Below are 115,343 nucleotides of genomic sequence, written 5' to 3' on the forward strand. Positions count from 1 at the left end.
TCTTCGTGGACCGGGTCCTCGGGAAACTGCTCGCAGCGAGCTGGTGGGAGTCGGAGCAGGCCCGCCGCAACAGCGACGAGGTGCTGCGCGAGCGGCGGTCGGCGATGCTGGAGCCGTTCGCGGGGACCGTGGCGGTCGAGAACTACGAGGCGTTGGTCTTCCATCAGGTCCGGCAGCCGCAGGCGGGCGGCGGACTGCGGCTCACCAGGCTGGAGTTCGACCCGAGGGACACGGACCTGCTCGCCGACACGTTCCGGGCGACGGTGGTGCCCAAGCTGGAGACGCTCCCCGGGCTCGCCAGGGCGTCCCTGATGGTCGACCGGGATCGCGGGCGCGGGATCGTCGGCGCGGTCTTCGTCGACCAGACGTCCCTGGCGGCGTCGCGGGCCGGTCAGGCGGGGGCCCGGCACGAGGGCGCGGCCAAAGCGCATGTGTCCGTGGTCGGGCTGGAGGAGTTCGAGGTCGTCCACACCGACGTGCGCGGTCACTGAGGTCGGTGACCGGGGCGATTCGTACGCGTCCGCCCGCCGCTCATACAGCTGAGCGGCGGGCGGAGTGCCGCACGGAAACGGACGTCAGGCGTCGAACGTCGCCGGGTCCGGACCGAGGCGCCGGTCCTCGTTCAGCGCGCTGATCGCCGCGAGGTCCTCGTCGTCCAGGCTGAAGTCGAAGACCCCGATGTTCTCCTTGATCCGCGACGGCGTCACGGACTTCGGGATCACGACGTTGCCCAGCTGCAGGTGCCAGCGCAGCACGACCTGCGCCGGGGTGCGGTCGTGCTTCCGCGCGATGGCGACGATCGCGGGAACCTCCAGCAGCCCCTTGCCCTGGCCGAGCGGCGACCACGCCTCGGTGGCGATGCCCTGCTCGGCGTGGAACTCGCGGGAGGCGTGCTGCTGCAGATGCGGGTGCAGCTCGATCTGGTTGACCGCAGGGATGACCGACGTCTCGTCGATCAGGTGCCGAAGGTGCTCCGGAAGGAAGTTGGAGACACCGATCGCGCGGACGCGGCCGTCGGCGTGGAGCTTCTCGAACGCCTTGTAGGTGTCGACATAGGTGCCCCGGGCCGGCAGCGGCCAGTGAATGAGGTACAGGTCGACGTAGTCCAGGCCGAGCTTGTCCAGCGACACGTCGAAGGCGCGCAGCGTGGCGTCGTAACCCTGGTCGCCGTTCCAGAGCTTGGTGGTGACGAAGATGTCCTCGCGGGGGACGCCGGAGCCGGCGATGGCCTTGCCGGTGCCCTCCTCGTTGCCGTAGATCGCCGCTGTGTCGATGCTGCGGTACCCGGCCTCCAGCGCCGTCGCGACGGCCTGCTCGGCCTCGTCGTCCGGCACCTGCCAGACGCCGAAGCCCAGCTGGGGCATCTCGACGCCGTTGTTGAGGATGATCGGGGGGACCTTGCTGCTCACGAGCTCTTGATCCTTACGGTTGTCGTCAGGTGGTACTCACCATCGTCAACGATCACGGGCGCCCATGCATTCCGGACCGGGGAAAAAGGCAGGACTCACGCCTGGTACAACGCGTCGACCTCACCCGCGTAGGCGTTCTCGATCGCCTTGCGCTTCAACTTCAGCGACGGCGTGAGCAGTCCGTGCTCCTCGGTGAACGGCTGGGCGAGGATCCGGAACGTGCGGATCGACTCGGCCTGCGAGACAAGGGTGTTGGCGGCGACGACCGCGCGCCGCACCTCGGTCTCCAGGTCGGCGTCGCGGACCAGTTGGGCGGGGGTCATCTCGGGTTTGTCGCGCATCATCAGCCAGTGCTCGACGGCCTCCTGGTCGAGGGTGACCAGGGCCGCGATGTACGGGCGGTCGTTGCCGACGACGATGCACTGGGAGACCAACGGGTGGTCGCGGACGCGCTCCTCCAGCACGCCCGGCGAGACACTCTTGCCGCCGGACGTGACCAGGATCTCCTTCTTGCGGCCGGTGATGGTGAGGTAGCCGTCCTCGTCGAGGGACCCCAGGTCACCGGTGGCCAGCCAGCCGTCGTGCAGGGCCTCGTCGGTGGCCTTCTGGTTGTTGAGGTAGCCCTGGAAGACGTTGCCGCCGCGCAGCCAGACCTCGCCGTCGTCCGCGATGTGCACGGTCGTGCCAGGGATGGGCTGCCCGACGGTGCCGTAGCGGGTGCGATAGGGCGGGTTGGCGGTCGCGGCCGCCGTGGACTCGGTGAGGCCGTACCCCTCGTAGACGTGGACGCCGGCGCCCGCGAAGAACAGGCCGAGCCGTCGGTCCATCGCCGAGCCGCCGGTCATCGCCTGCTTGATCCGGCCACCCATCGCGGCCCGCATCTTGGAGTAGACCAGCTTGTCGAAGAGCTGGTGCTGCATGCGCAGACCGGCCGACGGGCCGGGGCCGATGCCCCACGCCTTGGCCTCCACGGCGTCCGCGTACTTCACGGCCACCTCGACGGCCTTCTCGAAGGGACCGGACTTGCCTTCCTTCTCGGCCTTGCGACGGGAGGCGTTGAAGACCTTCTCGAAGATGTACGGCACGGCGAGGAAGAACGTCGGCTTGAACGCGGCGAGGTCCGGCAGCAGGGCGGCCGCGTTCATCTGCGGCTGGTGGCCGAAGCGGACCTTGCCGCGGATGGCGGCGACCTGCACCATCCGCCCGAAGACGTGCGCGAGCGGCAGGAACAGCAAGGTCGCCGCCTCGTCGCCCTTCCTGGAGTGGAAGACCGGCTCCCAGCGCTCTATGACCGTGTCCGCCTCGTACATGAAGTTGCCGTGCGAGATGACACAGCCCTTGGGGCGGCCGGTGGTGCCCGAGGTGTAGATGATCGTGGCGATCGAGTCCGGCGTGACCGCCTGGCGGTGGCGGTGGACCACCTCGTCGTCGAGGTGGGCGCCGGCGTCGTACAGCTCCTGCACCGCGCCCGAGTCCAGCTGCCACAGCTGGTGCAGCCGCGGCAGCCGGTCGATGACCGTGGCGATCGTCATCGCGTGGTCCTCGTGCTCCACGATCGCCGCCGACACCTCGGCGTCGTACAGCGTCCAGAAGCACTGCTCGGCCGAGGAGGTCGGGTAGATCGGTACCACCTGGGCGCCGATCGTCCACAGTGCGAAGTCGAAGAGCGTCCACTCGTACCGGGTACGGGACATGATCGCGACCCGGTCGCCGAACCGGATGCCGCGGGCGAGAAGGCCCTTGGCGAGGGCGAGCACCTCGTCCCGGAACTCGGCGGCGGTGACGTCACGCCAGTTCCCGTGGTCGTCCTTGCGGCCGAGGGCGACATGGAGCGGGTCCTCCTGGGCATGCTGGAAGACGACGTCGGCCAGGCCGCCCACCGGCGGTGCCAACGCCAACGGAGGGTTGGTGAACTCGCGCAAACCCCGCTCCCCGCTCCGAATGGCCTCGGCTGACGCTCCGCGCAGCGCCGTGAAAGCTACCCCACCCGCGTTTCGGACGGGAGGGGGCCGGGAATCGCCGGGCGCTCGGGTATGCACTGGTCAGCGTCGGAAAATGCGCTCACATGGGGAAGGGTCGGACAGAAAACTGACGGTTGAGTAAGTTTCGGACCCGTAATCTCCACCGAATCTGTACGACCCGATTACCCGGTACGGGCCCTGTTGATCATGTCATTCCCTGCGTGCGGCTGTCTCCTCCGTCGCTTCCTGAGTCAGCGCGCGAGAGCCCGCAGGTGTCACCGTGCTCTTCGTCACGGGCGGCCTCCTGACCAGCGCGAGGACCAGCACCCCGGCCACGGCCGCCGTCGAGCCCGCCACCACCGCCACCGCGTCGAGCCCGCCGGCGAAAGCAGCGCGCAGCACGCCCTCCCCGAAGACGTCCCGCAGCGCACCGGCACCGCCGCCCGCGAGGGCGTGGGCCGCGTCCGCGGGCAGCGTGTCCTGCATCCGCGACGTCAGCACCGTGCCGAACAGGGCGATGCCCAGCGCGTATCCCAGCTGCCGGAAGGTGTTCAGCGCGCCGCCCGCCATACCGGCCCGCTCCGGCGGTACGGCGGCCAGCGCGGCACCGGCGATGCCGGGTGACACCAGCCCCGTACCGGCACCCACCAGCACCAGCCCCGGTATCAGGGCGCTCGCCGTCGACCCGGCGTCCAGTACTGCCATGCAGTACTGGCCCGCTCCGATCAGCAGCAGCCCGCCGCCGATGGTGAGCCGCGCCGGCACCCCGTGCAGCAGCCGCCCGCCGGCCGCCGCGACCACGAACGACGCCAGCGACAGCCACAGGAAGACGGCCCCGCCGCGCACCGCGCTCATCCCGAGCAGGGTCTGCAACCAGATCGAGGTGTACGCCATGGCACCGAACGCCGCCGCGTTGAAGGCGAGAGCGCCCGCCATCACCCCCGAGAACGCCGGCCGCAGGAACAGCCGTGGATCCAGCAGCGGATCGGCGACCCGCCGCTCCACCACGAGGAAGCAGACCAGCGCCAACGCCGCCCCGGCGAACCACACCAGCGTCCCGGTCTCGCCCCACCCATGGCTTCCGGCCCGCACGGCCCCGTACGTCAGCGCCCCCGCGAACGCCACGAACGTCACCGTGCCCGCCCAGTCGATACGGCGACCGCGCGCACTCCGCGACTCCGGCACCACCCGCAGCGTCAGCCACACCGCGGCCACGCTCACCGGCAGATTGACGTAGAAGATCCACCGCCAGCCCGGCCCGTCGGTGAGCAGCCCGCCGACGATCGGCCCCACTGCGGCCGCCGCTCCACTGACCGCGCCCCACACGCCGAGCGCGACCGACCGCCGCCTGCCCTGGTACACGGAGCCGAGCAGCGGCAGCGTCGTGGCGAACATGGCCGCGGCGCCGATGCCCTGCAGTCCCCGGGCGGCGACCAGCATCCCCGGTCCGGTCGCCAGCCCGCACAGCAGCGACGCCACCGCGAAGACGACGACACCCGCGACATGCACGCGCCGCCGCCCCAGCACGTCGGCCGCGGCCCCCACGCCCAGCAGCAGCGCGGCCAGGGCCAGCGCGTATCCGTCCATGACCCATTGCAGATCGCTCAGCGACGCATCCAGTGCCCGCGCCATGTCCGGCAGCGCGACGATCGCGATCGTCACGTCCAGCAACAACATGAACGTGCCCAGGCACACTGCCGTGAGCGGCCCCCAAGTACGCATGTCCTCATCCCCTTCTGCGTGAGTTGCGTATGCCTCCGTACGATGGGCCGCGAGCGGCCGATCGCGGCTCTGTGAGGCGTCCAGGCGCCGAAACCCGACAGGAGACGGTGCCGTGAGGATGGAATCCGACATCTTCGACGAGCTCGATCTGCAACTGCTCGACGCGCTGGAGGTGAACGCACGGGCGTCGTTCGCCCAGCTCGGCGAGGTGCTCGGCGTCTCCGACCGGACCGTCGCTCGCCGCTACCGCCGACTGTGCGCCGAAGGCGGCCTCAGGGTGGTCGCCGTGCGCGACGCCGTGCGCCTCGGCCAGGACCAGTGGACGCTCCGGCTGCGCTGTGTCCCGGACAGCGCCCAGGCCATCGCGGACGCCCTCGCCAAGCGGCCCGACACCAGCTGGATCGGCATCGCCTCCGGCGGCACCGAGGTCATTTTCGGCACCCGTCCGCGCAGTCCGGGCGACCGGGACGACCTGCTGCTCGGCAAGCTGCCGCGCACGCCGCGCGTCCTGGAGATCAGGGCCTACCAGCTACTGCACCGCTTCTACGGCGGGCCGACGGGCTGGCTCACCAAGTTCAGGATGCTCACCGACGACCAGAAGGCCGCGTTGCGCAACGGCCCCGTTTCCGCCGGACCGGCCCGCATCGACCCGGAGGACGAGCCGCTCGTGGCCGTCCTGGAGCACGACGGACGCGCCGGCCACCCCGAACTCCAGCGCGCCACGGGCCGCTCGGAGTCCGCAGTCAAGCGCCGCCTCACCGCGCTGCTGGCGTCCGGGGCGGTGTACGTCGACGTGGAGTACAACTCCGAGACCATCGGCTATCCGGTCGGCGCCGTTCTGTGGATCACCACCACCCCGGCGGCCCTGACCGCGGTGGGCGAGGCCCTCGCCACCCACGACGAGATCGCCCACGCCGCGGCGACGGCGGGGCCGTGCAGCATCGTGGCCACGGCGGTGGTGAGGAACACGGCGGACCTGTACGCGTATCTGAGCGGGCCACTCGGGCGGCTGGAAGGCGTACAGCACGTGGAGTCGTCGGTGTTTCTGCGGCGTGTGAAGCAGCTGACGTATCAGCGCCCGACGCGCTGAAGCGCCCCGCGCCCTATCGGCGGTGCAACCGGTCCCCGCCCGCCAGAATCGCCCCCGCCAACGCATCCGCGGCCCCCTGAGCCGCCGTCCGGCGCCGGCCGTGCACCAGCACGAAGTCGACCCGCCCCAATTCGGGCAGCCCGGACCGGTCGGGCACCCGCACCAGGCCCGGCGGAATCAGGCCCCGGGAGTGCGCCATCACGCCGAGCCCGGCCCGTGCCGCCGCGATCAGCCCGTTGAGGCTGCCGCTCGTGCACACGATCCGCCAGTCACGCCCCTGCCGCTCCAGCGCCTCCAGCGCGAGCGCCCTGGTGATGCCCGGTGGCGGATAGACGATCAGCGGCACCGGACGGTCCGGCTCCAGGCGCAGCCGCTCCGCGCCGATCCACACCAGCCGGTCGTGCCAGACCAGGTCGCCCCGTCGGTCCTCCGGCCGCCGCTTGGCCAGCACCAGGTCCAGCTTCCCGGCCTCCAGTTGCTCGTGCAGGGTGCCGGAGAGTTCGACCGTCAGCTCCAGGTCGACCTCGGGGTGGTCGTGGCGGAAGCCCTCCAGGATCTCCGGCAGACGGGTCAGCACGAAGTCCTCGGACGCGCCGAAGCGGAGCCGGCCGCGCAGCCGGGTGCCGGTGAAGAACGCCGTCGCCTGCTCGTGCACCTCCAGGATCCGCCGGGCGAAGCCGAGCATCGCCTCGCCGTCCTCGGTCAGTTCCACGGAGTGCGTGTCCCGGGTGAACAGCGGCCGCCCGGTGACGTCCTCCAGGCGCCGTACGTGCTGGCTGACGGTCGACTGGCGCAGTCCGAGGCGGCGGGCGGCCTGAGTGAAGCTCAGGGTCTGCGCCACCGCGAGGAACGTGCGCAGATGGGACGGGTCGTACATGCCCCGAGCCTAGCGGGGTTATCGCGGAACGTGATGACAGTCAGAGTGGTATGCCGGATTCCCGATCGCTGATCGCCGGAGGACGATGGAGAGGGCACGTCCGTGCCGGGAACCCGAAGTTCAGCGAAGCGACAGCCGTACGACAGCGAAGTAGTGGAGCACAGTGAAACGCCTGCAATGGCCGCGTTGGATGCCGATCGACCCGTACATCCTGCTGCTGCTCGGGACCGTGGGCCTCGCGGCCCTGTTCCCGGCGCGCGGGACGGCCTCCGACGTGGCGTCCGGTGCCTCCACGGCCGCGATCGCCTTCCTGTTCTTCCTCTACGGTGCCCGCCTGTCCACCCGTGAGGCGATGGACGGCCTGAAGCACTGGCGGCTCCATGTCACCGTCCTGGCCTGCACCTTCGTCGTCTTCCCGCTGTTGGGGCTGGCGGCGCGCGGGCTTGTCCCGGTGCTGCTGACGGACCCCCTCTACCAGGGCCTGCTCTTCCTCACCCTCGTCCCGTCGACCATCCAGTCGTCGATCGCCTTCACCTCGATGGCCCGCGGCAACGTGCCCGCGGCGATCTGCGCGGGCTCCTTCTCCTCCCTGGTGGGCATCGTCATCACCCCGCTCCTCGCGGCGGCCGTGCTCGGCGGCAGCGGGGGCGGCTTCTCCGCCGACTCGGTGGTCAAGATCGTGCTGCAGCTGCTGGTGCCGTTCGTGGCCGGGCAGTTGCTGCGCCGCTGGATCGGCGGCTTCGTGACCCGGCACAAGAAGGTCCTCGGGCTCGTCGACCGCGGCTCGATCCTGCTGGTCGTCTACACCGCGTTCAGCGCGGGCATGGTCCAGGGCATCTGGCACCAGGTGAGCGCGATCCGGCTGGGCGGGCTGCTCGCCGTCGAGGCGGTGCTGCTGGCCGTGATGCTGCTGCTGACCTGGTACGGCGCCAAGGCGCTGCGCTTCGACCGCGAGGACCGCATCGCGATCCAGTTCGCCGGCTCGAAGAAGTCCCTCGCCGCCGGACTGCCCATGGCGAGCGTCCTGTTCGGCGCGCACGCCTCGCTGGCGGTCCTGCCGCTGATGCTGTTCCACCAGATGCAGCTGATGGTGTGCGCGGTCATCGCCAAGCGCCGGGCCCGCGACGCCGAGGCCCGCGAAGCCGAGGGCGCCGCACCCGGCCCGGTCACCGCGTCTGTGCCAGCCGCAGAGTCACGAACCGCGGTCGGTACAGGGACACGTTCCGGCTGAGCTGCGCCGCAGCGCCGCCCGTCTCCAGCCAGTTCACGTCGTAGCTCAGGACGAGGCGTCCGCCGTCGCTCAACTCGGGGTGGGCCTGCGGGTTGTAGGCGGCGACCTGGCCGCCCTGCGGCAGCGCCGGGCTGAAGTCCTTCGTCGGCCCGTGCCAAGGGCCGGCGGGGGAGCACGCCCAGTACGACGTGACGGTCGTCAGCCCCTTCGTGCCCGCGGCCATCGTGAACAGGACGTACGTCCCCCGCACCCGCACCACCGAGAAGGCACTACCCACGCCCGTGCGCTGCCCGTCCCCGAGCACCGCACGCGGCCGGGCACCCGACCCGGCCCACTCGGAGCCGTTCCAGTACTGCCAGGCACCCGGCTCGGCGAGCCTGCCCTCGGGGACGCGCGCCACGTAGGCCTGCGAGGCCGGCCGGGACGCGGCCTGACCGTCGTCGCCGCCGAAGACATACGTCCAGCCGTCCTCCTCGACCAGCGTCGTCCCGAACAGGACACGCCGGGAGGGGTCCGGCACCAGCTGCTGGTCGAGAACCTTCACCACCGACTCGACCCGCAGATCGGGCAGCGTGAGCGTGGCGACCTCGGTGGCGGTGGGCACGCCGAAGATCCAGGGCGGCTGCCCGGCCGCGCGCACCCACAGCAGCACCCGCAGCACCCGCTCCGACGAGCCGGGGGAGCGGGGCTCGACGCGGGCCGAGACCGGCCAGCGCCACTGGTTCGGGGCGGGGTCGGGGAAGAGCGGCGTGGCCAGCGTGCTCTCCAGGCGTCCGTCGCGCATGACGATCGCCGAGTTGCGCACCAGGGGAGCGGTCGCCTCCCGCCAGGTGTGGGACTCGCCGAACGGGTTGGGCGGTGAGTACACCTGGCCGAGGTAGGTGTCCGAGAACAGCCACAGCACCCGGCCGTCCGGCAGCCGTACCGAGTGCGTGCCGTCGCCGCCGGTCCAGTCGTCGGTGCGGGACGGGTTGTCGCCGTACCGGGCGAATTCGCCGGTGAGCCTGTCGTCGGCGGACCAGGCCGCGACCGAGCGCGGTGCGCACGCGCCACCGCCCTCCCGTTCGCCGTCGTCCGGGAGGGCGGTGAGCAGCACGGCCGCGAGAACCAGGGCCAGCAGTATGCCGAGGCCGGTTCCCGTGCGCTGCCGTGCTCGTGCGTCGTCGGGCACGCCCGGGACGTTAGTGGCCTCAGCGCACTTGGTCCATGGGCAGCCACAGGACGGTGTCGGAGGTGGCCGAAGTCCTGCCGGTCGTGCGGGCCCGTGCCGCGGCTGTGAGCTCCGAGTCGCCGAGCGCCCGATTCCACACGTGGACGTCGTCGATGGCGCCGGTGAGGAACGCCCTGCTGTCCATGCGCTGGCCGACATGCACGCCGAACGGCGAGTTACGGCTGACCGAACCGGCCACGTCCGTGGTGCTGATCGCCCTGCCGTCGACGAACAACGTCAGCCGGCCACCGCCGCGCCGCAGCGCGAGGTGGTGCCACTCGCCGTCGTTGTGGGCGTCCCCGGCCCACACGGACGCCGTCCGCACCGTCCCGAAGCCCTCCCGGGTGGTGATCAGGCCACGCACCCGGTCGCTGTCCGGCTCGCCGCGCAGCCAGATCTGGGGCTGGGTGCTGCCGATCCCGCCCATCCACAAAAACGGCTGTTCGCCGGAGGCTGCGGAGTAGCGGAAGAACAGCGAGACCGTGAACTCACCGGTGCCGAGCGGGAGTCTGGACCGGTACGGCAGCCGTACGGCGTCGTTGTCGCCGTCGAACTCGAAGGCATTGCCGAGCACGCCGTCCGTGACCTCCGGCCCGCCGAGGACCGTCGCGCGCGGTGCGCTCGGGGCGAGGTCCAAGGTGGTCGGATCGGCACCGCGCCGCGGTCCCAGCCAGTCCTCGTTGAAGCGGGCGAAGCGGATCTCGTCGCGCGCGTCGACGGCCCCGCCCTCGTACATGAGGCCCACCGTGGACGCGTCCACGTCCACCATGTCGGAGTAGCCCGACCAGTCCTTGGTGACGACCTTGCCGCGGTCCGCGCTGTCCCAGGTGGCGCCGCCGTCGTACGAGGACCTGACCATCATGGTCCGCCGGCGGTCGGGGTCGCCGGGGGCGGACAGCAGCATCCGGTTGCCCAGTTGGAGCGTGGCGCCCTGGACCTGGGGCGTGTAGAGGTCCGGAATGTCGCGGAACGGGCCGGTGAAGGTGGAGCCGCCGTCCTTGCTGTACGTCTGGCTGCGATGGCCGAGATCGGTGCCGTCCTGTTCCCTGCCGCTGATCAGGATCGTGCCGTCCGTGCGCTCGGTGAGGGTCACCTCGGACGGCTTCTGCCGGAAGGTGCCGTCGGCGGAGATGGGCCAGGAGTCGGTGGCGCCGACCTTCCAGGTGTTGCCGCCGTCGTCGCTGACGATGAGCGCGGCGTGGTTGGCGCTGACCCGACTGCCGTCCCAGGTCTCGGTGTTGACCCCGAAGACGAGCCGGCCGGCGTGCGTGCCCTTGGTGAGCTGGATGCCGTGCACGGGGCCGGTGGCGTACCAGGAGTTCCACTCCTTGGGCAGTATCTGGTCGCTCAGATCGCGCGGCGCCGACCAGGTCGCGCCGTCGTCGTCGCTGTACTGCAGATGAGGGGTGCGATCACACGGCACGGCGCAGCTGCCGCTGTCCGTGCGGCCCGTGTTGTACGTTTCCGCCAGCAGGATGCGGCCGGTCTCGCGGTCCACGATGGGTGCCGGGTTGCCGTGCGTGTCGCCGGCGCCCTCGTTGACGACCTGGAGCGGCCCCCAGGTGCGGCCGCCGTCCGTCGACCGCTTGAGCACGATGTCGATGTCGGCGGCGTCGCCGCAGTTGAGCACGCGCCCTTCGGCGAACGCCAGCAGCGTGCCGTCCTTGGACTTCACGATCGCCGGAATGCGGAAACAGGCGTACCCGGGATCCTGGGACGCCTTGAAGAGGACCTGCTGCTCGAACGACGGTGTCTTGGTGGCCGGTTGGGACTCGGCCGGACTTAACGTCGCGGCCGTCGCGAGGGTGGCGACGGCCGCGACGAGGGCAGCTCTGAGACGTGCGCGAACTCTTGAAGGCATGGTGCGGCCCGCCCCTTCATCGTCTGGTCATGCGTCCAGGCATCCGAACATTCGGACATCCCACGTCCAAAGTGCGCATCACAGACGTTAGTTGGGCTATCGCACACATCACAAGAACCGTGCACGTGTCACTCACGCATGGAGTACTACTTTCCCTCGGTTGGCCCGCGTCTCGACCGCCACATGGGCCTCGCGGGCCTCCTCCAGAGTGAACTTCCCGTGCACGGCAGGCTTGATGGTGCCTTCCTCGAACAGCTCCCACAGCTCCCGTCGCCACCGCTCGTACAACTCCGGCTCGCCCCGAGCGATCCGGGCCATCTGGAATCCGACGACGGACTTGGCGCCTGCAAGAAGGTCGTATGCCTGGATTGTCCCGCCGCCCGAACTGTAGGCCACGAGCCGCCCGCCCGGCGCGAGCGCCGCGAGGGCCGGGCTCAGCAGGTCGTCGCCGACGGCATCGAGGACGTAGTCGACAGGGTCCCCCCAGCCCTCGTCCCGGTACGTGACCACCTCGTCGGCGCCGACGGAGCGCACGAAGTCCGCCTTTGCCGGATCGGAGACGGCGCCCACGACCCGTCCCGCGCCCCGCACCCGCGCCAGCTGCACGGCCAGGTGTCCGACCCCGCTCGCCGCCGCGGTGATCAGTGCCGCCTCCCCGCGCCGCGGCCGGGCGGCTTCCAGGGCGCCGAGCGCCACCAGGCCGCTGCGGACGAGGGCGACCGCGTCGACGGCGGTGGCGGTGTCGGGAATGGGGGAGGCCATGTCCTCGCGCAGGACCGCGTAGTCGGCGTAACCGTGTCCGAAGCACAGGCCGGTCACGCGGTCGCCGGTGCGGAAGCGGCCGACTCCGGCACCCAGGGCCACGACCTCGCCCGCGACCTCGCCGCCGAGTGGGACGGGCTCGGCCGTCTCGGTGACCTTGCGGACCACGGGGAGCGTGACGCCGACGGCCTCGCTGCGGACGAGCAGCTCGCCGGGGCCCGGTTCCGGGACGGGGGTCTCCTCCAGGAACAGGGGACCGCCGGTGGATTCGTAGCGGACGCGGCGCATCGCACCTCCAGAAATCATTGGGATCACCAACGGTTTGAGCGGCGCTGACGCCAGCCGTCGGTCATGGGGAAGTCCAATGAATTGCCGATAGGGTGCCGGCATGCCCGAAGCTCCGCTGCCCGCGATCCGCTCCCTCCCCAGCTGGCTGCTCGGCCGAGCGGCAGCGCGGGGGCGTTCCCTGGTGGCCGAGGCGCTCGCGGCCGAGGGGATGAAGATGTGGCACCACGTGGTGCTCTCGGCCGTCCGCGACCTCGCCCCCGTGGCGCAGGCGGATCTCGGCCGCAGCGTCCGGCTCGACCCCAAGGACTTGGTCGGGATCCTCAATGACCTGCAATCGGCCGGCCTCGTCCTGCGCGAGCCGGACCCGAACGACCGGCGCAAGAACGCGGTCTCCCTCACCGACGGGGGCGCACGCTTGTTGGAGCGCTGTGAGAAGGCGGCCCGCGAGGCCAATGACGCGCTCCTCGCCCCGCTGTCACGTGCCGAACGTGACCGGTTCATGGACCTGTTGATCCGGATCTCCGGCACCCGGAGCTGAGCGACGGTCCTGCGCGAGCCTCGGGCTGAGACGGGGCCCCTGTACGGCGCAGGGGGCGCTCCCCGCCGGTCGGGGCCCCGCCGCCGTGTCGCGGGGAGCCTGTCAGGCCTGGGCGGCCGCGGTCCGCAGGGCCAGCCGGTGTTCGCCCGCGTACACGTTCATGGAGCTGCCCCGCAGGAAGCCCACCAGCGTCAGCCCCGTCTCCGCGGCCAGGTCCACCGCGAGCGACGAGGGCGCCGAGACCGCCGCGAGCACCGGGATCCCCGCCATCACGGCCTTCTGCGCCAGCTCGAAACTGGCCCGCCCGGAGACCAGCAGGATCGTCCGGGACAGCGGCAGGTCCCCGTTCTGAAGGGCGCGCCCGACCAGCTTGTCGACCGCGTTGTGCCGGCCCACGTCCTCCCGGATGTCCAGCAGCTCGCCGTCCTCCGAGAACAGGGCCGCCGCGTGCAGGCCCCCGGTCCGGTCGAAGACCCGCTGGGCCGCGCGAAGCCGGTCGGGGAGGCTCGCGAGCAGTTCGGGTTCGACCCGGACCGGGGGAGTGTCGGCTATCGGCCAGCGGGCCGTCGTGCGGACCGCGTCGAGGCTGGCCTTGCCGCACAGGCCGCAGGACGAGGTCGTGTAGACGTTCCGTTCGAGTGTGATGTCCGGGATCTGCACGCCCGGCGCGGTCCGCACGTCCACCACGTTGTACGTGTTGGAGCCGTCCACCGTGGCGCCCGCGCAGTACACGATGTTCTGCAGATCGCCCTGCTCGGCGAGGACGCCCTCGCTGACCAGGAATCCCGCCGCCAGCGCGAAGTCGTCGCCCGGGGTGCGCATGGTGATCGCGAGCGGCTTGCCGTTCAGTCTGATCTCCAGCGGTTCCTCGGCGACGAGCGTGTCCGGGCGCGTGGAGACGGCCCCGTCCCGGATGCGGATCACCTTGCGTCGTTCCGTGACTCGTCCCATGTCGTGTCTCAGCCCCGGTTCTGTACGTGCTGGTAGCCGAAGCGGCCCTTGATGCAGAGGTTGCCGTGGGTCACCGGGTTGTCGTGCGGTGAGGTGACCTTCACGATTTCATTGTCCTGCACGTGGAGCGTGAGGTTGCAGCCCACTCCGCAGTACGCGCACACGGTGGTCGTCTCCGTCTGCGCGGACTCGTCCCACGTGCCGGCCGCCCGCATGTCGAACTCCGACTTGAAGGACAGGGCCCCCGTCGGGCACACCTCGATGCAGTTCCCGCAGTACACGCACGCCGAGTCGGTCAGCGGGGCGTCGTGCTCGACCGCGATCCGGGCGTCGAAGCCGCGGCCGGCGACGGAGATCGCGAAGGAGTTCTGCCACTGGTCGCCGCACGCGTCCACGCACTTGTAGCAGAGGATGCACTTGTCGTAGTCGCGCACGTACAGATCGTTGTCGACCTTGGGTTCCTCGTTGAGGCGGGCCGCGTCCGGGCCGAAGCGGTCCGGTTTCGCCTCGTACTCCTTGATCCATTCGGCGACTTGTGGAGTCGTCGACAAGTCGACCGAGGACGCTAGGAGTTCGAGGACGACCTTACGGCTGTGACGAGCCCGTTCCGTGTCGGTACGGACCTCCATGCCGGGCTCGGCCCTGCGGGAGCAGGCCGGGACCAGGGTGCGGGACCCCTCCACCTCGACCACGCACACCCGGCAGGCGTTCTTGGGCGTGAGCGTGTCGCCCTGGCAGAGGGTCGGCACGTCCTTTCCGGCGGCCCGGCACGCGTCGAGGATCGTCGAGCCCTCAGGAGCGCGCACCGGCTCCCCGTCGATCGTGAACTCCAGCAGCCGGCGAGGGATCCCCAGCGGTATCGCGGTCATTCGTACGCCCCCAGACGGTCGATGGCGGATTCCACGGCGTTCCACGCGGTCTGCCCCAGACCGCAGATCGAGGCGTCCCGCATCGCGCGGCCGACCTCCCTGAGCAGGGCGATGTCATCGGCGGCCGCCGCGCCCGTGCGCTCCACGATCCGGTGCAGCGCCTCCTCCTGCCGTACGGTCCCGACCCGGCACGGCACGCACTGCCCGCACGACTCGTCGCGGAAGAACTCGGCGATGCGCAGCAGCAGCCGGGGCAGCGGGACCGTGTCGTCGAAGGCCATGACCACACCCGAACCGAGTGTGGTGCCCGCCTCCCGCGTGCCCTCGAAGGTCAGCGGGATGTCCAGCTCGTCGGCCCGTACGAAGCCGCCCGCCGCCCCGCCCAGCAGCACCGCCCGCAGCCCGTCCCGCGCCCCGGCCAGTTCCAGCAGCTCACCGAGCGTCGCGCCGAACGGGAGCTCGTAGATGCCCGGTCGCGCGACACTCCCCGACACGCAGAACAGCTTCGGGCCGGTGGACCTCCCCGTCCCGATCGCCGCGTACGCCGGTGCGCCCATGGTCAGGATCGGCAGGACGTTGACCAGCGTCTCCACGTTGTTCTCGACCGTAGGCTTGCCGAACAGGCCCTTCTCCACCGGGAACGGCGGCTTCGAGCGCGGCTCGCCGCGGTAGCCCTCGATGGAGTTGAAGAGAGCCGTCTCCTCGCCGCAGATGTACGCCCCCGCCCCCCGGCGGATCTCGATGTCGAAGGCGTATCCCTGGCCGAGGATGTCGTCCCCGAGCAGTCCACGCGCGCGTGCCTGCGCCAGGGCGTGTTCCAGACGGTGCAGGGCGCGTGGGTACTCGCCGCGCAGGTACAGGTATCCCCGGTGCGCGCCGGTGGCGTACGCCGCGATCGTCATGGCCTCGACCAGCGCGTACGGGTCGCCCTCCATGAGCACGCGGTCCTTGAAGGTGCCCGGCTCGGACTCGTCCGCGTTGCAGACGACGTAGTGGGGATGGTCGGGCTGCGACGCCGTGGCCTGCCATTTGCGGCCGGTGGGGAAGGCGGCGCCGCCGCGCCCGACCAGGCCGGAGTCGGTGACCTCGCGGATGACTCCGGCGGGGCCCAGCTCGAAGGCCCGGCGCAGGGCGGTGTAGCCGCCGTGGGCGCGATAGTCGTCCAGCGACGACGGGTCGACGACTCCGACCCGGCGCAGCAGGATCAGGTCGTCGCCGCCCGCCTGGGGAACCGCCAGCGCCGCCGGCGGCTCCTCGGGCGCCGAGTCCGGCGCGCTCGCGGCGAGAACGGCGTCGTGCACCGTCGCCGGCGCCGAGACCGCCGTACGCACCGGATCCCCGGCCTTGATCGCGAGCGCCGCCGGAGCCCGTTCGCACAGGCCCAGACACGGACTGCGCTGCACGCTCACCCCGCTGCCCAGGCCGAGCCGCGACTCGATCCCGGCGCACAGCCCGCTCGCCCCGGCGGCCGCGCACGCGAGGTCCGTGCAGACGTGGAGCACGGTGGCGGGGCGCGGCTTGACCGAGAACATGGCGTAGAAGGTGGCGACGCCGTACGCCTCCGCCGGCGGCACGGTCAGCCGCCGGCACAGGTAGTCGAGGGCGCCGTCGCTGATCCAGCCGACCCGGTCGTTGATCGCGTGCAGCCCCGGCAGCAGCAGGTCGCGGCGGTCCCGGGCCTCCCGGCCGCCCCGTGCCCACCTCAGGTCCGCGTCGGAACGGTCGGCGCCCTCCCAGGAGGACTCCGGCGGGCCGAGCAGGGCGTCGACGGCGGCCCGTTCGTCGTCCGTCGGTTTGCTGTCGCCGAAGTGCAGGTCCACTTATGTCACCTCACGATGGTCGCGACGGGGAGCTTCTCGATCCGGATCGCCGAGGCCTTGAACTCCGCCGTCCCCGCGATCGGGCAGTTCGCCTCGATCGTCAGCTGGTTGGTGTCCACCTCGTCGGGAAAGTGCATGGTCATGAAGGCGAGCCCCGGCCGCAGCGCGGTGTCGATCCACACCGGCGCGACGACCGAACCCCGCCGCGAGCTCACCCGGACCTCCTCGCCGACGACGACCCCGTAGCGCTCGGCGTCCTCCGGGCACAGCTCCACGAACTCGCCACGCCGCAGCGGGGAGGCGAAACTCCCGCTCTGGACACCGGTGTTGTACGAGTCGAGCCGCCGCCCGGTGGTGAGCCGGATCGGGAACTCCTCGTCGGTGAGGTCGACCGGCGGATCGTGCTGGACGATCCCGAACGGCGCCGGCATCCCGCGCCGGCCCGGGTCCGGCTCCCACAACCGCCCGTGCAGATAGGTCGGTTCCAGCTGCTCCGTGCTCGGGCACGGCCACTGGATGCCCTGGTGCTCCTCCAGGCGCTCGTACGTCATCCCGTAGTGGTCCGGCGACACCGACCTGAGCTCGTTCCAGACGGCCTCGGAATCGGCGTACTTCCACTCGTGGCCGAGCCTGGCCGCCAGCTCGCAGATGATGTCGATGTCCTCGCGCGCCTCACCGGGCGGGGTGACCGCTCGCCGGACGCGCTGAACCCGTCGTTCGCTGTTGGTGGTGGTGCCCTCGGTCTCTGCCCAGCCGGCGGTGGCCGGGAGGATGACGTCCGCCAGCTCGGCCGTCCTCGTCAGGAAGATGTCCTGGACGACGAGGAAGTCCAGCTGCCGCATCCGCCGTACGGCCTGCTCGCTGTCCGCCTCCGACTGCGCCGGGTTCTCCCCGATGCAGTAGACGGCCTTGAGCGTGCCCTCCTCCATCGCCTCGAACATCTCGGTGAGGTTGAGGCCGTAGTGGGGCTGGATGACGGTGTCCCAGGCCGACTCGAACTTCAGGCGGGTGTCCGGGTCGAGGAGGTCCTGGAAGCCGGGGAGGCGGTTGGGGATGGCGCCCATGTCGCCACCGCCCTGCACGTTGTTCTGCCCGCGCAGGGGCTGGAGCCCGCTGCCGTAGCGGCCGACATGCCCGGTCAGCAGCGACAGGTTGATCAGCGCGCGCACGTTGTCGGTGCCGTTGTGGTGCTCGGTGATGCCGAGGGTCCAGCACAGCTGCGCGCGCTCGGCGCGGGCGTAGGCGTGGGCCAGCTCGCGGATGGCGGCGGCCGGTACGCCCGTCACCTTCTCGGCGAGGGACAGCGTCCACGGCTCGACGAGCGCCTTGTACTCCTCGAAGCCGCTGGTCGCACGCTCGATGAACGCCTCGTTGGCCAGGCCCGCGTGGATGATCTCGCGGCCGATGGCGTGCGCCATCGGGATGTCGGTGCCGACGTTCAGGCCGAGCCAGCTCTCCGCCCACTCGGCGGTGGAGGTGCGGCGCGGGTCGACGGCGTACATGCGGGCGCCGTTCCTGATCCCCTTCAGCGCGTGCTGGAAGAAGATCGGGTGCGCGAAGCGGGCGTTGGAGCCCCACATCACGATGACGTCGGTGTGCTCGATCTCCTCGTACGAGGAGGTGCCCCCGCCCGAGCCGAAGGCCGCCGACAGGCCTGCCACGCTGGGCGCGTGGCAGGTGCGGTTGCAGGAGTCGACGTTGTTGGTGCTCATCACGACGCGGGCGAACTTCTGGGCGACGTAGTTCATCTCGTTGGTGGCCCGGGCGCAGGAGAACATGCCGAACGCGCCGCGGGCCGCCGCAAGGCCGCGGGCCGCGCGGTCCAGCGCCTCCTCCCAGCTCGCCTGCCGGAACGGCTCGTCGCGGGAGTCCCGGACGAGCGGGTGCGTCAGCCGGGTGTACGTCTTCGGAGTACGGTCGCGTTTGCTCATACGGCGCTCCTCATGCGGCGCTCCTCAGCGCGAGCAGGTCCGAGATGGCGTGCACGGTGCGCAGGGTGGGCACCTCCACGCCGGTGATCTCCGCCAACTCGACGACCGCCGCGAGGAGTACGTCGAGTTCGAGCGGCTTGCCGCGCTCCAGGTCCTGGAGCGTGGAGGTGCGGTGGTCGCCGACCCGCTCGGCGCCCGCGAGGCGGCGCTCGATGGAGACGCCGACCTCGCAGCCGAGGGCCTCGGCGACCGAGAGCGTCTCGGTCATCATGATCTCGATGACCTTGCGGGTGCCGCCGTGCAGGCACATCTGCCGCATGGTGGCGCGGGCCAGCGCGCTGATCGGGTTGAAGGAGATGTTGCCGAGCAGTTTGAGCCAGATGTCGTTGCGCAGGTTCGGCTCGACCGGGCACTTCAGGCCACCGGCGATCATGGCCTCGCCGAGGTCCCGGCAGCGCTTGGACACGCTGCGGTCGGGCTCGCCGACGGAGAACCGGGTGCCTTCCAAGTGCCGTACGACACCGGGCCCTTCGAGCTCGGTCGCGGCGTACACGACACAGCCGATGGCCCGTTCGGGCGCGAGCACCGCACTGACCGCGCCGTCCGGGTCCACACTTTCGATGCGGTGGCCGTCGTAGGGGCCGCCGTGGCGGTGGAAGTACCACCAGGGGATGCCGTTCTGGGCGGCCACGACCGCCGTGGTGTCGTGCAGAAGGGGCTCGATGAGCGGCCCGCACGCCGCGTACGAGTTGGCCTTCAGGCCCAGGAAGACGTAGTCGACCGGACCGACTTCGGCCGGGTCGTCGGTCGCATGTGCGCGGGCGGTGAAGTCGCCGCGCGGACTGAGCACCCGCACTCCGTGCTGCCTCATGGCCGCCAAATGCGGTCCACGGGCGATGAGGTGCACGTCGGCGCCCGCGCGATGGAGCGCGGCTCCGACGTAGGCGCCGATGGCACCGGCGCCGAGGACTGCAACTTTCACTTCGGAACGCTCCGTTCGGTCGAGGGAGTACCGCGGAGGTGACTGGGAGAGGTCCGACAGCAGGGAACTGTCGAATCCTGTCGACGGAATATTGTCTACAGTATGGATAGGGGGTCAGCAAGGGTTCGCGCACGCACCCGCAGCTTCCCGTGCCTTCCCGGACACGGTTCGACCGTTCGTCGCGTGCCGCATACCGCTCACCGCATACGGTCGACGTGCCGCCTTCTCAACTTCCCTCGCGCTCCCTACCGTTCGGGATCATGAGTCCACCGGTCGCACCCCCGGGATGGAGCCGCTGGCTGGTTCCGCCCGCCGCTCTGTCGGTCCATCTGTCCATCGGCCAGGCCTACGCCTGGAGCGTGTTCAAGCCGCCGCTCGAATCCGCCCTCGGCCTCAGCGGCACACAGAGCGCGCTGCCGTTCCAGCTCGGCATCGTCATGCTCGGTCTGTCGGCCGCGTTCGGCGGCACGCTGGTGGAGCGCAACGGGCCGCGCTGGGCGATGACGGTCGCCCTGATCTGCTTCTCGTCCGGCTTCCTGCTCTCCGCGCTGGGCGCGGCCACCGAGCAGTACTGGCTGATCGTTCTCGGCTACGGCTTCGTCGGCGGGATCGGCCTCGGCATCGGCTACATCTCCCCGGTCTCGACGCTGATCAAGTGGTTCCCCGACCGGCCCGGCATGGCCACCGGCATCGCCATCATGGGCTTCGGCGGCGGCGCGCTCATCGCCTCGCCCTGGTCGGCGCAGATGCTGGAGTCGTTCGGCAGTGACAGCTCCGGGATCGCGATGGCGTTCCTGGTGCACGGACTGTCGTACTCCGTCTTCATGCTGCTCGGCGTGCTGCTGGTCCGCGTGCCGCGCACCGAGAAGCCGGTCGGCGACGGGCCCGGCGTGTTCGACGGACCGCAGGTGTCCGCCCGCAACGCCGTGCGCACCCCGCAGTTCTGGTGCCTGTGGATCGTGCTCTGCATGAACGTGACCGCGGGCATCGGCATCCTGGAGAAGGCCGCCCCGATGATCACGGACTTCTTCGCGAACACCTCGACACCGGTGTCGGTGTCGGCCGCCGCGGGCTTCGTCGCCCTGCTGTCCGCCGCCAACATGGCGGGCCGGATCGGCTGGTCGTCGGCCTCCGACCTGATCGGACGCAGGAACATCTACCGCCTCTACCTGGGCGTGGGCGCGCTTATGTACGGGCTGATCGCGCTGGCCGGCGACTCGTCGAAGCCGCTGTTCATCCTGTGCGCGCTGGTGATCCTCTCCTTCTACGGCGGCGGCTTCGCGACGATCCCCGCCTATCTGAAGGACCTCTTCGGCACCTACCAGGTGGGCGCCATCCACGGGCGGCTGCTCACCGCCTGGTCCACGGCCGGCGTCCTCGGGCCGCTGATCGTGAACTGGATCGCCGACCGGCAGGAGGAGGCGGGCAAGGACGGCTCGTCCCTGTACACGACGTCCCTGTTCATCATGATCGGGCTGCTCGCCGTCGGCTTCGTCGCGAACGAACTCGTCCGCCCCGTCCACCCCCGCCACCACGTCCCGTCCCCCACCTCCGCCCCGGCGTCGAAGGAGGCCGCAGATGTCCAGCGACAGCAGTCCGCCTAGCCGGCGGGGCCTGATCGCCTTCGCCTGGGTGTGGGTGGGGGTGCCGCTCGCGTACGGGCTCTACGAACTCGTACAGAAAGCGACGCAGCTGTTCACCGGGTAGGCGTTCGAGAGATGTTCGGGCGTCCGATTGTCTGATGGAAGGCGACAACACGGGCGCCCGTTTCCTGTGGCATCACTTGCAGCCGTACCCGCGAGTCACTGATCAGACTGGTGAATCCCGCTACCGATGTTCGAGGGGATCACCATCGATGAACGGCTCGCGCATCGCCGCAGTCGGCCACTATCAGCCCGCCAGGGTGCTCACCAACGAGGAACTGGCGGGCATGGTCGACACCAGTGACGAGTGGATCACCTCCCGGGTGGGCATCCGTACGCGCCACATCGCCGGGCCCGACGAGCCCGTCGACGAGCTGGCCGCGTACGCCGCCGCCAAGGCGCTCGCGGCGGCGGGCCTCGCGCCCGGCGACATCGACCTGGTCCTGGTCGCCACCTCCACCGCCATCGACCGCTCCCCGAACATGGCCGCCCGCGTCGCGGCCCGCATCGGCATCCCGTCGCCCGCCGCGATGGACATCAACGTCGTCTGCGCCGGGTTCACCCACGCCCTGGCCACCGCCGACCACGCCGTACGGGCGGGGGCCGCGGCCCGCGTGCTGGTGATCGGCGCCGACAAGATGTCCGACGTGGCCGACTGGAGCGACCGTACGACCTGTGTGCTGGTCGGCGACGGGGCCGGCGCGGCCGTCGTGGAGGCGTCCGGCGAGGCCGGCATCGGGCCGGTGCTGTGGGGCTCGGTGCCCGAGATGGGGCACGCGGTGCGCATCGAGGGACAGCCCGCGCGGTTCGCGCAGGAGGGGCAGAGCGTCTACCGCTGGGCGACGACGCAGCTGCCGAACATCGCCCGCCGGGCCTGCGAGCGGGCGGGCCTCGCCCCCGCGGACCTCGCCGGGGTCGTCCTGCACCAGGCCAACCTGCGCATCATCGAGCCCCTCGCCGAGAAGATCGGCGCCGTCAACGCCGTGGTCGCGCGGGATGTGTCCGAGTCCGGAAACACCTCGGCGGCGAGCATTCCGCTGGCGCTGTCCAAACTCGTGGAACAGGGGCGGATCTCGACCGGGGATCCGGTGCTGCTGTTCGGCTTCGGCGGCAACCTGTCGTACGCGGGGCAGGTCGTGCGCTGCCCCTGATGCGGGTGTGATGTGGCCAACTCCCCGGTTCCCTGGCCTTTGTGCGCCGTAGACTGTAGACGAAAGACAATTGATACCGGCTTTCCGTGACGGTCGGCTACGCGACGCAGTCGCCCGGTGTGCGCCCAGGAGGGGACCGATGTTGTCGACAGGACTGCCGCAGGGTGCGGTGCCCAAGCTCGAACGGCCCGGCCCGCTGCGCGACCGCGTCTACGAGGCGCTGCTCGAACTCATCACGACCCGTGCCCTCCAGCCCGGCCAGCATCTGGTCGAGAGCGAACTGGCAGGCCACCTGGGCGTGTCCCGGCAGCCGGTGCGCGAGGCGCTGCAGCGGCTGAACACCGAGGGCTGGGTCGATCTACGGCCCGCGCAGGGCGCGTTCGTGCACGAGCCGACGGAGGAGGAGGCCGACCAGCTCCTCACCGTCCGCACCCTCCTGGAGGCCGAGGCGGCCCGCCTCGCCGCCGCCCACGCCGACAGCGCCGGCATCGCCGCCCTGGAGCAGCTGTGCGCGGAGGGCGAGCAGGCCGTCGCCGCCGATGACGTCGACGCGGCCGTCGCCCTCAACGCCCGCTTCCACGCGAAGATCATGGAGCTGGCGGGCAACGCGGTCCTCGCCGAGCTGGCGGCCCAGGTGGACCGGCGGGTGCGCTGGTACTACACGCCGGTCGCCCGTCAGCGCGGGCAGCAGTCCTGGATCGAGCACCGCGGCATGATCGCCGCGATCACCGACCGGGACGAGCAGGGCGCCACGCAGCTGATGCGGGAGCACACCGAACACACGCGAAGGTCGTATCACGACCGGGCCAAGTCCTGAGCTGCGCCGCGGAGTTCAGTACTGCGCGTTGTTCCCCGTGGCATCCGTGCGCGGACTCGCGAGCTGTATCCACGTGCCCATCTCCCGCTGCTCGATGCGGGTGACGTTGGCGGCGAGCATCTGGTCCCGGGTCGCCGGGTCGGCGTACGGCTCGGCGCCGGTGAAGTAGAGGCGGCGTTCCGCCTCGACCGCCTCGCGGGCCTCGCTGAAGCGCAGGTAGTCGTCCTGCCAGTGGAAGACGGACCGCAGGCCGGTGATCACCACGACGACGCCGCCCAGGATCGCGGGCACCTCGGCGGTCCCGGGCGAGATGACGGCCGACACCGGGATCGAGGCGGAGACGAGCAGCAGCAGGGTCTCGGTGAGCCGGAAGTTGCGGCGCGCCCTGATGGCGGCCTTGTGGTACCAGCCGTACGACCCGTTCGCCACGCGCATCGCATAGCCGGGCCCGGTGTCGGGCGACGAACCGCCGGACCGCGGGGGAGTGGCGGGGACGGGTATGGGCGGCGTGGCGGGAACAAGTGGTGACGGCGTGACGTCGGCGCTGTCCGCGGCCTGCGTCGATGCCGGTTCGTCGGACGAGGTTCCCTGAGCCATGCGCGCTCCCCCCAAGCACTGCTGCCGGAGGGACAGGGTAGCCAACCGGCCCCGTGTGCGCGGTACTTGCGCGCCCTCGGCGCACAGAGAGCATCAGCGGCAGGGGACGTACCGATCTCGCCTTTGTCCTGTGAGTGGAGAAAGTTGACAGCAATCTCTGCGCAACTTCTTCCCAGCCCCGGCGCCCACTGCTACGTTCCCCTCGAAAGCAGGCCGCGGACGTGGCCGAAACCCGGCGTGCACAGGCCGATTGAGGCGGGGAGGGGCTCGTGAGACGCATGACGGCACGACCCGCGAACGCCCATCAGGCCAAGCTGCTCAGGCTGCTGCGCGACGGCGGGCCCAACTCCCGGGCCCAGCTGGGCGATCAGATCGACCTCTCGCGGTCCAAGCTGGCCGTGGAGGTGGACCGCCTGCTGGAGACCGGGCTGGTCGTGGCCGACGGACTCGCCGCCTCGCGCGGTGGGCGCCGTTCGCACAACGTCCGGCTCAATCCCGGGCTGCGGTTCCTCGGTGTCGACATCGGCGCGACCTCGGTCGACGTCGCCGTCACCAACGCCGAGCTGGAAATCCTCGGCCATGTCAACCAGCCCATGGACGTCCGCGAGGGCCCGGTCGCGGTCTTCGAGCAAGTCCTGTCCATGGCAGCGAAGTTGAGGGCCTCGGGGCTCGCGGAAGGGTACGACGGCGCCGGCATCGGCGTCCCCGGACCGGTCCGCTTCCCCGAGGGCGTACCGGTGGCCCCGCCGATCATGCCGGGCTGGGACGGCTTTCCCGTGCGGGAGGCGCTCAGTCAGGAACTCGGCTGCCCGGTCATGGTCGACAACGACGTGAACCTCATGGCGATGGGGGAGCAGCACGCGGGCGTCGCACGCTCCGTGGGCGACTTCCTCTGCGTCAAGATCGGCACCGGCATCGGCTGCGGCATCGTCGCGGGGGGCGATGTCCACCGGGGCGTCACGGGCAGCGCGGGCGACATCGGGCACATCCAGGCCGTGCCCGACGGCCGCCCCTGTGCCTGCGGCAACCGGGGCTGTCTGGAAGCCCACTTCAGCGGGTCGGCCCTCGCCCGGGACGCCGTCGAGGCGGCCCAGCAGGGGCGGTCGGAGGAACTCGCCTCGCGGCTGGAGGCGAACGGCACCCTGACCGCCGTCGACGTCGCCGCCGCGGCCGCCGCGGGCGACGCCACCGCGCTCGACCTGATCCGCGAGGGCGGCAACCGCGTCGGCCAGGTCATCGCCGGACTCGTCAGCTTCTTCAACCCCGGCCTGGTGGTGATCGGCGGCGGGGTGACCGGCCTCGGCCACAACCTGCTCGCCGCGATCCGCACGCAGGTCTACCGCCAGTCGCTGCCCCTGGCGACCGGCAACCTGCCCATCGTCCTGGGGGAGTTGGGCCCCACCGCCGGCGTCATCGGCGCGGCCCGGCTCATCAGCGACCACCTGTTCTCACCCGCGTAAGCCACTACTTCGTACGGCTCACCCGCACAGCACTTCGCACCGCCCTGCTCTGCCCCGCACAGCACCGCGCCTCGCTCCGCCCTGCCCTGAACCGGCCCGCACGCCCGCCAAGGGGACCTCATGGCATCAGAACCACCCCTGCTCAGCATGTCCGGCATCACCAAGTCGTTCCCCGGAGTCCGTGCCCTCGACGGCGTCGACCTCGACGTCCAGGCCGGTGAAGTGCACTGTCTGCTCGGTCAGAACGGCGCCGGCAAGTCCACGCTCATCAAGGTCCTGGCCGGCGCCCACCAGCCCGACACCGGCACCATCCGCTGGCGCGGCGAGGAGGTCACCCTCCGCTCGCCGATCGCCGCCATGCGCCTCGGCATCGCCACCATCTACCAGGAACTCGACCTGGTGGAGCACCTGTCGGTGGCCGAGAACGTCCACCTCGGCCATGAGCCGACGGCCGCCGGGTTCGTCGTACGCGGAAAGGTCGCGCGGACGTCGACAGCCCAGCTCCTCAAGCGACTTGGCCACCCCGAGATCGACCCCGCCCGCCTGGTCGGTGAGTTGTCGGCGGCCCAGCAGCAGATCGTCTCGATGGCACGGGCGCTCTCCCACGACGTACGGCTGATCGTGATGGACGAGCCGTCCGCGGCCCTGGACCCGGACGAGGTCGACAACCTCTTCCGCATCGTCGGCGACCTCACCGCCGCCGGAGTCGCCGTCGTGTACATCTCGCACCGGCTGGAGGAGATCCGCCGGATCGGCGACCGGGTGACGGTGCTGAAGGACGGTCGGGCCGTCGCGGGCGGGCTCCCCGCGAAGACCACGCCGACGCGCGAGGTCGTGGCCATGATGACGGGGCGCAATGTCGAGTACGTCTTCCCCGAGCGGCCGGCGCAGGACATGGCCGCGGCCGGGAAGCCGCTGCTGGAGGTGCGGGGACTCGCCCGGGACGGCGAGTTCGAGCCGCTCGACCTGACCGTGCGGCCCGGGGAGATCGTCGGGCTCGCCGGGCTGGTGGGCTCCGGGCGCTCGGAGATCCTGGAGACGATCTACGGGGCCAGGAAGCCCACCGCCGGTCAAGTCCTCGTCGACGGGCGGGCGTTGCGACCCGGCAGCGTGCGGGCCGCCGTGCGCGCCGGGCTCGGGCTCGCCCCCGAGGAGCGCAAGGCGCAGGCGCTGCTGATGCTGGAGTCCGTCACCCGCAATGTGTCGGTCTCGTCCATGTCCCGCTTCTCGCGCGGCGGCTGGATCGACCGGGCCGCCGAACTGGGGGCGGCACGGGCCGCGACCCGCGAACTGTCGCTGCGGCCCGACAACCCGTCCGTGCCCGTGCGCACCCTCTCCGGCGGCAACCAGCAAAAGGCCGTCCTGGCCCGCTGGCTGCTGCGCGGCTGCCGCGTCCTGCTGCTCGACGAACCAACCCGAGGCGTCGACGTAGGCGCCCGCGCCGAGCTGTATGCCGTGGTCCGGCGACTGGCCGACGAAGGCCTCGCCGTGCTCCTGGTCTCCAGTGAAGTGCCCGAAGTGCTGGGCCTCGCCGATCGCGTCCTGGTGCTGCGCGAGGGCCGTGTCGTACACACCGCTCCCGCGCGCGAACTCGACGAACACCGCGTACTCGACCTCGTCATGGAAGGAAGCCCGGCGTCATGACGCAGCACGCCTCCCCGCCCCGGGACAGCACCGGCAAGGTGCAGTCGGCCGGAGCACCGCCCGTCTGGCGGGGCCTGATGGCCCGCGCCGACGTGCGCACGCTCTCCCTGCTCGGCGTTCTCGCCGCACTGATCGTCATCGGCGGCATCACCAAGCCGGACGAGTTCCTGGACACCCGCAACCTCCAGCTCGTCCTCACCCAGGCCTCCGTGATCGGCGTCGTCACCGTCGGCATGACCTTCGTCATCGTCTCCGGCGGCATCGACCTGTCCGTCGGCGCGATCGTCGCGCTCGCCTCGGTGTGGGCGACGACCGTCGCGACCCAGGAGTACGGCTTCGCCGGCATCCTGTTCACGGCGGTGATCGTCGGCGTGGGGTGCGGGCTCGTCAACGGGATGCTGATCGCGTACGGCGCGATGGTCCCGTTCATCGCCACCCTCGCCATGCTGGCCTCCGCGCGCGGACTGGCCCTCCAGATCACCGACGGCAAGACGCAGATCGTCACCATTCCCTCGGTACTCGACCTCGGCGAGCGCGACGCATACGTCCTCGGCATCCCGCCACTGGTCATGGTGTTCGCGGTCGTGACGGTCATCGGCTGGCTGGTCCTGAACCGCACGACCTTCGGGCGGCGCACGGTCGCCGTCGGCGGCAACGCGGAGGCGGCCCGGCTCGCCGGCATCGACGTCCGCCGCCAGCGGCTCTACCTCTACCTGCTGTCCGGACTGTGCTGCGGCATCGCCGCCTTCCTGCTGATCATCCTGTCCGGCTCCGGCCAGAACACCAACGGAAACCTCTACGAACTCGACGCCATCGCCGCCGCGATCATCGGCGGCACCCTTCTCACCGGGGGCCGCGGCACCATCGTCGGCTCCGTGCTCGGCGTCCTGATCTTCACCACGATCACCAACATCTTCGCCCTGAACAACCTGCAGAGCGATGTCCAGCAGATCGCCAAGGGCGCGATCATCGTCGCCGCCGTGCTGGTCCAGCGCCGTACCGCAAGCACGACCTGAGGGTCGTCCCGCTTCCGCTCCGCACGACCTGAGGAAAGGGTTCACCGCCATGCCAGAGCTCACCAGTCGCAGAGGGCTGTTGTTCGGATCCGCCGCCATAGGAGCCGGTGCCCTCCTCACGGGTTGCACGAGCAACGAGTCCAAGGACGAGCCGGCCGCGAACGACCAGCCGGCCGCCGACGACAAGCCCGGCAAGCAGGTCACCATCGGCTTCGCCGGACCGCAGGCCGACCACGGCTGGCTCAACGCCATCAACGACAACGCCAAGAGCCGGGCGAAGAAGTACTCCGACGTCACCCTGGAGATCACCGAGGGCTCCAACGACACCGCCGCACAGATCGGCCAGATCGAGACGCTGATCAACAAGAAGGTCGACGTGCTGGTGGTGCTGCCCGCCGACGGCAAGGCGCTCACCCAGGTCGGCCTGAAGGCGATGCGGGCCGGGATCCCGGTCATCAACCTCGACCGGATCTTCAACACCCCGCAGGCGTACCGCTGCTGGATCGGCGGCGACAACTACGGCATGGGCCTCAACGCCGGCCACTACATCGGCGAGAAGCTCAAGGGGAAGTCCGGCGCCAAGGTCATCGAACTCGCCGGCCTCGACAACCTGGAACTCACCAAGCAGCGAACGCAGGGCTTCGACGACGCTCTGAAGAACTACCCGAACATCCAGAAGGTGGCCCGCCAGGCTGCCGAGTTCACGGTCGAGTCCGGGCAGGCCAAGATGGCCCAGCTCCTGCAGGCCCAGTCGAAGTTCGACGCGCTCTGGAACCACGACGACGACCAGGGCGTGGGCGCGCTGCGGGCCATCGAGCAGGCCGGGCGCGACGACTTCCTGATGGTCGGCGGCGCCGGCGCCCTGTCCGCCTTCCAGGCGATCAAGCAGGACGACGGCGTCCTCAAGGCCACCGTCCTGTACCCGCCGACCATGGCCGCGTCCGCCATCGACCTGGCTCGCGCGCTCGGCCAGGGCAAGGGCGTGGGCGGCATGGCCGAGTTCGAGATCCCGGCCTCGATCACGCTCTACTCGGCGGTCGTCGACAAGGCCAACGTCGACCAGTACATGTCCACCGGCTTCAAGTGATCCGTTCCGCCCGCACCCCCCACGTGCGCCACCCCGACCAGGACGAGGAGGACACCCACATGGGACAGCCGCAGCAGCAGTCAGAAGGGACCGAGGCAGGTAAGCCACCCTTGCGCGTCGGAATGGTCGGCTACGCCTTCATGGGCGCCGCACACTCCCAGGGCTGGCGCACCGCGGGCCGTTTCTTCGACCTGCCGCTGAACCCGGTTCAGGCCGTGATCTGCGGCCGGGACGCCGCCGCCGCGCGGGCGGCGGCCGACCGGCACGGCTGGGCGTCCGTCGAGACCGACTGGCGTGCCCTCGTCGAACGGGACGACGTCGACCTCGTCGACATCTGCACCCCCGGCGACAGCCACGCCGAGATCGCCCTCGCGGCCCTGGCCGCCGGCAAGCACGTCCTGTGCGAGAAGCCTCTCGCCAACACGGTCGAGGAAGCCACGTCGATGGCGCGGGCGGCCGAAGAAGCGTTCGAGCGTGGCCAGGTGGCGATGGTCGGCTTCAACTACCGACGGGTGCCGGCCACCGCCCTGGCTCGCAGCATGGTCGCCGAGGGCCGCCTGGGAGCGCTGCGGCACGTGCGCGTGACGTACCTCCAGGACTGGCTGGTCGACCCCGAGTTCCCGCTGACCTGGCGGCTGCGCAAGGAACACGCCGGCTCGGGCGCGCTCGGCGACCTGGGCGCCCACATCATCGACCTCGCGCAGTACCTGGCGGGGGAGCGGCTGACCGGGGTGTCGGCCCTGACGGAGACCTTCGTACGGGAGCGCCCGCTTCCCGGCGGCGCCACGAGCGGCCTCTCCGCCGTCTCCGCCAACGGAGCCGGCCAGGTCACCGTCGACGACGCCGCCCTGTTCACCGGCCGCCTCCCGTCGGGCGCCCTCGCGTCCTTCGAGGCCACCCGCTACGCCACCGGCCGCAAGAACTCCCTGCGCATCGAACTCAACGGCGAGCTCGGCTCGATCGCCTTCGACCTGGAGCGGCTGAACGAGCTCTCGTACCACGACGGCAGGGAACCGGGCGCGCACGCCGGCTTCCGCCGCATCCTCGTCACCGAACCCGACCACCCCTACCTGGACGCCTGGTGGCCCCCGGGCCACGGCCTGGGCTACGAGCACACCTTCGTCCACCAGGCCCGCGACCTGGTCCACGCCATCGCCGAGGGCAGGCAGCCCGAGCCCTCCTTCGCCGACGGGCTGCAGGTGCAGCGCGTACTGGCGGCGGTCGAGGAGAGCGCCGAGAAGAACGCCGTCTACACCCCGATCGCGGTCTGACACACCCCGAGCGGCCCGAGGAGGCTGACGCGCATGCCGCGTACGTTCACGCTGTTCACCGGCCAGTGGGCCGACCTGCCGCTGGAGGAGGTCTGCCGGCTCGCCCGCGACTTCGGCTACGACGGACTCGAACTCGCCTGCTGGGGCGACCACTTCGAGGTCGACAAGGCCCTCGCGGACCCGTCGTACATCGACTCCAGGAAGACACTGCTCGACAAGTACGGCCTCAAGTGCTGGGCGATCTCCAACCACCTGGTCGGCCAGGCCGTCTGCGACGCCATCATCGACGAACGCCACCAGGCCATCCTGCCCGGCGAGGTGTGGGGCGACGGGGACCCGGAGGGGGTCCGGCAGCGTGCCGCCGCCCGCATGAAGGACACCGCGCGCGCCGCGGCCGCCTTCGGCGTCGACACGGTGATCGGCTTCACCGGCTCCGCGATCTGGCACCTGGTGGCCATGTTCCCGCCCGCGCCCGAGTCGATGATCGAACGCGGCTACGAGGACTTCGCGACGCGCTGGAACCCGATCCTGGACGTCTTCGACGAGGAGGGCGTGCGCTTCGCGCACGAAGTCCACCCGAGCGAGATCGCCTACGACTACTGGACGACACAACGCGCCCTGGAGGCCGTCGGAGGCCGCCCCGCCTTCGGTCTGAACTTCGACCCGTCGCACTTCGTGTGGCAGGACCTCGACCCCGTGGGCTTCCTGTGGGACTTCCGCGATCGCATCTACCACGTCGACTGCAAGGAGGCCCGCAAGCGCCTCGACGGCCGCAACGGCCGCCTCGGCTCCCACCTGCCGTGGGGCGACCCGCGCCGGGGCTGGGACTTCGTGTCGGCCGGACACGGCGACGTCCCCTGGGAGGACGTCTTCCGGATGCTGCGCTCCATCGACTACAAAGGCCCGATCTCCGTCGAGTGGGAGGACGCCGGCATGGACCGGCTCCAGGGCGCCCCCGAGGCGCTGAGCCGTCTCAAGGCGTACGACTTCGAGCCGCCCAGCGCGTCCTTCGACGCCGCGTTCAACAACTGAACCACGCACCCGGCGCTGGTCGGGGACGGGGACCGGCAGCACCGCCGGTCCCCCCTCCGACCTGCCCAGATGCTGCTTTGTCCTTTGACGGGAGAAAGTTCAACCGAGTCTGACGCAAGGGGTGTTCGCCCCGGACGGACGCGGTTACCGTCCCTGAAGTGTTCAGGACACACACAGAAGTGTTCATGGCACACACAGAAGTGTTCATGGCACAGCCACCTCCGGGGTGACGGCGCACCCCGGCGCCCGCACCGCACGTCTTCGCACCCACCCTGTACGGCCCACCCGTTCCCGGAGGGACTTCGTGCACAGAACCAGACTCCGCAGCACCCGCACCCCCCGCCCCAGACTTCGCACCGCCGTCGCCCTGTTCACCGGCCTGCTCCTGGCCGTGGGCACCCCGGCGACCGTCGCCGGCGCCCATCCCGGCCACCCGGAGCACGACGAACCGGCGGCCGAGGGACAGTTCCAGCAGGTGCCGCTCGCCAAGGGCGAACCCGAGATGGGTGAGCCGATGTCGCTCGCCGTACTCCCGGACCGCAGCGTGCTGCACACCTCGCGCGACGGCACACTGCGCCTCACCGACCAGGGCGGCGTCACCAAGGTCGCCGGCAAGCTCGACGTCTACAGCCACGACGAGGAGGGGCTGCAGGGCGTCGGCATCGACCCGGACTTCGAGAACAACCGGGCGATCTACCTCTACTACGCCCCGCCGCTCGACACCCCCGCGGGCGACGCCCCGGAGACCGGCACCGCCGAGGAATTCAAGAAGTTCGACGGCGTCAACCGCCTCTCCCGGTTCACCCTGAACGCCAACGGCACGCTCAACAAGGCCAGCGAGAAGAAGGTCATCGACGTCGCGGCCTCCCGAGGCACCTGCTGCCACGTCGGCGGCGACATCGACTTCGACGCGGCCGGCAACCTCTACCTGTCGACCGGCGACGACACCAACCCCTTCGCCTCCGACGGCTACACGCCGATCGACGACCGCGAGGGCCGCAACCCCGCCTTCGACGCCCGCCGCAGCTCCGGCAACACCAACGACCTGCGCGGCAAGCTCCTGCGGATCAAGGTCGCCGAGGACGGCTCGTACACCATCCCGGAGGGCAACCTCTTCCCCCCGGGCACCGAGAAGACCCGTCCCGAGATCTACGCGATGGGCTTCCGCAACCCGTTCCGGATGAGCGTCGACGACAAGACCGGCATCGTCTACGTCGGCGACTACGGCCCCGACGCCGGCGCCGCCAGCCCCACCCGGGGCCCGGCCGGACAGGTCGAGTTCGCCAAGGTCACCAAGGCCGCCAACTTCGGCTGGCCGTTCTGCACCGGCAACAACGACGCCTACTTCGACTACGACTTCGCCACCGGCGCCACCGGCGAGAAGTTCGACTGCGCCGCCCCGAAGAACACCTCGCCGTACAACACCGGCCTCACCGACCTGCCACCCGCGCAGGCCGCGTGGATCCCGTACGACGGCGGCTCCGTGCCCGAGTTCGGCAGCGGCTCCGAGTCCCCGATGGCGGGCCCGGTCTACCGCTACGACCCCGACCTCGACTCCAAGGTGAAGTTCCCCGAGGCCTACGACGGCGACTTCTTCGCGGGTGAGTTCGGCCGCCGCTGGATCAAGCGGATCGAGCAGAACGAGGACGGCTCCGTAGCGAAGATCAACGACTTCCCGTGGACCGGCACCCAGATCATGGACATGGAGTTCGGCCCCGACGGCGCGCTCTACGTCCTCGACTATGGCATCTCCTGGTTCCAGGGTGACGAGCACTCCGCGCTGTACCGGATCGAGAACGCCGAGGACGGCTTCTCGCCGATCGCCGAGGTGAGCGCCGACAAGACGTCCGGAGCGGCCGGCCTGAAGGTCAAGTTCACCGCCTCCGCCAAGGACGCCGACTCCCCGGACCTCACCTACAGCTGGGACTTCGGCGACGGCACGAAGGGCGAGGGCCTCACCCCCACCCACCGGTACAAGAAGGTCGGCACCTACACCGCCACCTTCACCGCCAAGGACCCCGAGGGCAACACCGGCAACGCCAGCGCCCGGATCGTGGTCGGCAACACCGAGCCCAAGGTGAAGATCGACATCCCGGGCAACGGTGCTCTCGCCGAGTTCGGCAAGCCCGTCCCGTTCAAGGTGACCGTCACCGACCCCGAGGAGACCGTCGACTGCTCCAAGGTCAAGGTCGCCTACAGCCTCGGCCACGACTCCCACGCCCACGAGCTGACCAGCGAGATGGGCTGCGAGGGCACCCTGACGCCGCCCGCCGGTGACGGCGGCCACGACCCCAACGCCAACATCTACGGCGTCGTCGGCGCCAGCTACACCGACGGCGGGGCCAACGGCCAGGAGGCCCTGACCGGCACCGCCCGTACCGTCCTCCAGCCGCTGCACCGCCAGGCTGAGCACTTCAGCACCCAGTCGGGCGTGTCGGTCATCGACAAGACCGGCGCCAACGGCGGCAAGACCGTCGGCGACATCAACGACGGCGACTGGATCGCCTTCACCCCCTACCGGTTCGACGGACAGAAGAAGATGACCGTGCGGGCCTCCTCCGGCGGCGCGGGCGGCTTCATCGAACTGCGCACCGGCTCGCCCGACGGACCGCTGCACGGCTCGGCCCACATCCCGCCGACCGGCGGCTGGGAGACCTTCCAGAACGTCGACGTGCCGCTGCGGGCGCTGCCCAAGGGCACCACGGAGATCTACCTGGTCTTCAAGGGCGGCGAGGGCGCGCTGTACGACGTGGACGACTTCGAGTTCTCCAAGCAGCCGTTCAAGGGCGGCAAGAAGGTCCTGGTCTTCTCCAAGACCGCCGGCTTCCGGCACGACTCCATCCCGGCCGGCATCGCCGCCCTCAAGGAGCTCGGCGCCCCGGCCGGCATCACGGTCGACGCCACCGAGGAGGCCCGGCAGTTCACCACGACCAACCTCGCCAAGTACGACGCGGTGGCCTTCCTGTCCACCACCGGTGACGTGCTGAACGCCGATCAGCAGAAGGCGTTCGAGGATTACGTGGCGGGTGGCGGCGGATACATGGGCATCCACGCCGCCGCCGACACCGAGTACCAGTGGGAGTTCTACGGCGGCCTCGTCGGCGCCTACTTCGACTCGCACCCGGCCATCCAGAAGGCCACCGTCCGCGTCGAGGACCACGACCACCCCTCGACCGCGCACCTGGGCGACGCCTGGGAGCGCACCGACGAGTGGTACAACTACCGCACCAACCCGCGTGAGCAGGCCAAGGTCCTCGCCACCCTGGACGAGACGACCTACCAGGGCGGGAACATGAAGGGCGACCACCCGATCGCCTGGTGCCAGAGCTACGGCGGCGGCCGCTCCTTCTACACCGGCGGCGGCCACACCAAGGAGTCCTACGCCGAGGAGGCCTTCCGGGCCCACCTGCTCGGCGGTCTGCAGTACGCCACCGGCCAGGTCAAGGCGGACTGCAAGCCGAGCAAGGACTACCGGAAGATCTTCAACGGCCAGACCCTGGAGGGCTGGAAGCAGGCCGGCCCCGGCAAGTTCAACGTCGAGGACGGCACCCTGGAGTCCGGGGGCGGCATGGGTCTGCTCTGGTACCAGGCCAAGGAGCTGAAGTCGTACTCCCTCAAGCTCGACTGGAAGATGCAGGGCGACGACAACTCCGGCATCTTCGTGGGCTTCCCGGCCTCCGACGACCCCTGGTCCGCGGTGAACAAGGGCTACGAGATCCAGATCGACGCCACGGACGCGCCCGAGCGCACCACGGGCTCCGTCTACTCGTTCAAGTCGGCGAACATCAAGGCCCGTGACCAGGTCCTGCGTCCGCCCGGCCAGTGGAACTCCTACGAGATCAAGGTCCAGGGCGAACGCCTCCAGGTGTTCCTCAACGGAGTCAAGATCAATGACTTCACCAACAAGGACCCCCAGCGGAGCCTGACCGACGGTCACATCGGCCTCCAGAACCACGGTGCCGACGACCAGGTCTCCTTCCGCAACATCCAGTTGAAGGAACTGCCCACCACGGGCGGCTGAGCGGCGGCGGGCGGGGGACGCCGGACCCCCGCCCGCCGTCTTTGTCCCTCCCCCCGGGGTTCGCGCACGACAAGCACGACAAGGAGGCTGCCCATGTCCGCGTCCTTCTCCCGACCGCGTGTGGGAGTGTGGCTGATCGGAGCCCGAGGCTCCGTCGCCACCACCGTCGTCACGGGGTGCGCCGCCGTCACCGCGGGACTGCACCCGCCCACCGGCATGGTGAGCGAGACCCCGGCGTTCACCGACAGCGGCCTGCCCGCGCTGGCCGACCTCGTCTTCGGCGGCCACGACACCCTCGACTGCCCGCTGCCCAAACGCGCCGAGACCCTGACCGCCGGCGGCGTCCTCCCACCCGGAGTCGCCACCGCCGTCGCCGCCGAACTCGCCGCCGCCGACCGGGAGATCAGGCCCGGTGGCCCCGCGCCGGGGGACACCAGGAGCGAGGCCGAACTGATCACGGCCTTCGCCGACGACATACGCGACTTCGTGCACCGCCATGAACTGGAGCGGGCCGTGGTGGTCAACGTCGCCTCCACCGAACCCGCGTCCCAGGGCCGTCCCGACTCCCCGCTTCCCGCCAGCACTCTGTACGCGCTGGCGGCCCTCCGCGCGGGCTGCCCCTACGTCAACTTCACCCCGTCCGAGGGCATGCACCACCCCGTCGCCGCCCGCGAGGCCGAGCGGAGCGGCCTGCCGTACGCGGGCCGGGACGGCAAGACCGGCCAGACCCTCCTGCGGGCCGTGCTGGGCCCGATGTTCGCGCAGCGGGCGCTGAACGTACGGGCCTGGTCCGGCACGAACCTGCTCGGCGGCGGCGACGGCGCCGCCCTCGCCGACCCGGCCGCCGCCGCTGCGAAGAACGCCGGCAAGGAACGCGTCCTCGCCGACACCCTCGGCACCGTCCCCGAGGGCGAGGTCCACATCGACGACGTCCCGGCCCTCGGCGACTGGAAGACCGCCTGGGACCACATCGCCTTCGACGGCTTCCTCGGCACGCGCATGATCCTCCAGACCATTTGGCAGGGCTGCGACTCGGCCCTCGCGGCACCTCTGGTGCTGGACCTGGCCCGGCTGACAGCCCGAGCCCACGAGGCCGGCCTGACAGGCCCGCTCGGCGAACTCGGTTTCTACTTCAAGGACCCGGTGGGGCAGGGGCCGTCGAGCTTGGGAGAGCAATACGCGGCGCTGGCGGGCCTGGGGGAGCGGCTTCGCCGGGCGGACGCGGGCGAGACCCCTCGGGGGGCGCAGGGCCGGGGCGGGGCGGCCGCCCGGGACGCCGGTCACCGCACTGCCGGTACTCGGGACGCCGGCCTGCCCGGGTCGGTTGAGGAGGCTGCGGTGGGGGGCGTCGAGCGGCGCGAGTCCGGGGCGGGGGCTGCGGGGCGGGGTGCGGATCTGCGCGGGCCTGCTGGGGAGGCTGCGGTGCGGGGCGGTGGTCTGCGCGGGCCTGCCGCGGGGGCTGCGATGTGGGACGTTGGTCCGCGCGAGCTTGCAGCGGGGGCTGCGGCGCGCGGTGCTGATCTGCCCGGGCCCGCTGGGGAGGCCGCCGCACAGGGCGTCGATCTCCGCGAGTCCGCCGAGGAGGCTGCCGCACGGGCCGGCGGTCCGGGCGAGCCCGCTCCGGGGAGCGGCCGTGAGCGCTAGGCCCTGTCGTTTGGATCGGCTCGGCTGTGAGGGTCGGTTCCTCTTGGCGGACCCGAGCGGGGTCTGGTGCGTGCAGCTGCAAGGCGGTGGAGGGAGTGGACGCGATGGGGGTACCCCCGCTCGAGCGATGTCGGGAGTGGGGGAGTCGGCGACCGTCGACAACGCGGCAGATGTGCGTGCCGGGGCCCGCGACGCCGAGATGATCCAAACGACAGGGCCAAGACGCGCCTGGGCCGAACTGCTGCGGCTCCCCGCCCTGTTCACCGTCCCCGGCGACGCCCTGAGCGGCGCCGTCGCCGCAGGGGGCCGGCCCAACTCCCGCACCTTGCTGGCCATCGGCTCCTCCCTCTGTCTCTACGAGGCCGGCATGGCCCTCAACGACTGGGCGGACCGCGAGGAGGACGCCGCCGAACGCCCCCACCGCCCCCTGCCCTCCGGCCGTATCCGACCGTCCTCCGCTTTCACCGCGGCCTGCGTCCTGACCGCCGCCGGGCTCGGCCTGGCCGCGAGAGCCGGCCGCCCCGCCCTGGCGGTGGCCGCCCCATTGGCCGCCACCGTCTGGGCGTACGACCTCGCCCTGAAGCACACGCCCGCCGGCCCCGTGGCCATGGCCGCCGCTCGCGGCCTCGACCATCTACTCGGGGCCGCCACCACCGGCCGACCCCAGGAGGCACTGCCCTCCGCCGCCCTTCTCGGCACCCACACCCTCGCCGTGACGACCGTCTCCCGCCGGGAGACCCAGGGCGGCACGTCCCTGCCGCCCCTGGCCGCCCTCGCCGCGACCGCCGCCCTTACCGGGCTCGTGGCACGTGGCGCTCTCGGCACGAAGCGAGCCGGGTCGACGAGGGCCGGGTCGACGGGGGCCGGGTCGACGGGGGTCGGCGAAGTGAGCGCCACTGGCCCCGGCGGGGGCACCGGCATCGGCAGCGCCGACGGCGCCAGTGCCGGCGCAGATCGCCGGAGGCCCGCGCACGACAGGTCCGGCCTCACGCTCGACGCTGCCCTGCGCACCGCCCTGGCCACCGCCTACGCCGCCACCGCCGGCCGCCCCTACACCCATGCCGCGCTCAACCCCTCCCCGCCCCTGACCCAGCGAGCCGTCGGCGGCGGCATCCGGGCCACCATCCCGCTCCAGGCGGCGCTCGCGGCCCGCGCAGGATCCGGGCTGACCGCCATGGCCATCGCCGCGCTCGCCCCGATCGGACGGAAGTACGCGAAGAAGGTGAGCGTCACATGAGCCCTCGGCCCCACCCGGCGCGGGACAACGGCGAACCGGCCTCCCCGGGCGTCCCCCTCCGCTTCGGCTACGGCACCAACGGCCTCGCCGACCTCCGCCTCGACGACGCCCTCGCGCTGCTCGCCGACCTCGGCTATGACGGCGTCGGCCTGACGCTCGACCACATGCACCTGGACCCGCTCGCCCCGGACCTCGCAGCCCGCACGCGCCGCCTCGCACAACGGTTGGACACACTCGGTCTCGACGTCACGGTGGAGACCGGCGCCCGCTACGTACTCGACCCGCGCCGCAAGCACGGCCCCTCCCTGCTGGACCCCGACCCGGACGACCGCGCCCGCCGCGTCGACCTGCTGATCCGCGCCATCCGGGTCGCCGCCGACCTCGGCGCCCACGCCGTCCACTGCTTCAGCGGAATCACACCCGGGGGCACCGACCCGGACACGGCCTGGGACCGCCTCGCCGAGGCACTCACCCCGGTCCTGGACGCCGCCACCACCGTCGGCGTCCCACTCGCCGTTGAACCCGAACCCGGTCACCTCCTCGCCACCCTCGCCGACTTCCACCGACTCCGCCGCACCCTCGGCGACGCGGACCACCTCGGCCTGACCCTCGACATCGGCCACTGCCAGTGCCTCGAACCCCTCTCTCCCGCAGACTGCATACGCGCCGCCGCCCCCTGGCTCCGGCACGTCCAGATCGAGGACATGCGCCGCGGCATCCATGAACACCTCCCTTTCGGCGACGGCGAGATCGACTTCCCACCCGTGCTCGCGGCTCTCGCCGCCACCGGCTACCAAGGCCTGACCGTCGTCGAACTGCCCCGCCACTCCCACGCGGGCCCCCACTTCGCCGGACTCTCCCTCCCGTTCCTCCGCAGCGCCGAGGCCACGACCCTCAGATCTCCCGTCCCCGTCCCATCGCACGGCGATCCCTCCGCCACCCCTGAAGGGAGCACCCCATGACCCACCCCCGCATCAGCCCGGCGACCCCGGGCGCGGACGCCGAAGGCCGCGCGCTCACGAACGCCCGGGGCGACACGGAACCCCGCCAGGACACCGCGCAGTCGTCCGGTCCCGTCACGACGAGCCTCGCTCTGATCCCGCCCGCCGAGTTGCGCGGCCATGTCACCGCACACCTCGACGCGAGCGGCCGCGCCTGGCTGCACCGGGCCCTCGACGAGGCCGCTTCCCACCCCGGCACCCACGGGCCCATCTCCATCTGGGAGTTGCGCATCGCCGAGGCCGGCCGCCGTTGCGGTTCCGATTACGCCGATGCCGCACGCGTCCTCATCCTGCACGCCGCTCGCGCCGACGCCGACGCTGTCTCCCGCGTCTACTTCCAAGGCACCGCCGCCGAACGCCGTGCCGTCCTGCATGCGTTGCCCCACCTCGTGCCCGGCCCCGAGGCCCTCCCACTGGTCGAGGACGCCCTGCGCACCAACGACACGAGCGTCCTCTCCGCCGCCGTCGGCCCCTACGCCGCCCGGCACCTCGACGCTCACCAGTGGCGCCACGCCGTCCTGAAGTGCCTGTTCACCGGTGTGCCGGTCAGCACGGTGGCCGAGCTGGACCGGCGTGCCCGCGACGACGCGGAACTCGCCCGCATGCTCTGCGACTACGCGGCCGAACGCACCGCCGCAGGTCGTCCGGTCCCCGAGGATCTGCACCGCGTCCTGACCCTGACCGACCCCACAGCCACTCCGCCGGCCTCCCACGGCCCCCGTGACACCGACGGCACCGACGGCACCGACGGCACCGACGGCAAGGAGTCCTGATGCGCCTCTTCGACCCCCACATCCACATGACGTCGCGCACCACCGACGACTACGAGGCCATGCACGCCGCCGGCGTCCGCGCCGTCGTCGAGCCCTCCTTCTGGCTCGGCCAACCCCGCACCTCTCCGGCCTCCTTCCTCGACTACTTCGACTCCCTCCTCGGCTGGGAGCCCTTCCGCGCCGCCCAGTACGGCATCGCCCACCACTGCACGCTCGCCCTCAACCCCAAGGAGGCGAACGACCCGCGCTGTGTCCCCGTCCTCGACGAACTGCCCCGCTATCTCGTCAAGGACCAGGTCGTCGCCGTCGGCGAGATCGGCTACGACTCGATGACCCCCGCCGAGGACACCGCCCTGGCCGCCCAGCTCCAGCTCGCCGCCGACCACGAACTGCCCGCCCTCGTCCACACCCCGCACCGCGACAAGCTGGCGGGCCTGCGTCGCACCCTCGACGTCGTCCGGGAGTCCGCACTGCCCACGGACCGCGTCCTGGTCGACCACCTCAACGAGACCACCGTCAAGGAGGCCAAGGATAGCGGCTGCTGGCTCGGCTTCTCCGTCTATCCCGACACCAAGATGGACGAGGAGCGGATGGTCGCGATCCTCCGTGAGTACGGGCCCGAGCAGGTGCTGGTGAACTCCGCCGCCGACTGGGGCAGGAGCGACCCCCTGAAGACCCGCAAGGTCGCCGACCTGATGCTCGCCGAAGGCTTCGACGAGGATGACGTCGACCTGGTGCTGTGGCGCAACCCTGTTGCCTTCTACGGGCTCAGCGGCCGCCTCACCCTTGACGTCGCGACCCCGGAGGCGACCCACGAGGGCAACTCCATCCTCCGCGGCGCCCCGAAGAACCCCCAGGAATCGGCCGAGGCCCCGAAGGAAGCCGATGTTCCGACCGACGCCCCGAAGAATGCCGACGGAGCGGTAGCTCCAAGAGAGCGGGACCACACGACCGCCGCCCCGACCCCGGGGGCGTGACCCATGCGCTTCCGCCACCCCGATGGCTCCACCGTCCACCTCGCGTACTGCACCAACGTCCATCCGGCCGAGACCCTCGACGGCGTCCTCGCTCAACTCCGCGACCACTGCGAACCCGTCCGCCGACGGCTCGGCCGCGACCGCCTCGGTATCGGCCTGTGGCTCGCCAAGGACGCCGCCCACGCCCTCGTCACCGATCCGTCGGCCCTGCGCGGTCTGCGGACGGAGCTCGACAGGCGTGGCCTCGAGGTCGTCACCCTCAACGGCTTTCCGTATGAAGGCTTCGGTGCCGAAGAGGTGAAGTACCGCGTCTACAAGCCGGACTGGACCGACCCCGAGCGCCTCGACCACACCACCGCCCTGGCCCGCGTCCTTGCCGGCCTGCTCCCGGACGACGTCACTGAAGGCAGCATCTCCACACTGCCCCTCGCCTGGCGCACCGCCTATGACAAGCGCGGCGCCGAGACCGCCCGTGCAGCCCTGCTCACTCTCGCCCAACGTCTCGACGCTCTGCGGGAGTTGACCGGCCGCGATATCCGTGTCGGCCTCGAACCCGAGCCCGGCTGCATCGTCGAGACCACCGGCGATGCCATCGCCCCACTCACTGCGATCGGCCACGACCGCATCGGTATCTGCGTCGACACCTGTCACCTCGCCACCTCCTTCGAAGATCCGCACACCGCAATGGACTCGCTCGCCGAAGCCGGCGTCCCCGTCGTCAAGTCCCAGCTCTCGGCCGCCCTGCACGCCGAACACCCCCATCTCCCCGACGTTCGCGAGGCCCTCGCCGCCTTCGACGAGCCCCGCTTCCTGCACCAGACCCGCACTGCCACCTCCGCCGGCCTGCGCGGCACCGACGACCTGGGCGAGGCGCTCAAGGGCGACGCCCTGCCCGACGCCTCACCGTGGCGTGCCCACTTCCATGTCCCGCTCCACGCGGCCCCCGCCGCGCCCCTCACCTCCACACTCCCCGTACTCAAGGCCGCACTGACCCGCCTGGTCGGCGGCCCGCACCCGCTCACCCGCCATCTCGAGGTCGAGACCTACACCTGGCAGGCCCTCCCGGCCGAGCTGCGACCCCGCGCCCGCAGCCAGCTCGTCGACGGCATCGCCGCCGAACTCATGCTCGCCCGTGACCTGTTGACGGACCTCGGCCTGAAGGAGCTGCCATGACCGAGCGACCGGGGGCTGCCGGAACCGAGCGACAGGAGGCCGCCAGGGCGGAGCGACCGGAAGCCACCAGGACGGAGCGACCGGAACGGGCAGTCCCGACCACAGGTCAAGCAGCCCGACCGGAGGACGTCACTGGTGCCCACCGACCCACCCCGCTCCTCGTCCTCGACGTCGTCGGCCTCACCCCCCGTCTCCTCGACCACATGCCCCATCTCAAGACCCTCGCCCAGTCCGGCTCCCATGCACCGCTCGGCACCGTCCTGCCCGCCGTGACCTGCGCCGCCCAGTCCACCTTCCTGACCGGCACCCACCCGTCGGAGCACGGCATCGTCGGCAACGGCTGGTACTTCCGTGACCTCGGCGACGTACTCCTGTGGCGCCAGCACAACGGACTGGTCGCCGGTGACAAACTCTGGGACGCCGCCCGCCGGGCCCACCCCGGTTACACCGTCGCCAACATCTGCTGGTGGTACGCGATGGGCGCCGACACCGACATCACCGTCACCCCCCGTCCCATCTACTACTCCGACGGCCGTAAGGAACCCGACTGCTACACCCGGCCGCCCGCCCTGCACGACGAACTCACCGAGAAACTGGGCACCTTCCCGCTCTTCCACTTCTGGGGCCCCGGCGCCGATCTCGTCTCCAGCCGCTGGATCATCGACGCGACCCGTCACATCCTCCGCACCCGGCATCCCGACCTTGCCCTCTGCTACCTCCCTCACCTCGACTACGATCTGCAGCGCTTCGGCCCCGACGACCCGCGCTCGCTGAAAGCGGCCGCCGACCTGGACACGGCCATGGCCCCGCTCCTGGACGACGCCCGAGCCGAGGGCCGTACCGTGGTCGCGCTCTCCGAATACGGCATCACCCGCGCGGACCGACCCGTGGACATCAACCGGGCCCTGCGGCGGGCAGGCCTGCTGGAGGTGCACACGCAGGACGGCATGGAGTACCTCGACCCGATGGCGTCACGTGCCTTCGCCGTGGCCGACCACCAGATCGCGCACGTCTACGTACGCCGGCCGGAAGACCTCGACGCGACCCGGGCCGCACTGGACGGACTGCCCGGCATCGATCAACTCCTCGACGACGAGGGGAAGAAGGCCCATCATCTCGACCATCCGCGCTCCGGCGAGCTCGTCGCCGTCGCGGAGCCGGACGCCTGGTTCACGTACTACTACTGGCTGGACGATGCCCGCGCGCCCGACTTCGCGCGACTCGTCGAGATCCATCGCAAACCCGGCTATGACCCGGTCGAGCTCTTCATGGATCCCCTCGACCCCTACGTCAAGGTCAAGGCCGCGAGCGCGCTGGCGCGCAAGAAACTCGGCATGCGTTACCGCATGGCGGTCGTGCCCCTTGATCCGTCACCTATTCGCGGCAGCCACGGCCGCCTTCCTGTGAGCGACGACGACGGTCCGCTCCTCATCTGCTCCACCCCCCGCGCTGTCGGCGGCCGCGTCGCGGCCACCGATGTGAAGTCACTCCTGCTCCAACTCGCCGGTCTCGGCTGACGGATCACGACCGGCACGCAGCAGCTCGCCGGTCCCAACGACCCGTCTCTTCCGACTGGTCACAAGTGAAGCACTCACCACTGACAACGGCCTTCGATCACAGGGAGTTCCAGGCATGAGCCGCTTTTCCCAGACGGACCCCGAACTCACCCACCGCCTCACCAGACGAGGCATGCTCGGCGTCGCCGCGGGCACCACGGCCGCCGCGCTGCTGGGCGCCGCAGCACCCGCCGCGACCGCCGCACCGGGCACCGCAGCAGCCACAGCCTCCGGCAGCCGCGGGCATGGCCACGGCCGTCCCGTTCTCCCGCCCGGCCGCCTCGGCATCCAGCTCTACAGCCTGCGCGACAAGGTCTCCACGCTCGGCTTCGCCCCCGTCTTCGCCGAACTGGAGAAGTACGGTTACGACGAGGTCGAGTTCGCCGGCTACACACAGGGCTCGGCCGGCCCGATCACCCTCGCCCAGCTCAAGCGGCTGGCCCGGAACCACGGCCTGAACCCGATCGGCAGCCATGTCGGCTACTACTCCGACGACCCGGGCGCCTACACCTTCGCCCAGAACCTCACCAAGGTCCTCGACGACGCCCAGGCGCTCGGCCTGAAGCACATAGGAACCGCCTCCGGGCCGTTCCGCTACGGCTCCACCGTCGATGCCTGGAAGCGTGCCGCCGAGGAGTTCAACACCTACGGCGCGGCGGCGAGGGCGCGCGGCATGAAGTTCTACCAGCACAACCACTCCGAGGAGTTCTCCTTCGCCACCGACAACCCCAAGGTCCGTCTCTACGACGTGCTGCTCGCCGAGACCGACCCCGACCTCGTCTTCCTGGAGATGGACATCTTCTGGGCGTACTCGGGCCAGTTCCGCTTCTCGAAGCGACCCGACGGCTCCGCCGCCCCCTTCGAGCCGCTCGACTACGTGCTGAAGCAGCCGCACCGCTACCCGCTCTTCCACGTCAAGGACGGCGTGAGCGACCCGTCCAACCAGTACGGCTACGACATGGTCGACGTCGGCGACGGCGACATCGACTACAAGCGGTTCATCTCCGCCGTAACGAAGCTGCGCGGCCAGCGATTCGCCCACCACTGGCAGGCGGAACACGACAACCCGACCGACTCCCTGACGTTCGCACGCCGTTCGAGCAAGCATCTGCATTCGCTGCGGGAGAAGTGCTGACCGTCGTAGCGACGTGAGGAGGCCCTCCCCAGGACTGGGGAGGGCCTCCTCACGTTCGCGATCTGTCAGGGTGCGGGATGCGGCAGCGTTGTGCGGCCCGGCTGCCGCAACAGCAGCGCAATCCCCGCCGCCACCATCGATACGCCACCGGCGAGCGCGTACGCGCCGTCATAGCCCCACGCCGCGACCACCATGGAGCCGAGGCCGCCGCCGAACAGGCCGCTGATCAGCTTGCCGCTGTAGACGAGGCCGTAGTTGCTCGCGTTGTAGTTCTCACCGAAGTAGTCCGGGGTGAGCGACGCGAAGAGCGGGTAGAACGCGCCGCCGCCGAAGCCGGAGAGGAAGGCGAAGAACAGGAACAGCCACTCGCTTCTGACGTCGCCGGCCCAGATCACGCCGAACTGGGCGAGGCCCAGGACGACGATCACGAACACCAGGGTCGATTTGCGTCCCCAGCGATCGGACAGCCAGCCCACGACACCGCGGCCGATGCCGTTGATGACTGCCATCACGCCCATCGACGAAGCTGCGACGAGGGGGCCGAAGCCGACCTCCTTGGCGTAGTCGACCTGGAAGGAGATGCCGAAGATCGATACGCCTGCGGTCAGGACGATGGACAGCCACATCAGTGGGAGCATGCCTGTCCTGATGGCTTCCCGGGGCGTGTACTGCTTCACCGCCGGAGGGTTCTTGGCCAGGCTCACCGCGTTCTTCCGATCGCCCGGGTGCCTCAGTGGATCGATGTCGGCGGGCCACCAGTTCTTCGGGGGGTCCTTGAAGAAGAACGCGCATCCGAGGACGACGATCATGATGTAGCAGCCGATCAGGTCCAGCACCCGGTGGTAGTTCGCGGTGTCGAACCCGTAGTTGAAGATGAAGATGAACGGCAGAGATCCGTACGCGAACCCGCCATTGACGAACCCGGTGCGGGCGCCGCGCCGCTCGGGGAACCACTTGCCGACCATGTTGATGCAGGTCGCGTAGATCAGACCGGCGCCGATGCCGCCGATGACGCCGAATCCGAGGATCGCGAGCCAGACATTGCCCAGGTGCGACAGGGCGAGGAACCCCAGCAAGCACATGCCGGAGCCGATGTACATGGCGGTGCGGGCCGTCAGGATGCCTTTCTCCCGCAGCCAGCCCGCCGGGAAGGCGATGCCGGCCTGGAAGAACACCCAGACGCTGAGGATCCAGAAGGTGTTGCTCTGCGTCCAGCCGTGCGCGTGGGACAGGGTGTCCTCCGCGGAGCCGTACGCGTATTCGAAGACGCTGATGGCCATCATGGCGATCCACGGGAGATACACCATGAACTTGCGGGAGTGACCGAGGATGTCGCGGTCGGTCTCGCCGATGCGGTAGACGCGGCCTCGCGCGTCGGTCACCTCGCGGTAGGGACGGTGTGCGGCGTCGGATGGTGCGGACGAACTGCTTCCTGCGTACGGATCTGCCGTCATGTCAGGCCATGTCCTCGCCGAGCGGTCGTGGGTTGGCAACGATGCGGTTCTCGTCCTTGTCGCGTCCCGGTGGGCTGAGGAACAGCGCGACACAGCCGGCGAAGAGGGAGATGGAGCCGGCCAGGACGAAGGCGCCGGAGTGCCCCCAGGCGCTGACGACCACGGCACCCATGCCCGCGCCCAGGCCGGAGACGAGCTTGGCGCTGTAGACCATGCCGTAATTGGACGCGTTGTTGTTCTCGCCGAAATAGTCGGCGGTGAGCGCCGCGAACATCGGGAAGATGGCGCCGCCGCCGAAGCCGGAGATCGCGGAGAAGATCAGGAACAGGGTCAGGTTCTTGCTGTCCGCCGACCAGAGGATGCCGAACTGGGCGAGGCCCAGGATGACGCACACGGCGAGCAGGCACCGCTTGCGGCCGTAGAGGTCCGAGAGCCAGCCGATGACGCCACGGCCGGTACCGTTGACGATCGCCTTGAGGGACATGGCCGTGGCCACGATCCCGCCGGCGAATCCGGCTTCCTCACCGATGTCCACCTGGAACGCGATGCCGAAGATGTTCACGCCGGACGTGCACGCCAGACAGAACCACATCAGGGCCACCCGGCCGGTCTTCCATGCCTCCTTGGGGGAGTACTGATGGACCGCTGGAGGGTTCATCCGCAGCGAGCGCGCCGCGCGCGGGTCCTTCGGCGGGTTGAGCGGGTCGATGTCGGCGGGCCACCAGTTCTTCGGCGGGTCCCTGAAGAAGTAGCCGGAGAACGCGACGATTCCGGCCAGGAACACACCCACCGAGACCAGCACCCAGCGGAAGTTGGTCAGGTCCATGTAGCCGTTGAAGATGAAGACGAAGGGCACCGAGCCGTAGGCGAAACCGCCGTTGACGAACCCGGTCTTGCCGCCCTTGCGCTCCGGATACCACTTGCCCACCATGTTGACGCAGGTGGCGTACACCATGCCGGCGCCCATGCCGCTGAACATGCTGAAGCCGATATAGGCGAAGACGACATGCGGTGCGAATGCCAGCGACAGGTAGCCCAGCAACGTGCCTGTCGCGCCGCACATCATCGCCCAGCGGGCCGGTAGTTTTCCGCTCTCCCGCAATTTGCCCGCGGGAAAAGCCACCGCGGCCTGGAAGAAGACCCAGACGGTCATCATCCAGAAGATGTGCATGCTGTTCCAGCTGTGCGCGGTGTGCAGGGTGTCCTCGGCCGACGCGAACGCGTACTCGGCGGAGGAGATGCCCATCATGCCGATCCAGGGGAGGATCACCATCCACTTGCGCTTGCGACCCATGATGTCGATGTCGGACTCGCCCACGCGGTAGACGCGTCCGTTCTTGTCGGCCACCTCCCGATAGGCGGCGACCCTTGGAACGTCGGTGGTTGTCACGTTAGTTGCACCCCTTGCGTCGAAAGTTCTGGCCAGCGCCCCCTGTCCAATGCCTTTCGTGCGCGCGCGGGTCCCGGGGCCGGCCGACGCGCACCGTCGGCCGGCCCCCCGCTGCCTCACCTCATGAACCGCCCCCCAACAGTCCTGCCGCCCGCGCCCACCGGTACTTGGCGCCGAGCACCGCCACCGGCTTCTCGGTCGTGTACGGGTACGCCACGACCCCGCGCTCGTAGAGGTACTGGCAGGCCTCCTCGACCTCCACGTCACCCGCGAGCGAGGCGACGACGGGCTTCTGAATGCCGCGCTCCCGGAACTCGGCCACCACGCGCGCGGTGAGCTCCGCGAAGACCATCGGGGGAGTGACGATCGTGTGCCAGTAGCCGAGCACGAGTGAGTGGATGCGCGGATCCTCCAGACCGAGCCGGATCGTCGCCTCGTACGTCGACGGCGGCTCGCCCCCGGTGATGTCCACCGGGTTGCCCGCAGCCCCGAAGGGCGGGATGAACTTCCGGAAGGCCTCGTCCAGGTCCGGCGGAATCTCCATCAGGGACAGCCCGTTGTCGGTCACCGCGTCCGACAGCAGTACGCCGCTGCCGCCCGCCCCCGTGATGATCACGACGTTGTCGCCCTTGGGGGCGGGGAGCACCGGCAACGCGCGCGCGTACTCCAGCATTTCGTTGAGTCCTGGTGCCCTGATGACACCGGCCTGCTTCAGGATGTCCTCGTACACGGCGTCGTCGCCGGCGAGGGCTCCGGTGTGCGAGCCGGCGGCCTTCGCGCCCGCCGCCGTACGACCTGCCTTGAGGACGACGACCGGCTTCTTCGGGACGGTCGCCCGCGCGGCCTCGACGAACGCGCGCCCGTCCTTGAGGTCCTCCAGGTGCATCGCGATGCACTCGGTGTGCGGGTCCTCGCCGAACCAGGTCAGCAGGTCGTCCTCGTCCAGGTCCGACTTGTTACCGAGGCCGACGATCGCCGACACGCCCGTCTTCGTGGTCCGAGCGAAGCCCAGGATGGCCATCCCGATGCCGCCGGACTGCGAGGTCAGCGCCACCCCGCCCTTGACGTCGTACGGCGTGCAGAACGTGGCGCACAGGTCCTGCCACGTCGAGTAGTAGCCGTAGATGTTCGGCCCGAGCAGCCGGACGCCGTGCCGCTCGGCGATGGCCACGATCTCCTCCTGGAGTTCGTGCTCACCGGTCTCCGCGAACCCGGAGGGGATCAGCACGGCATTCGGGATCCCCTTGCGTCCCACCTCCTCCAGGGCCGAGGCCACGAACTTGGCGGGGATAGCGAAGACCGCCACATCCACCTCACCGGGAACGTCCGTCACACTCTTGTACGCCTTGCGGCCCAGAATGTCATCGGCCTTGGGGTTCACCGGATGGATGTCCCCGGCGAAACCACCGTCGATGAGGTTGCGCATGACCGAATTACCGATCTTGCCCTGCTCGTTGGAGGCGCCGATGACGGCGACCGACGACGGCTGCATCAGGCGGCGCATCGAGGTGAGGATCTCCTCGCGCGAGTAGCGGCGACGCGGCTTCGCGGTCGCTTCGGCGAGGATCACGCGGATGTCGGCCGCGACCGCCCCCTCCGCGGTCGCGATCACCGGGTTGAGGTCCACCTCGGCGATCTCCGGGAAGTCCGCCACGAGCTGCGAGACACGGCGGATCTGCTCGGCGAGCGCCCACCGGTCCACGGCCGCCTGGCCGCGCACCCCGCGCAGGATCTCCGCCGCCCGGATCGAGTCCAGCATGGACAGCGCCTCGTCGGCGTCCACAGGCGCGAGCCGGAAGGTCACGTCCTTGAGGACCTCGACGAGCACTCCGCCGAGCCCGAAGGCGACCACCTTCCCGAATGTCGGGTCGGTGACCGCGCCGACGATGACCTCCTGCCCCTGCGGGAGCAGTTCCTGGACCTGCACGCCCTCGATGCGCGCATCCGCGTCGTACGCGCGGGCGTTGTCGATGATCTTGTGGAAGGCGGCCCGTACGTCCGTCGCGCCCTCGACCCCGACGATCACGCCGCCGGCGTCGGTCTTGTGCAGGATGTCGGGCGAGACGATCTTCATCACCACCGGCCCGCCGAAGCGCGCCGCGTAGGCCACCGCCTCGTCGACGTCCGTCGCGAGTTCCTCGCCGGGTACGGCGATCCCGTAAGCGTCGGCGATCACCTTGCCCTCGGGCGCGGTCAGCGCCGTGCGTCCCTCACCCCGCACGGAGTCGAGGAGCGTCCGCACCCGCAGGACGCGGTCTTCGGCCATCACGTCAGATCACTCCGTTCGACTTGAGCAGGCGCAGTTCCTCGTCGCCGAGGCCGAGCTCGCCGACGTAGACCTCTTCGTTGTGCTGGCCGAGCAACGGCGAACTGCTCACCTCGACGGGGGAGTCGGAGAGCTTCAGCGGGCTGCCGACGGTCACGAAGTCGCCCCGCTCGGGGTGCGGCACGGTGACGACCATCTCGTTGGCGACCAGCGAGGAGTCCTCGATGATCTCCTTGGTGGAAAGGATCGGCCCGCACGGGATGTTGTGTGCGTTGAGCCGCTCCAGCACCTCCCACTTGGGCAGGGTCGAGGACCACTCCTCGATCAGCTGGAACATCTTGCTCAGCTTGGGCAGCCGGGCCTCCGGCGTCGCCCACTCGGGGTCGTCGGCGAGTTCGGGCCGGCCGATGAGCTCGCTGAGCGGCTGCCAGCCGACCGGCTGCACGATGACGTACACGTAGTCGTTCGGGCCGCCCGGCGCGCACTTGACCGCCCAGCCGGGCTGACCGCCGCCGGACGCGTTTCCCGAGCGGGGAACTTCCGTGCCGAAGTCCTCGTTCGGATATTCAGCAAGCGGCCCATGTGTCAGGCGCTGCTGGTCCCTCAGCTTCACCCGGCACAGGTTGAGTACAGCGTGCTGCATGGCCACGTTGACCCGCTGCCCACGCCCGGTGTTCTCGCGCTGGAACAGCGCCGCGAGAATCCCCGCGACGGCGTGCACACCCGTCCCCGAGTCCCCGATCTGGGCTCCGGTCGCCAGCGGCGGCCCGTCCTCGAAACCGGTGGTCGACATCGACCCACCCATGGCCTGCGCGACGACCTCGTACGCCTTGAAGTTGGTGTACGGACCGTCGCCGAACCCCTTGATGGAGGCATAGACGATACGCGGATTGATCTCCTGGATGCGGTCCCAGGTGAAGCCCATGCGGTCGACCGCGCCCGGTCCGAAGTTCTCGACCATGACGTCGGAGCGCCGGATCAGCTCGGTGAGGATCTCCTTGCCGCGCTCGGTCTTGGTGTTGAGGGTGATGCTCCGCTTGTTGCAATTGAGCATCGTGAAGTAGAGGGAGTCGACGTCCGGGAGATCGCGCAGCTGCTTGCGCGTGATGTCACCGGTCGGCGCCTCCAGCTTGACGACGTCCGCGCCGAGCCAGGCGAGCAGCTGGGTCGCGGAGGGGCCGGATTGGACATGAGTCATGTCCAGGACGCGGATGCCTTCGAGAGCCTTGGTCGGCGTTCCAGTCATGGAGGCCACCTCACTTGTACATGGTCTGGTTCATGGTTCCGGGGGCGTACGCGTCGGGATCGACCCAGACGTTGATCAGCGAGGGCTTCCCGGACTCGCGGGCGCGCCGCAGGGCGGGGCCGATGTCGGCGGGGTCACGGACCTCCTCGCCGTAACCGCCGAGCATCTGCGCGAACTTGTCGTAGTGGACGTCGCCGAGCGTGTTGCCGACCCGCTCGCGCTCCAGGCCGTACTTCTGGGCCTGGCCGTAGCGGATCTGGTTCATCGAGGAGTTGTTGCCGACGATGCCGACGAAGGGGAGGTTGTAGCGGACGAGAGTCTCGAAGTCCCAGCCGGTGAGGGAGAACGCGCCGTCGCCGAAGAGCGCGACGACCTCCTTGTCGGGCCGGGCCTGCTTGGCCGCGAGCACGAACGGCACCCCGACGCCGAGCGTGCCCAGCGGTCCCGGGTCCATCCAGTGCCCGGGCGACTTGGGCTGCACGACCTGCCCGGAGAAGGTGACGATGTCGCCGCCGTCGCCGATGTAGATCGAGTCCTCGGTCAGGAAGTCGTTGATCTCGCTGACCAGCCGGTACGGGTGGATCGGTGAGGCGTCCGACTTCAGGCTCGGCAGCCGCTTCTCCAGGGCGGTCTGTTCGGCAGCGCGCAGCTCGTCGAGCCACTCCTTGCGCTTCGACGCGCCCCCGTTGACGCGCCCGGAGGCGGCCTCGGTCACCGACTTCAGCACCAGCCCGGCGTCGCCCACGATCCCGAGGTCGATATCGCGGTTCTTGCCGACGGTGCGGTAGTCGAGGTCGATCTGCACGACGGTCGCATCGGGCGACAGCCGCTTGCCGTAGCCCATGCGGAAGTCGAAGGGCGTGCCGACGATGACGATGACGTCGGCGTTGGAGAATGCGTACCGGCGCGACAGCTGGAAGTGGTGCGGGTCGCCGGGCGGGAGCGTGCCGCGGCCGGCCCCGTTCATGTACGCGGGGATGTTGAGGGTGCGGACGAGCTCGATGGCCGCCTCGGTGCCGCGTGTCGTCCATACCTGGCTGCCGAGCAGGATGGCCGGCTTCTCGGCGTGGACCAGCAGGTCGGCGAGCTTCTCGATGGCCTCGGGGTCGCCGGCCGAGCGGGTGGAGGCACGGTAGGCGCCGGCCTTGGGCACGCGTGCCTTGGCCGCCGGCACCTTGGCGTCGAGGACGTCGCGCGGGATCTCCAGGAAGGAGGGCCCGGGCGCACCGTGGTAGCACTCGCGGAACGCCATCGACACCATGTCCGCCGCGCGCGCCGTGTCCGGCACGGCCGCCGCGAACTTGGTGATCGGCGTCATCATGTCGACGTGCGGCAGGTCCTGCAGGGACCCCATCTTGTGCTGGGTGAGGGCGCCCTGGCCGCCGATGAGCAGCATCGGGGACTCGGCGCGGAAGGCGTTGGCGACGCCGGTGACGGCGTCGGTGGTGCCGGGACCCGCGGTGACGACCGCGCAGCCGGGCTTGCCGGTGATGCGGGCGTAGCCGTCGGCGGCGTGGGCGGCGACCTGCTCGTGGCGGACGTCGACGACTTCGATGCCCTCGTCGACGCAGCCGTCGTAGATGTCGATGATGTGGCCGCCGCACAAGGTGTAGATGCGGTCGACCCCCTCGGCCTTCAGCGCCTTGGCAACGAGATGACCACCGGAAATGACGTCCTGGGTGTCGTCGGGCATGGCGAAGTCCTGTCCCTTCGTAGGGGGTTGGAACGGCTCTCGCGGTACATTGCATACAGTCGACGAATACTGTATGAACCTTGTTATCCCGCATCCGGTGGGTGGTGTCCAGGGGGCGTGCGGCACTTTTGAGTCAGGAGCCGGAATGGACCTGTACGAGCACCAGGCAAGGGAACTCTTCAAGGAACACGGCATCTTGGTGCCGAGGGCTGAGGTGACCGACTCACCCAAGGAAGCCCGCGAGATCGCACGTCGGCTCGGTGGCCGGGTCGTGGTCAAGGCGCAGGTGAAGACCGGTGGCCGGGGCAAGGCGGGCGGCGTGAAGCTCGCCGCGGACCCTGCCGCTGCCGAGCTCACGGCACGCCAGATCCTCGGCATGGACATCAAGGGCCACACGGTCGGCAAGGTGATGCTGGCCCAACCCGTCGACATCGAGACCGAGTTCTACGTGTCCTTCGTCCTCGACCGCGCGGCGGGCCGCTTCCTCGCGATCGCCTCGGCCGAAGGCGGAATGGACATCGAGGAGGTGGCTGCCACTCGTCCGGAGGCCGTGGCCCGCGTCCCCGTCGACCCCGCCGAGGGCGTCACCTCAGCGAAGGCCGCCGAGATCGCGGAAGCGGCCGGACTGCCGCCGCAGACCGTCGACGTCCTCATACGACTCTGGGAGGTGCTGGTCCGCGAGGACGCCGTCCTGGTCGAGGTGAACCCGCTGGTCCGTACCGGACAGGGACAGATCCTCGCCCTCGACGGCAAGGTCACCCTCGACGACAACGCCCGCTTCCGGCAGGCACGTTGGGGCGCCGAGGGCGTGGAGCACGACGACGCGCTGGAGGCCGCGGCGGCCGCAAAGGGCCTCAACTACGTCAAGCTCGACGGCGAGGTCGGCATCATCGGCAACGGCGCCGGCCTCGTCATGTCCACCCTCGACGTCGTCGCGGGCTGCGGTGCCCGCCCCGCGAACTTCCTCGACATCGGCGGCGGCGCATCGGCCCAGATCATGGCCGACGGGCTGTCGGTCATCCTCTCCGACCCGGCCGTGAAGTCGGTCTTCGTCAACGTCTTCGGCGGGATCACCGCCTGTGACGCCGTCGCCGACGGCATCGTGCAGGCGCTGGACACCGTCCAGTTGACCAAGCCACTCGTCGTGCGCCTCGACGGAAACAACGCCGCCCGGGGCCGGGCCATCCTCGACGACCGCGCCCACCCCCTGGTCCAGCAGGCCGCCACCATGGACGGCGCCGCGCTGCGGGCCGCTCAACTCGCCACCACAGCCTGAGGAGACGTGACGACATGGCCATCTACCTCACCAAGGAGAGCAAGGTCCTCGTCCAGGGCATGACCGGCGGCGAAGGCATGAAGCACACCCGGCGCATGCTCGCCGCCGGCACGAACGTCGTCGGCGGCGTCAACCCGCGCAAGGCCGGCCGCACCGTCGACTTCGACGACCGAGCCGTCCCCGTCTTCGGGTCGGTCGCCGACGGGATGCGCGCGACCGGCGCCGACGTGACCGTGGTCTTCGTGCCGCCCGCCTTCACGAAGGCGGCAGTCGTCGAGGCCGCCGACGCAGGCATCGGACTCGCCGTCGTCATCACGGAGGGCATCCCGGTCCACGACTCCGTCGCCTTCACCTCGTACGCGAAGGCGAAGGGCACCCGCATCATCGGCCCCAACTGCCCCGGCCTGATCACCCCTGGCCAGTCCAACGCGGGCATCATCCCGGCCGACATCACCAAGCCCGGCCGCATCGGCCTGGTCTCCAAGTCCGGCACGCTCACTTACCAACTGATGTACGAGCTGCGCGACATCGGCTTTTCTACGTGTGTCGGCATCGGCGGCGACCCGGTCGTCGGCACCACCCACATCGACTGCCTGGCAGCCTTCCAGGACGACCCCGACACCGAACTCATCGTCCTCATAGGGGAGATCGGCGGCGACGCGGAGGAGCGCGCGGCCGCCTACATCCGCGGCCACGTCACCAAGCCGGTGGTCGGCTACATCGCCGGATTCACCGCCCCCGAGGGCAAGACGATGGGGCACGCGGGCGCGATCGTGTCCGGCACGTCCGGCACGGCCGCGGCGAAGAAGGAGGCGCTGGAGGCGGTGGGGGTACGGGTCGGCGGCACGCCCACCGAGACGGCGCGCCTGGTCCTGGACCGCCTGGACGCGGACACGTGATGTCACTCATAGTCCACGCGGAGTCACTTTCAGGCGAGCGTGCATCCCGCTAGCTTCCGCCGTAGCCATGTACGACCGCCCGCCCGTCTCCCAGCACCGCCCTTCCCCGGAAGGGCCCTGCGGGCCCCTGTTTCTCTCGACTGTGCACCGAGAGCGGAGAATCCGATGGCAACCACCCTCACCCTCAAATCCGGCACCTCGTGGGCCGACGCCTGGCAGCGCTGCCTCGCGGTCGCCCCCGAGGCCTTCCGGGACGACCGTGTCCTCAACCTCTGGAACTCCACCTGGCAGGCGGACGGCCGGGCCCTGCCCGCCACCAGCCCCGTCGACGGCGGCCCGATCGCCGGCCCGCCGCGCCTGGACCGGGCCACCGCCCACCAGGCCGTGCGCGCGTCGCTGGACCAGCACCGCGCCTGGCGGCACATCCCGCTGGAAGAGCGCCGAGCCCGCGTCGCGGCCACCCTCGACGCCCTGACCCAACACCGGGACCTGCTCGCCCTGCTGCTCGTCTGGGAGATCGGCAAGCCCTGGCGGCTGGCCCGGGCGGACGTCGACCGGGCCATCGACGGCGTGCGCTGGTACGTCGACGGCATCGAGCCGATGGTCGCCGGCCGGGCCCCGCTGGACGGGCCGGTGTCCAACATCGCGAGCTGGAACTACCCGATGAGCGTGCTCGTTCACGCAGTGTTGGTACAAGCACTGGCAGGCAACGCGGCCATCGCCAAGACCCCGACCGACGGCGGTGTCGCCTGTCTGACCCTGGCCTGCGCGCTGGCCGCCCGCGAGGGAATCCCCGTCACCCTCCTCAGCGGCAGCGGGGGCGAGCTGTCGGAGGCGCTGGTGCGGGCGCCCGAGATCGGCTGCGTCTCCTTCGTCGGCGGCCGCGACACCGGCGCCGCGGTGGCCACGGCAGTCGCCGACCTGGGCAAACGACACGTACTCGAACAGGAGGGACTCAACACCTGGGGCATCTGGAACTACACGGACTGGGACGCGCTCACGGCGGTCGTGCCCAAGCTCTTCGACTACGGCAAACAGCGCTGCACGGCGTACCCGCGCTTCGTCGTCCAGCGTGAGCTGTTCGACGAGTTCCTCGCGGCGTACCTCCCGGCGGTGCGCACGCTCAGGGTCGGCCACCCGCTGGCGGTGGAGAAACGGGACGACGACCCCTTCCCGCAACTGGACTTCGGGCCGGTGATCAACGCCGCCAAGGCGAAGGAACTCCAGGACCAGGTCGCCGAGGCGATCGACCGCGGTGCCGTCCCGCTGCACCGGGGCAAGCCGGCGGACGCCCGCTTCCTGCCCGGCCAGGACACCTCGGCGTACGTCCAGCCGGTCACGCTGCTCAATCCACCCCCGTCCTCCCCGCTCCACCATGCGGAACCTTTCGGTCCGGTCGACACCATCGTCCTGGTCGACACGGAGGCGGAGCTGCTGGCGGCGATGAACGCGTCCAACGGCGCGCTGGTCGCCACGCTGTCCACGGACGACCGGGCGACCTACGACCGCCTGGCCCCGCAGATCCGCGCGTTCAAGGTCGGCCACGGCAAGCCGCGCTCCCGCGGCGACCGTGACGAACTGTTCGGCGGCTTCGGCGCGTCCTGGCGCGGGGCGTTCGTCGGCGGCGAGCTGCTGGTGCGCGCGGTGACACAAGGGCCGGCGGGGGAGAGGTTGCCCGGGAACTTCCCGGAGTACCAGCTCAGCCCCTGAGGAGGGGCGTCGCGTCCGGCGCCGGGTGCGCCACGCGCTCTGCCGAGCGGGTGCCCGGCGTCGGTCGCCGACGCGATGGCTCTGGGGGCCTGTTGCGCCCCTGGCTGATCTGCGATCGGTCAGCCGATGCCCTGGCGGTCCGGATGCAGGGCGAAGGCGCGGTCCGACGGGAACTGCTCGGCGCGGTCGACCGCCTGGTGGAGGAGTTCGCGGTGGCGCGAGAGCGGCTCGCTGCGTTCCGGCGGTGCGAGCAGAAGAAGGTCGTCCAGGCCGGCCAGCATGCGCCGTGAGACCTGCGGGCTGCCGACGGCGCAGCCCCGTACCTCGGTGAACCCGAGATCCACCAACTCGGTCCACCCCGGCACGGGCTGCACCAGGCGCACCACCCCGCGCCGGTCCCGGTGCAGGGCGGCGTCCAACGGCCGACGGCTCAGCGCGGCCAGGAACTGGACGACACGGTCCAGCGCCTGGACGGCGGTCGTCGGGTCGTTGATCGCGGGCGACAGGGCGCGCAGTGCGATGTCGGACAACTGTCGCAGCCCGAAGCCGAGATCCTGGTGATAGGTCCGCTCCACACCCACCGAGATCGTGTACCGCAGCGCCCGGCGTGGCGGGGCCGCGCCGCCGTGCACCGATAGCAAGGGCGTGCCAGGCACCACGAAGTCCCCGATGCGGGGGATCAGCCGCAGCACCACGCCGTGTTTGCGAGCCACCCGGACCAACCGCGTGATGTGGACGTCCCGCAGCACCCCGGCCCGGCCCTCGTGCGGCACCCAAGCGGTCGCGGTGCCGAGGTCGGGCGTGTCCGGTCCGTCCGCCGACACGGGCGTCGACGCGGCCACCCGGAAGGACTCGGTGGCGATCCGTGCGATCACGTGGCTGATCCGCATCAGCCGCAGGGTGGTGTTCACGTACAGCACGAAGAGCAACAGGCTCAACGCGACCATGCAGAGCGTGAGAACCGACTGCACCAGAGGCACCGTCGTGACGGCACGGGCGTCGTCGGCGGTGTCGAAGGAGGTCAGCACCAGCAGGCTCAGCACGAAGGTCGCCAGGAAGACCGCGAAGGTCGCCTTGGTGATCCGGCTCCGCACGAAGAGCCGGACCACGCGCGGGGTGAACTGCCCGCTCGCCATCTGCACGGCCACCAGCGAGATGCTGAAGACCACGCCGATGAAGGTCATCATCGCCGAGGCGACGGCGCTCACCACGGCCTTCGCGTCGTCCGCGAACCGCAGCAGATCGTCGAGCGTCTCGTAGTCGCCGTCCTTCTGCAGCGCCTCGACGATGGCTGCGTCGAGCGCTTGCGCCACCAGCCAGACCGCGAAGACGGTCACCATCGCAGCGGTGGGGGCGAACCAGAACGTGTCCCGCAGATGCTCCCTGAGGGGCGACAGCGCACGCGGGCGACGCCCTGCGGCAGGGCTCTGCGTAACCGGCCAGTCACTCATGATGCGACCCTAAGGGCATCGGGCCGCGCGGTCCCGGACCCCCGCCCGGTGGGCGGAAACGCAGGTGAAAGGCACTCCGAAACCTTGGTATTGTTGTCCACGTCGCCACCGGGGAGGCCCCCGGCAAGGCGGCAGACACCTAGTCCGGGTGGCGGAATGGCAGACGCGCTAGCTTGAGGTGCTAGTGCCCTTTATCGGGCGTGGGGGTTCAAGTCCCCCCTCGGACACAGATCATTTGCAACCCGTGCGGGTCGAGGGTCACCTCGACCCGCACGGGTTGTTTGTTGGAGCGATTGATCCGCACCGCCTCGGGGCTTAGCCTCGCCGCATGGTGCGGAGCGCGGCGGAGGATGTCGACGGTTATCTGGCCGAGGTGCCGGTGGAGCGCAGGCAGGCCCTGACGCGGCTGCGGCAGTTGTGCCGCGCGGAACTGCAGGGCTTCAGCGAGGTCATGGCCTACGGCATGCCGACGTACCAGCGCGAGGGTGAGGCCGAGATCGCGTTCGCGAGTCAGCGGCAGTACATCTCCTTCTATCTGATGCGCCCTGATGTCCGTGACGCCTTCCAGGCACGGCTGGCCGCACAGGACATGGGCAAGGGATGCCTGCGCTTCCGTAATCCGGAGAAGATCGATTTCGACCTCGTACGCGATCTGCTGCGGGCCGCGGTGGGCGACCGGGGCCCGATCTGCTGACCGTGCCGGCCATGCCGCCAGGGGCCGTCGTCAGTTCCCCGCGTTCCTCGGCCAAGGGCGGCCGGTGATGCGTTCGATGTCGGTGTTGAACTGCCGTAGATCGGCGATGAACCGGTCCAGGTGTTCGGGGGCCCACTCGGCCACGACCGTCGACAGGCCGGTGACGATTCCTTCGCGTTGTTCCGCGAGCAGCCTGAGTCCCCGCTGCGTGATGCGGAACTTGCGTGCCACCCCGCCGGACGGATCGAGGGTCCGCTCCACCAGGCCGTTGCGCAGAAGGGCCGAGGTCTGCCGGGTGAACGTCGACGCCGCGAGCCCGAAGGCCTCGACGAAGTCCGGGATGGACATCGCTCCCTGGGTCTCGAGCCGAGTGAGGAGCACGTAGGCGCTCTGGTCCAGCGGGTCCCCGCCGCGTGGGCCCCGCGGTGCCCGCATCTCCTTGTGGCGGGTGAGGATCAGCAGTTCCCGCTCGATGCGCTCCGCGGCTTCTCGGGCGTCCACGCCGATCTCCTTCCAGGCCGAATCGGCCAAGTCCGCAGCTCCTGGAGGTCCCGGAGGTCCTTGAGGCCCTTGAGGCCCCGGGAGGCTCCGGAGGCCCACCCTACGGTGAGATTGCGCCATACACGGAAAGTGCATCATGCACTCTTGATGCATGATGCACAACGTGCGTAGCGTGCCGTGCTGTGAACGCTTCCGCGTCGCTCACCCACCTCCCCCCACCCAAGGTGATGCCAGATGCGCGAGAACGACCTGTTGCGGCTGCCTCTTCCCACCGACAACCCCCTGGAGCCCCCGGTCGAATGGGAGCAACTGCGCGGCCGGTGCCCGGTGGCCACCGTTGAACTCCCCAGCGGGGACAAGGCGACCTATCTGACCCGCTACGACCACGTCAAAGCCCTGCTGGCCGACCCCCGTTTCACCCGCCCGACGGCCGAGGACGGCGCGGCCCGGATCGCTCCCGAAGGCGCCGGTGGCCCCGCCGCCGACGGCACCACCACCCTGGCCCTGCCCGACCGCGGGGAGCCGCACCTTCGGTGGCGACGGCAGGTGGGCAAGTACTTCACCGCCAAGCGCATGACGGCGCTGCGCCCCGGCATGGCACGTGTCGCCGAGGGCCTCGTCGACGACATGGTCCGCAGCGGACAGCCCGCCGACCTCAAGGCCGGCCTCGGCTTCCCGCTGCCCGTCTACGTCATCTGCGACATCCTCGGCGTCCCCGCCGAGGACCGGGACCGCTTCTCGCACTGGTCCGACGCCTTCCTCAACGTCAGCCGCTACACCGGCGCCCAGACCCGGGCGGCGTACACCGAGTTCGCCGAGTACATGTCCGCGCGCATCGCGGCGACGCGCGCCGAACCCGGCGACGACCTGATCAGCATGGTGATCGGGGAGAGTGAGGGAGAGGGGCAGGGGCTCAGCGACGACGAGTTGCTCGGCACCGCCATGGGTCTCCTGGTCGCCGGACACGAGACCACCGCCAACATGATCGGCAAGATGGTCGCCATGCTGCTCGCCGACCGCACCCGGTGGGAACTGCTGCTGACCGATCCCGCCCTGGTACGCACCGCGGTCGACGAGGCGCTGCGCTTTGACGCCAACCTCGGTTTCGGCATCCGGCGTTACCTCACCGAGGACGTCGAGGTCGACGGCGAGCTGCTGCCGAGCGGCACGACCGTCGTGTGCGGCATGCCGGCCGCCAACCGTGACGAACGGGTCTTCGCCGACGCGGACGACATGGTGCTGTCCCGGTCCCCGAACCCCCACCTCACCTTCGGCGCCGGACCGCACGCCTGCCTGGGCCAGAGCCTGGCGCGCACCGAGCTCCAGGTCACGCTCGAGGTACTTCTGCGCAAGCTGCCGACACTCCAACTCGACGTACCAGTTGTTGAGTTGAAGCGGGTCGAGGGGCTCCTCGTCGGTGGACTGCGCACGGTGCCCGTCCGGTGGTGACGGCTCCCGCACAGGGAAGGAGGGCAACGGCCGTGAAAGTGAACGTGGACCAGGACCGCTGTTGCGGCGCCGGACAGTGCGTACTGATCGCACCCGAGGTCTTCGACCAGCGTGACGAGGACGGCATCGTCACCCTCCTCGAACCGAGCCCCGCCGAGGACCTCCACGCCGCCGCCCGCGAGGCAGCCGCGGTCTGCCCGGCGTCGGCCATCACGATCGACGACCACCAGCAGTAGAAAAAAAATCAGCTGCTTCGACCTCGCCCGGCTCCCTACACTCACCACACAAGCTCGCGCCGCCCACCACTCGGCGGCGCGTCGTCGTGACGAGTTGAGGGGAGCCGGGCCGTGCGTGACCGCACCGCTGTCGTCGTCTCCCCTTCCCGGTACGACCGGTACAACCGGTACGACGTGATCCTGGTGTCCCTGTCCGTCCGGTGCCCGCTGCGCGGCCGGCACCGGATGTCCGTGACGAGCACCTGAGAGCGCCCGAGTACGTCAACCCACCTGTCACGCCACCCATTTGATGGGGCGACAGGGCATGCCGACGTGCGCCCGCGCCACCGCGCCATGTGCGTGCACGCATCGTCCGGGAATCGCGCTGCCCCCTTTCCTTTCCACTTACGGATCATCCGAAAGGCCAAAGGCCGTGCGCACCAACATCACCAACCCCAACACGCTCGCCGTCGTCCGCAACCTCGGCATCCTCGCCCATGTCGACGCCGGCAAGACCACCGTCACCGAGCGGATCCTGTACGCCACCGGGACCACCCACAAGCGGGGCGAGGTCCACGACGGCACGACCGTCACCGACTTCGACTCGCAGGAGCGGGACCGCGGTATCACCATCTTCGCGGCGGCGGTGAGTTGTGCCTGGGACGGTCACCGGATCAACCTGATCGACACCCCCGGGCATGTCGACTTCGCCGACGAGGTGGAGCGTTCGCTGCGTGTCCTGGACGGCGCGGTCGCGGTGTTCGACGCCGTGGCGGGCGTCGAGCCGCAGAGTGAGTCGGTGTGGCGGCAGGCGGACCGGCACGGCGTTCCGAGGATCGCGTTCGTCAACAAGCTCGACCGAGCAGGGGCCGACCTCGACACGGCCGTCGGGTCGATCAGGGAACGTCTGCATCCTGCGCCGCTGGTCGTGCAGTTGCCCATCGGCGCGGAGGACGGATTCCGCGGTGTCGTGGACCTCGTGCGCATGCGTGCGCTGGTGTGGGCCGACGGCGCCGAAGAGGCCGTGGAAGGTCCGGTGCCCGAGGATCTCCTGAACGAGGCGCAACGGCGTCGGCGGCTGCTGGAGGAGGCGGTGGCCGAACTGCATGCCGGCGCGCTGGAGGAGTTCTGCGCGCGATCGGCGCTCTCCCCTGAGAGCCTGGTCGCCGCCCTGCGCGAGCTGACCCGCAGCGGTGAGGGCGTGGTCGTGCTGTGCGGCTCGGCCTACCGCAACCGCGGTGTCGAGCCGCTGCTCGACGCGGTCGTGGCGTATCTGCCGTCACCGCTCGACGTGCCGGCGGTACGCGGCCTGCGCGACGGCGCCGACGAGGAGCGGCCCGCCGACCCGTCGGCACCGTTCGCGGCGCTGGCGTTCAAGGTGAGCGCGACCCCGACCGGGCGGCTGACCTATCTGCGGGTGTATTCGGGAACGATCGAGAAGGGAGGCATGGTGTTCGACGCGGTTGCGCGACGCACCGAGCGGATCGGGCGGATCCTGCGGGTCCAGGCCGACCGTCATGCCCACATCGACCGTGCCGTCGCCGGGGACATCGTGGCGGTCGTCGGCCTGAAGTCGGCTCGCCCGGGCTCCACCCTGTGCGCACCGGACGCCCCGCTCGTCCTCGAACCGCCGAGCGTGGCCGACCCGGTGGTGTCGGTGGCGGTCGAGGCCCGCAGGTCCACCGACACCGACCGGCTGGCCTCGGCGCTGGCACGGCTGGCGGAGGAGGATCCGTCGCTGGTCGTGCGGACCGACGCCGAGACCGGCCAGACGGTGCTGTCCGGCATGGGTGAACTGCATCTGGAGGTCGCGGTGGAGAAGATCCGGCGTGACCTCGGGCTGGACGTCAACGTCGGCCGGCCGCGGGTGTCGTACCGCGAGACGGTCGGCCGAGGGGTGTCCGGCTTCGTGTTCCGGCATGTCAAACAGGACGGTGGGGCCGGGCAGTTCGCGCATGTGGTTCTCGACGTCGAGCCCCTGACGGCCATGGCGGCCGAACAGGGCGGCAAAGGCTTCGAGTTCCGCTCGACGGTCGTCGGCGGCCGGGTGCCGCAGGAGTACGTCCGTGCCGTCGAGGCCGGCTGCCGCGACGCCCTCGCCGAGGGTCCGCTCGGCGGCCATCCGGTGACCGGCCTGCGCGTCACCCTCACCGACGGGTCGACCCATGTGAAGGACTCCTCCGACACGGCCTTCCGTACGGCCGGCCGACTCGGCCTCCGCGATGCCCTGCGCGCTTGCGCGATGGTCCTCCTGGAGCCGGTGGTCGAGGTCACGGTCACCGTGCCGGAGGACGCGGTCGGCTCGGTGCTCGGTGACCTGGCGGCCCGGCGCGGCCGGGTCTCGGGCTCCGTCACCCGGGCGGGCGCGGCGGTCGTGACGGCAACTGTGCCGCTCGCCGAACTGTTCGGCTACGCGACGCGGTTGCGCAGCCGGACCCAGGGGCGCGGCGCGTTCACGACCCGGCCCACCGGCCATGCGCCGGCGCCGGTCGCCGCGGTGTCGCACTAGGCCGCAGGGGCCCCGTCCTCGACGGACGGGGCCCTCGTCCGGCCTGCTTCACCTCAGGGATACGACACCACGGTCGAGGGCACCGTCGACGTCCCCGACGTCGGCGCCCCGGTGTCGTTGATGACGCACTCGTACTGTCCGTTGCCGCCGAGCGAGACCACAAGGAGGTTGTGGAAGCGCACCCCGGACCGCACGGGGGCGGCGAAGCCGTGGTGCTGCACGATCGAGGGGTTGACGTTGTAGTAGCAGTAGCTGCCCAGCCCCCAGCCCTCGTGCGAGGTCACGCCGTCGCCGACCTTGTAGGCGGCGTAGCCCTTGATCGAGCCGTTCTGGATGGCGGCCTGGTTCGGGGCGTCGTACGCCTTCTCGTTCTGGAAGAAGATCGTGCGGCCGCGCCGGCCGAACCACTGCACGTCGTACTTGTTGAAGTGCTCGACGAACAGGCCGGTCGCCAGGACGTCGTCGCCGTTGACCACGACGCCGTAGTCGGCGCGGTTGGTCTCCCAGCCGACTCCCTCGCCGTGGTCGGCCCGCCACACCCACGTGTGGTCGACGATCGTGTGCCGACTGTTGATCACCATGCTGGTGGTGGCCTTGCCGGCGCCGGCCCCGCCGATGCGGACGAACACGTCCTGGACCGTGATCGGGTTGGCGGAGTGGTCCCTGGACGCGCCCCGCGGACCGATCTCCACCAGCGTCGCCGAATTGACGGGCCCGGCGTCCACCAGGAAGCCGGCCAGCCGTACTCCGTCCACGTCGGCGACCCGCACGGCCGTGGCGCCGTTGTCGGGGATGAGGGTCGCGTATCCGAGGCCGAGGACGACGGTGTTCGGCCGGTTGACCTGGATCGGCCGGTCGAGGTGGTAGATCCCCGGGGTGAGCAGGAGGTGCAGGCCCTGGGCGAGCGCCTCGTTGAGCGTGGCCGCCGTGACACCCGGCCGTGCGACGTAGAACTGCGTCAGCGGCAGCGAGGTGCCTCTCGGTGTGCCGTTGCCCCAGGTGACGCCGCGGGCATTCGTGCGCTTCTCCGGCAGGAAGACCCGGTAGTCGTTTCCCTGGACGTACAGGAACGGCTTCTCGCGGGAGACGGGAGTCGTGTCGAGCGTGGTGTACGGCGGGTTGGGGAAGCTCTGCGCGGGGGCGCCCTCGACGCCGGAGAACACCATGTTCCACACGCCGTTGAGCCAGCTGCCGATCGCGCTGTCGCGGGTGTACCACTGCTGCTGTGAGTACGGCCCGACCTGGCCGTCGATGCGGCTGTCAGCGATGTAGCCGCCGCTCGCCCAGCCGTAGCCGGTGGGGGAGAGGTTGAGTCCGCCGCGTATGTGCATGCGCCGGAACGGGGCCGCTTGGGCGACCGCCCACCGGTTGGTGCCGTTGACCGGAACGAGGGCCAGGTTCTCCGCCGAACGCCAGAAGTTCTGCGTGGCGTTGCCGTTGAACCAGCCGGCGTCGACCGTGACGTCGCCGTTGATGGTGGTGTCGTCGGGGGACAGCCCCAGGCCCGAGATCGAGGTGTAGAAGCCGAGTTGGGCGTTGAGGCCGTGGTAAGTGCCGGGCTTGAAGAGCAGGGCGTAGCGGCCGGTGCCGAACTGTGCCGACTCCTGCTGCCGGAACACCTCGTCGAGCCGGGCCTGGATGCCCGGAGTCGACGGGTCGAAGACGAGGACGTTCGGGCCGAGGTCGCCGCCGCCCGGCAGGGCGCGCGGCTCCTTCCGGGCCGACGGGGGCGCCGAAGTCCGCGCGGCAGCCTGCGGGGAGGCCTGCGTGCCGGTCTGCGCGGAGGCCTCGGTCGACACGCCGAGCACGGCCGGTGCCGAGGCGATCGCGGCGCCGATCAGGGCCCGGCGACCCATCGAAGACGACTCGGAGGACGGGGAGGAAGGAAGCATCAGGCGGCTCTCCTGGTTCAGGAAGTGAACGTCACGACGTGCGGGGAGCGCTCTCTTGCCGCTGAATGGTTCAACTGTGGAACGTGTGAGTCAAGAGCTGCGGCCGAAGTTCTGAGAGTGTGTCAAAGCCCTTGACGCGCCTGCCTTCCGAGGCTTAACTCACGCTCTAAACTAAGACGTGATGCGAAGACCCGCAGCCACCGGGACAGGTGCGACGGGTCGCCCGACGGCGACGGCACGACGGCATCACGGCACGGAATGCGCACCCTGCGAGGCCCCTCACATCCCCTTGCGAGGAACCCCCTCACATCCCCAAGGAGAGCCGCATGCCATCCCGTACGCGTACCCGCCATCCACGGACCCTTCTGACCGCGCTCACCGCCCTCGCCGTGCTCGGCACCGGCTCGGCATTCGCCGCGCCGCCCGCAGCGCCCTCCGCCGTGGTGGCCGCATGGGACACCGACCGTGCGGCCGAGGCCCACACCGCCGACCCGAACGCCGTCACCGCGTCCGGCAGCGAGAACGCCGGCACCGCACCCGGCCTCGCCTTCGACGGCAACGGAGCGACCCGGTGGTCCAGCCCCTTCGCCGACGACGCCTGGATCCGCGTGGACCTCGGCGCGACGATCCGCGTCGACCGCGTGGTCCTCGACTGGGAGGCCGCCTACGGCAAGAGATACGTCCTGGAGGTCTCGAAGAACGGCGCGGACTGGACCCCCTTCTACACGGAGACGGCCGGCACCGGCGGCACGGTCACCGCGCACACCTACCCGCAGGAGGTGACCGGCCGCTACGTCCGCATGCGCGGCCTCGAACGCGCCACGCCCTACGGCTACTCGCTGTACTCCTTCAAGGTCTACGGCGGTGAACCGGCTCCGGCGTCCACCACTCGCACCAACCTGGCCCTGAACCACCCCGCGTACGCCAACTACTACCAGCACGCGGGCAATTCACCGGCCTTCGTGACGGACGGCGGTTGGCCGGGGGATCTCAAGGCCGACGCCACTCGCTGGTCCAGCGACTGGAACGCGAACCGCTGGATCTCCGTCGACCTGGGCGCCACGTCGACGATCTCCTCCGCGGACCTCTACTGGGAGGCTGCCTACGCCGTCGACTACCAGCTCCAGGTCTCCGACGACAACCGCACCTGGCGTACCGTCCACCAGCCCTCCGCCGCAGAAGTCGCGGCCCGCCGCGCGAACGTGAAGTCCCCGGCGGAGGCGGTGGGCCTGCACGACACGATCACCCTCTCCTCCCCGGCGACCGGCCGCTACGTCCGCATGCTCGGCAAGGAACGCCGCAGCTTCCACAACCCGGCTCCCGCGACCGCCCAGTTCGGCTACTCCCTGTACGAGTTCCAGGTCTGGGGCACGGGTGGCAGTGCGGACGCCTCCTATCCGGCGCTGCCGACCGAGCAGCCGGGGACGTATCAGACGGCCTTCTTCGACGACTTCACCGGCGCCGCCCTCGACCGCTCCAAGTGGCGCGTCGTCCGGACCGGCACCGAGATGGGTTCGGTCAACGGCGAGTCGCAGGCGTACGTGGACTCGACGGACAGCATCCGCACCGAGAACGGGAACCTGGTCCTGCGTGCCAAGTACTGCAAGGGCTGCACGCAGGCCGGCGGTGGCACGTACGACTTCACGTCCGGCCGCATCGACACCAACACGAAGTTCGACTTCACGTACGGCCGGGTCAGTGCCCGCATGAAGCTCCCCGTCGGCGACGGCTTCTGGCCCGCCTTCTGGCTGCTCGGCAGCAACGTCGACGACCCCTCGGTCTCATGGCCCGCGTCCGGCGAGACCGACATCATGGAGAACGTCGGATACCGGGACTGGACCAGCACCGCCCTGCACGGCCCCGGCTACTCGGCCGACGGCAACATCGGAGCCCGCCAGATCTTCCCGAACGGCGGCACGGTCGACCAGTGGCACACCTACGCCGTCGAATGGACGCCGACGGGCATGCGCTTCTACGTCGACGACCGCCTGGTCCAGGAGACGACCCGCAACAAGCTGGAGTCGACGCGGGGTCAGTGGGTCTACGACCACAACCAGTACGTGATCCTGAACCTCGCTCTGGGCGGGGCCTACCCGGCCGGCTGGAACCAGGTGACCACTCCGTACTGGGGGCTGCCGCAGTCCAGCGTGGACAGGATCGCGGGCGGGGGAGTGCAGGCCGAGGTGGACTGGGTTCGGGTGGAACAGAAGAGGTAGGTGGCGAGGCGGGCGGTGTCAGGCCGGCGCCGCCGGGCCCCGGGTACGAAGCCCGGGTCCGCCGGCGACGCCAAGTCACCGCCCCCGGGCGGAAAGGCCTTTCGCACTTGATGCATATGATGTGCAAGTGCGCGACTACAGCATCAGGGCGGCCGGCCCGGACGACGTCGACGGTGCGCGAGCCCTGATGCTCGACACCGTCTACCGCGACTTCGGTACCGGCTATGTGCCGCGCTGGCACGCGGACATCATCGACCCGGCCGCCGCCTATCTCGCCCCGCCCCGCCACACCCTCCTCGTCGCGCTCGACCCGCGAGACGGGAGTGTCGTCGCCACCGCCGCCCTCGACTCGCGCGGCCCGGCCCACCCGCCGAATCCGCGCGAGCTCGCCGAGCGCCACCCCTCCGGTGAGACCGCGCAGCTGCGCCGTGTCTACGTCCGGGCCGAGCACCGCAGGCGCGGCCTGGCGCGGCGGCTCGTCGACGAGCTGCTCGCCTTCGCGGCGGCGGACGGCGGCTACCGCGCCGTGTACCTGCACACCGACCCCAAGGTGCCGGGCGCTGAAGCCTTCTGGCGGTCGCTCGGCAAGGTCGTGCACGACGAGCGTGAGGACACGGACGGCGGGAACGGCGTCGTCCACTTCGAGATACCGATGGAGCGATAGACCGTGCGACGCCGAACCCGCCCGCTCCTCGCCCTCGTACTGGCCCCCGTCCTCGCCGGCTGCTTCGCCTCCGATGGCGGTTCCGGCGCCGCGGGCGACGCCCAGGACGGCTCCCGCCTGCGAGTCGCGCTCGCCTTCCCGCCCGCCGAGAACCTCTCGCCGTACGGCGCCGACGCCACCCTTCTCAGCCGCCTCGGCGTCACCGAGGGCCTGACCGCGCTGGACGCCAACGGCGCCGCCGCCCCCGCCCTCGCCGCCTCCTGGCGCCAGGAGAACGACCGCACCTGGCTGTTCACCCTGCGCGAGGCCACCTTCCAGGACGGCTCCGCGGTCACCCCGGCCGCGGTCGCCGCCGCCCTCACCCACGCCACGCAGGCCAAGCCCGTCCCCGCCGCCCTCTCCGGCGTCACCCTCACCGCGAAGGCCGAGGGCGGCCAGGGCGTACGGATCACCACCGAGGGACCCGACCCCGTCCTGCCGCTGCGTCTGTCCAGCCCCTCCCTCGCCATCCTCTCCGGCAAGGCCTACGGCAACGAGGACAAGCAGACCAGGGTCGACCCGGTCGGCCATGCCACCGGGCCCTTCGAACTCACCAAGGTGCTCGGCTCCACGGCCGCCACCCTCGACCGCTACGACGACTACTGGGGCGGCCGTGCCCAGGCCACCGGCATCGACGTCAAGTTCGTCGCCGACGGCACCGCCCGCGCCAGCGCCCTGCGCACCGACCAGGTCGACCTCGCCGAGGCGATACCCGTCGCCCAGGCCGCCACCCTCGACCAGGCCACCCGCGAGGAGACCGCCACCACCCGCACCACGAGCCTGTCCCTCAACACGAGGAAGGGCGCCTTCAAGGACGCCGCCCTGCGGGCCGCCGCCCGGCAGGCCGTCGACACCTCCGCCTTGGCCAAGGGCGTCTACGAGGGATACGCCGACGCCGGCGCCGGCATCTACGCGCCCGCCGTCACCTGGGCCGCCGGCAAGCGGACCGAGCCGGTCGGGCGGGCGAAGGCGGGCAAGCCCGACAAGACCCGGATCACCCTCGCCACCTACGACAACCGGCCCGAGCTCCCGGAAGTCGCCCAGGTGCTGAAGCAGCAGCTGGAGAAGGCGGGATTCGAGGTCACGCTGGAGGTGCGCGAGTACTCGCGGCTGGAGAGCGACGCGCTGGACGGCAAGTTCGACGCGTTCGTCGGCGCCCGCAACAGCCTGGTCGACACCGGCGACCCCGTCGGTGTCCTCGCCAGCGACTACACGTGCGACGGCAGTTACAACCTGGCCCTGCTCTGCGACAAGGACGTCGACCGGGCCGTGGCCGAGGCCGCGGACATGACCGACACCGCCAAGCGGCAGGACGCGGCCATGACGGCCGAGGCCGAGATCCTCGGTACCGACGCCGTCGTACCGCTGGTCCACCAGCGCATCGTCACCGGCGTCGGCACCGATGTCCGAGGCGAGCTCCTCGACCCGTACGAGCGCACCCTCGTCGGCATCGGCACCCGGCGCTGATCCGTGCGGCGCCAGGCGGTCACGCTCCTGTGGCGTGCGGGGATCGCGGCCGCCCCGGTGTGCGCCATCGGCGTACTGCCGTGGCTGTCGCGCACCGACCCGGCGCTCACCGTGCTCAAGGCCCGGTCGGCGGACCGCGACCCCACGCCCGAGGTGCTGGCGGACATCCGCGCCCAGCTCGGCCTGGACGCGGGCCCGGTCAGGAACGCGCCGCCCTCCATCTCGCCGCCACCCGCGCCCTGGGCGCCGGCCCCTGGTACCTGCTGCGCCACGAACTGCTCCCTGCCGTCGTGCCACCCGTCACCCGCCACGCCCTGGTCCGCCTGCCCGGCATCGCCCTCGCACTCGCCTCGCTGGCCTTCCTCGGACTGGGTGCCCAGCCGCCCTCTCCGGAGTGGGGCCTGCTCCTCGCCGAGAACCAGCCCTACGCCGAGCGCGCCCCCTGGGCGGTCCTCGCCCCCGCCGCCGTACTCGCCCTGTTGGGTGCGTTGGCGGTGACGGCGGCCGGCGGCCTGCGAAGCGGGCGGCGGCGACCAGACAGGCGCGAGCCGGACGTATCCGTGCCCGAACAGCAGTCCCCCGCCCAGGAGTTGGTGAGGACCGGATGATCTCGCTGCTGTCGCGCGGCCTCCGCAGGGCACCGGACCGACTCCGGCTCTCCCCTCTCCTCCGCCTCCTCATCCTCACCCAACTCGCCTTCAACATCGGCTTCTTCGCCGTCCTGCCCTTCCTCGCCGAGCATCTGGGACAGGCCGTCGGAATGGCGGGCTGGATGGTCGGGTTCGTGCTGGGGCTGCGGACGTTCAGCCAGCAGGGGCTGTTCGTGGTGGGCGGGGCGCTGGCCGATCGGTACGGCGTGCGGCCGGTCGTGCTCACGGGCTGTGCCCTGCGGATCGCCGGGTTCGCCTGGCTCGGGTACGCGCGACAGACCTGGGCAGTCATCGGTGCCGTGCTGCTGATCGGGTTCGCCGCCGCGCTGTTCTCACCCGCCGTGGAGTCCGAGGTCGCCCGGCAGGCGGTGGTGTGGGAGGAGTCGGGCGGCGGCTCCCGCACCCGCGTCCTCGCGCTGCTGACGGTGGCCGGACAGGCGGGCGCGTTCGTCGGGCCGCTGCTCGGCGCGCTGCTGCTGTCGGTGGACTTCCGTACGGTCTGCCTCGCCGGCGCCGGCATCTTCGTCCTCGTCCTCGCCGGGCACGCGTGGCTGCTGCCGCAGCACATACCCGGGCGAGGGGGTGTTCGGCTGCGCGGCGGCATGGGGAAGCTGCTGCGCAACCGCCCCTTCCTAGCGCTGTGCTGCGCCTACGGCGCCTACCTGCTCGCCTACAACCAGCTCTATCTCGCGCTCCCCGAGGAGGTGGAGCGCGCCACGGGCTCCCAGGCCGCGCTGGCCTGGCTGTTCGCCCTGTCCTCGCTGCTGGTGGTGATCGCCCAGCTGCCCGTCACCCGGTGGGTGGGGGAGCGGCTCACCCTGCGCCGGTCCATGGTCGCCGGACTGCTGCTGATCGCGGCGGGGTTCGCGGTGGTGGCGATGGCCCGGCCCGCAGACCGGACCGGTACGGCGGGTCTGTTGCCCGCGGCCGGCTTCGTCGTCCTGCTCACCCTCGGCCAGATGCTCGTCGCCCCGGTCGCCCGCGCCTGGGTCCCCGACCTCGCGGAGGAGGGCCGACTGGGCCTCTACACCGGCGCGTTGTCGTCGGTGTCCGGCCTGATCGTCCTGCTCGGCAGCTCGGCCACGGGAAGTCTCCTGGACACCGGCCTGCCCGCCGCCGTGCCGTGGCTGGTGCTGGCGGCCGTACCGGTGGCGGCGATCGGGGTGCTGCCGCGCCGGTAAGGTCCCCGGCATGGACGTTCAGGTGGAGATCGCCCGGGAGGGGAGCGCGGAACTCGTGGCCGCCTTCGCCCGGCTGCTGCCGCAGCTGTCCCGGAGCGCCAAGCCTCTGGACCTCGCGGCGGTCGGCCGCATCGTGAGGTGCGACACGAACACCGTGCTCGTCGCTCGGGCGGACGGCGAGATCGTCGGCACGCTGACCCTCGTACAGGTTCCCGTGCCGTCCGGACTGCGCGCCCGGATCGAGGACGTGGTCGTCGACGGGGCCGCGCGCGGTCACGGAGTCGCGGGGCTGCTGATGCGCGAGGCGGTCCGGCTCGCCCGAGAGGCCGGGGCTCGGACCGTCGATCTCACCTCGCGGCCGGACCGGTCCTCGGCGAACAGGCTGTACGAACGTCTGGGGTTCGCGGCAAGGGGCTCGACGGTGTACCGGATGCCGCTCGACGGCTGACTGCCGTCCACGGCGCCCCCGGGGCCGTCCGACGACCGACCCCTCAGGACGCCACCAGCTCCCGTACCTCCGCCACCGGCGCCCGCCGCACGCGCGACGGCCGGTTCCGGTACAGCCACAGGATGTCGCGGCCGAACGACCAGACCAGCGCCGCCAGCGCCGTCGCTGCGACCGCGAACGTCGCCAGGTACGGGAAGAGGCCGGACGCGGCCATGAGCAGGAACACACCCTGCATCGCGGCGACCGTCTTGCGGGCCGTGCTCGGCGGGAGCGCGGCGTTCAGCCACGGCCAGACGCGGGCGGCGGCGACGAAGCCGTAACGCATGGCGCCGATGAGGAGCACCCAGGGACCCAGCGACATCGAGACGTACACGCTCAACACCAGGATCAGGAACGCGTCCACCTCCATGTCGAAGCGTGCGCCCAGGGCGGTCGACGTGCCCGTACGGCGGGCCACCTTGCCGTCCACGCCGTCGAGGATCAGGGCGACCGCCGTCAGGCCGACGAACAACGTCACCGGCGGTGAACTCTGGAAGGAGTCCGCGACCAGCGCCGTGACGCCGCCCACCAGCGTCGCGCGGCCGAGGGTGACCCGGTTCGCCGGGCCGAAGGACCGCAGCCTGGACCGGTGCAGGGCCAGCGAGAGCAGCGCCCAGGTGGCGATGGCGAAGACGAGGCCGGTCAGCCAGCCCGCCGGCCCCATGCCGATCGCCGAACCGAGCAGGGCCAGCAACAGGATCTGCACGCCCGCTCCCACAGCGGTCTCCTGCTGGACCAGCCTCGCGTCGTAAGTGTTGTTCAGGGCCACCGCACATTCCTCCGGCCAGATGACAGAGTCGATCAAGGCCGCGTACTGTGCGCGACCTGTGCACACCTCGGTACGTGCACGGCTTCACGATCGTTCAGGAGGATTCCGATGAACCGCGCCGCACGTGCGTTCTGGCTCACCTCTCCGGGTGAAGGAGAGATCCGGGAGGTCGCCCTTCCGGAGCCGGGCGAGGGCGATGTGCTGGTGCGGTCGCTGTACTCGGGAGTCAGCCGGGGCACGGAGACGCTCGTGTTCCGCGGCGGGGTTCCGGCGAGCCAGCACGCGGCCATGCGCGCGCCGTTCCAGGAGGGCGATTTCCCCGCCCCGGTGAAGTACGGCTATCTCAGCGTCGGGATGGTCGAGGAGGGGCCGACAGCACTGGTCGGCCGTACGGTCTTCTGCCTGTACCCGCATCAGACGCGGTACGTCGTCCCCGCGAGCGCCGTCGCCGTCGTACCCGACACCGTGCCCGCCGAACGGGCCGTCCTCGCCGGCACCGTCGAGACCGCCGTCAACGCACTCTGGGACGCCGCACCCCTGGTCGGCGACCGGATCGCCGTGGTCGGCGGCGGCATGGTCGGCTGCTCGGTGGCCGCACTGCTTGCCCGCTTCCCGGGCGTGCGGCTCCAGTTGGTCGACGCCGATCCGCGCCGGGCCGAGGTCGCCGCGGCCCTCGGCATCGCCTTCGCCACACCCGACGAGGCGCTCGGCGACTGCGACCTGGTGGTCCATGCCAGCGCCACCGAGCAGGGCCTCGCCCGGTCGCTCGAACTGCTCCGCCCAGAGGGCACGGTCGTCGAACTCAGCTGGTACGGCGACCGGAGGGTCGCCCTGCCGCTCGGCGAGGCCTTCCACTCCAGGAGGCTCGTCATCCGAAGCAGCCAGGTCGGCACCGTCTCCCCGGCCCGCAGCGCCAGCCGTACGTACGCCGACCGGCTCGCCCTCGCTCTCGACCTGCTCGCCGACCCCGCCCTTGACGCGCTCGTCACCGGGGAGAGCGCTTTCGCGGAGCTGCCCGAAGTGATGCCCAAGCTCACCTCCGGGGAGATCCCGGCCCTGTGTCATCGCGTCAGGTACACGGACACGCCCTGACAGGACCCGGACAGGCTCTGACGGACTCGTTCAATCCGGAACGACGAGAGCGCCTGACCTGAGAAAAGAGTGAGAGACGGCTGAACAACGGGAAGCGAAGAGCCGTACTACACGGCATCCCCGGCAGCCGATCGGCGGGGATGAGGAGCGCACCGCACCTGGAGGGTCGTCCGTTGTTCAGCATCACCGTCCGCGATCACATCATGATCGCCCACAGCTTCCGCGGCGACGTCTTCGGGCCCGCGCAGCGCCTGCATGGAGCGACGTTCCTGGTGGACGCCACATTCCGGCGCGAGCAGCTGGATGACGACAACATCGTCGTCGACATCGGTCTGGCCACTCGGGAGCTGGGTGCCGTCGTAGGTGAGCTGAACTACAGAAACCTCGACAACGAACCCGACTTCGCCGGGATCAACACCTCCACCGAGTTCCTGGCCAAGGTCATCGCCGACCGGCTCGCCGAGCGGATCGAGAAGGGCGCGCTGGGCGAGGGCGCCAAGGGCCTCGCGGGCCTCACGGTCACGCTGCACGAGTCGCATGTCGCATGGGCGAGTTACGAGCGTGCGCTGTGACCGACGTGACCCTGGAGAAGGCCGTCGCCGTGGAAAAGGCCCCGGAGAAGTCGGAGAACGTGGCGCTCGGCTATGTGCCCGTGCAGCACTCCGCCCTGAAGAACGCCGAGATCATCCCCATGTCCCTGCGCTCCGTGCACTTCGTGATGCCGGGCGGCGTCGACGACGCGTCCGCGCCGAGCGGCGGCAACGCCTATGACCGGCGGGTGAGTCTGGATCTGCCCGGCTTCGGCTGGCAGGTGCACAAGCACGCGGTGGACGGCAGCTGGCCGCTCCCCGCTGCGGCGGACCGCGCCGAACTCGCCCGCACACTGCGGGAGTTCCCCGACGGGACCGTCGTCCTGCTGGACGGGCTGGTCGCCTGCGGGGTGCCCGAGATCATCGTCCCGGAGGCGGAGCGGCTGAACCTCGCGGTCCTCGTCCATCTGCCGCTCGGCGACGAGACGGGACTGGAGCCCACCGTCGCCGCGGAGCTGGACGCCCGGGAGCGCACGGTGCTGCGGGCCGTTCCCGCCGTGATCGCCACCAGCGACTGGGCCGTCCGCCGCCTCGTCTCCCACCACGGCCTCGCACCCGACCGGGTCCATGTCGCCGCCCCCGGCGCCGACATCGCGCCGCTGGCCTCCGGCACCGACGGCGTCTCCCGCCTGTTGTGCGTGGCCGCCGTGACACCCCGCAAGGGACAGCACCGGCTGGTCGAGGCACTGGCGTCGGTGACCGACCTGCCGTGGAGCTGCGTCTGCGTGGGCGGGCTGAACCAGGACCCCGAGTACGTGGCCGGACTGCGGTCCCTGATCGCGCAGCACGGGCTCGAGGACCGTCTGGTCCTTGCGGGCCCGCAGGCCGGCGCCGAACTCGACGCCAGCTACAACGCAGCCGACCTGATGGTGCTCACCTCCTACGCCGAGACGTACGGCATGGCGGTGACGGAGGCGCTCGCACGCGGCATCCCGGTGCTCGCGACCGACGTCGGCGGACTGCCGGAGGCGGTCGGCCGGGCCCCCGACGGCGGTGTCCCCGGCATGCTCGTCCCGCCGGAGAACCCCGCCGCGATCGCCGCCGAGCTGCGCGGCTGGTTCGTCGAGGCGGACGTACGACGCCGACTGAAGGCGGCTGCCCGGGGACGCCGGGCAGCCCTGAACGGCTGGGCCGGCACGGCCCGCAGCCTGGCTTCGGTACTGGGCCGACTGCCGAACGAACCCCGGAGGGTCGCATGAGGGACACGGCAACGGCACAGAGTGAAGGGGCGATTCCGGCCCAGCCGGGACCGCGGCAGCCCGCACCGCAGAGCGGGATCGTTTCGGCGGAGGGCGCGATGGGCGGCGTATCCGTACCGGCGGCACCTGACGCGGACGCCGTGATCCTCGGGGCCGGGCCCAGCCTCGGTCCCGGCGAGCGGGCGACCGTGCGGCTGCGGGACGCCGGGCCGGACGACCCGCCCCGTTACGCCCCCGAGTGGCTGGAGCTGCGGGAGGGCGCCGACGCCGCCGCGCGGGCGCACGACTTGCTCGACCCGCTGCGGATCCGGCTCGCCAACCTGCCCGGACGGGCCGGCGTGGTGATTCACGACGTGGGCTGCGGCACCGGCTCCATGGGCCGCTGGCTGGCGCCCCACCTGGACGGCGCGCAGCACTGGGTCCTGCACGACCGCGACCCCTACCTCCTGCACTTCGCCGCCGTGGCCTCCCCGCGCTCCTCCGCGGACGGCAGCCGCGTCACCGTCGAGACGCGCCGCGGCGACGTCGGCCGCCTCACCCCGGACAGCCTCGCCGGTGCCTCGCTGGTGACGGCCTCCGCGCTGCTCGACGTCCTCACCCGCGAGGAGGTCGACACCCTCGCCGCAGCCTGCGCGGGCGCGGGCTGCCCGGCGCTGCTGACGCTGTCCGTCGCCGGCCGCGTCGAACTCACGCCGTCCGACCCGCTGGACGAGGAGATCGCCGAGGCGTTCAACGCCCACCAGCGGCGCTCGGGGATGCTGGGCCCGGACGCGATCACCGCGGCGGCGGAGGCCTTCTCCGAGCACGGTGCGACCGTCCAGGTGCACCCGAGCCCCTGGCGGCTCGGCCCCGGCGAGTCCGCGCTCACCGCCCAGTGGCTGCGCGGCTGGGTCGGCGCTGCGGTCGAGCAGCGCCCCGACCTGCGCGAGCGCGCCGACCGCTATCTGCAGGACCGCCTCGCCGCCTGCCAGGCGGGCGAGTTGCATGTCGTGGTCCACCACAGCGACCTGCTGGCACTGGTGCGACCGACGGGCGGAGCGTCATGAGCGTGGAGACGGTGGCAGGGGCCCGCGTCACGCGACCGGGTACCAAGGCGCGAGAACGGCGAGTGAAGGCCGTGGCCGTGACCGGGGCCGTGGCCGTCCCGGAGGCGGGCCCTGCCACCGGACTCGGCACCCAGCCCACGGCACAGCCGGGCCGCCCCCGCCTGCGCACCCGCCTTGCCCGTCTCAACACCCCAGCAGTCCGCACCCACCTGGGCACGGCCGTCGGCGTCGCCATCCTCGTCGCGCTGTTCTGGCGGCTCGGTACCGGTGTCTTCCTCGACGGGCTGCGCCGGATCGACGCGACGGCGCTGGTCGCGGCGCTCGGGATCGGGCTCGTCACCACCGTGTTCAGCGCGTGGCGCTGGCAGTTGGTGGCACGCGGACTGCGGATCCGGCTGCCGCTCGGGCCGGCCGTCGCCGACTACTACCGTGCCCTGTTCCTCAACGCCGCCCTACCGGGCGGCGTCCTCGGCGATGTGCACCGGGCGGTGCGGCACGGGCAGAGCGCCGGTGACATGGGCCGCGGTGTCCGTGCCGTCGTGCTCGAGCGGACGGCCGGCCAGGTCGTCCTCGCCGTCGTCGGCGCCGTCGTGCTGCTGACCATGCCGTCCCCGGTGCTGAACGAGGCACGCGACCTCACGCCGCTCATCCTGTTCGCCGCCGTGGGCACGCTCGCCGTCGTGGCCGCGGTGCGCATGAACCGTGCGCCGTCCCGCCGTGACCGGACCGAGCCGACGGCCGTGCGCACGACCCTCGGCGAGGCCCGCGAGGCCCTGCTGTCCCGCCGCAACGGTCCGGGCGTCGCCGTGTCCTCCGTCGTCGTCCTCGCCGGCCACATCGCGATGTTCGTGCTCGCCGCGAGGATCGCCGGCTCCGCCGCCTCCGTGGCGGTCCTGCTGCCGCTCGCCGTCCTGGCCCTGCTCGCGATGGGCGTGCCCCTGAACGTCGGCGGGTTCGGTCCCCGTGAGGGCGCCACCGCCTGGGCGTTCGGCGCCGCGGGGCTCGGCGCCGACACCGGACTGGCCGTCGCCGTCGTGTACGGCGTCCTCAGCTTCGTGGCCGCCCTGCCCGGCGCCCTCGTCCTCGTCGCCCGCTGGTACAGCGGCCTGCGCACGGGCTCCGGGTCCGCCGCAGCCGTGGCGGACCCCGATCCCAGCCGCTATTTTCGTGCGTCTCCCGTGTCCCGAACGGAAATGTCCGCGGAGGTCAGCAGTGACACATACCCGCCGAAGGAATCCGCGAGGCTCGCCAGCAGGCGCTTCCCCTTTTCCGCGGAACCCAGCGAAGGGCGGCCTATGACACCCGAATCGGTATAGGCGGACATACCGAGGGTGAGTAGCTGACGGCGGTCGTCCGCAACGAAATCGGAAGTCTCATAACCGGGTCGGATCAATTCGGGATGAGTGTGCAGAAGGATGGAGGTCTCAATTTCCCCCGCGTGCATGTCGGTGAGCAGTGAGGTCTCCACCCCCGCCCGCTCCCGCGCCGCCTCCCAGTCCTCCGGGGCCGGGAACAACGCCATTCGCTCGCCCTGCGCGGAGGACTCCTGAACGACATTGCCCAGTACGTAATTTCCGCCGTGCCCGTTGACCAGCACCAGAGCGTCGACACCGGACCGGCGGAGCGAAGCCGCTATGTCCCGTATCACCGCATGAAGGGTCACGGAGGAGATGCTCACGGTCCCCGGCCAGGCCGCGTGTTCGTGCGAGCAGGAGATCGTCACCGGCGGAAGGAGGTGCACCGGATGTGCGGCGGCTATCTCGCGCGCGATGGCGCAGGCCACGAGCGTGTCGGTCGCCAGCGGAAGGTACGGGCCGTGCTGCTCGAAGCTTCCGACGGGCAGGACCGCGACCTGTCGTGAGACACCCGCGCCCCGCGTCCGTACGTCCTCGGTGGTGTCCGCCGGCACCAGCGAGTGTGCCGCCGGCCACGTCTGCGAATCACTCATCTTTTCCGGCCTTTCGTCTCTGCTTAGGAACTGAAGAATCATGACAGATAAAATTGGCGTCCTCGGCAAGAAGTCCGCACAGCGGACGCAGCGTTCCGGCGTGGAGCGCGTGGTGAATGCCCCCTTGCCCACCGTGTACGGGGAATTCCGTGCGATCGGCTACCTCGACCACGACCGCGGTGACGAGCAAGTGGCCCTGGTTTACGGCGAGATAGGCGCGGAGAACGTCCTCACCCGACTGCACTCCGAGTGCCTGACCGGCGACGCCTTCGGATCCCAGCACTGCGAATGCGGCGACCAGCTGGCCTCCGCGCTGCGCGCCGTCGTCGCCGAGGGGAGCGGCATCGTCGTCTACCTGCGGGGCCACGAGGGCCGCGGCATCGGTCTGCTCGGCAAGCTGCGGGCGATGGCCCTGCAGGCGGAGGGCCTGGACACCGTCGAGGCCAACCTCGCGCTCGGTCTGCCCGTGGACGCCCGCGACTACGGCGTCGCCGCCGGGATCCTGCACGACCTGGGCGTGAACAGCGTCCGCCTCATGTCGAACAACCCGCGCAAGCGCGACGCGTTGCTGCGGCACGGCATCGAGATCGCCGAGCAGGTCCCGCTGCTGATCCCGCCGTGCGAGAACAACATCACCTACCTGCGCACCAAGCGGGAGCGCCTCGATCACCACCTGCCCCATCTGGACGCGGTCGCGCACCTGTCCTGATTGCCGCGAGGCCCATCCGGACAGGAAGAGGGAACGACCGACGACTTCCAGGAAGGTGGGCCCGTGAACATGCATGCGAGTGTCGTCGTCATCGGCGGCGGTGTGATGGGGACCAGCATCGCCTATCACCTCGCCCGTGCGGGGGTCCGCGACGTCGTCCTCGTCGAGCGGGACGAACTGGCGTCCGGTTCCACGTCCAAGGCGGCCGGGGGCGTGCGGGCGCAGTTCTCCGACGAGCTCAACATCCAGCTCGGGGCACGCAGCCTGGAGGCGTTCGGCCGGTTCGAGGACGAGACCGGGTACGACATCGGGCTGCACCGGGTCGGCTATCTGTTCCTGCTCTCCACGCCGGACGACGTCGCCGGCTTCGAGGCGGGCGTCCGGCTGCAGAACGCCCTCGGCGTGCCGAGCCGCATGATCGACCCAGCCGAGGCGCAACGGCTGTCCCCGCTGATCACCACCGACGGACTGCAGGCGGCCGCGTTCTCGCCGGACGACGGCCACTGCACCCCCGAGTCCGTCGTCCACGGCTACGCGTCCGCCGCCCGCGAGTACGGGGCTCGGCTCTTACGCCACAACGACGTCACCGGCATCGAACTGCACGGCGACCGGATCACGGCCGTGACGACGACCATCGGACGCATCGCCACCGACACGGTGATCTGCGCGGCCGGCCCCTGGTCGCGCACGATCGGGACGATGGTCGGCGTGGACCTGCCCGTGGTGCCGCTGCGCCGCCAGGTCGCGGTCACCGAACCGGTCACCGGGCTGCCGCCGCAACTGCCCATGACGATCGACTTCACCACCAGCCTCTACTTCCACACCGAGGGCCCCGGCCTCCTCCTCGGCATGTCCGACCCCGACGAGCGCCCCGGCTTCGCCACCGACACCCACGACCGCTGGATCCCTCGCCTGACCGAGGCCATGGAGCACCGCGCCCCCGCCCTGCTCGACCTGCGCCGCACGGGAGGCTGGGCGGGCCTGTACGAGGTCACGCCGGACCACAATGCGCTGATCGGCGAGGCGACTTCCGTATCCCGTTTTCTGTACGCGACCGGCTTCTCCGGCCATGGCTTTCTGCAGGGACCGGCCGTCGGCGAGGTCATCCGTGACCTGTACCTCGGCCGCGTACCCTTCGTGGACGTCAGCCCCTTGAGCGCCGGCCGGTTCATGGCCGACGCCCCGCGCCCGGAGGCCAACCGCGTATGACCGATCTCCATCTGTGGCTGCGCCACGAGGTCCGTTCCACCGAGCGACGCACTCCGATCGTGCCGGCCGACGCACGCCGGCTCGTCGAGAGCGGCGTGACGCTGACGGTCGAGGAGTCCCCGCAGCGGATCTTTCCCGTCGAGGAGTACGAGGCGGTCGGCTGCCGGGTCGCGCCCGCGGGCTCCTGGGTGTCGGCGCCCGATCGGGCCGTGGTCATCGGGCTGAAGGAACTCCCGGACCGGCCCGGCGAGCTCACCCACCGGCACATCTACTTCGGCCACGCCTACAAGCAGCAGCCCGGCGCCGAGGACCTGCTCCGCCGGTTCGCCCAGGGCGGCGGTGTCCTGCTCGACCTGGAGTACCTGGTGGACGACGACGGCCGTCGCCTCGCCGCCTTCGGCTTCTGGGCCGGCTATCTCGGAGCCGCCCTCGCCGTCCTCCAGCACCGCGGGAAGCTCGTCGCGCCGCTCACCCCGACGTCGAAGGAGGAGCTGGACGCGACCCTGCAACCCGCCCCCGACGACGCGGAGTTCACCGCGCTCGTGATCGGTGCCCTGGGCCGCAGCGGCCGGGGCGCACGCCTCGCGCTGATGTCCGCCGGCGTCGAGGCGGCCACGCCCTGGGACCTCGCCGAGACCCGCGACCTGGACCGCCCGGCCCTGCTCGCGCACGACGTGCTGGTCAACGCCGTCCTCGCCACCACCCCGATTCCGCCCTTCCTGCGCGAGCAGGACCTCGACGACCGCGCGCGCCGGCTGCGCACCCTGTGCGACGTGACCGTCGACGTCGGCTCCCCCCTGAACGTCCTGCCGATCTACGACCGCACCACCGACTGGGCCGACCCCGTGCGCCGGCTGCGCAAGGAACCCCCGCTCGACCTGATCGCCATCGACAACCTGCCCTCCCTGCTGCCCCGCGAGTCCAGCACCGACTTCTCGGCGGCGCTGCTGCCCCAGCTGCTGGACTTCGGGACGGGCGGGCCCTGGGGGCGCTGTCGGGACCGGTACCGCCAGGCGGGCCGCGAACTCGGCATCGCAGAAGCAGAAGGGGAGTACCGCCATGGCTGACAGTTCCGCACGGGTGCCCGCGAGCGGCACCGTCCACTGGGTCGGCGCCGGACTGTCCACCGGCAGCGGTCTGGCCCGGCTGTGCGACACGGTCGACCGGGTACGGCTGTGGCACCGCACCACGGACCGCGCCGCCGACGCCCTGGCCGGGCTGGGCCTCACCGGACGTGCCGAGCCCCGCGCGTACACGCTCTCCGCGCTGACGGCCGAACTGGCGCCGGGTGACGTGGTCGTATCGATGCTGCCGGCGCCCGAGCACGCCGGGTTGCTGGCGGCCTGCATCCCGGAGCAGGCCCACTTCGCCTGCTCCAGCTATGTGTCGGACGCCGTCCTCGAACAGGTGCCCGCGGCCGAGGCGGCCGGGCTCGTCGTCCTCACCGAGGCCGGCCTCGACCCGGGCATCGACCACCTCTTCGCCCACTGCCTGGTCGGCCGCGCCCGGGCGGCCGTCGGTGACGACACGGCAGCGTCGTACAGCCTCACCTCGTACTGCGGCGGCGTCCCCGCCGTCCCGAACGACTTCCGGTACCGCTTCAGCTGGGCGCCCGCCGGGGTCCTCAACGCCCTGCGCGCACCGGCCCGGTACCTCAAGGACGGTGCCGAGACTGTCGCCGAGCGGCCGTGGGAGGTGACGCGGCGGCATGTCGTCGACGGGGAGGCGTTCGAGGTCTACCCCAACCGCGACAGCGTTCCGTTCGTCGAGCAGTACGGACTGCCGCCCGCGTGGAAACCGCAGACCTTCGTGCGGGGCACCCTGCGTCTGGAGGGCTGGCTGCAGGCCTGGGACGCCGTCTTCGAGGAGCTGAAGGCCGGCGACGACGCCAGGATCTCAGCCCTGGCAGGGGAGTTGGCGGCCGCCTATCCCACCACGGACGCCGACCGGGACCGGGTCGTCCTCGCCGTCTCGCTCGATGTGCGCGGCGGGGGCGGGCAGAGCTGGTCAGGCAGTTACCTGCTGGACCTCGTGGGGGACGCGGAGGAGAGCGCCATGGCCCGCTGTGTGTCCCGCCCCCTCGCCCTCGGCGTCCGGCACATCCTGGACGGCTCCCTGCCGGCGGGCCTGAACCGCGCCGCCGAGACGGCGGCCCGCTCGGAGGAGTGGCTGCGCGAACTCGCTCTGGAAGGAGTGGAGTTCACCCTGCGCGTGGACATGTGACCCGCTGCGGCTCAGTCCGCCGTGACGGCCTCGTGCACAAGCCGTTTGAGGTCCTGGAACATCGTGTGCGAGGTCTTCGGCCGCACCTGGGTCATGAACTGCACCGTCAGATCGCGGCCCGGATCGACCCAGAACGTGGTGGTGGCCACGCCGCTCCAGCCGTACGTGCCGAGGCCGGCCGGAGCCTTCGTACGGGTCGGGTCGATCACCACGGAGACGCCGAGGCCGAAACCGAGGCCGTCGTTGCCGGGCTCGTCATGGGCGGGGCGGCTGCCGAAGGACCGCAGGTCGGCGCCGCCAGGGAGGTGGTTGGACGTCATCAGGTCCACGGTCTCGGGACTCAGCAGGCGGGTGCCGTCCAGTTCGCCGCGGCGGCGCAGCAGTTCCATGAAGCGGTGGACGTCGTGCGCGGAGGCCGCCATGCCGCCGCTGCCGGACAGGAAGCGGGGCCGGCCGTGCAGCGGAAGGCCGGGGATGGGCTCGATGCCGCCGTCCTCGGTCTCGCCGTACAACTCGCAGAGCCGGTCCGCCTGTTCACCGCTCACGCAGAACCCGGCGTCGGTCATCCCGAGCGGCCGGAAGATCCGTTCCGCGAAGAACTCGTCGAGCGGCTGCCCGGACACGACCTCGATGACCCGGCCGAGCACGTTGGAGGCGACCGAGTAGTTCCACTGCGTCCCCGGCTCGAACTGCAGGGGCAGGCTCGCGTACACGTCGACCGTCCTGGCCAGGTCGGAACCGGGCAGCACCGCCGACTCCAGGTTGGCGTCGCGGTAGAGGGCGTCGACGGGATGAGTGTGGTAGAAGGCGAAGGTCAGCCCTGCGGTGTGGGTCATCAGATGCCGGACGGTCAGCGGCCCGTCGGCCGGCCGGGTCACCGTGTCGGTGCCGGATCCGCTCACGTACACCCGGGGCTCGGCGAAGGCGGGCAGATGGCGGCCGACCGGGTCGTCGAGCGACAGCTCGCCCTCCTCGACCAGCAGCAGCGCGGCGACCGAGGTGACCGGTTTGGTCATGGAGTAGATCCGCCACAGGGTGTCCGCCTCGACGGGGAGCCCGGCCGCGACGTCCCGGTGGCCGTGCGTGGTGAGGTGGGCGACGCGTCCGCGGCGGGCGACGGCCACCAGGTAGCCGGGTATCCGACCCTCGTCGACGTAGTGGGCGAAGTACTGGTCGAGGCGGTCCAGCGCCTTCGCGTCCAGCCCGACCTCACCCGGGTCGACCTCTTGTCTCAGCAGTGCCATCGCTCTCCTCCGAATACGAACGACGAGGTGCGGTCCGGCATACCCAGCCGGAACGGCCTCAGACTCATCGTCGCGCAGGAACGCGTGTACGGTCCCGCGATTGGCCATGATCGTCGATCGTCGCGCCGTGCCGCCCCGGCAGCCCCCGGCCCAGCGCCGCACCGGCCAGGGAGAGGGCGGCGAGGACGCCCAGCGGCAGCTCAGGGCCATCACCGGACCCCATCAGAGCGGTCGCGGCGGCCACGCCCAGCACCGGTCCGACGTTCATCGCGGTCTGCTGGAGCCCGCCCGCCACACCGGCCGACTCGACGGCCGCCTCGCGTACGACGACATGGGTCGCCGCCACCATCACCGTGCCGAACCCGGCCCCCACCAGGGCGAACCCGGCGCACAGAGCGGCGGTGGCGCCCGTGCGGGAGAGCACGAGGATCCCGAGTGCGAGCAGCGCCATCGCGGCCGCGGTCGTACGGCGGGCCCCGGCCCGGCGCAGCAGCACCGCGCAGGTGGCCGCCGCGATGACCATCAGCAGGGCGAGCGGCAGGCTGACCAGGGCGCTGTGGAACGCGTCCATGCCGAGCGTGTCCTGCAACAGGAACGTGCCGACGAACAGCGCGCCGGACAGCGCCGCCGACGCGGACACCAGCATGCCGAACGCCGAGCCGACCGCCGTCGAGCCGATGACGTCCGGCGGCAGCAGCGGGCTCACGGCGCGGCGCTCGTGCCGGACGAAGAGGACACCCGTGACCGCGGCGGTGGCGGCGGTCCAGCCCCATCCCGGCAGCGCGACGAGGGCGTGGACCAGGCAGGCCAGGGTCACCGCGAGCAGCAGGGCGCCGGGCAGGTCGAGCCGGGCGGGGGAGGTGGTGCGCGGGGGTCGCCGGACGGCGAGGGCGAGCACGCCGAAGACGACGGCCGGCGCGACATTCAGCAGGAACACCGCCCGCCAGCCCGGCCCCGCCACCAGCGCGCCGCCCACCACCGGCCCGGCAGCGGCCACCACCCCGATCGCGGCGGTCCGCACGGCGATCGGCGTCCGCAGCCGGTCGGGCGGGAACGCGGCCCGCAGCATCCCCAGCGTGGCCGGCTGAAGCAGCGCCCCGGACACGCCCTGCACGACCCGCAGCCCGATCACCCATCCGACGCCTGGCGCCAGCGCGATACCGGCCGACGCGGCCCCGAAGCCGAGCATCCCGATACCGAAGAGCCGGTGGTGCCCGTACCGGTCACCGAGCCGCCCGGCGAACACCAACAGGCTTGCCACCGCGATGAGATAGCCGGTGCTGGTCCACTGGACCTGTGCGAAGGAGGCGCTCAGGTCGCGTTGCAGGGCGGGCTGGGCGACGGTCAGGACGGTGCCGTCGAGCGCGACGATCACGGCTCCGACGATGCTGCTCGCGAGGGTGAGACGCGGGTTCACTCGCTGTCCGCCCCGAGGTGGGCGTCCAGGGCCGACCGCAGCAGGGGTGCGAAGTCGTCCGTATCCGTGGCGAGTTGGAGGCTGCCCCAGCCCCAGAGCTGGGCGATGCCGTGCAGGTTGGCCCACAGTGCCCCCGCGACGAGACGGGCATCGGCGTCGGGGCGCACCTGTCCGACGAGTGCCACGAGTCGGCCGAAGAGGGGAAGGCTGGTATCCCGTAGCCCCAAGTGACCGCTCTCCAGCAGATCGTGACGGAACATCAGCTCATACATGCCGGGGTTGCCCAGCGCGAACTCCAGGTAGACGCGGCCCAGTGCGGTCAGCTGCTCTCGTGCCGGCGCAGGAACGTCGCTGCTCGCCGCAGCCTCAGCAGCCGCCGCCCGCTCCGCCAGCTCGCCGAAGCCGCGGCGGGCGATCGCCGAGAGCAGCTCCAGGTGGGTGGGGAAGTAGCGGCGGGGCGCGCCGTGCGAGACGCCTGCCCGGCGGGCGATCTCCCGCAAGGTGAGCGCCTGCACGCCCTCCCGCGTCACGAGTTCCACACCGACGTCGACCAGCCGGGCTCGCAGCCCCGTATCGGATTCCTGCTCAGGCATAGACAGTGTCTACCATGATTGAGTAGACAGTGTCTACGAGGAATGCCGGAATGCCCGGGCCGCCCGACAGGGTTGAGTGAGGCATGACTCAGGACGCCACCCACAACGCACTGCTCACGCTGCTCTCCGAGGGCCACGGCGGGGTGCTGGTCACCCTCAAGCGCGACGGCCGACCGCAGCTGTCGAACGTCAGCCATGCCTACTACCCCGACGAACAAGTCATCCGCGTCTCGATCACCGACGACCGCGCCAAGACCCGCAATCTGCGCCGGGACCCCCGGGCGTCGTACCACGTCACGAGCCCCGACCGGCGTGCCTACGTCGTCGCCGAGGGCACGGCCGACCTGACGCCGGTCGCAAAGGAGCCGTACGACGCCACGGTCGAGGAACTCGTCCGCCTCTACCGGGACGTCCTGGGCGAGCACCCCGACTGGGACGACTTCCGGGCGGCGATGGTCCGGGACGGCAGGCTCGTGCTGCGGTTGCGGGTGGAGCGGGCGTACGGCATCCCCAAGGGGGCCAACCGGGGCTGAGGCCCCGTCAGCGCATGGCGGGTGCCGGGGGCGCGGACGCCTCCTTCACCCAGGACTCCAAACACATCACGAACTCGGTGGCGTGATCGGCCCAGTTGAGGTCCGACAGCGCTGCCTCCCACCCCTGCGTGGCCGCACGCAGGCGCAGTTCCGGGTCGGTGCGCAGGCGTCGTACGGCCTCTGCCGCCGAAGCGGGATCGCCGTAGGGGACGACGAGGCCGCAGCCGTAGCGTTCGACCAGGTCGGTCGCGAGGGGGGTGGGTGTGGTGACGACGGGGACGCCGTGGGCCATGTACTCCACGACCTTGGTGGGCCGTGAGTGGCGGTAGTTGGGCTGGTCGTGCAGGAGGGAGAGCCCGGCCAGGGCGCCGGAGACCAGGCCGAGGGCGCGGTCGTTGGGCAGGTAGCCGTGCCAGCGCAGGACGCCGTCCCGGTCGGCCTCGGTGAGCGCGCCCCGCACCTCGGGGTCCGCCGCGCCGATCACCTCGACCTGGACGTCCGGACCCAGCAGCCGAGCCGTTTCGATGAGTTCCAGAGCGCCGCGTGCCCGCGACAGGTGTCCCAGGTAGACGACCCGGTGGTCGCCCGGCGGCTCGGGAGGCTCGGGCGGCACCGTCGCGAGGTTCCCCACCACGGGGTGGGGGTGGCGGAAGCGCTGCTGGTAGGCGTCCTCGGCGAGCAGCAGCCGCAGATGCCGTTCCGCCAGTCGTTCCACGGCCCGTACGGCCAGTCGCAGCGGCGGGCGCAGGGGCCGTGGCACCCAGCGTTTCATCACCAGCGCCGCCGCCGTGTCCTCGTGCACGTCCCACACGGTGACGGGCGCGCGTCCTCCGCGTCGCCAACGGCGCAGGGTGCCGGGCAGCGCGAGCAGCAACTCCGGGTCGTGCAGCAGGACGACGTCCGCCTTGGGCCCCCGCTGGGCGAGCAGGGTGCGGGCCGCACGCAGCGCCGCACGGCGGTCCCGACCGGCGGCCCGGGGCAGGTCCACGCCCTCGACGTACGGTCGCGGTGTCATCTCCCGGGCCGCGAACGGCGCCGCGTACACGACCCGGTGGCCGCGCTGCCGCAGGGCGGCGATCTCCCGGTGCAGGATCCGCGCGTCCTCGGGGTGGTGGACGACGGTGACGACGAGTATCCGCATCAGAGCACCTTTCGACGGTCCCGAGAACGACAGCCACCGGCGAACGACAGCCCGGGCATCAGGCGACGGTCACAGGACCTCGACATCGGGCCGGAAGATCCGCCCCCGCGTGTCGAACAGCATCCGGGCCCCGTCGCCCAGGGCCGGCAGGTCGTAGGCCGAGTGGTCCTGGAGCAGGATCGTCAGGTCGTGCTCGCGGGCCGCCGCCAGGACGTCGTCCACGCGCGGGACGCTCGCCCCGTCCACGGACCACACCCGCACATGGGGGTCGTGGAACCAGACCTCGGCCTGCCGCTCCCGCAGCAGCCGTGCCACCGGCACCGCCGGCGACTCCCGTTGGTCGGCCACGTCCGGCTTGTAGGTGACGCCGAGCAGCAGCACCCGTGAGCCGTGCAGCGGACGGCCGGCGGTGTTGAGGAGGTCCTGGGCGCGGCGCACCACGTACTCCGGCATCCGCCGGTTGATCTCCTGGGCGAGCTCCACGAAACGGAACTCGTAGCCGAGCGAGGAACGCACCTTGTACGACAGGTAGTTGGGGTCGATCGGAATGCAGTGTCCGCCGACCCCCGGACTGGGCCGGAACGCCTGGAAGCCGAACGGCTTCGTGCCGGCGCAGCGGATCGCGTCCCACAGGTCGACGTGCAACTCGTGGCTGATCACGGCCAGTTCGTTGACCAGGGCGATGTTCACATGCCGGTAGGTGTTCTCCAGCAGCTTGGCCATCTCCGCCTCGCGGGTGCCCTTCGCCTGGACGACGGTGTCGACGAGCTTGCCGTAGAAGGCGACCGCGCGCGCCGCACAGGACGGCGTGCAGCCGCCGACCACCTTCGGCGTGGTGCGCAGCCCGTGCGCGGTGTTGCCGGGGTCGATGCGCTCGGGCGAGAACGCCAGCGCGACGTCGACGCCGACGCGCAGCCCGGACTCCTCCAGGAGCGGGCGCACGACCTCCTCGGTGGTTCCCGGATAGGTGGTCGACTCCAGCACGATCAGCTGTCCGGGCCGCAGCCGGGCCGCCACCGTCCGCACGGCGGAGGTGACCGCGGCCAGGTCGGGCCCGCCGTCCTTGCCGAGCGGCGTCGGCACACAGATCACCACGGTCTGCGCACTGGCCAGACAGTCCTCGTCCGTGAACGCGTTGAACCCGGCCGCCCGCATCCGGCGGACGTCATCGTCGGAGACGTCGTCGACATGGGAGTGCCCGGTGTTGAGCGCTTCCACGACCCGGGGGTCGCGGTCCAGCCCCACCACTCTCAGGCCGACCGACGCCGCCTCACGCGCGAGCGGCAGTCCGACGTAACCGAGCCCGATCACCGCCAGATCCACGTGATCGGGCCGTTCTGCTTCCCCGAGCGGTTCGCTCTCTTCCCCGAGCGGTCCAGTCTGTTCGACCTGCATGGGACTCACCCCGCATCAAGGCCTTGCTTCAAGGCGTCGCATCAAGGCTGCCCAGAGCGCGGTACGCCTCACGGGTTGTGGCGGCGACTCGCTTCCAGGTGCGGTCACGCGCGACCGTCGCGCGGGCGGCTGCTCCCCACTCAGTGCGCCGTTTTCGACTGTAAAGGAGTATTTCGATCTCATCAGCCCAGGAATATGGTGATTCAGGCTTGATCAGCCTTCCGTTAACCTCCGGTTCGATCAGTTCTCGCAGCGCGGTGACGTCGCTCGCGGCCACCGGAACACCGCTCGCCATCGCCTCGACCGGCTTGAGGGGGGTCACCAGATGGCAGACGCGCTCGTCGGTGCGTGGCATCGCGAACACATCCAACACCGCGTGGAATTCCCGCACTTGGGCGTGTGGTACCCGGCCGGTGAACAGGACGACGCCGTCGGCGAGGCCCAGCCGGGCGGCAAGTCGCTCCAGTGCGGGGCGCTCCGGGCCGTCGCCGACGATCAGCAGCCGCAGCGGGACTCCACGCCGAATCAGTTCTTCACCCGCATGGAGCAATGTGCCGATGCCCTCGAGCGGGGTGAGGCTGCTGACGGTGCCCACGACGAACTCGTCCGGCGCGATGCCGAGCCGGGCGCGCACGGGTGCCCCGTCCGGCGGTGGGGCCAGGAAGCCGTCGTCGACGGCGTTGGGTGCGATCAGCACCCGCTCCTCGGGCACCCCGCGGTCCACGATCTCGGCCTTCATCGCCTCACCCAGCGTCAGCACCAGGTCGGCCTCGCGCATGCAGGTCGTCTCCAGGGCGCGTCGCGTCCGGTACGTCGCGTCGTCCCGGCTGCGGCCCGGCGCCTGCGTCAGCCACGTCTCCTCCAGGAAGCCCCGCACCTCGTAGACCACCGGCAGCCGGTACGTCTCCCGAAGGGCGAGCGCCACGCGCCCGTTGCCGTGGTCGGACGCGGCGTGCAGCACCGCGGGCCGCAGCCGCTCCACCAGCCGGGCGGCCAACTCGGCGTTGCGGGCCAGCAACGCGGCCTGCCCGTACGGCAGCCGCAGCGGCAGCAGCCGGTGCTGCGGGATGCCGTTCACGCACTGTGACGGGCGGGCGTCCAGCATCCCCTGGGTCACGGGAAAGCCGATCCGGGTGACCACATGTGGGTCGAGGCCGGCCGCCAGCTGGGCCTCGGCGAGCTTCTGCGTGCGCACGGTGTAGCCGGCGTGCCGGAACGGCAGCCCGTTGGTGACCAGATGGAGCACCCGGCCCGGCACAGGTTGAAACGGCCGCCCCCAGGGCGCGGGCACCCGCACGGCGGCGGGCGCCGCGGCCGGCCCCGCGGCCAGGGCGCGTCCCTGCAGCCGCCGTTCGAGCGGCCGCAACCCGCGCCGCGCACGCCCCGGCATCAGACGCACGGCCAGCAGCGCCGCCCGCACCGGGTCCTGACGCAGCTCGCCAAGCGCCACGGAGGCGGCCAGACTGATGGCCCGAGGAACATAACGAACATAGCGAGACATATCGCCAAGGTAGGCCGCAACGTCGGCCACGGCCCACCAGCCTGCACCGGGCCGACGACATCGGCCGCGAGGGAGCCGAAGGGCTGAGCACGATCGCCGTCTCGACACCGGCTGAAAGCGCCCGCAGGCGACCGAGCCATCAACACGGAGGCAAACCATGAACGGCTGCGTACTCCACGTGGTCGGCACCCGGCCGAACTTCGTCAAGGCCGCGCCGGTCGTCGCCGCTCTGGGCGCCGCGGGCTGCGACCAGGTGCTCGTGCACACCGGCCAGCACTACGACGAGCGGATGTCGGACATCTTCTTCCGGCAACTCGGCCTGCCCGAACCCGACACCGACCTCGGCGTGGGCTCCGGCAGCCACGCCCGCCAGATCGCCGACCTGCTGGTGGCCCTGGAGGCCGAACTGACCGCCCGCTCACCCGCGCTGGTCACGGTGTACGGCGACGTGAACTCGACGCTGGCCGCCGCGCTCGTCGCCTCCCGCCTGGGCGTCCCCGTGGCGCACGTCGAGGCCGGACTGCGCAGCTTCGACATGGCGATGCCGGAGGAGGCCAACCGGCGGCTGGTCGACCAGCTGGCGGAGCTGTTGTTCGTCACGAGCCCCGAGGCCGTCGGCCACCTCGCCCGCGAGGGGATCGCCGCCGAGCGCGTGCACTTCGTCGGCAACCCGATGATCGACACCCTGCTCACCCATCTGGACCATTTCGACCCGACGGTCGCCCGAACGGCCCATCGACTGCCCGAGCGATACGGCGTCGTCACCCTGCACCGGCCCGCCAACGTCGACGACCCGGAGGCCGCCGCTGCCGCCGCCCGCGTCCTGGCGGAGGCCGCCCGCCACCTGGACCTGGCCGTACCGCTGCACCCGCGTGGCCGGGCGGCGCTGAGTGCGGCGGGCCTCGCGGACGCGTCGGGCATCCACCTCCTCGACCCCCTCGGTTACGTCGAGTTCATGAGCCTCGTGCGGGGAGCCGCCGCGGTGATCACCGACTCGGGCGGCGTGCAGGAGGAGACGACCGTCCTGGGCGTTCCGTGCCTGACCCTGCGCACGACGACCGAACGCCCCGTCACCGTCACCCACGGCACCAACCGCCTTGTCACACACGGGGAGTTGGTGCCCGCGCTGCGCAAGGTGCTGGACGGCGGGGGAGTGGCGGCGAGTGAGGGGCCGCCGCTCTGGGACGGCCGGGCGGGCACCCGTATCGCCCGGGTGCTCACGACGTGGCTGGAGCGCCATGGCTGACGACACGCGCACGCACGACGACACGCGGCCGCACGACGGAACGCGTCCGCACGACGACATGCGCCCGCACGACGGAACACGCCCGCACGACGACATGCGGACGTACTGGGACACCCGGCACGCCGACCATGACGAGCTCGCCTCCGGCGGGCACATCGGACTGGACCGTTCGGGCAACGAGATCTTCTACGCCCAGCGGCTCGGCACCCTGCTCACCCTCGTCGGTGACCTGTCCAGCCCCGCCGCCCCGCTCTTCGTGCTCGACGCGGGCTGCGGCAAGGGGTACTTCGCCCGCGCCCTGGCCCGCTGCGGCCATCGGGTGGACGCCTTCGACGCGAGTCCGACCGCCGTGGAGCACGCCCGCGCCGAGGGCGGCGGCCCGCGCTACGCCGTCGCCGCGCTCGACGAGTGGCGCAGTCCGTGGCCGTACGACATCGTTGTCTGCGTGGACGTCCTGTTCCATGTACTGGACGACCAGGCGTGGGCGGCCGGTCTGCGCAACATGGCCTCCCTCATCCGCGTTGCCGGCCGCCTGATCGTCACCGACGAGGACACCGCCGATCGCACGACCCGCGGCGACTACATCGTGCACCGCCCGATCGCCGCCTACCGCGCCGAACTAGAGCCGCTCGGCCTGCGGCACACCCTCTTCAGGCCGTACGGCTTCCGGGAGAACCGGGTCGGCTTCCACGTCTTCACGAGGACCCGCTGATGCGCCTGACCGACCTGCTCCATCCGCACCTCGACGGCGTCACGACGGTGGTGGACGCGACCCGAGGCGCGCTGAGTCTGGAGCCGTACCTGCACCTGCCCCCCGGTGTCGCCCTGCGCGGCGACGAGGAACGACCCGTCACCGAGGGGGAGCTGGCCCTCCTGTCCTACGGTCCCCGAGCCGAGCTGCACGGCGGCGAGGACGCCGTTCGTGCGGTGCTGGCGCGGATGCGGCCCGGTGCGCGCGGGCTGATCGTGTTCGGCCACGGCGGCTCCGAACTCCCCTACCACCGGCTCCTCGACCATCTGGTGGCCCACCACTGCCAGGTCCTGCGCGCGGCACCGCTCGACTACGTTCATCTGCACGCCGGCGCGGTCATCGCCCGCACCGACGAGCTCCTGCCGCCGCACGACTTCTTCGGCCGGCCCGTGCCGTCCGACGGCTACGCCACCGCCCTGCGGATCGCCGACGAGTACGTCTTCGCCGACCTCGCCTCCCGGTCCCTGCGCGCCCGGGTGCTGGACCTGGAGCGGACCGTCGAGGAGGCGGAGCACACGCGGGCCGCCGCCGGGCAGGACGGGCTGGCCGAGCGGCTCGCCGCCGCCGTACGGGAGAAGGAGCAGCTGGCCGCCGCGCTGCGTGCCGCCCGTGACCGGGTCGACGTACTGCAGGCGCGCGTGGCCATGCTGGAGGGCTCGACCTCGCTGAGGGTCGGAAAGGCGCTGGTGTCGGCCGCGCGCTCGCCGAAGCGGGGCGCGGCCCGGCTGCCGGGGGAGCTGTACGGACTGTGGCGCGGGAGGCGCCGCACCGCCGGGCAGGCGCCCGCAAACGCGCCGCAGGCCCGGACCGAGCCGGACGCGCCTGTCGACGACCGGTTCCACCTCGCGTACCGCGCCCTGACCTCGGCGCCCCGCGACCGCCTCGTCGTCGCCGGGATCCTCACGCCCGCCACCGCCGAGGACTTCGCGGCCGACGCGGTCGTCAACCGGCTGCTGCCCCATGACGGACGGCTGCTCGTCCAGCGCACCGACCCCGACGTGCTCGTCGTGCAGCTGAGCGCCTGCACGGGCGACGGACCCTGGTGGCTCACCGGCACCGGCCTCGCCCCCGACCTGGACCGCACCCTCGCCGAACTCCTGGCCGAGCAACGGGTGCTGGGCCGGTCGGCCGTGCTGTGGCGGGACGGTCCCGCCTCCGCCGCGCCCGGCCTCGCCCGGCTCGCCTGGGACGCGGTCATCGACACCGACACCGGCGTACGGCTCGCCCGGCTGGACCCGGCCGCGGAGGGCAGGGAGCGGCTGCGCGAGGTGTTCCGGGAGGACAGCACCCGGGTACGGCTGTCGCAGCTGGCGCGGCTCGCCGGGGCCCCCGATCCGCTGGACGAGCGGCGCGTCGCCGTGCTGGCCGCGCCCCGGGACCGTACCGACGTCGCCCGGCTCGTCGGGCAGGTGCTCGGCCAGTTGCACCGCCCGGTGGAGGTCGTCGTACCCGATCCGGCGGGGCTGGACGAACTCACCGCCGCCGGAGTGACCGTACGCCGGGGGCAGCCCCGGGCGTCCTGGGTCGCCGACTGGACGGACCTCACCGAGGACCGGCCGGACACCTTGCTGCTCGATCTCATGTGCGCCCAGGAGTACTCCGGCGCCGACGCGGTGGGCCACACGCCGACCGCCGACGACTACGTCTTCGTACCGTCGCTGCGTCCGCTGCTGGTACGCCGGTCGCTGCACATGTCCGGTACCGATCCCGGCAGTTGGGCGGGGCAAGGACACCGTCTGTTCGCCGTACGCGGGAAGGAGCCGTCATGAGCCGTACGCTGCGGGCACTCGTCTACGGCGACGTCGACCTCAACCTCATCGACGGCTCCGCCGTGTGGGCCCAGTCGACGGTGCAGGCGCTGTCCCGGGCGGGCTGCGAGGCCCGGCTGCTCCTCAAGTCGCCCGTCCGCACGGGACGGTTGACCGATCCGCTGGCCGAGCTGCCCCGGGTCACCCTGGTGCGCCCGCACGAGGAGCGGCTGCTGCCGGGACCGGCCGACCGGCCCATGTCGCCCGTGCAGGCGTCGCAGGTGCTCACCCGGCTCGACGAGGAGGCCCCCTGCGACCTGCTGGTGCTGCGCGGCCGTCGGCTGGTCACGCGGGTCGTGGCCGACGGCGTGTTCGACGGCAGGATTTGGGCCTACCTCACCGACATCCCGCAGTCCGCAGCCGAGATGACCGAGGCGGCCCGCGCGGAACTCGGCCGTATCGCCGAGGCCTCGCAGCGGCTCCTGTGCCAGACCGAGGAGCTGCGCTGCTTGCTGGAGACGTGGGTGCCCGAGGCGTACGGCAAGTGCGTGCTGAGCCCGCCCGCCGTGCCCGAGCCGGACTTCCCGATGCCTGAACGTGACGCCCCGCACGATCCACTGCGGCTCGTCTACACCGGCAAGTTCGCGCCCCGCTGGAACACCCTGCCCATGACCCGGCTGCCGGAACTGCTCGCCCGGCGAGGCGTCCCCGCCGAACTGCACACCGTCGGCGACAAGATCCACGACGACCCGGGACACCCCGACTTCCAGGCCGAGATGGCGCGTGCGCTGGCAGGCGCCCCCGGCGTCCGCCACCACGGCGGACAGCCCCGCGAGGAGGCCATGCGCATCGCCGCGGACTGCGACGTGGGCCTCGGCTGGCGGGACCCGGTGCTCGACTCCAGCCTCGAACTGTCCACCAAGGTCCTGGAGTTCGGCACCCTCGGCCTGCCCGTTGTCCTCAACCGCACCCCGGCGCACGAGGCGCTGCTCGGCACCGACTATCCGCTGTTCGTGCCGGGACGCGCCGGACTCGACGACGCCGCCGAAGCCGTCGCGAGGGTCGCGCGCGAGCCGGAAGCCCGGCGCCTTGCGGCCGACCGTTGCCGCGAGGCCGCCCGCCACCACACCCTGGACGGCGCGGCCGAGCGCTGGCGCACTCACCTCGACCGCGCCTTCCCGGCCCCGCCCACCGCGGTGACGGCCCGTCAACGGCCCTTGCGCGTCGGAGTCGCCGGGCACGACCTGAAGTTCCTCACCCGCCTGCTCGACCACCTCCGCTCACTGCCCGGCCTGGAGGTACGGGTCGACGCCTGGCCGGCGCTGTCCCGCCATGACCCGGAGGCCAGCCGTGAACTCGCCGACTGGGCGGACGTGGTGGTCGTCGAGTGGTGCGGCCCGGCCGCCGTCTGGTACAGCCGCCACAAGCGGCGCGGCAGCCGGCTCGTCGTACGGCTGCACCGCTTCGAGCTGGACGCCGGGTGGCCCCGGCAGGTCGACATCGACGCCGTCGACCGGGTGGTGTGCGTCAGCCCGTACTACGCCCGCCGCACCCGCGAGCACACCGGCTGGCCCGCCTCCAAGGTCGTGGTCGTCCCCAACTGGGTGGACACCGACCAGCTGGACCGTCCCAAGGCGCCGGGCGCCCACCACCGCCTCGGCATGATCGGCATCGCGCCCAGCCGCAAGCGCCTCGACCTCGGCCTCGACGTGCTGGAGGCGCTGCGCGCCCGCGACCGGCGCTGGCATCTGTCGGTCAAGTCCAAGCCGCCCTGGGAGTACTGGTGGATCTGGAACAAGCCCGAGGAGCGTGAGCACTACGACGCCGTACTGCGCCGTATGCAGACCTCGCCGCTGCTGGAGGGCGCCGTCGTCTTCGACGCGTTCGGCCCGGATGTGGCGGGCTGGCTGCGCAGGGTCGGACATGTGCTGTCCACCAGCGACGACGAGAGCTTCCACCTGGCACCCGCCGAGGGCATGGCCTCCGGCGCCGTACCGTCGCTGCTGCCGTGGCCCGGCGCGGACGAGATCTACGACCGGCGGTGGATCCACGACAACCCCGAGGCCATGGCGGAGGCGATCGCCGAGCTCGGGGAGGAGGGCTGGCGGTCCGCGGGCGAGCTGGCCCGCGCACAGGTGCGGGACGGCTTCTCCCTGGAGCGGGTGGCCGACAGTTGGACGGAGCTGCTGGTGTCGGGGTGACAGCGCCGGTCCCGAGCCGCCGACAGCCCGGGTCCCCGGAGCCGTCACGGCGTCCGGGGGCCAGGCAGTTCGCACAAGGGCGGCGCACGGTCGGCGCAGGGTCAGGCCGTGACCTTCTCCGGCTGGGTCACGTTCCGGGGCCCGCGCTCGCCCAGCAGCTCCGTCGGAACCTTCGCCGTCTCGCGGGCCGAGAGCGCGGCCACGACCGGCGGCACGCACAGGGCCGCCGTGAAGAGCGCCACCGCGGACCAGTTGTCCCCGTCCGGGCCGGCGATCTGCGCTGCGAAAGTGACCGCGAACCCGGCGACCGCGAAGCCGATCTGGGTGCCGATGGCCATGCCGGACAGGCGGACCCGGGTGGAGAACATCTCACCGTACAAGGAGGGCCATACACCGTTCGCGGCGCTGTAGACCACTCCGAAGGCGACGATGCCGAGCAGCAGGGTCAGCGGGTAGGAGCCGGTCGAGATCGCCCACAGGTAGAGGAACATCGTCACCGCGCTGCCCGCAGCGCCGATCAGATACACCGGGCGGCGGCCGATGCGGTCCGACAGCGTGGCCCACAGCGGGATCGCGGCGAGCGCGACCAGGTTGGCGAGAGCGCCCACCCACAGCATGGATGACCTGCTCATCCCGACCGAGTCGCTGGTGGCGTACGACAGCGCCCACACCGTGAAGATCGTGCTGACCGAGGCGACCAGGGCACCCGCGATCACCCGCAGCACATCCGCCCAGTGCTCCCGCATCAGCACCGCGAGCGGCAGCTTGACGACGCCCTCGGCGGCGGCCTGTTGCTCGAAGGCGGGCGTCTCCTCCAGCTTGCGGCGGATGACATAGCCGACGACGGCGACCGCGATGCTCATCCAGAACGGCACCCGCCAGCCCCACGACAGCAACTGCTCCTCCGGGAGCGCCGCGACCGGGATGAAGACCAGGGTTGCCAGCAGCTGCCCGCCCTGTGTGCCGCTCAGTGTGAAACTGGTGAAGAAGCCGCGCCGATGCGGTGGCGCGTGTTCCAGGGTCATCGAGTTGGCGCTGGCCTGCTCGCCCGCCGCCGAGATGCCCTGCAGCACCCGGCACAGCACCAGCAGGACGGGCGCGAGGGTGCCGACCTGGTCGCGGGTGGGCAGACAGCCGATGAGGAACGTCGACACGCCCATCAGGATCAGCGTGAAGACCATGATCTTCTTACGCCCCAGCCGGTCGCCGAAGTGACCGAGGAACAGCGCGCCGATCGGCCGGGCCGCGTACGCCACACCGAACGTGGCCAGCGACAGCAGGGTCGCGGTCGCCGGGTCGGACTCGTCGAAGAAGACCTCGGGGAAGATCAGCGCGGCGGCGCTGCCGTAGATGAAGAAGTCGTAGTACTCGAGGGCGCTGCCGATCCACGCGGCGGTCGCGGCTTTCTTCGGTTGCCCGGGCGGGGCCTGGGGGACGGGGACGGACACGGCGTGCTCCTTCGAGGGGACTCCAACGTAAGCGGAGTGAGCGGAAACGAGGGACTACCAGGGAAGGGGAGAAGTGCCGGATCCCGGCTAATTAACCCACTGGGTAGTTAGTAGCGGTGGCTACGGATGTTGCGCCGACGTTTCCCGGGTGTCAAGAGGTGCTGCCGTACGAACCTCGGTCCGCTGCTGGGCCCGTCGCCTCAGTCGGCCGCGCGCTCCGCCGTCAGATACGCGATCACCATGTCGCCGAGCATCGCCCGGTAGTGCTCGCGCTGGGCCGGATCCACCAGGTCACGGCCGAACAGGGCGCCGAAGGTGTGCCGGTTGGAGACCCGGAAGAAGCAGAAGGAGCTGATCATCGCGTGCAGGTCGACGGCGTCGACGTCGGCCGTGAACAGGCCGGACCGCTGTCCCGACTCCAGGATCCGGCGGATCACGTCCAGGGCCGGTGAGCCGATCTTGCCGAGCTTCTCGGAGGCGGCGATGTGCTCGGCCCCGTGGATGTTCTCGATGCTGACCAGGCGGATGAAGTCCGGGTGCCGCTCGTGATGGTCGAAGGTCACCTCGGCCAGTCGACGGATGGCCGCGACCGGGTCCAGATGCTCGACGTCGAGCTCCTGCTCGGCCTCCCGGATCACGCCGTACGCCCGCTCCAGCACGGCCGTGAACAGCTGTTCCTTGCCGCCGAAGTAGTAATAGATCATCCGCTTCGTGGTCCGGGTGCGGGCGGCGATCTCGTCCACGCGGGCGCCGTCGTAACCGGCGCGGGCGAACTCCTGCGTCGCGACGTCGAGGATCTCGGCCTGGGTGCGGGCGGCGTCACGGATCCGCCCGTTGCTGCGTGCCGGCTCTTCGACGCTGGTCATCGGCTTCCTTCGGCGAGGGGTGAGCGCGCCCCGGTGGCCCACCCGCGTGCCGGTGATTGTAGAAGCCCGGTCGCTCCGCGCGCCGGGTCAGGCCTTCCCAAGCCCCGGCTCGCCTGCTATTACTAACTCACCAGTTCGTACATTAGTGAGCCGCTCAGGAGGTCCCCCGGTGGCCAAGGACGCCAAGGACTCGTATCTCGTCGGGCTGATCGGCTCCGGCATCGGTCCGTCGCTCAGCCCGGCGCTGCACGAGAGGGAGGCCGACCGCCAGGGCCTGCGCTACCTGTACCGGCTCATCGACATCGACGTGCACGGTGTCCCGCCGGAGGCGGCGGGCGACCTGCTGCGGGCGGCGCGCGACCTGGGCTTCGACGGGCTCAACATCACGCACCCGTGCAAGCAGCTCGTCATCGAGCACCTGGACGCGCTCACCCCGCAGGCCGAGGCGCTCGGCGCGGTCAACACCGTCGTCTTCGAGGACGGCCGGTCCGTCGGCCACAACACGGACGTCACCGGCTTCGCCGCCTCCTTCGCGCGGGGCCTGCCCGACGTGCCGCTGGAGCAGGTCGTGCAGCTCGGCGCCGGGGGCGCGGGCGCAGCAGTCGCGCACGCCATGCTGACCCTCGGCGCCGAGCGGGTCACCCTGGTCGACGCGCTGGCCGACCGCGCCGCCGATCTCGCCGCCGCCCTGAACCGGCACTTCGGCGCGGGCCGCGCGGCCGGCGCCGCCCTCGACGCGCTGCCCGCACTGCTGACCCACGCCGACGGCCTGGTGCACGCCACCCCCACCGGCATGGCCGCCCACCCCGGGATGCCCCTGCCGGCCGAGCTGCTCCACCCGGGACTGTGGGTCGCCGAGGTGGTCTACCGCCCGCTGGAGACGGAACTGCTGCGCACGGCACGCTCCCTCGGGTGCGCCACCCTCGACGGCGGCGGCATGGCCGTCTTCCAGGCCGCCGACGCGTTCCGCCTGTTCACCGGACGCGAGCCCGACAGCGCGCGCATGCTCGCGGACATCGCCGAGCTGGCGGACGCCGTGGGAACCCCGAGCTAGCAAGAGCCAGGAGAACAGGAAGAGCCAGGAGAAGAGGTACCGGCATGCGCACGTCCATCGCCACCGTCTCCCTCAGCGGATCCCTCACCGAGAAGCTCACGGCCGCCTCCCGGGCCGGCTTCGACGGTGTGGAGATCTTCGAGAACGACCTGCTGGCCAGCCCCCTCACCCCCGAGGAGATCCGCGCCCGCTGCGCCGACCTCGGTCTCACCATCGACCTCTACCAGCCGATGCGAGACATCGAGGCCGTGCCCGCCGACGAGTTCGCCCGCAACCTGCGGCGCGCCCGGCACAAGTTCGAGCTGATGCGGCGGCTCGGCGCCGACACCGTCCTCGTCTGCTCCAGCGTGCACCCGCGCGCGGTGGACGACGACGCGCTCGCCGCCGAGCAGTTGGGGCAACTCGCGGACCTGGCCCAGGACTTCGGTATCCGCGTCGCCTACGAGGCGCTCGCCTGGGGACGGCATGTCAACACGTACGACCACGCCTGGCGCATCGTCGAGGCCGCCGACCACCCCGCGCTCGGCACCTGCTTGGACAGCTTCCACATCCTGTCGCGCAGCTCCGACCTCAAGGACCTCGAAGGGATCGCGGACATCCCCGGCGAGAAGATCTTCTTCCTCCAGCTCGCCGACGCCCCGCTGCTCGCCATGGACGTCCTGCAGTGGAGCCGCCACTACCGCTGCTTCCCCGGCCAGGGCGGCTTCGACGTCGCCGGACTGGTCCGCCACGTCCTGCGCACGGGATACGACGGCCCGCTCTCCCTGGAGGTCTTCAACGACGTCTTCCGTCAGGCCGAGGCCGGCCCGACCGCCGTGGACGCCCTCCGCTCCCTGCTGGTCCTCCAGGAGGAGGCCGGCCGGACCACGCCGCCCGCTCCCGTCGTCCCCACCGGCGTCGCCTTCGCCGAACTCGTCACGCCGGACGCCGGCCCGGTCTCGGCCGTACTCGGCGCCCTCGGCTTCACCCGCACCGCACGGCACCGCAGCAAGCCGGTCGACCTCTGGCAGCAGGGCGGGGCCCGTGTTCTGGTCAACACCCAAGGCTCGGCACGCCGGGACGGGACCGGCCTCGCCGCGATCGGCCTGGAGTCCCCGGACCCGATCGGCGCCGCCCACCGCGCCGAGGCCCTCCTGGCCCCGGTCCTGCCCCGCCGCCGCACTCCGCAGGACGCCCCGCTGGACGCGGTCGCGGCCCCCGACGGCACGGAGCTCTTCTTCTGCGCGACGGACCGGCCCGAACTGCCGAACTGGCGTGCCGACTTCACCGACACAGGGCACGCCGAGCAGGGCACGGGGCACGCCGAGCAGGGCACGCGGGATCCGGGAGTGACCCGCATCGACCACCTCGCCCTCGTCCAGCCCTGGCACCACTTCGACGAGGCGACCCTCTTCCACCGCAGCGTCCTCGGCCTGCACCCGCAGGAGAGCGTCGACGTCGCCGACCCGTACGGCCTGATGCGCAGCCGCGCCGTCACCAACCCCGACGGCAGCGTCCGCATCGCCCTGAGCGTCGGCGCGGCACCCACGGACGACACCGTGCACGCCCAGCACATTGCGCTGGCGACGGACGACGTGGTCGCGGCCGCCCGCCGCTTCCGGGAGTCCGGCGGCCGGCTGCTGCCGATCCCCGCCAATTACCACGACGACCTGGCGGCACGGTACGAGTTCGCGGACGGCGAGCTGGAGACGTACCGCGAGCTGGGCATCCTCTACGACCGTGACGCGTACGGGGAGTTCCGGCACTGCTACACCGTGACGGTCGGCCGGGTCTTCTTCGAGCTGGTGCAGCGGGACGGCTACCGGGGTTACGGCGCCCCGAACGCGCCCGTGCGGCTGGCCGCGCAGCACATCGCGCGGTGACTGCGCCGGCCTACTGTCGACTGACGGTCCGCGTCACGCCGGCGATGACCGTCGTGGCGAGGATCCAGCCGGTGAGGACGAGGACGTAGGCGAGGGCCTGCTGCCCGCCCTCCGGGGCGAAGGCCGGTTCCTGTCCGAAGGAGATCACCGGCAGCAGCAGGTCGAGGGTGTAGAAGACCGGGTTGAACTGCGGTGCCTCGTCCGCCTTCAGGGGCGGCGGCGTGTGCACCGCGAACGCCACGGAGCCCACGGCGAGCAGGGACAGCAGCCAGCCCAGGGCGCGCATCGGCCGGAAGCCGTAGCCGACGGTGGCGTCCTGGACGTGGCCCCACAGGCGGCCGTACCAGGGGAGCGTGGTGCGGTGGCGGCGCTGTTTGGCCAGCTGGACGAGCCGGGCGCCGTCTTCGTCGCCGGTACGGCGGTATGCGGCGGTCAACTGCTCGTATCCGTGCGGGTCGAACGTGTCCTCGTCCCGCTCCAGCATGGGCAGCCGAAGCTCGGGCGACACGTGCGGGGTCAGGGACGTGTACGTGAGGTCGAGGAGGCGGACCTGGTCCGGGAGCATCTCCGGATCCAGGTTGAGGTGCTCTATCTGCGAGCGGCGCAGGTTGAGCCTGCCCTCCATCGGGGTGCCCCCGCGCAGCCACACCTCGCCGATGACACAGCTGCTCGCCCGCATCGCGGTGCCGCCGGGATTGGACAGCCTGCTGTACAGCAGGTCGAGTCGACCGGGAATGCGGGCGCCGCGCAGGTCTATGCGGCCTCGCGTGCTCAGGCGTCTGCCCAGGACGTTGGCGCCCACTTCGAGGGCCTCGGCGCTCAGGACGAAGCCGTCGGGATGGCGGAGCTCGGCGTTCTCCAGGCGGAGCGAGCCGCTGATCGTGGCGCCGTTCAGCCGGATCTCCCCGCGCGTGCGCAGCCGTGTCGCGCACAGGTCCTCCCCGATGGTCACCTGGTGGAGCTGGAGGACCGGATCCTCGGTCCCCTCCGGCGCGGTGACCTCGGTTCCCTCCAGATACAGCGCCCCGGCGACCTGCGCCCCGCCGAGCCGTACCGGCCCGCGGAACCGGCAGCCCATCAGCCGCAGCCCACCGTCGACCCGGACCCGGGCGGACGCCAGACCGGGCAGCTGGGACCCGGTCAGATTGAGGTACTTCAGCTGGGCGCCGGACAGATCGGGCACGTCCTCGAAGTGGCAGTGACTGAGACGCACGATGCTGTCCACCGTCGCGTACCGCAGGTCCAGCACACCGGTGATCCGCGCGCCCGCCACCTTGAGGGCGGCCACCTCACCGCCCTCCGTCGGGCCGTTGAGCAGAAGTGCCCGCAACACCGTGGCGCGGACGGTCCGTTGGGGCCCCCAGTCGGCGCCCTCGGCCGGGTTCTCCTCTCCCGCATCGCGGAAATCCACAGCCGCGCCCTTGGGGAAGGCCTCCCATACCGCGCGCTCGGCCGGCGTCAGATCGTTGATCTCCATCAGCCGGGACTCTGACGCCGGCCGCCGAACCTGTCAACTCACCGCTGTTTCACCCTGGCTCGTTCAGGACGAGCCACTCGTCGGCCGCACCGCCCGCCAGGGCGCGAACGCGCTCGCCCCGCGCGGCAGCAGCGCCGCAAGTTCCGGGCAGTGCCGCAGGATCACGGAGTTCAGGCCGCCCCGCTCGACCCAGTCGATGCCCAGCGGCGTGTAGACCTCCGGCCGATAGTCGACGGTGAGGAAGCGGTCGGACTGCAGACGCCGGCTCGCCATCAGGATGAACACCCGGAACGCGGTGTCGCTGAAGCCGAACCCGGTCGGCGGGTTCTCACCGAACAGCCCTACGACGGTGTCGATCTCGTCGACCGAGCGGTACACCTCCTTCAGCCGCGCCAGCGTCTCGGCGTTCTCCGTCAGCTCCTCGAAGGAGCGCAGGCGGGGCTTGTGCAGCCCTTCGCGGAAGTCGTTGTAGCGCGGGACGCCACGCCGCCGGGTCCGGACCAGGTCCACCACCGACAGGTCGATGATCTCGCCCTCGCGCTCGAACTGCTGCAGGGAACGCGGGAAGTTGTGGAGAGCGATCGCGCCGGGGTGGGCGATGCCGAACGAGTACAGGCTGTTCGCGAGCCCCGTCTTGCGGATCTGCGCCTCCGCCGCGCCGCCCTGGATGTCCAGGAAGCCCACCGTCTCCAGGCGCTGCCCGAGTTGGTGCTCACGCAGCTCGAAGTCGTCCGGGATCAGCGGGTGCATGCGGTAGACGGTGACGAAGTCCTCGGTGAGGGAGTACGGCGCGGTGTGGTGGTCCGGCAGGGTCCTGGGGATGCCGGTCAGGGAGTGCGACTCGAACAGCCACAGCCCGAGCTGGTTCAGCCAATTCTGCGGCGGCCCCTGCCAGTTGGTGTGCAGGGCGATGTCGATCGCCTCGGTGGCGAGGATCGCCGGCGTCCACTCCACCGTGTGGATCTTCGCGATCAGGGCCGAGACCACCAGACGGGCCGTCTGGTGGATCCGCTCCTCGCTCATCGTCGGATACTCGGCCCGCAGCGCGGCGCACACCGCGTTGTGCTCGCGCGCGAACAACGTGTGCATGGCGCTGAGGCCCATCCACCAGCTGTCGTTGAAGCCCGTCAGCGGAATCCCGCCGTTGCCGCCGTTCGGCAAGTGTCCGTCCTCCAGGCGGAGTTCGGCGCGGCCTTCGGCCTCGCGCAGGAAGCGGGCGGTCTGCTCGTCGGCGCCGTACACCTCGGAGCCGTCCCACCAGTGCGAGGCGGTGTTGGCGAACAGGATCGGCGGGCTGCCCGGCACCTCGATGCCCTGGTTCTCCGCGAACCGCATCACGTTCTCGCCGGGCCCGCCGGGCGTGTTGTGCCACGGTCCGCTGCCGGGCGGCAACGGGACCTCGACACTGCGCTCGCCAGGCCTGTGGCGGCGGTGGTTGACCCAGTCGTGCACCTGGAACTGGATCCAGGCGGCGGCCAGCACGTTCAGCGAGGTCGCGGGCAGGAAGCTCTCGCGGTACAGGAGTTGCCGGCTGACGGTTACCGGGTTCGGGGTGTCGAAGAGGTCGGGACGGAAGACGGGCTGCAGATTGCGGCCGAAGGCGGCGCCGACGGCGCCCATGCCCGGGGCCGACAGGTCGTTGTACGTCCCGTCGTACGACCGCTCGCCGCGCAACCTCTCCGGGATCGGCTCGGGCACCCGCTGCGCGCGCGGCGGCGCCTCGCGCGGTTCGGTGTCGATCAGGTTCAGCCGGCGCAGCACCTTGCGCAGGAACACCAGGTTCAGCAGGCTCGCCCGCGTCGGCAGCCGGTGCCACGGCACAGACCGGTTGAGCAGCGCGAACGCCGCTTCGACGGGACGGCCGAGGACCTTGTTGCGGACCGGCTCCTCGGTGACGAACCGCAGGCCGAGCCGGTGCGCGCTCGACGCCTGGTACGCGGCCTTGCGGGCCCGGTTGATGTTGCCGAGCGGCCTGAACTCCTCGGTCGTGTACCAGGGGTTGAAGCTCAGGTCCTCGATGCGGCGGGCGATCGCGCGCGCCTCGGCGCAGTCCAGGTCCTGGCCGGGAATCGTGAGCCGGGCGACGGGAAGCGCGGGCGCCACCCCGTCCGTCCACTCCACCGAGGCGTCCTCGACCGGTGTGTGCCGCTCGTCCACGAACCGCTGCACGCACAGGTCGTACTCGACGGCGCCCTGCGTCAGCCGACGCGCGAACTCACGGTGCAGGAAGTCCGGGTCCTGTCGGTCCGGCGCGGGCCCCGGCGGGGTGCCCGGCGCGGGACGGAACAGGAACCGCACCGGCCCCGCGTCGCCCCACAGCATCGCGCCCCGGCTCCAGTACGTCTCGTAGGCCAGCGAGTCGACGGTGTGCCGGGCAGCCGCCTGCACATTGCGCCGCATCCGGTTGGCGGTGCCGAGTCCCACGGCGAGCGGCAGCTTCACGAACAGCCCGAACGCCTTCTGCACCGGACTGCGGGCGCCCGCCATCGCCTTGGCGAAGGCCACGAACTCCCGGGCGTTGCGGGCGTGCGAGACGGGATGGCTGGTCGCCAGCAGATCGTGGCTCTCCTCCTCCGACACCCTCACCCGAACGGCCGCCCCCCGCAGATCCGGCGAGCCGTCGCCCTGCCGGATGCCGCTCGCGTTGGACAGCCGTACGATCGCCGGATACTCGGCGCCGGGCTGGGCAAAGCCCACGCGCAGCGCTGCCGGGAGGTCGTCGTGGAAGCGCAGCCGCGCGTTCTCCACGGCCACCGGTGCCTTGGCGTGGAAGGCGCGGGTGACATCGCCGCCCCCGGCACGCCGGTTCCTGACCTGCACGTCCATCAGCTCACGCGCCAGCCGCTCGAACACCAGGCGTTCCGCCTCGGGACTGCCGCCCTCGTACCGTTCGTAGCGCTGCTCGTGCTGCCCGGACTCGGCCATCGGAGGTCTTCCTTCGTACGACTGCGTACGGGGACTTCAGCATCCCAGCAACCCCACGGGGCCGCATCCGCAGTGGGCGTGGGGTTGACGCCCACTGCGGATGCGGCCCGGGCCTTCGTCGGTCTACGCCCTGGTGTTCCAGGCCGCGATCACGGGCCGCCCGTGCTCCGTCGACAGGCGGCTCACCGTGCCCGTCGCGAGCTGGAACAGCCGGCCGTCCGCGGGTGCGAGGCCCAGTCGCCGGGCCGTGACGACACGCAGGAAGTGACCGTGCGCCACGAGGATGACGTCGCCGTCCAGCAGCGCCACGTCCACCCGGGCCAGTACCCGGTCGGCGCGTGCCCCCACCTCGGCCGGTGACTCACCGGAGTGGCCGTCCGGTCCGGGCGGCACTCCGTCGGTCCACAGGGACCAGTGGGGGCGGGAGCGGTGGATGTCGACGGTGGTGACGCCCTCGTAGCCGCCGTAGTCCCACTCATGCAGATCGGGCTCCGGTACGGCCCCCGTCACGCCCGCCAGTTCGGCCGTGCGGACCGCGCGGCGCAGCGGGCTGGTCAGCGCCAGTGAGAAGGTCCGGCCGGACAGCAGCGGAGCCAGGGACTTGGCCTGTTCCTCGCCGTCCTGGGTGAGGGGCAGGTCGGTCCAGCTGGTGTGCTGTCCCGACCTGCTCCACTCCGTCTCACCGTGGCGGACCAACAGCAGATCCCCCACGGCTGACTACTCCTTCGACTCGACGGCGTGCCCGCCGAACTGGTTGCGCAGCGCCGCGATCATCTTCATCTGCGGGGAGTCGTCCTGGCGGGACGCGAACCGCGCGAACAGCGAGGTGGTGATCGCCGGCAGCGGCACGGCGTGGTCGATGGCCGCCTCGACGGTCCAGCGGCCCTCGCCGGAGTCCTGCGCGAAGCCCTTCAGCTTCTCCAGGTGCTCGTCCTCGTCGAGGGCGTTCACCGCGAGGTCCAGCAGCCAGGACCGGATGACCGTGCCGTCCTGCCAGGAGCGGAAGACCTCCCGGACGTTGTCCACCGACTCGACCTTCTCCAGCAGCTCCCAGCCCTCGGCGTAGGCCTGCATCATGGCGTACTCGATGCCGTTGTGGACCATCTTCGCGAAGTGCCCGGCGCCCACCTTGCCCGCGTGGACGTAGCCGTACGGCCCCTCCGGCTTGAGCGCCTCGAAGATCGGCTTGAGCCGGTCGACGTACTCCTTCTCGCCGCCGACCATCAGGGCGTAGCCGTTCTTCAGACCCCACACGCCGCCGGAGACGCCCGCGTCGACGAAGCCGATGCCGTGCGCGCTGAGTTCCTTGGCGTGCTGCTCGTCGTCCGTCCAACGGGAGTTGCCCCCGTCGACCACCGTGTCGTACGGCTTGAGGAGGCTCCCCAGCTGGTCGATCACGAGCTGGGTGGGCCGGCCGGCCGGGACCATGACCCAGACCGTGCGCGGCGCGTCGAGCTGGTCGACGAGGTCGGCCAGGCTCGCGACGTCGGACAGTTCGGGGTTGGTGTCGTAGCCGACGACGGTGTGGCCGGCGTTGCGCAGGCGCTCGCGCATGTTGCCGCCCATCTTGCCGAGACCCACAAGACCGATCTGCATGTCAGTTCACTTCCTCCTGGACGCCCTGCGCGTCCGATGCGTTCTTGAGCGAGCGGTACGCGGCCACGAGGGCGGCCGTGGACGGATCGAGACCGGGAACCTCGGCCCCTTCGGTGAGGGCGGGCTCGACGCGCTTGGCGAGGACCTTGCCCAGCTCGACGCCCCACTGGTCGAAGGAGTCGATGTTCCAGACGGCGCCCTGGACGAACACCTTGTGCTCATAGAGGGCGACCAGCTGGCCGAGGACCGACGGGGTCAGCTCGGGGGCGAGGATGGTGGTGGTGGGGTGGTTGCCTTGGAAGGTGCGGTGCGGGACCTGCTCCTCGGGCACGCCCTCGGCCCGCACCTCGTCCGCGGTCTTGCCGAAGGCGAGCGCCTGGCCCTGGGCGAAGAGGTTCGCCATCAACAGGTCGTGCTGCGCCTTGAGCTCGTCGCTCAGTTCGGCGACCGGCCGGGCGAAGCCGATCAGGTCGGCCGGGATCAGCCGGGTGCCCTGGTGGATCAGCTGGTAGTAGGCGTGCTGCCCGTTGGTGCCGGGCGTGCCCCAGACCACCGGCCCGGTCGTCCAGCCCACGACCTGTCCGTCCCGGTCCACCGACTTGCCGTTGGACTCCATGTCCAGCTGCTGGAGATAGGCGGTGAACTTCGACAGGTAGTGCGAGTACGGCAGCACCGCATGGGATTCGGCGGCGCAGAAGTTGCCGTACCAGATACCCAACAGGCCCATGATCAGCGGGGCGTTGGACTCGGCGGGCGCAGTGCGGAAGTGCTCGTCGACGGTGTGGAAGCCGTCGAGCATCTCCCGGAAGCGGTCCGGGCCGATGGCGATCATCAGGGACAGGCCGATCGCCGAGTCGTAGGAGTAGCGGCCGCCGACCCAGTCCCAGAACTCGAACATGTTGTCCGGGTCGATGCCGAAGTCCGTGACCTTCTCGGCGTTGGTCGACAGCGCGACGAAGTGCTTGGCGACCGCCTTGTCCTCACCGCCGAGCCCGGCCAGCAGCCAGGAACGGGCCGACGTGGCGTTGGTGATCGTCTCGATCGTGGTGAACGTCTTGGACGCGACGATGAACAGCGTCTCCGCCGGGTCCAGGTCCCGCACCGCCTCATGCAGGTCGGCGCCGTCGACGTTCGACACGAACCGGAACGTCAACTCCCGTGCGGTGAACGGGCGAAGAGCGTCGTACGCCATCGCCGGACCGAGGTCGGAGCCCCCGATGCCGATGTTGACGACGTTGCGGATCCGGCGGCCGGTGTGGCCGGTCCACGCGCCGGAGCGGACGCGCTCGGCGAAGTCGCTCATCTTGTCGAGCACCGCGTGCACCTTGGGCACGACGTTGTCGCCGTCCACCTCGATCACCGCGTCCCGCGGCGCCCGCAGCGCGGTGTGCAGCACCGCCCGGTCCTCGGTGACGTTGATCCTCGCGCCGCGGAACATCGCGTCGCGCAGCCCGAACACGTCGGTGGCGGCGGCCAGTTCCTGGAGCAGGGCGAGCGTCTCGTCGTTGATCAGGTGCTTGGAGTAGTCGATGCGCAGATCACCGACGCGTACGACGTACCGCTCGGCGCGGGAGGGATCGGCCGCGAACAGCTCACGCAGCCGCGGGCGCTGCAGCGCGTCCTCGCGGTGGTCCTCCAGGGCCCCCCACTCGGGGCGCTGGGTGAGACGGGGTGTGTCGGACAGCGGGTCAGACATGGTCAGGGGTCTCCTTGGTGGCCTCGCCCCGCAGGGCGACGGCGTACATCTCGTCCGCGTCGAGGCGCCTGAGCTCCTCGGCGATGAGTTCGGAGGTGGTGCGGACCTTCAGCGCGAGGGTGCGCGGCGGCTGGTCCGGCAGGGTCAGCGTGGCCAGCGGACCCTCGGGGCGGTCGATGACGATCTCGCCGTTCTCGGTGCCCAGGCGCACGCCGGTGACGACCGGACCGGCGGTGACGACCCGCTCGGCGGTGACGTGGAGGCGGGCCTCCAGCCAGCGGGCCAGCAACTCGGCGGCCGGGTTGTCGGCCTCGGCCTCCACGGCCGCCGAGATGATCGGCACCCGGGCCTGGTCCAGGGCCGCGGCGAGCATGGAGCGCCACGGGGTGAGCCGGGTCCAGGCGAGGTCGGTGTCGCCGGGCGCGTAGGAGCGCGCGCGGGCCTCCAGCTCGGCCTGCGGGTTCTCGGTGGTGTACAGATCGGTGATCCGGCGCTGTGCCAGCGCCCCCAGCGGATCCTTCGCCGGGTTCTCCGGCGCCTCCACCGGCCACCACACCACGACCGGCGCGTCCGGCAGCAGCAGCGGCAGCACCACCGAGTCGGCGTGGTCGGACACCTCGCCGTACATGCGCAGCACGACCGTCTCACCGGTGCCGGCGTCGGCGCCCACCCGGACCTCGGCGTCCAGGTGCGAGCGGGTGCGGTCGCGCGGGGTGCGGGCGTGCCGCTTGATGACCACCAGGGTGCGCGACGGGTGCTCGTGGGAGGCCTCCTCGGCCGCCTTGATCGAGTCGTAGGCGTTCTCCTCGTCCGTGACGATGACCATCGTCAGGACCATGCCCACGGCCGGCGTGCCGATCGCGCGGCGGCCCTTCACCAGCGCCTTGTTGATCTTGCTTGCCGTGGTGTCGCTCAGGTCGATCTTCATGGCCTGCGCCAGCTCCGTCCGTCTCGTGCGAGCATCTCGTCGGCTTCCTCGGGTCCCCAGCTCCCGGACGCGTACTGCGCCGGCTTGCCGTGTGTGTCCCAGTACTCCTCGATCGGGTCGAGGATCTTCCAGGACTCTTCCACTTCCTGGTGACGGGGGAACAAATTGGCGTCACCGAGGAGGACATCCAGGATGAGCCGCTCGTAGGCCTCCGGGCTGGACTCCGTGAACGACTCGCCGTACGCGAAGTCCATCGTCACGTCCCGGATCTCCATGGACGTGCCCGGCACCTTGGAGCCGAACCGCACCGTCACGCCCTCGTCCGGCTGGACGCGGATGACGATGGCGTTCTGGCCGAGCTCCTCGGTGGCGGTCGAGTCGAACGGCGAGTGCGGCGCCCGCTGGAAGACGACCGCGATCTCGGTGACCCGCCGCCCGAGCCGTTTGCCGGTGCGCAGGTAGAACGGCACGCCCGCCCAGCGCCGGTTGTCGACGTTCAGCCTGACGGCGGCGTACGTGTCGGTCTTCGACCGCGCGTCGATGCCGTCCTCCTCGAGGTACCCGACGACCTGCTCGCCGCCCTGCCAGCTCGCCGCGTACTGCCCGCGCACGGTGTGCCTGCCCAGGTCCGCCGGCAGCTTGACGGCCTTGAGCACCTTCAGCTTCTCGGTGAGCAGCGACCCGGCGTCGAAGGCGGCCGGCTCCTCCATGGCGGTCAGCGCCATCAGCTGAAGCAGGTGGTTCTGGATGACGTCCCGCGCCGAGCCGATGCCGTCGTAGTAGCCCGCCCGGCCGCCGATGCCGATGTCCTCGGCCATCGTGATCTGCACATGGTCGACATAGGAGCGGTTCCAGATCGGCTCGAACATCTGGTTGGCGAACCGCAGCGCCAGGATGTTCTGGACGGTCTCCTTGCCCAGGTAGTGGTCGATCCGGAAGACCTGCTCCGGGTCGAACACCTCGTGCACGATCGCGTTCAGCTCACGGGCGCTCGCGAGGTCGTGCCCGAACGGCTTCTCGATGACCGCCCGCCGCCAGGATCCCTCCGGGGCGTCCGCCAGGCCGTGCTTCTTCAGCTGCTGCACGACCTTCGGGAAGAACTTCGGCGGTACGGAGAGGTAGAAGGCGTAGTTGCCGCTGGTACCGCGGGCCGTGTCCAGCTCGTCGACCGTCTGGCGCAGCTGCTTGAACGCCTCGTCGTCGTCGAAGTCACCCGGGATGAACCGCATGCCCTCGGCGAGCTGCTGCCAGACCTCCTCGCGGAACTCCGTACGGGCGTGCTCGCGCACCGAGTCGTGCACGACCTGCGCGAAGTCCTGGTCCTCCCAGTCCCGGCGGGCGAACCCGACGAGTGAGAAGCCCGGCGGCAGCATGCCGCGGTTGGCGAGGTCGTACACGGCCGGCATCAGCTTCTTGCGGGACAGATCGCCGGTCACACCGAAGATGACGAGCCCGGACGGGCCCGCGATACGCGGCAGACGGCGGTCGCGCGGGTCGCGCAGGGGGTTGTCCCAGTCCCAGTCCCGGTCGGCGGTCATTCTGCGTCAGCTCCCTTGCTGCCGAGCGACTTCCGCACGGCGTCCAACAGGTCCTGCCACGCCACCTCGAACTTGGCGACGCCCTCGTCCTCCAACCGGGTGACCACCTCGTCGTAGGAGATGCCGAGCGCCTCCACGGCGGCCAGGTCGGCACGGGCCTGCGCGTAGCCGCCGCGCACCGTGTCGCCGGTGATCTCGCCGTGGTCGGCGGTGGCGTTCAGGGTGGCCTCGGGCATGGTGTTGACGGTGCCGGGCGCGACCAGCTCGTCCACGTACAGGGTGTCCTTGTACGCCGGGTCCTTCACGCCGGTCGAGGCCCACAGCGGACGCTGCTTGTTGGCCCGGGCACCGCCGAGGGCGGTCCAGCGCTCACCGCCGAAGACCTCCTCGTACGCCTCGTAGGCGAGCCGGGCGTTGGCGAGCGCCGCCCGGCCCTTGAGCGCGAGGGCCGCGTCCGTGCCGATCGCCGCCAGCCGCTTGTCGATCTCGGAGTCGACGCGGGAGACGAAGAAGGACGCCACGGAGTGGATGGCGGAGAGGTCGAGGCGGTTCGCGGCGGCCCTCTCCAGACCGGCGAGGTAGGCGTCCATGACCTCGCGGTAGCGCTCCAGGGAGAAGATCAGCGTCACGTTGACGCTGATGCCCTGGGCGATGACCTCGGTGATGGCGGGCAGCCCGGCCTTGGTCGCCGGGATCTTGATCATCACGTTGGAGCGGTCGACCAGCCAGGCGAGCTGGCGGGCCTCGGCGACGGTGGCCGTCGTGTCGTGGGCGAGACGCGGATCGACCTCGATGGAGACCCGGCCGTCCCGGCCGCCCGTCGCGTCGTACACGGGCCGCAGGATGTCGGCGGCGGCCCGCACGTCGGCGGTCGTCATCATGCGCACGGCCTCGTCGACCGTCACGCCCCGCACCGCCAGATCGGCGAGCTGCTCCTCGTAGCCCTCACCGGAGCCGATGGCGGCCTGGAAGATGGACGGGTTGGTGGTGACGCCCACGACGTTCTTGTTCGCGATCAGCTCGGCGAGGTTGCCCGACTCGATCCGCTTGCGCGACAGGTCGTCCAGCCAGATCGAGACGCCTTCGTCGGAGAGGCGCTTGAGGGCTCCCGCGGTAGCGGTGGCTTCGGTGCTCACAGTGTTCATCTTCTTTCTGGCGGTCGGATCAACCACGCGCGGCGGCCAGCGATTCCCTGGCTGCGGCGGCGACGTTCTCGGGGGTGAAGCCGTACTCGGCGAACAGGGTCTTCGCGTCGGCGGAGGCACCGAAGTGCTCCAGGGAGACGATGCGTCCCGCGTCGCCCACGAACCGGTACCAGGTCAGCCCGATCCCGGCCTCGACGGCGACCCGTGCCTTCACGGCCGGCGGCAGGACGCCCTCGCGGTACTCACGGGGCTGCTCCTCGAACCACTCCACGGACGGCATCGAGACGACCCGGGTACCGATCCCGTCGGCCTCCAACCGCTCCCGCGCGGCGACGGCGAGCTGGACCTCGGAGCCGGTGGCGATGAGGATCACCTCGGGCGTCTCGGTGGAGGACTCCCGCAGGACGTAACCACCCTTCGCCGCATCGGCGTTGGGAGCGTACGTCGGCACGCCCTGGCGGGTGAGCGCGAGTCCGTGCGGGGCCGGATTGGTGGAGTGCCGCTCGAGGATCTCGGCCCAGGCGATGGCGGTCTCGTTGGCGTCGGCGGGGCGGACGATGTTCAGGCCCGGGATCGCGCGCAGCGAGGCCAGGTGCTCGACCGGCTGGTGGGTGGGGCCGTCCTCGCCGAGGCCGATCGAGTCATGCGTCCAGACGTACGTCACCGGCAGCTGCATCAGGGCCGACATACGGACGGCGTTGCGCATGTAGTCCGAGAACACCAGGAAGGTGCCGCCGTAGATACGGGTGTTGCCGTGCAGCGCGATGCCGTTCATCTCCGCGGCCATCGAGAACTCGCGGATGCCGAAGTGGACCGTACGGCCGTAGGGGTCGGCCTCGGGCAGCGGGTTGCCCTTCGGCAGGAACGAACTCGTCCTGTCGATGGTGGTGTTGTTGGAACCCGCCAGGTCGGCCGAGCCTCCCCACAGCTCGGGGACGACCGTGCCGAGGGCCTGGAGCACCTTGCCGGAGGCGGCGCGGGTGGCGACCGACTTGCCCTCCTCGAAGACCGGGATCGACGATTCCCAGCCCTCGGGCAGCTGGCCGGCGACGATCCGGTCGAACAGCTGGGCGCGCTCAGGGTTGGCCGCCCGCCATGTACCGAGCTGCTTGTCCCAGGCCGCGTGCGCCTCGGCGCCCCGGTCGAGGGCACGGCGGGCGTGGGCGAGGACTTCGGCCGAGACCTCGAAGGCCTGCTCGGGGTCGAAGCCGAGGATGCGCTTGGTGGCGGCGATCTCGTCGGCGCCGAGGGCGGAGCCGTGGGAGGCCTCGGTGTTCTGCGCGTTAGGGGCGGGCCAGGCGATGATCGTGCGCATCGCGATGATCGAGGGGCGCTCGGTCTCGGCCTGCGCGGCCCTGAGCGCCGCGTACAGCGCGTGGACGTCGATGTCACCGCCCAGCGCGGGCTCGATCCGCTGCACGTGCCAGCCGTACGCCTCGTACCGCTTCAGCACGTCCTCGGAGAAGGCGGTCGCGGTGTCGCCCTCGATGGAGATGTGGTTGTCGTCGTACAGGAAGACCAGGTTGCCGAGCTTCTGGTGGCCGGCGAGGGAGGAGGCCTCGGCGGAGACGCCTTCCTCCAGGTCACCGTCGGAGACGATCGCCCAGATGGTGTGGTCGAACGGGGACTCGCCCTCCGGCGCCTCGGGGTCGAACAGGCCGCGCTCGTAACGGGCGGCCATCGCCATGCCGACCGCGTTGGCGACACCCTGACCGAGCGGGCCGGTCGTCGTCTCGACGCCCGCCGTGTGCCCGTACTCGGGGTGGCCCGGGGTTTTCGAACCCTGGGTCCGGAAGGACTTGAGGTCGTCGAGCTCCAGCTCGTACCCGGCGAGGAACAGCTGGGTGTAGAGGGTCAGCGAGGTGTGCCCGGGGGAGAGGACGAAACGGTCCCGGCCGGTCCACTCGGGGTCGGCGGGGTCGTGACGCATCACCTTCTGAAAGATCGTGTACGCGGCCGGGGCGAGGCTCATGGCGGTGCCCGGGTGACCGTTACCGACTCGCTGCACGGCATCCGCCGCCAAAAGGCGCGCGGTGTCGACGGCACGCCGGTCGAGTTCGGTCCATTCGAAGCTGTCCGGTGTCTGCGTGCTCATCTTCAAAAAGTCCTCGATCAGAGCGAAGTGGCTGGTCCGACGCGTTCAAAACTAAAAGTCTGACTTTTACGA

Annotated in this window: 90 protein-coding genes, 1 tRNA gene and 3 pseudogenes (1 of these 94 running past the window's edge); 54 read left to right on the forward strand and 40 right to left on the reverse strand. The window is 71.0% G+C overall.

From position 1 onward, the window contains the following. Nucleotides 1–491, forward strand: the 3' portion of a protein-coding gene (locus tag AB5J55_RS35580) for a hypothetical protein (RefSeq protein WP_369274557.1). It extends 121 nt beyond the left edge of the window; only the last 491 of its 612 coding nucleotides appear in the window; the start codon falls outside the window, past its left edge; its stop codon occupies nucleotides 489–491. A gap of 84 nt (nucleotides 492–575) precedes the next feature. Here AB5J55_RS35580 and AB5J55_RS35585 read toward each other — a convergent pair whose 3' ends face one another. From AB5J55_RS35585 to AB5J55_RS35595, 3 genes are all read right to left on the reverse strand, one after another. Then, the gene (locus AB5J55_RS35585) at nucleotides 576–1,409 is read right to left on the reverse strand and encodes an aldo/keto reductase (RefSeq protein WP_369274558.1); all 834 of its coding nucleotides are present in this window, start codon (nucleotides 1,407–1,409) and stop codon (nucleotides 576–578) included. Nucleotides 1,410–1,504: 95 nt separating this feature from the next. Further along, a complete protein-coding gene (locus AB5J55_RS35590) occupies nucleotides 1,505–3,331 on the reverse strand; it encodes a long-chain fatty acid--CoA ligase (protein WP_369274559.1) in 1,827 nt (608 codons plus the stop codon). A gap of 249 nt (nucleotides 3,332–3,580) precedes the next feature. Further along, a complete protein-coding gene (locus tag AB5J55_RS35595; protein WP_369274560.1) occupies nucleotides 3,581–5,092 on the reverse strand; it encodes an MFS transporter in 1,512 nt (503 codons plus the stop codon). Between the two features lie 118 nt (nucleotides 5,093–5,210). On the opposite strand from AB5J55_RS35595, the gene AB5J55_RS35600 reads away from it, so the two are divergent. After that, on the forward strand, nucleotides 5,211–6,182 hold the full coding sequence (locus AB5J55_RS35600; RefSeq protein WP_369276376.1) for an Lrp/AsnC family transcriptional regulator: 972 nt from the start codon (nucleotides 5,211–5,213) through the stop codon (nucleotides 6,180–6,182). 13 nt (nucleotides 6,183–6,195) lie between these two features. Here AB5J55_RS35600 and AB5J55_RS35605 read toward each other — a convergent pair whose 3' ends face one another. Beyond that, nucleotides 6,196–7,059, reverse strand: coding sequence for a LysR substrate-binding domain-containing protein (locus tag AB5J55_RS35605; protein WP_369274561.1), 864 nt, complete (start codon nucleotides 7,057–7,059; stop codon nucleotides 6,196–6,198). A gap of 190 nt (nucleotides 7,060–7,249) precedes the next feature. Between AB5J55_RS35605 and AB5J55_RS35610 the strand changes: the two genes are divergently transcribed. Beyond that, a complete protein-coding gene (locus AB5J55_RS35610) occupies nucleotides 7,250–8,290 on the forward strand; it encodes a bile acid:sodium symporter family protein (RefSeq protein WP_369274562.1) in 1,041 nt (346 codons plus the stop codon). On the opposite strand, the gene AB5J55_RS35615 is transcribed toward AB5J55_RS35610, so the two are convergent. From AB5J55_RS35615 to AB5J55_RS35625, 3 genes are all read right to left on the reverse strand, one after another. Next, on the reverse strand, nucleotides 8,226–9,461 hold the full coding sequence (locus AB5J55_RS35615; RefSeq protein WP_369274563.1) for a DUF4185 domain-containing protein: 1,236 nt from the start codon (nucleotides 9,459–9,461) through the stop codon (nucleotides 8,226–8,228). The genes AB5J55_RS35610 and AB5J55_RS35615 overlap by 65 nt on opposite strands. A 19-nt stretch (nucleotides 9,462–9,480) precedes the next feature. Then, entirely contained in the window at nucleotides 9,481–11,361 is a 1,881-nt protein-coding gene (locus AB5J55_RS35620; RefSeq protein WP_369274564.1) for an exo-alpha-sialidase, read from the reverse strand. Nucleotides 11,362–11,493: 132 nt separating this feature from the next. Then, nucleotides 11,494–12,411 carry a zinc-binding alcohol dehydrogenase family protein gene (locus AB5J55_RS35625; RefSeq protein ID WP_369274565.1) on the reverse strand — a complete coding sequence of 306 codons (918 nt, stop codon included), beginning with the start codon at nucleotides 12,409–12,411 and terminating at the stop codon, nucleotides 11,494–11,496. Nucleotides 12,412–12,511: 100 nt separating this feature from the next. Here AB5J55_RS35625 and AB5J55_RS35630 point away from each other — a divergent pair, with 100 nt between their 5' ends. Next, nucleotides 12,512–12,949: a MarR family winged helix-turn-helix transcriptional regulator gene (locus AB5J55_RS35630; protein ID WP_369274566.1), complete on the forward strand. Its 438-nt coding sequence runs from the start codon at nucleotides 12,512–12,514 to the stop codon at nucleotides 12,947–12,949. Nucleotides 12,950–13,051: 102 nt separating this feature from the next. Here the strand turns inward: AB5J55_RS35630 and fdhD are convergent, their stop codons facing one another. Genes fdhD through AB5J55_RS35655 form a run of 5 tightly spaced genes read right to left on the reverse strand, consistent with a single transcriptional unit; the run spans nucleotide 13,052 to nucleotide 19,502 of the window. Next, entirely contained in the window at nucleotides 13,052–13,900 is an 849-nt protein-coding gene (fdhD, locus tag AB5J55_RS35635; RefSeq protein ID WP_369274567.1) for a formate dehydrogenase accessory sulfurtransferase FdhD, read from the reverse strand. An 8-nt stretch (nucleotides 13,901–13,908) separates the two neighbouring features. Then, nucleotides 13,909–14,769 carry a 2Fe-2S iron-sulfur cluster-binding protein gene (locus AB5J55_RS35640; RefSeq protein ID WP_369274568.1) on the reverse strand — a complete coding sequence of 287 codons (861 nt, stop codon included), beginning with the start codon at nucleotides 14,767–14,769 and terminating at the stop codon, nucleotides 13,909–13,911. Beyond that, complete coding sequence (locus AB5J55_RS35645; protein ID WP_369274569.1) at nucleotides 14,766–16,589, reverse strand: NAD(P)H-dependent oxidoreductase subunit E; 1,824 nt, start codon at nucleotides 16,587–16,589, stop codon at nucleotides 14,766–14,768. Before AB5J55_RS35645 ends, AB5J55_RS35640 begins: the two co-directional genes overlap by 4 nt. A 5-nt stretch (nucleotides 16,590–16,594) precedes the next feature. After that, complete coding sequence (locus AB5J55_RS35650; RefSeq protein WP_369274570.1) at nucleotides 16,595–18,520, reverse strand: molybdopterin oxidoreductase family protein; 1,926 nt, start codon at nucleotides 18,518–18,520, stop codon at nucleotides 16,595–16,597. A 10-nt stretch (nucleotides 18,521–18,530) separates the two neighbouring features. Beyond that, nucleotides 18,531–19,502: a 2-dehydropantoate 2-reductase gene (locus tag AB5J55_RS35655; RefSeq protein WP_369274571.1), complete on the reverse strand. Its 972-nt coding sequence runs from the start codon at nucleotides 19,500–19,502 to the stop codon at nucleotides 18,531–18,533. 260 nt (nucleotides 19,503–19,762) lie between these two features. Between AB5J55_RS35655 and AB5J55_RS35660 the strand changes: the two genes are divergently transcribed. From AB5J55_RS35660 to AB5J55_RS35675, 4 genes are all read left to right on the forward strand, one after another. Further along, a complete protein-coding gene (locus tag AB5J55_RS35660) occupies nucleotides 19,763–21,106 on the forward strand; it encodes an OFA family MFS transporter (protein ID WP_369274572.1) in 1,344 nt (447 codons plus the stop codon). Continuing rightward, complete coding sequence (locus AB5J55_RS35665; protein ID WP_274245889.1) at nucleotides 21,081–21,209, forward strand: hypothetical protein; 129 nt, start codon at nucleotides 21,081–21,083, stop codon at nucleotides 21,207–21,209. The genes AB5J55_RS35660 and AB5J55_RS35665 overlap by 26 nt, the downstream gene beginning before the upstream one ends. 148 nt (nucleotides 21,210–21,357) lie before the next feature. Then, nucleotides 21,358–22,296, forward strand: coding sequence for a beta-ketoacyl-ACP synthase III (locus tag AB5J55_RS35670; RefSeq protein WP_369274573.1), 939 nt, complete (start codon nucleotides 21,358–21,360; stop codon nucleotides 22,294–22,296). 139 nt (nucleotides 22,297–22,435) lie between these two features. Then, nucleotides 22,436–23,113: a GntR family transcriptional regulator gene (locus AB5J55_RS35675; protein WP_369274574.1), complete on the forward strand. Its 678-nt coding sequence runs from the start codon at nucleotides 22,436–22,438 to the stop codon at nucleotides 23,111–23,113. A 15-nt stretch (nucleotides 23,114–23,128) separates the two neighbouring features. Here the strand turns inward: AB5J55_RS35675 and AB5J55_RS35680 are convergent, their stop codons facing one another. Then, nucleotides 23,129–23,710, reverse strand: coding sequence for a DUF4231 domain-containing protein (locus AB5J55_RS35680; RefSeq protein WP_369274575.1), 582 nt, complete (start codon nucleotides 23,708–23,710; stop codon nucleotides 23,129–23,131). Nucleotides 23,711–23,988: 278 nt separating this feature from the next. On the opposite strand from AB5J55_RS35680, the gene AB5J55_RS35685 reads away from it, so the two are divergent. The 15 genes and pseudogenes from AB5J55_RS35685 (at nucleotide 23,989) to AB5J55_RS35755 (ending at nucleotide 44,737) form a co-directional block, all read left to right on the forward strand. After that, nucleotides 23,989–25,170 carry an ROK family protein gene (locus AB5J55_RS35685; protein WP_369274576.1) on the forward strand — a complete coding sequence of 394 codons (1,182 nt, stop codon included), beginning with the start codon at nucleotides 23,989–23,991 and terminating at the stop codon, nucleotides 25,168–25,170. Between the two features lie 120 nt (nucleotides 25,171–25,290). Then, nucleotides 25,291–26,814 (forward strand): sugar ABC transporter ATP-binding protein, encoded by a 1,524-nt coding sequence (locus tag AB5J55_RS35690; RefSeq protein ID WP_369274577.1) that lies wholly within the window; start codon nucleotides 25,291–25,293, stop codon nucleotides 26,812–26,814. Then, on the forward strand, nucleotides 26,811–27,830 hold the full coding sequence (locus AB5J55_RS35695) for an ABC transporter permease (protein ID WP_369274578.1): 1,020 nt from the start codon (nucleotides 26,811–26,813) through the stop codon (nucleotides 27,828–27,830). The genes AB5J55_RS35690 and AB5J55_RS35695 overlap by 4 nt, the downstream gene beginning before the upstream one ends. A gap of 49 nt (nucleotides 27,831–27,879) precedes the next feature. Further along, the gene (locus AB5J55_RS35700) at nucleotides 27,880–28,917 is read left to right on the forward strand and encodes a substrate-binding domain-containing protein (RefSeq protein WP_369274579.1); all 1,038 of its coding nucleotides are present in this window, start codon (nucleotides 27,880–27,882) and stop codon (nucleotides 28,915–28,917) included. Nucleotides 28,918–28,976: 59 nt separating this feature from the next. After that, nucleotides 28,977–30,188 carry a Gfo/Idh/MocA family protein gene (locus tag AB5J55_RS35705; RefSeq protein ID WP_369276377.1) on the forward strand — a complete coding sequence of 404 codons (1,212 nt, stop codon included), beginning with the start codon at nucleotides 28,977–28,979 and terminating at the stop codon, nucleotides 30,186–30,188. A gap of 33 nt (nucleotides 30,189–30,221) precedes the next feature. Next, a complete protein-coding gene (locus AB5J55_RS35710) occupies nucleotides 30,222–31,220 on the forward strand; it encodes a sugar phosphate isomerase/epimerase family protein (RefSeq protein ID WP_369274580.1) in 999 nt (332 codons plus the stop codon). 304 nt (nucleotides 31,221–31,524) lie between these two features. After that, a complete protein-coding gene (locus tag AB5J55_RS35715; protein WP_369274581.1) occupies nucleotides 31,525–35,241 on the forward strand; it encodes a ThuA domain-containing protein in 3,717 nt (1,238 codons plus the stop codon). A gap of 93 nt (nucleotides 35,242–35,334) precedes the next feature. Continuing rightward, nucleotides 35,335–36,429, forward strand: a pseudogene (locus AB5J55_RS35720) (inositol-3-phosphate synthase); the annotation flags it as partial. Between the two features lie 655 nt (nucleotides 36,430–37,084). Next, nucleotides 37,085–38,122 carry an SCO3242 family prenyltransferase gene (locus tag AB5J55_RS35725; RefSeq protein ID WP_369276378.1) on the forward strand — a complete coding sequence of 346 codons (1,038 nt, stop codon included), beginning with the start codon at nucleotides 37,085–37,087 and terminating at the stop codon, nucleotides 38,120–38,122. Continuing rightward, complete coding sequence (locus AB5J55_RS35730; protein WP_369274582.1) at nucleotides 38,119–39,084, forward strand: sugar phosphate isomerase/epimerase family protein; 966 nt, start codon at nucleotides 38,119–38,121, stop codon at nucleotides 39,082–39,084. The genes AB5J55_RS35725 and AB5J55_RS35730 overlap by 4 nt, the downstream gene beginning before the upstream one ends. Further along, entirely contained in the window at nucleotides 39,081–39,896 is an 816-nt protein-coding gene (locus AB5J55_RS35735; RefSeq protein WP_369274583.1) for an EboA domain-containing protein, read from the forward strand. Before AB5J55_RS35730 ends, AB5J55_RS35735 begins: the two co-directional genes overlap by 4 nt. Further along, nucleotides 39,896–40,873, forward strand: a complete 978-nt coding sequence (locus AB5J55_RS35740; RefSeq protein ID WP_369274584.1) for a TatD family hydrolase — start codon at nucleotides 39,896–39,898, stop codon at nucleotides 40,871–40,873. Before AB5J55_RS35735 ends, AB5J55_RS35740 begins: the two co-directional genes overlap by 1 nt. Nucleotides 40,874–40,876: 3 nt before the next feature. Beyond that, nucleotides 40,877–42,046 (forward strand): metabolite traffic protein EboE, encoded by a 1,170-nt coding sequence (eboE, locus tag AB5J55_RS35745; RefSeq protein ID WP_369274585.1) that lies wholly within the window; start codon nucleotides 40,877–40,879, stop codon nucleotides 42,044–42,046. Further along, nucleotides 42,043–43,563, forward strand: coding sequence for an alkaline phosphatase family protein (locus AB5J55_RS35750; protein ID WP_369274586.1), 1,521 nt, complete (start codon nucleotides 42,043–42,045; stop codon nucleotides 43,561–43,563). The genes eboE and AB5J55_RS35750 overlap by 4 nt, the downstream gene beginning before the upstream one ends. Nucleotides 43,564–43,678: 115 nt before the next feature. Next, nucleotides 43,679–44,737: a sugar phosphate isomerase/epimerase family protein gene (locus tag AB5J55_RS35755; protein WP_369274587.1), complete on the forward strand. Its 1,059-nt coding sequence runs from the start codon at nucleotides 43,679–43,681 to the stop codon at nucleotides 44,735–44,737. A 65-nt stretch (nucleotides 44,738–44,802) separates the two neighbouring features. Here the strand turns inward: AB5J55_RS35755 and AB5J55_RS35760 are convergent, their stop codons facing one another. From AB5J55_RS35760 to AB5J55_RS35780, 5 genes are all read right to left on the reverse strand, one after another. Continuing rightward, nucleotides 44,803–46,191, reverse strand: a complete 1,389-nt coding sequence (locus AB5J55_RS35760) for an OFA family MFS transporter (protein WP_369274588.1) — start codon at nucleotides 46,189–46,191, stop codon at nucleotides 44,803–44,805. 1 nt (nucleotide 46,192) lies between these two features. Then, complete coding sequence (locus AB5J55_RS35765) at nucleotides 46,193–47,581, reverse strand: OFA family MFS transporter (protein WP_369274589.1); 1,389 nt, start codon at nucleotides 47,579–47,581, stop codon at nucleotides 46,193–46,195. 121 nt (nucleotides 47,582–47,702) lie between these two features. Beyond that, a complete protein-coding gene (locus AB5J55_RS35770; protein WP_369274590.1) occupies nucleotides 47,703–49,847 on the reverse strand; it encodes an acetate--CoA ligase family protein in 2,145 nt (714 codons plus the stop codon). Between the two features lie 4 nt (nucleotides 49,848–49,851). After that, complete coding sequence (frc, locus tag AB5J55_RS35775) at nucleotides 49,852–51,093, reverse strand: formyl-CoA transferase (protein WP_369274591.1); 1,242 nt, start codon at nucleotides 51,091–51,093, stop codon at nucleotides 49,852–49,854. A gap of 10 nt (nucleotides 51,094–51,103) precedes the next feature. Then, the gene (locus AB5J55_RS35780) at nucleotides 51,104–52,786 is read right to left on the reverse strand and encodes a thiamine pyrophosphate-binding protein (protein WP_369274592.1); all 1,683 of its coding nucleotides are present in this window, start codon (nucleotides 52,784–52,786) and stop codon (nucleotides 51,104–51,106) included. A gap of 145 nt (nucleotides 52,787–52,931) precedes the next feature. Between AB5J55_RS35780 and sucC the strand changes: the two genes are divergently transcribed. The 3 genes from sucC to AB5J55_RS35795 all read left to right on the forward strand — a co-directional run bounded on the left by sucC (nucleotide 52,932) and on the right by AB5J55_RS35795 (nucleotide 56,671). Beyond that, nucleotides 52,932–54,062: an ADP-forming succinate--CoA ligase subunit beta gene (gene sucC / locus AB5J55_RS35785; RefSeq protein WP_369274593.1), complete on the forward strand. Its 1,131-nt coding sequence runs from the start codon at nucleotides 52,932–52,934 to the stop codon at nucleotides 54,060–54,062. Between the two features lie 14 nt (nucleotides 54,063–54,076). After that, entirely contained in the window at nucleotides 54,077–54,961 is an 885-nt protein-coding gene (sucD, locus tag AB5J55_RS35790) for a succinate--CoA ligase subunit alpha (protein ID WP_369274594.1), read from the forward strand. Between the two features lie 165 nt (nucleotides 54,962–55,126). Beyond that, entirely contained in the window at nucleotides 55,127–56,671 is a 1,545-nt protein-coding gene (locus AB5J55_RS35795) for an aldehyde dehydrogenase family protein (RefSeq protein ID WP_369274595.1), read from the forward strand. A 119-nt stretch (nucleotides 56,672–56,790) separates the two neighbouring features. Here the strand turns inward: AB5J55_RS35795 and AB5J55_RS35800 are convergent, their stop codons facing one another. After that, the gene (locus tag AB5J55_RS35800) at nucleotides 56,791–58,122 is read right to left on the reverse strand and encodes a DUF2254 domain-containing protein (RefSeq protein WP_369274596.1); all 1,332 of its coding nucleotides are present in this window, start codon (nucleotides 58,120–58,122) and stop codon (nucleotides 56,791–56,793) included. Nucleotides 58,123–58,264: 142 nt separating this feature from the next. On the opposite strand from AB5J55_RS35800, the gene AB5J55_RS35805 reads away from it, so the two are divergent. Both AB5J55_RS35805 and AB5J55_RS35810 read left to right on the forward strand, forming a co-directional pair. Further along, a tRNA-Leu gene (locus AB5J55_RS35805) sits at nucleotides 58,265–58,349 on the forward strand. Nucleotides 58,350–58,450: 101 nt separating this feature from the next. Then, on the forward strand, nucleotides 58,451–58,816 hold the full coding sequence (locus AB5J55_RS35810) for an iron chaperone (RefSeq protein ID WP_369274597.1): 366 nt from the start codon (nucleotides 58,451–58,453) through the stop codon (nucleotides 58,814–58,816). A gap of 30 nt (nucleotides 58,817–58,846) precedes the next feature. Here AB5J55_RS35810 and AB5J55_RS35815 read toward each other — a convergent pair whose 3' ends face one another. Continuing rightward, nucleotides 58,847–59,317, reverse strand: a complete 471-nt coding sequence (locus AB5J55_RS35815; RefSeq protein WP_369276379.1) for a MarR family winged helix-turn-helix transcriptional regulator — start codon at nucleotides 59,315–59,317, stop codon at nucleotides 58,847–58,849. A gap of 234 nt (nucleotides 59,318–59,551) precedes the next feature. On the opposite strand from AB5J55_RS35815, the gene AB5J55_RS35820 reads away from it, so the two are divergent. The 4 genes from AB5J55_RS35820 (at nucleotide 59,552) to fusA (ending at nucleotide 63,490) form a co-directional block, all read left to right on the forward strand. Further along, nucleotides 59,552–60,766 carry a cytochrome P450 gene (locus AB5J55_RS35820; protein ID WP_369274598.1) on the forward strand — a complete coding sequence of 405 codons (1,215 nt, stop codon included), beginning with the start codon at nucleotides 59,552–59,554 and terminating at the stop codon, nucleotides 60,764–60,766. Nucleotides 60,767–60,798: 32 nt separating this feature from the next. Next, the gene (locus AB5J55_RS35825; protein WP_369274599.1) at nucleotides 60,799–61,002 is read left to right on the forward strand and encodes a ferredoxin; all 204 of its coding nucleotides are present in this window, start codon (nucleotides 60,799–60,801) and stop codon (nucleotides 61,000–61,002) included. Between the two features lie 111 nt (nucleotides 61,003–61,113). After that, complete coding sequence (locus AB5J55_RS35830) at nucleotides 61,114–61,248, forward strand: hypothetical protein (protein WP_369274600.1); 135 nt, start codon at nucleotides 61,114–61,116, stop codon at nucleotides 61,246–61,248. Nucleotides 61,249–61,414: 166 nt separating this feature from the next. After that, nucleotides 61,415–63,490: an elongation factor G gene (gene fusA / locus AB5J55_RS35835; RefSeq protein ID WP_369274601.1), complete on the forward strand. Its 2,076-nt coding sequence runs from the start codon at nucleotides 61,415–61,417 to the stop codon at nucleotides 63,488–63,490. A 53-nt stretch (nucleotides 63,491–63,543) separates the two neighbouring features. On the opposite strand, the gene AB5J55_RS35840 is transcribed toward fusA, so the two are convergent. Further along, a complete protein-coding gene (locus tag AB5J55_RS35840) occupies nucleotides 63,544–65,382 on the reverse strand; it encodes a coagulation factor 5/8 type domain-containing protein (protein WP_369274602.1) in 1,839 nt (612 codons plus the stop codon). 326 nt (nucleotides 65,383–65,708) lie between these two features. On the opposite strand from AB5J55_RS35840, the gene AB5J55_RS35845 reads away from it, so the two are divergent. The 6 genes and pseudogenes from AB5J55_RS35845 (at nucleotide 65,709) to AB5J55_RS35870 (ending at nucleotide 72,047) form a co-directional block, all read left to right on the forward strand. Continuing rightward, on the forward strand, nucleotides 65,709–67,598 hold the full coding sequence (locus AB5J55_RS35845) for a discoidin domain-containing protein (protein WP_369274603.1): 1,890 nt from the start codon (nucleotides 65,709–65,711) through the stop codon (nucleotides 67,596–67,598). Between the two features lie 127 nt (nucleotides 67,599–67,725). Further along, the gene (locus AB5J55_RS35850) at nucleotides 67,726–68,262 is read left to right on the forward strand and encodes a GNAT family N-acetyltransferase (RefSeq protein WP_369274604.1); all 537 of its coding nucleotides are present in this window, start codon (nucleotides 67,726–67,728) and stop codon (nucleotides 68,260–68,262) included. Nucleotides 68,263–68,265: 3 nt separating this feature from the next. After that, a complete protein-coding gene (locus AB5J55_RS35855) occupies nucleotides 68,266–69,768 on the forward strand; it encodes an ABC transporter substrate-binding protein (protein WP_369274605.1) in 1,503 nt (500 codons plus the stop codon). Nucleotides 69,769–69,968: 200 nt separating this feature from the next. Further along, nucleotides 69,969–70,376: pseudogene (locus AB5J55_RS35860) on the forward strand (ABC transporter permease subunit); the annotation flags it as partial. Next, the gene (locus tag AB5J55_RS35865) at nucleotides 70,373–71,599 is read left to right on the forward strand and encodes an MDR family MFS transporter (RefSeq protein ID WP_369274606.1); all 1,227 of its coding nucleotides are present in this window, start codon (nucleotides 70,373–70,375) and stop codon (nucleotides 71,597–71,599) included. The pseudogene AB5J55_RS35860 and the gene AB5J55_RS35865, both read left to right, overlap by 4 nt. Nucleotides 71,600–71,609: 10 nt before the next feature. Next, nucleotides 71,610–72,047, forward strand: coding sequence for a GNAT family N-acetyltransferase (locus tag AB5J55_RS35870; RefSeq protein WP_369274607.1), 438 nt, complete (start codon nucleotides 71,610–71,612; stop codon nucleotides 72,045–72,047). 43 nt (nucleotides 72,048–72,090) lie between these two features. Here AB5J55_RS35870 and AB5J55_RS35875 read toward each other — a convergent pair whose 3' ends face one another. Next, nucleotides 72,091–72,855 (reverse strand): CDP-alcohol phosphatidyltransferase family protein, encoded by a 765-nt coding sequence (locus tag AB5J55_RS35875; RefSeq protein WP_369276380.1) that lies wholly within the window; start codon nucleotides 72,853–72,855, stop codon nucleotides 72,091–72,093. A gap of 108 nt (nucleotides 72,856–72,963) precedes the next feature. On the opposite strand from AB5J55_RS35875, the gene AB5J55_RS35880 reads away from it, so the two are divergent. The 5 genes and pseudogenes from AB5J55_RS35880 to AB5J55_RS35900 all read left to right on the forward strand — a co-directional run. After that, entirely contained in the window at nucleotides 72,964–73,947 is a 984-nt protein-coding gene (locus AB5J55_RS35880; protein ID WP_369274608.1) for a dehydrogenase, read from the forward strand. Between the two features lie 173 nt (nucleotides 73,948–74,120). Next, nucleotides 74,121–74,519, forward strand: a complete 399-nt coding sequence (locus AB5J55_RS35885; protein ID WP_093747920.1) for a 6-carboxytetrahydropterin synthase — start codon at nucleotides 74,121–74,123, stop codon at nucleotides 74,517–74,519. After that, nucleotides 74,516–75,736 carry a glycosyltransferase family 4 protein gene (locus AB5J55_RS35890; protein WP_369274609.1) on the forward strand — a complete coding sequence of 407 codons (1,221 nt, stop codon included), beginning with the start codon at nucleotides 74,516–74,518 and terminating at the stop codon, nucleotides 75,734–75,736. Before AB5J55_RS35885 ends, AB5J55_RS35890 begins: the two co-directional genes overlap by 4 nt. Then, on the forward strand, nucleotides 75,733–76,782 hold the full coding sequence (locus tag AB5J55_RS35895; RefSeq protein WP_369274610.1) for a class I SAM-dependent methyltransferase: 1,050 nt from the start codon (nucleotides 75,733–75,735) through the stop codon (nucleotides 76,780–76,782). The genes AB5J55_RS35890 and AB5J55_RS35895 overlap by 4 nt, the downstream gene beginning before the upstream one ends. After that, nucleotides 76,779–77,843, forward strand: a pseudogene (locus tag AB5J55_RS35900) (lysylphosphatidylglycerol synthase transmembrane domain-containing protein); the annotation flags it as partial. The gene AB5J55_RS35895 and the pseudogene AB5J55_RS35900, both read left to right, overlap by 4 nt. A 98-nt stretch (nucleotides 77,844–77,941) precedes the next feature. Here the strand turns inward: AB5J55_RS35900 and AB5J55_RS35905 are convergent. Continuing rightward, nucleotides 77,942–78,730 (reverse strand): creatininase family protein, encoded by a 789-nt coding sequence (locus tag AB5J55_RS35905; protein WP_369276381.1) that lies wholly within the window; start codon nucleotides 78,728–78,730, stop codon nucleotides 77,942–77,944. Nucleotides 78,731–78,770: 40 nt separating this feature from the next. Here AB5J55_RS35905 and ribA point away from each other — a divergent pair, with 40 nt between their 5' ends. The 4 genes from ribA (at nucleotide 78,771) to AB5J55_RS35925 (ending at nucleotide 82,871) form a co-directional block, all read left to right on the forward strand. After that, the gene (ribA, locus tag AB5J55_RS35910; RefSeq protein WP_369274611.1) at nucleotides 78,771–79,439 is read left to right on the forward strand and encodes a GTP cyclohydrolase II; all 669 of its coding nucleotides are present in this window, start codon (nucleotides 78,771–78,773) and stop codon (nucleotides 79,437–79,439) included. 69 nt (nucleotides 79,440–79,508) lie between these two features. Next, on the forward strand, nucleotides 79,509–80,648 hold the full coding sequence (locus tag AB5J55_RS35915; RefSeq protein ID WP_369276382.1) for an NAD(P)/FAD-dependent oxidoreductase: 1,140 nt from the start codon (nucleotides 79,509–79,511) through the stop codon (nucleotides 80,646–80,648). Continuing rightward, the gene (locus AB5J55_RS35920) at nucleotides 80,645–81,715 is read left to right on the forward strand and encodes a saccharopine dehydrogenase (protein WP_369274612.1); all 1,071 of its coding nucleotides are present in this window, start codon (nucleotides 80,645–80,647) and stop codon (nucleotides 81,713–81,715) included. The genes AB5J55_RS35915 and AB5J55_RS35920 overlap by 4 nt, the downstream gene beginning before the upstream one ends. Then, complete coding sequence (locus AB5J55_RS35925) at nucleotides 81,708–82,871, forward strand: saccharopine dehydrogenase family protein (RefSeq protein WP_369274613.1); 1,164 nt, start codon at nucleotides 81,708–81,710, stop codon at nucleotides 82,869–82,871. The genes AB5J55_RS35920 and AB5J55_RS35925 overlap by 8 nt, the downstream gene beginning before the upstream one ends. A gap of 11 nt (nucleotides 82,872–82,882) precedes the next feature. Here AB5J55_RS35925 and AB5J55_RS35930 read toward each other — a convergent pair whose 3' ends face one another. From AB5J55_RS35930 to AB5J55_RS35940, 3 genes are all read right to left on the reverse strand, one after another. After that, on the reverse strand, nucleotides 82,883–84,115 hold the full coding sequence (locus AB5J55_RS35930; protein ID WP_369274614.1) for a serine hydrolase domain-containing protein: 1,233 nt from the start codon (nucleotides 84,113–84,115) through the stop codon (nucleotides 82,883–82,885). Nucleotides 84,116–84,179: 64 nt separating this feature from the next. Next, nucleotides 84,180–85,532 (reverse strand): MFS transporter, encoded by a 1,353-nt coding sequence (locus tag AB5J55_RS35935; protein ID WP_369274615.1) that lies wholly within the window; start codon nucleotides 85,530–85,532, stop codon nucleotides 84,180–84,182. Further along, nucleotides 85,529–86,125 (reverse strand): TetR/AcrR family transcriptional regulator, encoded by a 597-nt coding sequence (locus AB5J55_RS35940; protein ID WP_369274616.1) that lies wholly within the window; start codon nucleotides 86,123–86,125, stop codon nucleotides 85,529–85,531. Before AB5J55_RS35940 ends, AB5J55_RS35935 begins: the two co-directional genes overlap by 4 nt. Before the next feature lie 83 nt (nucleotides 86,126–86,208). Here AB5J55_RS35940 and AB5J55_RS35945 point away from each other — a divergent pair, with 83 nt between their 5' ends. Then, entirely contained in the window at nucleotides 86,209–86,658 is a 450-nt protein-coding gene (locus AB5J55_RS35945) for a PPOX class F420-dependent oxidoreductase (RefSeq protein WP_369274617.1), read from the forward strand. Between the two features lie 7 nt (nucleotides 86,659–86,665). Here AB5J55_RS35945 and AB5J55_RS35950 read toward each other — a convergent pair whose 3' ends face one another. The 3 genes from AB5J55_RS35950 to AB5J55_RS35960 form a co-directional block, all read right to left on the reverse strand. Further along, nucleotides 86,666–87,799, reverse strand: a complete 1,134-nt coding sequence (locus tag AB5J55_RS35950; protein ID WP_369274618.1) for a glycosyltransferase — start codon at nucleotides 87,797–87,799, stop codon at nucleotides 86,666–86,668. A 69-nt stretch (nucleotides 87,800–87,868) separates the two neighbouring features. Further along, nucleotides 87,869–89,194, reverse strand: a complete 1,326-nt coding sequence (locus tag AB5J55_RS35955) for a nucleotide sugar dehydrogenase (protein ID WP_369274619.1) — start codon at nucleotides 89,192–89,194, stop codon at nucleotides 87,869–87,871. A gap of 28 nt (nucleotides 89,195–89,222) precedes the next feature. Then, nucleotides 89,223–90,695 carry a glycosyltransferase family 4 protein gene (locus AB5J55_RS35960; protein WP_369274620.1) on the reverse strand — a complete coding sequence of 491 codons (1,473 nt, stop codon included), beginning with the start codon at nucleotides 90,693–90,695 and terminating at the stop codon, nucleotides 89,223–89,225. A 157-nt stretch (nucleotides 90,696–90,852) separates the two neighbouring features. Here AB5J55_RS35960 and wecB point away from each other — a divergent pair, with 157 nt between their 5' ends. From wecB to AB5J55_RS35980, 4 genes are read left to right on the forward strand one after another with little or no spacing between them, the layout of a single operon-like run. Beyond that, nucleotides 90,853–91,941, forward strand: a complete 1,089-nt coding sequence (wecB, locus tag AB5J55_RS35965) for a non-hydrolyzing UDP-N-acetylglucosamine 2-epimerase (protein WP_369274621.1) — start codon at nucleotides 90,853–90,855, stop codon at nucleotides 91,939–91,941. Beyond that, the gene (locus tag AB5J55_RS35970) at nucleotides 91,934–92,653 is read left to right on the forward strand and encodes a class I SAM-dependent methyltransferase (protein ID WP_369274622.1); all 720 of its coding nucleotides are present in this window, start codon (nucleotides 91,934–91,936) and stop codon (nucleotides 92,651–92,653) included. The genes wecB and AB5J55_RS35970 overlap by 8 nt, the downstream gene beginning before the upstream one ends. Further along, nucleotides 92,653–94,461 carry a hypothetical protein gene (locus tag AB5J55_RS35975; protein WP_369274623.1) on the forward strand — a complete coding sequence of 603 codons (1,809 nt, stop codon included), beginning with the start codon at nucleotides 92,653–92,655 and terminating at the stop codon, nucleotides 94,459–94,461. Before AB5J55_RS35970 ends, AB5J55_RS35975 begins: the two co-directional genes overlap by 1 nt. Further along, on the forward strand, nucleotides 94,458–96,641 hold the full coding sequence (locus AB5J55_RS35980) for a glycosyltransferase (RefSeq protein WP_369274624.1): 2,184 nt from the start codon (nucleotides 94,458–94,460) through the stop codon (nucleotides 96,639–96,641). The genes AB5J55_RS35975 and AB5J55_RS35980 overlap by 4 nt, the downstream gene beginning before the upstream one ends. Nucleotides 96,642–96,742: 101 nt before the next feature. On the opposite strand, the gene AB5J55_RS35985 is transcribed toward AB5J55_RS35980, so the two are convergent. Next, nucleotides 96,743–98,089, reverse strand: coding sequence for an MFS transporter (locus tag AB5J55_RS35985; protein ID WP_369274625.1), 1,347 nt, complete (start codon nucleotides 98,087–98,089; stop codon nucleotides 96,743–96,745). Between the two features lie 200 nt (nucleotides 98,090–98,289). After that, the gene (locus tag AB5J55_RS35990; protein WP_369274626.1) at nucleotides 98,290–98,955 is read right to left on the reverse strand and encodes a TetR/AcrR family transcriptional regulator; all 666 of its coding nucleotides are present in this window, start codon (nucleotides 98,953–98,955) and stop codon (nucleotides 98,290–98,292) included. Nucleotides 98,956–99,124: 169 nt separating this feature from the next. Here AB5J55_RS35990 and AB5J55_RS35995 point away from each other — a divergent pair, with 169 nt between their 5' ends. Then, complete coding sequence (locus AB5J55_RS35995; RefSeq protein ID WP_369274627.1) at nucleotides 99,125–100,009, forward strand: shikimate dehydrogenase; 885 nt, start codon at nucleotides 99,125–99,127, stop codon at nucleotides 100,007–100,009. Between the two features lie 44 nt (nucleotides 100,010–100,053). Further along, entirely contained in the window at nucleotides 100,054–101,871 is a 1,818-nt protein-coding gene (locus tag AB5J55_RS36000; protein ID WP_369274628.1) for a bifunctional sugar phosphate isomerase/epimerase/4-hydroxyphenylpyruvate dioxygenase family protein, read from the forward strand. A 10-nt stretch (nucleotides 101,872–101,881) separates the two neighbouring features. Here AB5J55_RS36000 and AB5J55_RS36005 read toward each other — a convergent pair whose 3' ends face one another. The 9 genes from AB5J55_RS36005 to tkt form a co-directional block, all read right to left on the reverse strand. After that, nucleotides 101,882–103,348 (reverse strand): membrane-associated oxidoreductase, encoded by a 1,467-nt coding sequence (locus tag AB5J55_RS36005; protein ID WP_369274629.1) that lies wholly within the window; start codon nucleotides 103,346–103,348, stop codon nucleotides 101,882–101,884. 63 nt (nucleotides 103,349–103,411) lie between these two features. Further along, a complete protein-coding gene (locus tag AB5J55_RS36010; protein ID WP_369274630.1) occupies nucleotides 103,412–106,273 on the reverse strand; it encodes a peroxidase family protein in 2,862 nt (953 codons plus the stop codon). A gap of 123 nt (nucleotides 106,274–106,396) precedes the next feature. Further along, nucleotides 106,397–106,984: a histidine phosphatase family protein gene (locus AB5J55_RS36015; protein WP_369274631.1), complete on the reverse strand. Its 588-nt coding sequence runs from the start codon at nucleotides 106,982–106,984 to the stop codon at nucleotides 106,397–106,399. Between the two features lie 6 nt (nucleotides 106,985–106,990). Next, nucleotides 106,991–107,869 carry a phosphogluconate dehydrogenase (NAD(+)-dependent, decarboxylating) gene (gnd, locus tag AB5J55_RS36020; RefSeq protein WP_369274632.1) on the reverse strand — a complete coding sequence of 293 codons (879 nt, stop codon included), beginning with the start codon at nucleotides 107,867–107,869 and terminating at the stop codon, nucleotides 106,991–106,993. Nucleotide 107,870: 1 nt separating this feature from the next. Beyond that, nucleotides 107,871–109,553 (reverse strand): glucose-6-phosphate isomerase, encoded by a 1,683-nt coding sequence (gene pgi, locus AB5J55_RS36025; RefSeq protein WP_369276383.1) that lies wholly within the window; start codon nucleotides 109,551–109,553, stop codon nucleotides 107,871–107,873. A gap of 4 nt (nucleotides 109,554–109,557) precedes the next feature. Next, complete coding sequence (gene opcA / locus AB5J55_RS36030; RefSeq protein ID WP_369274633.1) at nucleotides 109,558–110,493, reverse strand: glucose-6-phosphate dehydrogenase assembly protein OpcA; 936 nt, start codon at nucleotides 110,491–110,493, stop codon at nucleotides 109,558–109,560. Then, nucleotides 110,490–112,031 carry a glucose-6-phosphate dehydrogenase gene (gene zwf / locus AB5J55_RS36035; protein WP_369274634.1) on the reverse strand — a complete coding sequence of 514 codons (1,542 nt, stop codon included), beginning with the start codon at nucleotides 112,029–112,031 and terminating at the stop codon, nucleotides 110,490–110,492. The genes opcA and zwf overlap by 4 nt, the downstream gene beginning before the upstream one ends. Continuing rightward, nucleotides 112,028–113,176, reverse strand: a complete 1,149-nt coding sequence (tal, locus tag AB5J55_RS36040; RefSeq protein WP_369274635.1) for a transaldolase — start codon at nucleotides 113,174–113,176, stop codon at nucleotides 112,028–112,030. The genes zwf and tal overlap by 4 nt, the downstream gene beginning before the upstream one ends. Nucleotides 113,177–113,195: 19 nt before the next feature. Continuing rightward, complete coding sequence (gene tkt / locus AB5J55_RS36045; protein ID WP_369274636.1) at nucleotides 113,196–115,271, reverse strand: transketolase; 2,076 nt, start codon at nucleotides 115,269–115,271, stop codon at nucleotides 113,196–113,198. Between the last annotated feature and the right edge of the window lie 72 nt (nucleotides 115,272–115,343).

Source organism: Streptomyces sp. R11 (assembly GCF_041051905.1).
Classification (GTDB): domain Bacteria; phylum Actinomycetota; class Actinomycetes; order Streptomycetales; family Streptomycetaceae; genus Streptomyces.

Coding starts and splice junctions, on each gene's coding strand:
- AB5J55_RS35595 (WP_369274560.1), bottom strand. CDS start 5,092: ATGCGTACTTGGGGGCCGCTCACGGCAGTGTGCCTGGGCACGTTCATG.
- AB5J55_RS35600 (WP_369276376.1), top strand. CDS start 5,211: ATGGAATCCGACATCTTCGACGAGCTCGATCTGCAACTGCTCGACGCG.
- AB5J55_RS35605 (WP_369274561.1), bottom strand. CDS start 7,059: ATGTACGACCCGTCCCATCTGCGCACGTTCCTCGCGGTGGCGCAGACC.
- AB5J55_RS35610 (WP_369274562.1), top strand. CDS start 7,250: ATGCCGATCGACCCGTACATCCTGCTGCTGCTCGGGACCGTGGGCCTC.
- AB5J55_RS35620 (WP_369274564.1), bottom strand. CDS start 11,361: ATGCCTTCAAGAGTTCGCGCACGTCTCAGAGCTGCCCTCGTCGCGGCC.
- AB5J55_RS35625 (WP_369274565.1), bottom strand. CDS start 12,411: ATGCGCCGCGTCCGCTACGAATCCACCGGCGGTCCCCTGTTCCTGGAG.
- AB5J55_RS35630 (WP_369274566.1), top strand. CDS start 12,512: ATGCCCGAAGCTCCGCTGCCCGCGATCCGCTCCCTCCCCAGCTGGCTG.
- fdhD (WP_369274567.1), bottom strand. CDS start 13,900: ATGGGACGAGTCACGGAACGACGCAAGGTGATCCGCATCCGGGACGGG.
- AB5J55_RS35640 (WP_369274568.1), bottom strand. CDS start 14,769: ATGACCGCGATACCGCTGGGGATCCCTCGCCGGCTGCTGGAGTTCACG.
- AB5J55_RS35650 (WP_369274570.1), bottom strand. CDS start 18,520: ATGAGCAAACGCGACCGTACTCCGAAGACGTACACCCGGCTGACGCAC.
- AB5J55_RS35660 (WP_369274572.1), top strand. CDS start 19,763: ATGAGTCCACCGGTCGCACCCCCGGGATGGAGCCGCTGGCTGGTTCCG.
- AB5J55_RS35665 (WP_274245889.1), top strand. CDS start 21,081: ATGTCCAGCGACAGCAGTCCGCCTAGCCGGCGGGGCCTGATCGCCTTC.
- AB5J55_RS35670 (WP_369274573.1), top strand. CDS start 21,358: ATGAACGGCTCGCGCATCGCCGCAGTCGGCCACTATCAGCCCGCCAGG.
- AB5J55_RS35675 (WP_369274574.1), top strand. CDS start 22,436: ATGTTGTCGACAGGACTGCCGCAGGGTGCGGTGCCCAAGCTCGAACGG.
- AB5J55_RS35680 (WP_369274575.1), bottom strand. CDS start 23,710: ATGGCTCAGGGAACCTCGTCCGACGAACCGGCATCGACGCAGGCCGCG.
- AB5J55_RS35685 (WP_369274576.1), top strand. CDS start 23,989: ATGACGGCACGACCCGCGAACGCCCATCAGGCCAAGCTGCTCAGGCTG.
- AB5J55_RS35690 (WP_369274577.1), top strand. CDS start 25,291: ATGGCATCAGAACCACCCCTGCTCAGCATGTCCGGCATCACCAAGTCG.
- AB5J55_RS35695 (WP_369274578.1), top strand. CDS start 26,811: ATGACGCAGCACGCCTCCCCGCCCCGGGACAGCACCGGCAAGGTGCAG.
- AB5J55_RS35700 (WP_369274579.1), top strand. CDS start 27,880: ATGCCAGAGCTCACCAGTCGCAGAGGGCTGTTGTTCGGATCCGCCGCC.
- AB5J55_RS35705 (WP_369276377.1), top strand. CDS start 28,977: ATGGGACAGCCGCAGCAGCAGTCAGAAGGGACCGAGGCAGGTAAGCCA.
- AB5J55_RS35710 (WP_369274580.1), top strand. CDS start 30,222: ATGCCGCGTACGTTCACGCTGTTCACCGGCCAGTGGGCCGACCTGCCG.
- AB5J55_RS35725 (WP_369276378.1), top strand. CDS start 37,085: ATGATCCAAACGACAGGGCCAAGACGCGCCTGGGCCGAACTGCTGCGG.
- AB5J55_RS35730 (WP_369274582.1), top strand. CDS start 38,119: ATGAGCCCTCGGCCCCACCCGGCGCGGGACAACGGCGAACCGGCCTCC.
- AB5J55_RS35735 (WP_369274583.1), top strand. CDS start 39,081: ATGACCCACCCCCGCATCAGCCCGGCGACCCCGGGCGCGGACGCCGAA.
- AB5J55_RS35740 (WP_369274584.1), top strand. CDS start 39,896: ATGCGCCTCTTCGACCCCCACATCCACATGACGTCGCGCACCACCGAC.
- eboE (WP_369274585.1), top strand. CDS start 40,877: ATGCGCTTCCGCCACCCCGATGGCTCCACCGTCCACCTCGCGTACTGC.
- AB5J55_RS35750 (WP_369274586.1), top strand. CDS start 42,043: ATGACCGAGCGACCGGGGGCTGCCGGAACCGAGCGACAGGAGGCCGCC.
- AB5J55_RS35755 (WP_369274587.1), top strand. CDS start 43,679: ATGAGCCGCTTTTCCCAGACGGACCCCGAACTCACCCACCGCCTCACC.
- AB5J55_RS35760 (WP_369274588.1), bottom strand. CDS start 46,191: ATGACGGCAGATCCGTACGCAGGAAGCAGTTCGTCCGCACCATCCGAC.
- AB5J55_RS35770 (WP_369274590.1), bottom strand. CDS start 49,847: ATGGCCGAAGACCGCGTCCTGCGGGTGCGGACGCTCCTCGACTCCGTG.
- frc (WP_369274591.1), bottom strand. CDS start 51,093: ATGACTGGAACGCCGACCAAGGCTCTCGAAGGCATCCGCGTCCTGGAC.
- AB5J55_RS35780 (WP_369274592.1), bottom strand. CDS start 52,786: ATGCCCGACGACACCCAGGACGTCATTTCCGGTGGTCATCTCGTTGCC.
- sucC (WP_369274593.1), top strand. CDS start 52,932: ATGGACCTGTACGAGCACCAGGCAAGGGAACTCTTCAAGGAACACGGC.
- sucD (WP_369274594.1), top strand. CDS start 54,077: ATGGCCATCTACCTCACCAAGGAGAGCAAGGTCCTCGTCCAGGGCATG.
- AB5J55_RS35795 (WP_369274595.1), top strand. CDS start 55,127: ATGGCAACCACCCTCACCCTCAAATCCGGCACCTCGTGGGCCGACGCC.
- AB5J55_RS35800 (WP_369274596.1), bottom strand. CDS start 58,122: ATGAGTGACTGGCCGGTTACGCAGAGCCCTGCCGCAGGGCGTCGCCCG.
- AB5J55_RS35810 (WP_369274597.1), top strand. CDS start 58,451: ATGGTGCGGAGCGCGGCGGAGGATGTCGACGGTTATCTGGCCGAGGTG.
- AB5J55_RS35820 (WP_369274598.1), top strand. CDS start 59,552: ATGCGCGAGAACGACCTGTTGCGGCTGCCTCTTCCCACCGACAACCCC.
- AB5J55_RS35840 (WP_369274602.1), bottom strand. CDS start 65,382: ATGCTTCCTTCCTCCCCGTCCTCCGAGTCGTCTTCGATGGGTCGCCGG.
- AB5J55_RS35845 (WP_369274603.1), top strand. CDS start 65,709: ATGCCATCCCGTACGCGTACCCGCCATCCACGGACCCTTCTGACCGCG.
- AB5J55_RS35865 (WP_369274606.1), top strand. CDS start 70,373: ATGATCTCGCTGCTGTCGCGCGGCCTCCGCAGGGCACCGGACCGACTC.
- AB5J55_RS35870 (WP_369274607.1), top strand. CDS start 71,610: ATGGACGTTCAGGTGGAGATCGCCCGGGAGGGGAGCGCGGAACTCGTG.
- AB5J55_RS35880 (WP_369274608.1), top strand. CDS start 72,964: ATGAACCGCGCCGCACGTGCGTTCTGGCTCACCTCTCCGGGTGAAGGA.
- AB5J55_RS35895 (WP_369274610.1), top strand. CDS start 75,733: ATGAGGGACACGGCAACGGCACAGAGTGAAGGGGCGATTCCGGCCCAG.
- AB5J55_RS35905 (WP_369276381.1), bottom strand. CDS start 78,730: ATGAGTGATTCGCAGACGTGGCCGGCGGCACACTCGCTGGTGCCGGCG.
- ribA (WP_369274611.1), top strand. CDS start 78,771: ATGACAGATAAAATTGGCGTCCTCGGCAAGAAGTCCGCACAGCGGACG.
- AB5J55_RS35915 (WP_369276382.1), top strand. CDS start 79,509: ATGCATGCGAGTGTCGTCGTCATCGGCGGCGGTGTGATGGGGACCAGC.
- AB5J55_RS35920 (WP_369274612.1), top strand. CDS start 80,645: ATGACCGATCTCCATCTGTGGCTGCGCCACGAGGTCCGTTCCACCGAG.
- AB5J55_RS35925 (WP_369274613.1), top strand. CDS start 81,708: ATGGCTGACAGTTCCGCACGGGTGCCCGCGAGCGGCACCGTCCACTGG.
- AB5J55_RS35930 (WP_369274614.1), bottom strand. CDS start 84,115: ATGGCACTGCTGAGACAAGAGGTCGACCCGGGTGAGGTCGGGCTGGAC.
- AB5J55_RS35940 (WP_369274616.1), bottom strand. CDS start 86,125: ATGCCTGAGCAGGAATCCGATACGGGGCTGCGAGCCCGGCTGGTCGAC.
- AB5J55_RS35945 (WP_369274617.1), top strand. CDS start 86,209: ATGACTCAGGACGCCACCCACAACGCACTGCTCACGCTGCTCTCCGAG.
- AB5J55_RS35950 (WP_369274618.1), bottom strand. CDS start 87,799: ATGCGGATACTCGTCGTCACCGTCGTCCACCACCCCGAGGACGCGCGG.
- AB5J55_RS35955 (WP_369274619.1), bottom strand. CDS start 89,194: ATGCAGGTCGAACAGACTGGACCGCTCGGGGAAGAGAGCGAACCGCTC.
- AB5J55_RS35960 (WP_369274620.1), bottom strand. CDS start 90,695: ATGTCTCGCTATGTTCGTTATGTTCCTCGGGCCATCAGTCTGGCCGCC.
- wecB (WP_369274621.1), top strand. CDS start 90,853: ATGAACGGCTGCGTACTCCACGTGGTCGGCACCCGGCCGAACTTCGTC.
- AB5J55_RS35970 (WP_369274622.1), top strand. CDS start 91,934: ATGGCTGACGACACGCGCACGCACGACGACACGCGGCCGCACGACGGA.
- AB5J55_RS35975 (WP_369274623.1), top strand. CDS start 92,653: ATGCGCCTGACCGACCTGCTCCATCCGCACCTCGACGGCGTCACGACG.
- AB5J55_RS35980 (WP_369274624.1), top strand. CDS start 94,458: ATGAGCCGTACGCTGCGGGCACTCGTCTACGGCGACGTCGACCTCAAC.
- AB5J55_RS35990 (WP_369274626.1), bottom strand. CDS start 98,955: ATGACCAGCGTCGAAGAGCCGGCACGCAGCAACGGGCGGATCCGTGAC.
- AB5J55_RS36000 (WP_369274628.1), top strand. CDS start 100,054: ATGCGCACGTCCATCGCCACCGTCTCCCTCAGCGGATCCCTCACCGAG.
- AB5J55_RS36005 (WP_369274629.1), bottom strand. CDS start 103,348: ATGGAGATCAACGATCTGACGCCGGCCGAGCGCGCGGTATGGGAGGCC.
- AB5J55_RS36010 (WP_369274630.1), bottom strand. CDS start 106,273: ATGGCCGAGTCCGGGCAGCACGAGCAGCGCTACGAACGGTACGAGGGC.
- gnd (WP_369274632.1), bottom strand. CDS start 107,869: ATGCAGATCGGTCTTGTGGGTCTCGGCAAGATGGGCGGCAACATGCGC.
- opcA (WP_369274633.1), bottom strand. CDS start 110,493: ATGAAGATCGACCTGAGCGACACCACGGCAAGCAAGATCAACAAGGCG.
- zwf (WP_369274634.1), bottom strand. CDS start 112,031: ATGACCGCCGACCGGGACTGGGACTGGGACAACCCCCTGCGCGACCCG.
- tal (WP_369274635.1), bottom strand. CDS start 113,176: ATGAACACTGTGAGCACCGAAGCCACCGCTACCGCGGGAGCCCTCAAG.
- tkt (WP_369274636.1), bottom strand. CDS start 115,271: ATGAGCACGCAGACACCGGACAGCTTCGAATGGACCGAACTCGACCGG.